Origin of the sequence: Actinobacillus genomosp. 1 (assembly GCF_029774175.1) — a bacterium.
In the GTDB taxonomy this organism is placed as follows: Bacteria; Pseudomonadota; Gammaproteobacteria; order Enterobacterales; family Pasteurellaceae; genus Actinobacillus.
Genome location: NZ_CP103834.1, coordinates 591,282 through 706,624, shown reverse-complemented (window position 1 = coordinate 706,624; position 115,343 = coordinate 591,282). Strand labels below are relative to the sequence as shown.

The 115,343-nt window shown below is 39.9% G+C and carries 98 protein-coding genes (2 of these 98 cut by a window edge); 40 read left to right on the top strand and 58 right to left on the bottom strand.

Features of this window, described 5'->3' with window-relative positions; translation table 11 throughout:
- Window positions 1-726 carry the 5' portion of an acetyl-CoA carboxylase, carboxyltransferase subunit beta gene (gene accD, locus NYR63_RS03270; RefSeq protein WP_279458171.1) on the bottom strand. 168 nt of this gene lie to the left of the window's left edge, so the window shows 726 of its 894 coding nt (coding positions 1-726); it begins with the start codon at window positions 724-726; its stop codon lies off the left edge, out of view.
- A 346-nt stretch (window positions 727-1,072) separates the two neighbouring features.
- Between accD and mazG the strand changes: the two genes are divergently transcribed.
- The 5 genes from mazG to NYR63_RS03245 all read left to right on the top strand — a co-directional run bounded on the left by mazG (window position 1,073) and on the right by NYR63_RS03245 (window position 7,080).
- On the top strand, window positions 1,073-1,852 hold the full coding sequence (gene mazG, locus NYR63_RS03265) for a nucleoside triphosphate pyrophosphohydrolase (protein ID WP_279458170.1): 780 nt from the start codon (window positions 1,073-1,075) through the stop codon (window positions 1,850-1,852).
- A 93-nt stretch (window positions 1,853-1,945) separates the two neighbouring features.
- Complete coding sequence (locus NYR63_RS03260) at window positions 1,946-2,674, top strand: response regulator (protein ID WP_279458169.1); 729 nt, start codon at window positions 1,946-1,948, stop codon at window positions 2,672-2,674.
- Window positions 2,675-2,739: 65 nt separating this feature from the next.
- Window positions 2,740-4,140, top strand: coding sequence for an envelope stress sensor histidine kinase CpxA (gene cpxA, locus NYR63_RS03255; RefSeq protein WP_279458168.1), 1,401 nt, complete (start codon window positions 2,740-2,742; stop codon window positions 4,138-4,140).
- A 152-nt stretch (window positions 4,141-4,292) separates the two neighbouring features.
- Window positions 4,293-6,215 carry a MacB family efflux pump subunit gene (locus tag NYR63_RS03250; protein ID WP_279458167.1) on the top strand — a complete coding sequence of 641 codons (1,923 nt, stop codon included), beginning with the start codon at window positions 4,293-4,295 and terminating at the stop codon, window positions 6,213-6,215.
- A gap of 91 nt (window positions 6,216-6,306) precedes the next feature.
- A complete protein-coding gene (locus NYR63_RS03245) occupies window positions 6,307-7,080 on the top strand; it encodes a Nif3-like dinuclear metal center hexameric protein (protein ID WP_279458166.1) in 774 nt (257 codons plus the stop codon).
- A 74-nt stretch (window positions 7,081-7,154) separates the two neighbouring features.
- On the opposite strand, the gene glpX is transcribed toward NYR63_RS03245, so the two are convergent.
- Window positions 7,155-8,153 carry a class II fructose-bisphosphatase gene (glpX, locus tag NYR63_RS03240; protein ID WP_279458165.1) on the bottom strand — a complete coding sequence of 333 codons (999 nt, stop codon included), beginning with the start codon at window positions 8,151-8,153 and terminating at the stop codon, window positions 7,155-7,157.
- 187 nt (window positions 8,154-8,340) lie between these two features.
- On the opposite strand from glpX, the gene zapB reads away from it, so the two are divergent.
- The gene (zapB, locus tag NYR63_RS03235) at window positions 8,341-8,559 is read left to right on the top strand and encodes a cell division protein ZapB (protein ID WP_279458164.1); all 219 of its coding nucleotides are present in this window, start codon (window positions 8,341-8,343) and stop codon (window positions 8,557-8,559) included.
- 59 nt (window positions 8,560-8,618) lie between these two features.
- Window positions 8,619-9,200: a thymidine kinase gene (locus NYR63_RS03230; protein ID WP_279458163.1), complete on the top strand. Its 582-nt coding sequence runs from the start codon at window positions 8,619-8,621 to the stop codon at window positions 9,198-9,200.
- 438 nt (window positions 9,201-9,638) lie between these two features.
- Here the strand turns inward: NYR63_RS03230 and tsaB are convergent, their stop codons facing one another.
- The 6 genes from tsaB to rnd all read right to left on the bottom strand — a co-directional run bounded on the left by tsaB (window position 9,639) and on the right by rnd (window position 17,247).
- The gene (gene tsaB / locus NYR63_RS03225; protein ID WP_279458162.1) at window positions 9,639-10,331 is read right to left on the bottom strand and encodes a tRNA (adenosine(37)-N6)-threonylcarbamoyltransferase complex dimerization subunit type 1 TsaB; all 693 of its coding nucleotides are present in this window, start codon (window positions 10,329-10,331) and stop codon (window positions 9,639-9,641) included.
- Between the two features lie 103 nt (window positions 10,332-10,434).
- Window positions 10,435-11,511 carry a 3-deoxy-7-phosphoheptulonate synthase AroG gene (aroG, locus tag NYR63_RS03220; protein WP_279458160.1) on the bottom strand — a complete coding sequence of 359 codons (1,077 nt, stop codon included), beginning with the start codon at window positions 11,509-11,511 and terminating at the stop codon, window positions 10,435-10,437.
- Between the two features lie 122 nt (window positions 11,512-11,633).
- Window positions 11,634-12,497, bottom strand: a complete 864-nt coding sequence (ypfJ, locus tag NYR63_RS03215) for a KPN_02809 family neutral zinc metallopeptidase (protein ID WP_279458159.1) — start codon at window positions 12,495-12,497, stop codon at window positions 11,634-11,636.
- 181 nt (window positions 12,498-12,678) lie between these two features.
- Window positions 12,679-15,552, bottom strand: coding sequence for a DNA translocase FtsK (locus NYR63_RS03210; RefSeq protein WP_279458158.1), 2,874 nt, complete (start codon window positions 15,550-15,552; stop codon window positions 12,679-12,681).
- An 11-nt stretch (window positions 15,553-15,563) separates the two neighbouring features.
- Window positions 15,564-16,046, bottom strand: coding sequence for a leucine-responsive transcriptional regulator Lrp (lrp, locus tag NYR63_RS03205; protein ID WP_279458157.1), 483 nt, complete (start codon window positions 16,044-16,046; stop codon window positions 15,564-15,566).
- Between the two features lie 85 nt (window positions 16,047-16,131).
- Window positions 16,132-17,247 carry a ribonuclease D gene (rnd, locus tag NYR63_RS03200; protein WP_279458156.1) on the bottom strand — a complete coding sequence of 372 codons (1,116 nt, stop codon included), beginning with the start codon at window positions 17,245-17,247 and terminating at the stop codon, window positions 16,132-16,134.
- Window positions 17,248-17,427: 180 nt separating this feature from the next.
- Between rnd and NYR63_RS03195 the strand changes: the two genes are divergently transcribed.
- Both NYR63_RS03195 and bioD read left to right on the top strand, forming a co-directional pair.
- Window positions 17,428-18,618 carry an ROK family protein gene (locus NYR63_RS03195; protein WP_279458155.1) on the top strand — a complete coding sequence of 397 codons (1,191 nt, stop codon included), beginning with the start codon at window positions 17,428-17,430 and terminating at the stop codon, window positions 18,616-18,618.
- Window positions 18,619-18,672: 54 nt separating this feature from the next.
- Entirely contained in the window at window positions 18,673-19,392 is a 720-nt protein-coding gene (gene bioD / locus NYR63_RS03190; protein ID WP_279458154.1) for a dethiobiotin synthase, read from the top strand.
- A 274-nt stretch (window positions 19,393-19,666) separates the two neighbouring features.
- On the opposite strand, the gene NYR63_RS03185 is transcribed toward bioD, so the two are convergent.
- From NYR63_RS03185 to pheS, 4 genes are all read right to left on the bottom strand, one after another.
- Window positions 19,667-20,191: an NlpC/P60 family protein gene (locus NYR63_RS03185; protein WP_279458153.1), complete on the bottom strand. Its 525-nt coding sequence runs from the start codon at window positions 20,189-20,191 to the stop codon at window positions 19,667-19,669.
- 59 nt (window positions 20,192-20,250) lie between these two features.
- Window positions 20,251-20,547: an integration host factor subunit alpha gene (locus NYR63_RS03180; RefSeq protein ID WP_279458152.1), complete on the bottom strand. Its 297-nt coding sequence runs from the start codon at window positions 20,545-20,547 to the stop codon at window positions 20,251-20,253.
- Between the two features lie 16 nt (window positions 20,548-20,563).
- Window positions 20,564-22,951 (bottom strand): phenylalanine--tRNA ligase subunit beta, encoded by a 2,388-nt coding sequence (gene pheT / locus NYR63_RS03175; protein ID WP_279458151.1) that lies wholly within the window; start codon window positions 22,949-22,951, stop codon window positions 20,564-20,566.
- Between the two features lie 98 nt (window positions 22,952-23,049).
- Window positions 23,050-24,036 (bottom strand): phenylalanine--tRNA ligase subunit alpha, encoded by a 987-nt coding sequence (pheS, locus tag NYR63_RS03170; RefSeq protein WP_279458150.1) that lies wholly within the window; start codon window positions 24,034-24,036, stop codon window positions 23,050-23,052.
- Between the two features lie 278 nt (window positions 24,037-24,314).
- On the opposite strand from pheS, the gene NYR63_RS03165 reads away from it, so the two are divergent.
- Window positions 24,315-24,977: an NAD(P)H-dependent oxidoreductase gene (locus NYR63_RS03165; RefSeq protein ID WP_279458149.1), complete on the top strand. Its 663-nt coding sequence runs from the start codon at window positions 24,315-24,317 to the stop codon at window positions 24,975-24,977.
- Window positions 24,978-25,080: 103 nt separating this feature from the next.
- Here the strand turns inward: NYR63_RS03165 and NYR63_RS03160 are convergent, their stop codons facing one another.
- From NYR63_RS03160 to rplM, 7 genes are all read right to left on the bottom strand, one after another.
- Entirely contained in the window at window positions 25,081-26,406 is a 1,326-nt protein-coding gene (locus NYR63_RS03160; RefSeq protein WP_279458148.1) for an L-cystine transporter, read from the bottom strand.
- Window positions 26,407-26,505: 99 nt separating this feature from the next.
- The gene (locus NYR63_RS03155) at window positions 26,506-27,276 is read right to left on the bottom strand and encodes a Zn-ribbon-containing protein (RefSeq protein WP_279458147.1); all 771 of its coding nucleotides are present in this window, start codon (window positions 27,274-27,276) and stop codon (window positions 26,506-26,508) included.
- The gene (locus NYR63_RS03150) at window positions 27,257-28,180 is read right to left on the bottom strand and encodes a cation diffusion facilitator family transporter (RefSeq protein WP_279458146.1); all 924 of its coding nucleotides are present in this window, start codon (window positions 28,178-28,180) and stop codon (window positions 27,257-27,259) included. Before NYR63_RS03150 ends, NYR63_RS03155 begins: the two co-directional genes overlap by 20 nt.
- A 35-nt stretch (window positions 28,181-28,215) precedes the next feature.
- Complete coding sequence (locus tag NYR63_RS03145; RefSeq protein WP_279458145.1) at window positions 28,216-28,761, bottom strand: ABC transporter ATPase; 546 nt, start codon at window positions 28,759-28,761, stop codon at window positions 28,216-28,218.
- Complete coding sequence (gene yaaA, locus NYR63_RS03140; protein WP_279458144.1) at window positions 28,761-29,543, bottom strand: peroxide stress protein YaaA; 783 nt, start codon at window positions 29,541-29,543, stop codon at window positions 28,761-28,763. Before yaaA ends, NYR63_RS03145 begins: the two co-directional genes overlap by 1 nt.
- Before the next feature lie 121 nt (window positions 29,544-29,664).
- On the bottom strand, window positions 29,665-30,060 hold the full coding sequence (gene rpsI / locus NYR63_RS03135; protein WP_005596852.1) for a 30S ribosomal protein S9: 396 nt from the start codon (window positions 30,058-30,060) through the stop codon (window positions 29,665-29,667).
- Window positions 30,061-30,076: 16 nt separating this feature from the next.
- On the bottom strand, window positions 30,077-30,505 hold the full coding sequence (gene rplM, locus NYR63_RS03130) for a 50S ribosomal protein L13 (RefSeq protein ID WP_005596850.1): 429 nt from the start codon (window positions 30,503-30,505) through the stop codon (window positions 30,077-30,079).
- Window positions 30,506-30,809: 304 nt separating this feature from the next.
- Here rplM and NYR63_RS03125 point away from each other — a divergent pair, with 304 nt between their 5' ends.
- Window positions 30,810-31,208 (top strand): YhcB family protein, encoded by a 399-nt coding sequence (locus NYR63_RS03125; protein ID WP_279458143.1) that lies wholly within the window; start codon window positions 30,810-30,812, stop codon window positions 31,206-31,208.
- Between the two features lie 48 nt (window positions 31,209-31,256).
- Here the strand turns inward: NYR63_RS03125 and glnD are convergent, their stop codons facing one another.
- From glnD to rlmE, 5 genes are all read right to left on the bottom strand, one after another.
- On the bottom strand, window positions 31,257-33,809 hold the full coding sequence (gene glnD, locus NYR63_RS03120; protein ID WP_279458142.1) for a bifunctional uridylyltransferase/uridylyl-removing protein GlnD: 2,553 nt from the start codon (window positions 33,807-33,809) through the stop codon (window positions 31,257-31,259).
- A gap of 111 nt (window positions 33,810-33,920) precedes the next feature.
- On the bottom strand, window positions 33,921-35,138 hold the full coding sequence (locus NYR63_RS03115) for an aromatic amino acid transporter (RefSeq protein ID WP_279458140.1): 1,218 nt from the start codon (window positions 35,136-35,138) through the stop codon (window positions 33,921-33,923).
- A gap of 96 nt (window positions 35,139-35,234) precedes the next feature.
- The gene (locus NYR63_RS03110) at window positions 35,235-36,449 is read right to left on the bottom strand and encodes an aromatic amino acid transport family protein (protein ID WP_279458139.1); all 1,215 of its coding nucleotides are present in this window, start codon (window positions 36,447-36,449) and stop codon (window positions 35,235-35,237) included.
- A gap of 237 nt (window positions 36,450-36,686) precedes the next feature.
- The gene (gene ftsH / locus NYR63_RS03105; protein WP_279458530.1) at window positions 36,687-38,606 is read right to left on the bottom strand and encodes an ATP-dependent zinc metalloprotease FtsH; all 1,920 of its coding nucleotides are present in this window, start codon (window positions 38,604-38,606) and stop codon (window positions 36,687-36,689) included.
- A gap of 102 nt (window positions 38,607-38,708) precedes the next feature.
- On the bottom strand, window positions 38,709-39,335 hold the full coding sequence (gene rlmE, locus NYR63_RS03100) for a 23S rRNA (uridine(2552)-2'-O)-methyltransferase RlmE (RefSeq protein ID WP_115586956.1): 627 nt from the start codon (window positions 39,333-39,335) through the stop codon (window positions 38,709-38,711).
- A 252-nt stretch (window positions 39,336-39,587) separates the two neighbouring features.
- On the opposite strand from rlmE, the gene guaB reads away from it, so the two are divergent.
- The 3 genes from guaB (at window position 39,588) to guaA (ending at window position 44,448) form a co-directional block, all read left to right on the top strand.
- Entirely contained in the window at window positions 39,588-41,051 is a 1,464-nt protein-coding gene (guaB, locus tag NYR63_RS03095; protein ID WP_279458138.1) for an IMP dehydrogenase, read from the top strand.
- A 104-nt stretch (window positions 41,052-41,155) separates the two neighbouring features.
- Complete coding sequence (locus tag NYR63_RS03090) at window positions 41,156-42,859, top strand: type I restriction enzyme HsdR N-terminal domain-containing protein (protein ID WP_279458137.1); 1,704 nt, start codon at window positions 41,156-41,158, stop codon at window positions 42,857-42,859.
- Between the two features lie 17 nt (window positions 42,860-42,876).
- On the top strand, window positions 42,877-44,448 hold the full coding sequence (gene guaA / locus NYR63_RS03085) for a glutamine-hydrolyzing GMP synthase (protein WP_279458136.1): 1,572 nt from the start codon (window positions 42,877-42,879) through the stop codon (window positions 44,446-44,448).
- Window positions 44,449-44,527: 79 nt separating this feature from the next.
- Here the strand turns inward: guaA and NYR63_RS03080 are convergent, their stop codons facing one another.
- Window positions 44,528-46,186 carry a phospho-sugar mutase gene (locus NYR63_RS03080; RefSeq protein WP_279458135.1) on the bottom strand — a complete coding sequence of 553 codons (1,659 nt, stop codon included), beginning with the start codon at window positions 46,184-46,186 and terminating at the stop codon, window positions 44,528-44,530.
- A gap of 294 nt (window positions 46,187-46,480) precedes the next feature.
- On the opposite strand from NYR63_RS03080, the gene NYR63_RS03075 reads away from it, so the two are divergent.
- Window positions 46,481-47,101, top strand: a complete 621-nt coding sequence (locus NYR63_RS03075; protein WP_279458134.1) for a DUF1919 domain-containing protein — start codon at window positions 46,481-46,483, stop codon at window positions 47,099-47,101.
- A 4-nt stretch (window positions 47,102-47,105) separates the two neighbouring features.
- Entirely contained in the window at window positions 47,106-47,420 is a 315-nt protein-coding gene (locus NYR63_RS03070; protein ID WP_279458133.1) for a CHY zinc finger protein, read from the top strand.
- 124 nt (window positions 47,421-47,544) lie between these two features.
- Here the strand turns inward: NYR63_RS03070 and glmU are convergent, their stop codons facing one another.
- The 4 genes from glmU to NYR63_RS03050 form a co-directional block, all read right to left on the bottom strand.
- Window positions 47,545-48,909, bottom strand: a complete 1,365-nt coding sequence (gene glmU / locus NYR63_RS03065) for a bifunctional UDP-N-acetylglucosamine diphosphorylase/glucosamine-1-phosphate N-acetyltransferase GlmU (RefSeq protein ID WP_279458132.1) — start codon at window positions 48,907-48,909, stop codon at window positions 47,545-47,547.
- Window positions 48,910-49,127: 218 nt separating this feature from the next.
- Window positions 49,128-52,247, bottom strand: a complete 3,120-nt coding sequence (locus NYR63_RS03060; protein WP_279458130.1) for an efflux RND transporter permease subunit — start codon at window positions 52,245-52,247, stop codon at window positions 49,128-49,130.
- A 12-nt stretch (window positions 52,248-52,259) separates the two neighbouring features.
- Window positions 52,260-53,465 carry an efflux RND transporter periplasmic adaptor subunit gene (locus NYR63_RS03055; protein WP_279458129.1) on the bottom strand — a complete coding sequence of 402 codons (1,206 nt, stop codon included), beginning with the start codon at window positions 53,463-53,465 and terminating at the stop codon, window positions 52,260-52,262.
- A gap of 33 nt (window positions 53,466-53,498) precedes the next feature.
- Window positions 53,499-54,077, bottom strand: a complete 579-nt coding sequence (locus NYR63_RS03050; RefSeq protein WP_279458128.1) for a TetR/AcrR family transcriptional regulator — start codon at window positions 54,075-54,077, stop codon at window positions 53,499-53,501.
- A 209-nt stretch (window positions 54,078-54,286) separates the two neighbouring features.
- On the opposite strand from NYR63_RS03050, the gene NYR63_RS03045 reads away from it, so the two are divergent.
- Both NYR63_RS03045 and NYR63_RS03040 read left to right on the top strand, forming a co-directional pair.
- A complete protein-coding gene (locus NYR63_RS03045) occupies window positions 54,287-54,508 on the top strand; it encodes a YejL family protein (protein ID WP_279458127.1) in 222 nt (73 codons plus the stop codon).
- Window positions 54,509-54,510: 2 nt separating this feature from the next.
- Window positions 54,511-56,250: a DUF3413 domain-containing protein gene (locus NYR63_RS03040; protein ID WP_279458126.1), complete on the top strand. Its 1,740-nt coding sequence runs from the start codon at window positions 54,511-54,513 to the stop codon at window positions 56,248-56,250.
- Between the two features lie 32 nt (window positions 56,251-56,282).
- On the opposite strand, the gene NYR63_RS03035 is transcribed toward NYR63_RS03040, so the two are convergent.
- The 8 genes from NYR63_RS03035 to parC all read right to left on the bottom strand — a co-directional run bounded on the left by NYR63_RS03035 (window position 56,283) and on the right by parC (window position 69,642).
- Window positions 56,283-57,458: a sugar transporter gene (locus NYR63_RS03035; protein WP_279458125.1), complete on the bottom strand. Its 1,176-nt coding sequence runs from the start codon at window positions 57,456-57,458 to the stop codon at window positions 56,283-56,285.
- Window positions 57,459-57,632: 174 nt separating this feature from the next.
- On the bottom strand, window positions 57,633-58,373 hold the full coding sequence (locus NYR63_RS03030; protein WP_279458124.1) for an HNH endonuclease: 741 nt from the start codon (window positions 58,371-58,373) through the stop codon (window positions 57,633-57,635).
- Window positions 58,366-59,556, bottom strand: coding sequence for an AAA family ATPase (locus tag NYR63_RS03025; protein ID WP_279458123.1), 1,191 nt, complete (start codon window positions 59,554-59,556; stop codon window positions 58,366-58,368). Before NYR63_RS03025 ends, NYR63_RS03030 begins: the two co-directional genes overlap by 8 nt.
- A 5-nt stretch (window positions 59,557-59,561) precedes the next feature.
- Complete coding sequence (gene mukB, locus NYR63_RS03020) at window positions 59,562-64,049, bottom strand: chromosome partition protein MukB (protein WP_279458122.1); 4,488 nt, start codon at window positions 64,047-64,049, stop codon at window positions 59,562-59,564.
- Window positions 64,050-64,054: 5 nt separating this feature from the next.
- Window positions 64,055-65,125, bottom strand: coding sequence for a PDDEXK nuclease domain-containing protein (locus tag NYR63_RS03015; protein ID WP_279458121.1), 1,071 nt, complete (start codon window positions 65,123-65,125; stop codon window positions 64,055-64,057).
- A 14-nt stretch (window positions 65,126-65,139) separates the two neighbouring features.
- A complete protein-coding gene (gene mukE / locus NYR63_RS03010; RefSeq protein WP_279458120.1) occupies window positions 65,140-65,844 on the bottom strand; it encodes a chromosome partition protein MukE in 705 nt (234 codons plus the stop codon).
- Between the two features lie 79 nt (window positions 65,845-65,923).
- Window positions 65,924-67,255, bottom strand: a complete 1,332-nt coding sequence (gene mukF, locus NYR63_RS03005; protein WP_279458119.1) for a chromosome partition protein MukF — start codon at window positions 67,253-67,255, stop codon at window positions 65,924-65,926.
- Window positions 67,256-67,395: 140 nt separating this feature from the next.
- On the bottom strand, window positions 67,396-69,642 hold the full coding sequence (gene parC / locus NYR63_RS03000; RefSeq protein ID WP_279458118.1) for a DNA topoisomerase IV subunit A: 2,247 nt from the start codon (window positions 69,640-69,642) through the stop codon (window positions 67,396-67,398).
- Window positions 69,643-69,936: 294 nt separating this feature from the next.
- Here parC and pnp point away from each other — a divergent pair, with 294 nt between their 5' ends.
- The 4 genes from pnp to tadA all read left to right on the top strand — a co-directional run bounded on the left by pnp (window position 69,937) and on the right by tadA (window position 75,777).
- Window positions 69,937-72,084, top strand: a complete 2,148-nt coding sequence (gene pnp / locus NYR63_RS02995) for a polyribonucleotide nucleotidyltransferase (RefSeq protein WP_279458117.1) — start codon at window positions 69,937-69,939, stop codon at window positions 72,082-72,084.
- A gap of 63 nt (window positions 72,085-72,147) precedes the next feature.
- A complete protein-coding gene (gene nlpI / locus NYR63_RS02990) occupies window positions 72,148-73,089 on the top strand; it encodes a lipoprotein NlpI (RefSeq protein ID WP_347710237.1) in 942 nt (313 codons plus the stop codon).
- 219 nt (window positions 73,090-73,308) lie between these two features.
- Window positions 73,309-75,168, top strand: coding sequence for a DEAD/DEAH box helicase (locus NYR63_RS02985; RefSeq protein ID WP_279458116.1), 1,860 nt, complete (start codon window positions 73,309-73,311; stop codon window positions 75,166-75,168).
- 84 nt (window positions 75,169-75,252) lie between these two features.
- Window positions 75,253-75,777 carry a tRNA adenosine(34) deaminase TadA gene (gene tadA / locus NYR63_RS02980; protein WP_279458528.1) on the top strand — a complete coding sequence of 175 codons (525 nt, stop codon included), beginning with the start codon at window positions 75,253-75,255 and terminating at the stop codon, window positions 75,775-75,777.
- Window positions 75,778-75,858: 81 nt separating this feature from the next.
- On the opposite strand, the gene pdxT is transcribed toward tadA, so the two are convergent.
- Window positions 75,859-76,434 (bottom strand): pyridoxal 5'-phosphate synthase glutaminase subunit PdxT, encoded by a 576-nt coding sequence (gene pdxT / locus NYR63_RS02975; protein WP_279458115.1) that lies wholly within the window; start codon window positions 76,432-76,434, stop codon window positions 75,859-75,861.
- Window positions 76,434-77,321, bottom strand: a complete 888-nt coding sequence (gene pdxS, locus NYR63_RS02970; protein ID WP_279458114.1) for a pyridoxal 5'-phosphate synthase lyase subunit PdxS — start codon at window positions 77,319-77,321, stop codon at window positions 76,434-76,436. The genes pdxT and pdxS overlap by 1 nt, the downstream gene beginning before the upstream one ends.
- 87 nt (window positions 77,322-77,408) lie before the next feature.
- On the opposite strand from pdxS, the gene NYR63_RS02965 reads away from it, so the two are divergent.
- Entirely contained in the window at window positions 77,409-78,809 is a 1,401-nt protein-coding gene (locus NYR63_RS02965; protein ID WP_279458113.1) for a PLP-dependent aminotransferase family protein, read from the top strand.
- Between the two features lie 76 nt (window positions 78,810-78,885).
- On the opposite strand, the gene frr is transcribed toward NYR63_RS02965, so the two are convergent.
- Both frr and pyrH read right to left on the bottom strand, forming a co-directional pair.
- Window positions 78,886-79,443 carry a ribosome recycling factor gene (gene frr, locus NYR63_RS02960; RefSeq protein ID WP_005596791.1) on the bottom strand — a complete coding sequence of 186 codons (558 nt, stop codon included), beginning with the start codon at window positions 79,441-79,443 and terminating at the stop codon, window positions 78,886-78,888.
- 193 nt (window positions 79,444-79,636) lie between these two features.
- Window positions 79,637-80,350, bottom strand: a complete 714-nt coding sequence (gene pyrH, locus NYR63_RS02955) for a UMP kinase (RefSeq protein WP_279458112.1) — start codon at window positions 80,348-80,350, stop codon at window positions 79,637-79,639.
- Window positions 80,351-80,461: 111 nt separating this feature from the next.
- Here pyrH and NYR63_RS02950 point away from each other — a divergent pair, with 111 nt between their 5' ends.
- Window positions 80,462-82,015 carry a phosphoethanolamine transferase gene (locus tag NYR63_RS02950; RefSeq protein ID WP_279458111.1) on the top strand — a complete coding sequence of 518 codons (1,554 nt, stop codon included), beginning with the start codon at window positions 80,462-80,464 and terminating at the stop codon, window positions 82,013-82,015.
- Window positions 82,016-82,142: 127 nt separating this feature from the next.
- Here the strand turns inward: NYR63_RS02950 and tsf are convergent, their stop codons facing one another.
- The 6 genes from tsf to NYR63_RS02920 all read right to left on the bottom strand — a co-directional run bounded on the left by tsf (window position 82,143) and on the right by NYR63_RS02920 (window position 91,517).
- Window positions 82,143-82,994: a translation elongation factor Ts gene (gene tsf, locus NYR63_RS02945; protein ID WP_005596783.1), complete on the bottom strand. Its 852-nt coding sequence runs from the start codon at window positions 82,992-82,994 to the stop codon at window positions 82,143-82,145.
- Between the two features lie 95 nt (window positions 82,995-83,089).
- Window positions 83,090-83,806, bottom strand: a complete 717-nt coding sequence (gene rpsB, locus NYR63_RS02940; RefSeq protein ID WP_005596781.1) for a 30S ribosomal protein S2 — start codon at window positions 83,804-83,806, stop codon at window positions 83,090-83,092.
- Between the two features lie 263 nt (window positions 83,807-84,069).
- Window positions 84,070-85,854, bottom strand: coding sequence for an ABC transporter ATP-binding protein/permease (locus tag NYR63_RS02935; RefSeq protein ID WP_279458110.1), 1,785 nt, complete (start codon window positions 85,852-85,854; stop codon window positions 84,070-84,072).
- 93 nt (window positions 85,855-85,947) lie between these two features.
- Window positions 85,948-88,116, bottom strand: coding sequence for a TonB-dependent siderophore receptor (locus tag NYR63_RS02930; protein ID WP_279458109.1), 2,169 nt, complete (start codon window positions 88,114-88,116; stop codon window positions 85,948-85,950).
- Window positions 88,117-88,354: 238 nt separating this feature from the next.
- Window positions 88,355-90,355, bottom strand: a complete 2,001-nt coding sequence (locus NYR63_RS02925; RefSeq protein WP_279458108.1) for an ABC transporter permease — start codon at window positions 90,353-90,355, stop codon at window positions 88,355-88,357.
- Window positions 90,356-90,485: 130 nt separating this feature from the next.
- Window positions 90,486-91,517, bottom strand: coding sequence for an ABC transporter substrate-binding protein (locus NYR63_RS02920; protein ID WP_279458107.1), 1,032 nt, complete (start codon window positions 91,515-91,517; stop codon window positions 90,486-90,488).
- A 251-nt stretch (window positions 91,518-91,768) separates the two neighbouring features.
- Here NYR63_RS02920 and NYR63_RS02915 point away from each other — a divergent pair, with 251 nt between their 5' ends.
- Together NYR63_RS02915 and NYR63_RS02910 are read left to right on the top strand one after the other, a co-directional pair.
- Window positions 91,769-92,299 (top strand): hypothetical protein, encoded by a 531-nt coding sequence (locus NYR63_RS02915; protein WP_279458106.1) that lies wholly within the window; start codon window positions 91,769-91,771, stop codon window positions 92,297-92,299.
- Window positions 92,300-92,307: 8 nt separating this feature from the next.
- Window positions 92,308-92,736 (top strand): hypothetical protein, encoded by a 429-nt coding sequence (locus NYR63_RS02910; protein WP_279458105.1) that lies wholly within the window; start codon window positions 92,308-92,310, stop codon window positions 92,734-92,736.
- Window positions 92,737-92,814: 78 nt separating this feature from the next.
- Here NYR63_RS02910 and NYR63_RS02905 read toward each other — a convergent pair whose 3' ends face one another.
- From NYR63_RS02905 to rhlB, 3 genes are all read right to left on the bottom strand, one after another.
- Window positions 92,815-94,314: a helicase HerA-like domain-containing protein gene (locus NYR63_RS02905; protein ID WP_279458104.1), complete on the bottom strand. Its 1,500-nt coding sequence runs from the start codon at window positions 94,312-94,314 to the stop codon at window positions 92,815-92,817.
- A 50-nt stretch (window positions 94,315-94,364) separates the two neighbouring features.
- The gene (locus NYR63_RS02900; RefSeq protein ID WP_279458103.1) at window positions 94,365-94,787 is read right to left on the bottom strand and encodes a hypothetical protein; all 423 of its coding nucleotides are present in this window, start codon (window positions 94,785-94,787) and stop codon (window positions 94,365-94,367) included.
- A gap of 118 nt (window positions 94,788-94,905) precedes the next feature.
- Window positions 94,906-96,126, bottom strand: coding sequence for an ATP-dependent RNA helicase RhlB (gene rhlB / locus NYR63_RS02895; RefSeq protein WP_279458102.1), 1,221 nt, complete (start codon window positions 96,124-96,126; stop codon window positions 94,906-94,908).
- A 602-nt stretch (window positions 96,127-96,728) separates the two neighbouring features.
- Here rhlB and NYR63_RS02890 point away from each other — a divergent pair.
- The 14 genes from NYR63_RS02890 to NYR63_RS02825 all read left to right on the top strand — a co-directional run bounded on the left by NYR63_RS02890 (window position 96,729) and on the right by NYR63_RS02825 (window position 108,143).
- Entirely contained in the window at window positions 96,729-96,956 is a 228-nt protein-coding gene (locus NYR63_RS02890; protein WP_279458101.1) for a Flp family type IVb pilin, read from the top strand.
- Between the two features lie 52 nt (window positions 96,957-97,008).
- On the top strand, window positions 97,009-97,200 hold the full coding sequence (locus NYR63_RS02885) for a Flp family type IVb pilin (RefSeq protein ID WP_279458100.1): 192 nt from the start codon (window positions 97,009-97,011) through the stop codon (window positions 97,198-97,200).
- A 44-nt stretch (window positions 97,201-97,244) separates the two neighbouring features.
- Window positions 97,245-97,673 carry an A24 family peptidase gene (locus NYR63_RS02880; RefSeq protein ID WP_279458099.1) on the top strand — a complete coding sequence of 143 codons (429 nt, stop codon included), beginning with the start codon at window positions 97,245-97,247 and terminating at the stop codon, window positions 97,671-97,673.
- A gap of 28 nt (window positions 97,674-97,701) precedes the next feature.
- Window positions 97,702-98,520 (top strand): SAF domain-containing protein, encoded by an 819-nt coding sequence (locus NYR63_RS02875; RefSeq protein ID WP_279458098.1) that lies wholly within the window; start codon window positions 97,702-97,704, stop codon window positions 98,518-98,520.
- Complete coding sequence (locus NYR63_RS02870) at window positions 98,510-99,898, top strand: type II and III secretion system protein family protein (protein WP_279458097.1); 1,389 nt, start codon at window positions 98,510-98,512, stop codon at window positions 99,896-99,898. The genes NYR63_RS02875 and NYR63_RS02870 overlap by 11 nt, the downstream gene beginning before the upstream one ends.
- Window positions 99,895-100,398: a Rough colony protein B gene (locus NYR63_RS02865; protein ID WP_279458096.1), complete on the top strand. Its 504-nt coding sequence runs from the start codon at window positions 99,895-99,897 to the stop codon at window positions 100,396-100,398. Before NYR63_RS02870 ends, NYR63_RS02865 begins: the two co-directional genes overlap by 4 nt.
- Window positions 100,399-100,559: 161 nt before the next feature.
- Complete coding sequence (locus NYR63_RS02860; RefSeq protein ID WP_279458095.1) at window positions 100,560-101,687, top strand: pilus assembly protein; 1,128 nt, start codon at window positions 100,560-100,562, stop codon at window positions 101,685-101,687.
- An 8-nt stretch (window positions 101,688-101,695) separates the two neighbouring features.
- Window positions 101,696-102,973, top strand: a complete 1,278-nt coding sequence (locus NYR63_RS02855; RefSeq protein ID WP_279458094.1) for a CpaF family protein — start codon at window positions 101,696-101,698, stop codon at window positions 102,971-102,973.
- Window positions 102,973-103,860, top strand: a complete 888-nt coding sequence (locus NYR63_RS02850; protein WP_279458093.1) for a type II secretion system F family protein — start codon at window positions 102,973-102,975, stop codon at window positions 103,858-103,860. The genes NYR63_RS02855 and NYR63_RS02850 overlap by 1 nt, the downstream gene beginning before the upstream one ends.
- Window positions 103,860-104,705, top strand: coding sequence for a type II secretion system F family protein (locus NYR63_RS02845; RefSeq protein WP_279458092.1), 846 nt, complete (start codon window positions 103,860-103,862; stop codon window positions 104,703-104,705). The genes NYR63_RS02850 and NYR63_RS02845 overlap by 1 nt, the downstream gene beginning before the upstream one ends.
- On the top strand, window positions 104,695-105,447 hold the full coding sequence (locus NYR63_RS02840; RefSeq protein WP_279458091.1) for a tetratricopeptide repeat protein: 753 nt from the start codon (window positions 104,695-104,697) through the stop codon (window positions 105,445-105,447). Before NYR63_RS02845 ends, NYR63_RS02840 begins: the two co-directional genes overlap by 11 nt.
- A 2-nt stretch (window positions 105,448-105,449) precedes the next feature.
- Window positions 105,450-105,935, top strand: coding sequence for a TadE/TadG family type IV pilus assembly protein (locus NYR63_RS02835; RefSeq protein ID WP_005611753.1), 486 nt, complete (start codon window positions 105,450-105,452; stop codon window positions 105,933-105,935).
- Window positions 105,907-106,506, top strand: coding sequence for a tight adherence pilus pseudopilin TadF (gene tadF / locus NYR63_RS02830; RefSeq protein ID WP_279458090.1), 600 nt, complete (start codon window positions 105,907-105,909; stop codon window positions 106,504-106,506). Before NYR63_RS02835 ends, tadF begins: the two co-directional genes overlap by 29 nt.
- Window positions 106,507-106,529: 23 nt before the next feature.
- Complete coding sequence (locus tag NYR63_RS02825) at window positions 106,530-108,143, top strand: pilus assembly protein (RefSeq protein ID WP_279458089.1); 1,614 nt, start codon at window positions 106,530-106,532, stop codon at window positions 108,141-108,143.
- A gap of 84 nt (window positions 108,144-108,227) precedes the next feature.
- On the opposite strand, the gene recO is transcribed toward NYR63_RS02825, so the two are convergent.
- The 8 genes from recO to NYR63_RS02785 all read right to left on the bottom strand — a co-directional run.
- A complete protein-coding gene (recO, locus tag NYR63_RS02820; protein ID WP_279458088.1) occupies window positions 108,228-108,950 on the bottom strand; it encodes a DNA repair protein RecO in 723 nt (240 codons plus the stop codon).
- 10 nt (window positions 108,951-108,960) lie between these two features.
- Window positions 108,961-109,875 (bottom strand): GTPase Era, encoded by a 915-nt coding sequence (gene era / locus NYR63_RS02815; protein WP_279458087.1) that lies wholly within the window; start codon window positions 109,873-109,875, stop codon window positions 108,961-108,963.
- Window positions 109,876-109,954: 79 nt separating this feature from the next.
- Window positions 109,955-110,626, bottom strand: coding sequence for a ribonuclease III (gene rnc, locus NYR63_RS02810; protein WP_043995066.1), 672 nt, complete (start codon window positions 110,624-110,626; stop codon window positions 109,955-109,957).
- A gap of 95 nt (window positions 110,627-110,721) precedes the next feature.
- Window positions 110,722-111,681 (bottom strand): signal peptidase I, encoded by a 960-nt coding sequence (gene lepB / locus NYR63_RS02805; RefSeq protein WP_279458086.1) that lies wholly within the window; start codon window positions 111,679-111,681, stop codon window positions 110,722-110,724.
- Between the two features lie 104 nt (window positions 111,682-111,785).
- Window positions 111,786-113,579 (bottom strand): translation elongation factor 4, encoded by a 1,794-nt coding sequence (gene lepA, locus NYR63_RS02800; RefSeq protein WP_279458527.1) that lies wholly within the window; start codon window positions 113,577-113,579, stop codon window positions 111,786-111,788.
- Between the two features lie 179 nt (window positions 113,580-113,758).
- Window positions 113,759-114,415, bottom strand: a complete 657-nt coding sequence (gene thiE, locus NYR63_RS02795; protein WP_279458085.1) for a thiamine phosphate synthase — start codon at window positions 114,413-114,415, stop codon at window positions 113,759-113,761.
- Between the two features lie 10 nt (window positions 114,416-114,425).
- Entirely contained in the window at window positions 114,426-115,238 is an 813-nt protein-coding gene (thiD, locus tag NYR63_RS02790) for a bifunctional hydroxymethylpyrimidine kinase/phosphomethylpyrimidine kinase (protein ID WP_279458084.1), read from the bottom strand.
- A 25-nt stretch (window positions 115,239-115,263) separates the two neighbouring features.
- Window positions 115,264-115,343, bottom strand: the final stretch of a protein-coding gene (locus NYR63_RS02785; RefSeq protein WP_431831765.1) for an ABC transporter substrate-binding protein. 868 nt of this gene lie beyond the right edge of the window; 80 of the gene's 948 nt are visible here — the last part of the coding sequence; the start codon falls outside the window, past its right edge — the gene reads right to left on this strand; its stop codon occupies window positions 115,264-115,266.

Sequence of the window (115,343 nt, the reverse complement as noted above, 5' to 3'; positions counted from 1 at the left end):
TTCACGTACGGTTTGTTCGATAACACGAGGGCCGGCAAAACCGATTAATGCTTTAGGTTCCGCGATATTGATATCACCTAACATCGCCAAACTTGCCGAAACGCCACCTAGTGTCGGGTCAGTTAAAACAGAAATAAACGGCACTCCTTTTTCACGCATTTTTGCTAAAATTGCGCTAGTTTTTGCCATCTGCATTAAAGAGAATAATGCTTCTTGCATACGAGCACCGCCTGATGCAGAGAAACAGATAAACGGGATATTCTCCGCTAAAGCTCGCTCCGCCGCACGTACGAATTTTGCACCGACAACCGAGCCCATTGAACCGCCCATAAATTCAAAGTTAAATGAAGCGACTACTACCGGCATATTATGTAATGTACCGTACATCGTAATAAAAGAATCTTTTTCACCGGTTTGTTTTTGCGCTGCAGTTAAACGATCTTTATATTTTTTCAAATCTTTAAATTTTAAGATGTCCTGCGGTTCTAACTCTGCGGCAATCTCTTGTGCGCTATCTTGATCTAATAACGATAATAAACGAGTACGTGCATCAAAACGCATATGATGATTACATTTTGGGCAAACGTACATATTACGTTTAAGCTCTTCGCTGTATAGTACCTGTTCACAGCTTGTACATTTTGTCCAAACGCCTTCCGGCACTTTAGATTTACTACTGCTTGACGATGAAGAGGTTCTACCTAAAATTCTTTCAATCCAGCTCATTTTTTAACCTTATTATTTTGACAAAAAATTATCGGTATTAAAGCATAATTCCGGCGATTTGGATATGCTTTAATAATACAAATCTGATCTGATCAGCTGAAATATCAGCTATGTGTATAAGTACGGTAAATAAATGCACCGATTAAAATACACAGCATAATTAAAATTTGTATTAATCGTTTTTTTGTTAATTTTTCAGCCGCCATATTTTCTCTTAGAAAACTTAATCATTTTAATTATTTTAACAATTTTCTGGATAAATTGTTAAATTTTTAGTTGAAACTCATTACTAACCTGCCAAAATAACCTTGTTTTATATGCAAATTACAAATAAATAGGAAGGTTTATGGTTACTATCAATCAATTTCTTGAAGTCGTCGCTAAATTGCGTGATCCTCAAACGGGTTGTCCATGGGATATAAAACAGGATTTTGACTCTATGCTCCCTTGCTTATTAGAAGAAACTTATGAAGTCGCGGAAGCTATTCATACAAAAGACAGATCCTCTTTACGGGAGGAATTAGGCGATCTGCTCTTACAAGTCGTATTTCTTAGCCAATTGGCAAAAGAAGAAGGAACTTTTACTTTTGATGACGTACTAAATGACATTCATCGTAAATTAATTTATAGACACCCTCACGTGTTTGGCGACAAAACCGCTTCAAATAGTGAAGAAGCACTGAAAAATTGGGAAGAACAAAAAGCTTCCGAAACTAAACGCCGGCAGCAAGAATCTATTTTAGACGATGTACCTTTCGCTTTACCGGCATTAACTCGTGCCAATAAACTGCAAAAACGCTGTGCTAAAGTCGGTTTTGACTGGGATAACCCGCAAGACGTATTAGCTAAAGTAGAAGAAGAGTTACAAGAAGTCAAAGATGAAATGGCTCAATACCCTCAAAGTGCCAGTAAACTGGAAGAAGAATTAGGCGATTTCTTATTTGCGACCGTTAATCTCTGCCGTCATTATAAGATTGATGCCGAAACAAGTTTACGCAATGCAAACGTGAAATTCGAAAGACGTTTTAAAAAAGTGGAAAGCGTAGTTAAAGCGCAGGGAAAATCCGTACAAGAATGCGCCCTGCACGAACTTGATTTTATTTGGGATCAAATAAAATCGCTATAATGAATTGACAAACCTTGATAAAGTTGTAAATTATCATAACTATGTCAATTAGTTACAGTAATAAACATAATTAAATAAAAATAGGAATTATCTATGCCTAGAATTTTACTCGTTGATGACGATATTGAACTGACGGAATTATTAGCGGAATTACTCTCGCTAGAAGGTTTTGAGATTCATTGTGTGCATAACGGTCAAGATGCGCTGACAGAATTGGAATTACAAAGTTATGATCTTATTCTTTTAGATGTGATGATGCCGGTATTAAACGGTATCGAGACATTAAAACAATTGCGCCAAAAACACTCTACGCCGGTATTAATGTTAAGTGCCAGAGATGATGAGATTGATCGTGTCCTCGGTTTAGAATTAGGTGCAGATGATTATTTACCGAAGCCTTTTAATGATCGAGAATTAGTCGCACGTATCAAAGCGATTTTACGCCGTACGACTTCTAACTCTTTATCGAATCCCGATGTGATTACTTATTCTAATCAGTCGCCGGAAGAAAACAGTAAACAACTTTCATTCGGCGGTGTCGAATTGCACCCCGGTCGCCAACAAGCTATTTTTGAAGGTCGCGATTTAGATTTAACCGGTACGGAATTCGCATTATTGCAAATGCTAATGCGTAATCCGGGACAAATACTCTCTCGTGAGTTGTTAAGCTTAGAGATTTTAGGAAAACGTCTAACGCCTTACGATCGTGCAATTGATATGCACATTTCTAATCTCCGCAAAAAATTACCGGAGCGCAACGATAATTTGCCGTGGTTTAAAACATTACGCGGTCGAGGTTATTTGCTCGTTACTGAAAAATAAATCCTTTTCTTTTAAATCCCTCGGTTTATCGAGGGATTTTCTTTTCAAATGAAGTGTGAAATTACATGCCTAAATATATTACTTATATCTTAAGTAAGATTAAATCAATGAGAAACTATCTTGCTTATCAATTATTTGCTTATTTCGGATTAACTTTCGCTATTCTACTTGCTATTACGCTGGCAATACCTAATTTTGATGCCCGTTCATTTCTGCCGATTGAAACGGATGAACGTGACTTTTTTCAGCAAGAAAGCCACAGTACGGAAATGCAATACAATTTAGATGAAATTTTCGAACGTAAACTTTCCGTAGCGACTACAAACGGATTTGATGTCATTTTACTAGATTGGAAAACCGGTGTTTTTGTCGGCGTGGATCCACATACGATAAAATCTTTTCAAGTATTCTTATATCGAGCGGATAGTCCTGCCGAGCCGTTACAACGTCGCTTTGGCAATTTAGAAATATATGGCCCGTTTTTAGTCAAATCCAGCAAAAGGGAATATTTTCAATATTTTGCACAATCCGTTGATCCGCAAGAAGAATTGTTCAACCAAATTTTTGATTCTCCATGGCTTATGCTGTTAATCGTACTTGGCGTAAGTATCCCTATTCTATTGTGGCTGTCATGGAAAATCGCCCGTCCGGTTAAAGCACTCAGACTTTCGGCTAATGCGGTAGCAACCGGTAACTTTGCAATAAATCCCGCTTTAGAAACGGAAGGAATTAACGAATTGCGAGAGGTAGGGAAAAGTTTTAACCAAATGATTACCTCATTACAAGATTTGACCTTACACCAGCAACGTTTAGTATCGGATATTTCACATGAGTTAAAAACACCGCTTGCACGTTTACATCTAGCAACGGCATTAATTCGTCGTCGTAACGGCGAATCACAGGAATTAACTCGAATCGAAAATCAGATTCAAAAGCTGGATACCATGGTACATGACCTGCTAGTACTCTCTCGACAACAAGTGAATCAGCATCTGACTCGTGAAATTTTCTCAATAAATAAAATTTGGGACGACTTATTGGAAGATGCTAAATTCGATGCCGAACAAAATCACCTTGATTTATTCATTAGCCAACGAATTACCTATCCTGAACATTTCTTCATTAACGGTAATCCGAATATTTTGGCTAGTGCTATGGAAAATGTGATTCGCAATGCACAAAAATATGCGCATAAAAGTATTAAGGTATTAATTTATATTGATAATACCGATTTGGTTATTGCGATTGACGATGATGGAGATGGTATTCCTGAAACGGAATATCAACAAATTTTTCGTCCGTTCTACCGCGTCGATGAAGCTCGAGATCGCCAAACCGGCGGTACGGGTTTAGGGCTTGCTATTGTCGCCAATGCGGTGCAACAACACAAAGGCAGTGTACAAGCGATGAAAAGTTCACTAGGCGGTTTAAGAGTCGAAATTAAGTTGCCGCTATGGATTGAATAAATGTTAAAGCGGTCGTTTTTGTCAAAAATTACGCAAAAACGACCGCTTGTTTCTCCTCCGTAACCTTTCTTTATATATTTAAATCCATAATCTATTAAGATAGAATCTGTTTAAGGTTCTACTGACTTTCCATAAGAATTATCGGCGATAATATGAAATTAATTGAAATTGAAAAACTGAACAAGTATTTCGGTTCGGGTGAAAATACTGCACATGTGTTAAAAGACATTAATGTTACGATCGAACAGGGTGATTTTGTTGCCATCATCGGGGCTTCCGGTTCGGGAAAATCGACGTTAATGAATATTATCGGCTGCCTAGATACCGCAAGCTCCGGCGTATGTAAAATTGACGGAAAAGAAACGTTGCATATGACATCTGATGAACTTTCCGATTTACGCCAGCGTAAGTTCGGCTTCATTTTTCAGCGTTACAATCTACTCTCCGCTTTAACTGCCAATGAAAATGTCGCTCTTCCTGCAATTTATGCAGGAATGGATAATTCATCACGTAAACAACGTGCTAATCAATTGTTAGATAAGCTCGGCCTAGCCGATAAAACGTTAAATCGTCCTAATCAACTTTCCGGCGGACAGCAACAAAGAGTAAGTATTGCACGAGCATTAATGAACGGCGGCGAGATTATTTTAGCTGACGAACCGACCGGTGCTTTAGATTCAAAAAGTGGTGAAACCGTACTTGAGATCTTAAAAGATCTGCATAAAGAGGGCCATACGATTATTATGGTGACTCATGATGCAAATATCGCTGCAAACGCTAGTAGAATCATTGAAATTAAAGACGGTTGTATTGTGCGAGATGAACGCCAACAACCTTATTCGGAAGAGATAAAACTCTCAAAACGGGCATATAAAAAACCACGTTTTCTTGACCAATTGATTGAGTCATTCAAAATGGCAACCAATGCGATTATGGCGCATAAATTGCGGGCGTTGCTTACTATGCTAGGAATTGTTATCGGTATTACTTCGGTTATCTCGGTTGTCGCTCTAGGACAAGGTTCTCAGCAACAAATTCTCTCAAATATTAATAGCTTAGGTACCAACACTATGACGATTATGAACGGTACCGGCTTTGGTGACCGCCGGGCAAACTTGACTAAAAATTTAACCATTAGTGATGCGATGATGCTGAATAAACAACAATTTGTGGACAGCACTACGCCCTCAAGTAATTTGAGCGGGACGGTGATTTACGGAAATACTAACGTAACCGCTTCAATCAATGGTGTAGGCGAACAATTTGTTAATGTTAAAGGGTTAAAAATGGTTTCCGGGCGTTTTTTTGATGCCGATGAAGTTAAATTATCATCACAAGTTGTAGTGATTGATGCCAATACCAAAAAAGACCTCGGTTTAACCGATCCTGTTGAAGGTAAAGTGATTTTGGTGGATAAAAAACCGCTTACAGTTATCGGACTGGCACAAGAATCAAATAATCTAAATCAAACCAGCTTAAAAATGTGGATGCCTTATACTACACTTATGCAACGTATTTCCGGTGAAAAATTCATCGATTCATTAACCGTTAAAGTCAAAGATAATGTAGAAAGTCAAACGGCGGAAAAAAGTATTAACGAGTTGCTGACAGCCAAACACGGTAAAAAAGATTTCTTTGTGATGAACAGTGATACCATCAAACAAACAATTACCAGCACCACCAATACGATGAAATTATTGATTTCTTCTATTGCGATGATCTCATTGATTGTCGGCGGTATCGGTGTAATGAACATTATGTTGGTATCGGTAACCGAACGTACGAAAGAAATCGGTGTGCGTATGGCAATCGGGGCAAAACAAAGCAATATCTTGCAGCAATTTCTGATTGAAGCGATATTAATCTGTTTACTGGGCGGTATTATCGGCATCCTACTTGCGATAGCGATTATTTTCTCGTTCAATACGTTGGGCACAAATTTCAAAATGATTCTTTCGCCCGCTTCTGTCGTATTAGCGGTATTCTGCTCTACGTTAATCGGTGTCGTATTCGGCTATATGCCGGCAAAAAACGCTTCAAAACTCAACCCGATTACCGCCTTGGCACAAGAGTAAATTAACTTGTTATAAGCGGTTAAATTTTTTGGGAAATTTGCAAATTTTGTAGATAATTTAACCGCTTATTTTTCTAAAAAGGAATAAAAAAATGGGACTATCCAATCTCAAACTTGAACAAATTATTGATGAAAAACTAAATAGTAAAGTAATTAACGACTACGCACCGAACGGTTTACAAGTGGAAGGTAAAGCACAAATCCAACGTATTATTACCGGTGTGACTGCAACCTTGCCATTGATTGAAAAAGCGATTGAAAAAAATGCTGATGCGATTTTAGTGCATCACGGCTATTTTTGGAAAAGCGAATCGCCTTGTATTCGAGGTATGAAAGGTAAACGTATTAAACAATTATTAGTGAATGACATTAATCTGTTTGGTTACCACCTTCCGCTTGATATACATTCGGAATTAGGCAATAACGCCCAATTGGCGAAAAAATTAGGTGTAATTAACTTACAAGGTTTAGAAGACCGTCCGAATTCAATTCCGGTATATGGTGAGTTAGAAACCCCGATTTCCGCACAAGATCTAGCGAACCGTATTGAAACAGCACTTAATCGCAAACCGATTTTATGCGATGAATTTATTGCAGACTACCCGCATAAATTAATTCGCAAAGTCGGTATTTGTACCGGTGGCGGGCAGGGTTATATTGATTTAGCGGCAAGTAAAGGCTGTGATGCGTTTATTTCCGGCGAAATTTCAGAGCAAACGACCCATTCCGCCCGTGAACAAGGCATTTATTACTTCGCTTGCGGACACCACGCAACAGAACGAGACGGTGTAAAAGCACTGGGAGAATGGCTTGCAAAAGAATATAGCTTAGACGTGGAATTTATTGATATTGATAATCCGGCTTAATCTAAAATGTAGTGTAAGCTAATAAATAAAAAAGTCGTATCAAAAATAAGATACGACTTTTTTATTACTATTTTTTAATCTTCAGATAAACGAGAAATATCGTGATAAGAAGCCAATTTACGAATCGTACGAGAACGACCGCGAATTAATAACGTTTCGGTAAACATCATACTGCCCTTACGTTGTACGCCTTTTAATAAATCGCCGGTGGTAATGCCGGTCGCGGCGAACAGCACGTTATCATCACGCACTAAATCTTCCAGTTTTAACACTTGATTGACTGGCACATTCATTTGCGCACAACGTGAAAGTTCTTTTTCCGCTGCAGAAAGGTTTTCCGGCGAATTGCCTTTTACTTGATTACGAGGAATAAGACGACCTTGAATATCACCGCCTAAAGCACGAACCGCCGCAGCCGCAACCACGCCCTCCGGTGCGCCGCCGATACCATAAACTAAATCCAAATCGCTGTCCGGTAGGCAGCACTGTACTGCAGCCGCTACATCGCCGTCAGGAATAGCCATCACTTTTACACCTAATTTCTGTACTTTTTTAATAATCTCATCGTGACGCGGTTTCGCTAAAATAGCTACCGTCATTTGCGTGAGCAATTTACCTTTTTTAGACGCAACACGACGAATATTTTGCTCAAGAGGTAAATCCAAATCGATCATACCTTTAGCTTCACTATCCACTACCAGTTTTTCCATATACATATCCGGTGCTTGAAGGAAGGTATCTTTGCTACCTGCAGCTAAAACCGCTAATGCGCCCGATTGCCCCATCGCCGTCATTCGAGTTCCGTCAATCGGATCCACCGCAATCGCGACCTCTCTATCTTCCGGTTGAGAACGCCCTACTTTTTCACCGATATATAACATCGGTGCTTCATCAATTTCCCCTTCGCCGATAACGATTTCACCACGAATCTCCATCTTATTTAATACTAAGCGCATTGCCTTAACCGCAGCATCATCTGCGGCATTTTTATCACCTCGACCGATCCACTCATAAGCGACAAGCGCAGCGGCTTCCGTTACCCGAGAAAATTCAAAAGAAATAGCACGTTTCATCTTATGTTCCTTATAATAAATAACCAAAATTCTTAATATTTTATCAGCTCGCAATCGATTACGTTACTAAAAAATCGGCAAATGAAGAAAAATTCCAAAATGTATGAACTTTTCAATGAAATCAACACCTAACTGAGTTATAATTCTTACACTTTTACACATTTGTATTTTAAGAGGGAACCCAATTATGTCATTACCAATTCTTGACCAACTTGAAGAAAAAATTAAACAAGCCGTAGAAACCATTCAATTACTCCAATTAGAAGTGGAAGAATTAAAAGAAAAAAATACTACTGCGGAACAAGAGAAAGAAACATTACGCCAAGAATATGAACAGTTAAAATCTGAACAACAGAATTTCCAAGATCGTTTACGTTCACTTTTAGGTCAAATCGATAACGTATAATTGTTCCTTTTTTCATAGAACGGCTAATGTGATTAGCCGTTTTTTATTTGTGTAAGATTATGGCAAAACTCTATTTCTATTACTCTTCAATGAATGCGGGTAAATCAACCACCCTGTTGCAATCCTCATATAATTACCAAGAGCGAGGTATGAATACCTTAGTTTATACCGCTGCGATTGATGATCGTTATGGTGTCGGTAAAGTCAGTTCTCGTATCGGAATTTCACAAGAAGCATTGTTATTTCAGTCGGATACCAATCTATTTAATGAGATTGAACTTGCTCATCAGCAAGAAACGTTACACTGTATCTTAATTGACGAAGCCCAATTTTTGACTAAGTCGCAAGTATATCAATTAACCGATGTTGTGGATAAACTCAAAATTCCGGTACTTTGTTACGGCTTACGTACCGATTTCCAAGCGGAGCTTTTTGAGGGCAGCCAATATCTATTAGCATGGGCGGATGAATTACAGGAACTTAAAACGATCTGTGATTGCGGTAGAAAAGCACACTTTGTTATTCGCATGAATGACAAAGGTGAAGCGGTAGCGGATGGTGATCAAATTCAAATTGGAGGAAATGACAAATATCTTTCCGTATGTCGTTACCACTATAAACAAAAACTCAATAAACTCTAGTCTTACTAATAAGCGGTTGTTTTTACAAATTTTTTTACTAAGACGACCGCTTGTTATCATGCATTCTCTCCTTTAATTTCCAATTTTTAAATTTAGTGCTTTGTTCCCATTTTTTGACTAATTATAAAGTGAGCAATCGCTCAATAAAATGGAGTGTAACGATCTATTTACAAGAATAAGCATCTAAAAACACTCACTCCAAGATCTACTCACCACTCCACCTTTTGTGTCGCAAGGCGGAAAATTCACCGATAAATGTGAGTAATTGCTCAATATATGTGCTTGATTGTATGATTTACATACTTGTTTTGAATAATATACGGAAAGATAACGATGGAAATGGTTTTTTGTAGGATCTTACAAAATAAAAAAGGGTACGTTTTCAATAACGTACCCTACTTACATTTTGTATTTTTATACAAAAGAATAAATGTCTATTTATCTTTTATGAGGTAATTTTTCCCAAGTGACTTCATTACGCAAATAGACCGGTTCTATTTGTAGTGCTGATAATACTCTACCTTGACTAAGTTCCGGCTCGGCAAGTGTAAGCATGGATTTCGCCGAAGGTAAGGTAATATCACTGATGAAAAGCGGTAAATTAGCCTCAGAAAATTGCGAGTATGCCGCCCAACCGGTTCCGACCACTGTAGTGTTCTCTTTTAATTGTATCAGCGCAATGGCTCTTTCCGGAGAGCACACTTGCTCAGTAACGACTTCATGCCAACTTTGTCCTACTTTCTCATATTGTGCAAAATACACTTCATTCATACGTGCGTCTATCAATGCCACTACATTGGTCACCCCTGTCTTTTCGTTTGCGGCTTGCGCCATAGCCAATAAGTTTGAAACGGGTATCACCGGTAAATTAGCTCCCATTGCCAACCCTTGTGCAATACCGACACCTACCCGTACCCCAGTAAAACTCCCCGGGCCTCGACCAAATACGAGAGCATCCACTTGGTTAAGTGAGATGCCTGCTCGTACCAATAATTCATCAATCATCGGTAGAATACGCTGTGTATGGGTTCTCGGACTTAGCTCATCTAATGATGTAATATTTCCGTTATGTTGTAACGCTACAGAACAAGCTTCCGTAGCAGTATCAAGAGCAAGAATCGTTTTGTTCATGAATTTATTACCTTAAAACGACAGAAAACACGGAAATAAGCGGTTAATTTTACAAAAAATTTTGCAAATACCTCTATTCCCGTGTTTCTGATAAATTTATTGATTAAAGCTGTTTATGACGACGTTGTTCCACGGCATCAGCTAATGCAAATAACGCTTTTTCGCTATCTTCCCAGCCAATACACGCATCCGTTACGCTTTGCCCATAAACTAAATGATCTAAATTGCCATCGCCTAATTCTTGACGACCTTCCACTAAATAACTTTCAATCATCACACCGGAAATCAATTCCGATCCATTTGCGATTTGTCGGCATACGTCCTCGCAAATATCCATTTGGCGTTTAAATTGTTTTTGACTGTTAGCATGACTAAAATCAATCATTACGTGCGGACGACGACCGGATTTCGCAATATCTGCGCACACTTTTTCCACTGATTCGGCATCATAGTTCGTACCGTTATCACCGCCGCGTAAGATAATGTGGCAATCCGGATTACCCGCAGTAGAAACAATTGCAGAATGACCGAATTTCGTTACCGATAAGAAATGATGCGGTGCTTCCGCCGCCCCTATAGCATCCAGTGCAATTTTCACACCGCCGTTCGTTGCATTTTTAAAACCGACCGCACAAGATAGACCGGAAGCTAATTCTCGGTGAACTTGAGATTCGGTCGTACGAGCCCCGATTGCACCCCAGCTCATAAAATCCGCCATATACTGAGGTGTGATCATATCTAAAAACTCACCGGCTGCCGGTACGGTTAAATCATTAATATCCGATAAGACTTTACGTGCGATGCGTAAACCGTCGTTTAATGCGTAAGTTTCATTCAGATACGGATCGTTAATTAACCCTTTCCAACCTACAGTAGTACGTGGCTTCTCAAAATAAACACGCATAACTACTTCAAGATTCCGATTAATTTTAGGATTCGCACGAAGAGATTTTATACGTTGCGCATACTCTAGTGCCGCTTTAGGATCATGAATTGAACAAGGTCCAATCACAACTAATAAACGGTCATCCGCACCGTGAATAATTTTATGAATCGCTTTACGTGCTTTTTCTACCGTCTCAGCGGCAATATCACTTGCCGGGAAGCGTTCTAATAGCGCGACAGGCGGTAAAAGTTGCTCAATATTCGTAATTCGAAGATCATCATTTTTATAAGACATTGTGTGCTCTCTTATTGTAAATTATAGGCAAAATTATTAGGAATGAATCTAAAGTAGATGAATTCAAGGAGTATGTCAAATGGTTTTATACTATTTAACTAGTACAAAACCATTTACATGAATTAGCGGCTGGTAAACGTATTACAAACAGCCGGATTACCGGATTGTAATCCCTTGCGGAACCAAGCTAATCGCTCTGCGGAAGAACCGTGAGTAAAACTGTCGGGAACAATATAGCCCTGAGAACGTTTTTGCAAGCGATCATCACCTACCGCTTGAGAAGCAATAAAAGCCTCTTCTACGTCACCAGCATCTAATTTGCCTTCTTTCTGAATTTGATAGCCCCAAACACCGGCGAAGCAGTCGGCTTGAAGCTCCACGTTTACGGAAATTTTATTGGCCGCCGCCTGATTACGAGCGGTTTGCTGCGCTCTCTGCGTTTGTTCGCTAATCCCTAATAAATTCTGAACATGGTGTCCAACTTCATGGGCAATCACATAAGCAAAGGCGAAATCGCCGGAGGCTTTTAGTTGTGATTTCATATCATCATAGAATGATAAATCCAAATAAACTTTTTGATCCGCCGGACAATAAAAAGGTCCCATAGCCGATTGCCCTGTACCGCAAGCGGTAGGCGTTACACCACGATAAAGCACTAATTTAGGTTCTCGGTAAGTTAAACCGTTTTGCTTAAAATAATCACCCCAAATACGCTCTGTAGTGTATAGCACTTTACGAGAAATCGTATTTAATTCGGCCTCTTCCGCTGATGTTTGAATCTGAGTCGTTTGCTGTTGCGGATAAGATGACGATGAATCGCTATATCCCATTAAGCCGGTTAAATCAACCCCATAATAGGCACCGACCAAAACAATAATAAAACCTAAAATACCGCCTTTAGCTCGACCGCCTCCACGGCGAGAACCGTATGATTGACCTCGGCGATCTTCCACATTCGAACTTTCTCTTTCGTTATCTAAACGCATATTTCCGTCCTTAATTTATCAAAACCGAACTTAATTTTATACGAATATTAATCTATATCCTATAAGTAATTGTGTAGTTTTAGTGATAGATAAAAACGCGACCGGATTCTCCCAACATTTACATATTTAGAAAAAATCTCGACCGCTTGTTTTATAAAAAATAACGTGACATTGTCGCTATTTAACGAGCCAGTATTTCACGCTTGCCGTTTTTACCTTGCTCGGAAATAATGCCCTGCGCTTCCATTTGATCAACAATACGTGCCGCACGGTTAAAGCCAAGTGAGAAACGGCGTTGAATACCGCTAATCGAAGTTACTCCGCTTTCAATCACAAACTCGACGATTTCATCAAAAAGAGGATCTACATCCGCGCTGTCCGCTCGACTAGTACCTTCGCTTTCTTCTACGGAAGCGACAATGCTTTCTAAATATTGCGGCTTACCTCTTGCTCGCCAGTTATCCGCGATACGTTGTACGTCCGCATCGCTCATAAATGCACCGTGAATACGAATAATATCCGGACTACCCGCACCGGAATACAACATATCGCCACGTCCCAATAACGCTTCCGCACCGCCTGCATCTAAAATGGTACGAGAATCAATTTGGCTGGCAACGGTAAAGGCGATACGACTTGGAATATTCGCTTTAATCACGCCGGTAATCACATCGGTTGATGGGCGTTGCGTTGCAAGAATTAAGTGAATTCCGACCGCTCGTGCTTTCTGCGCAATACGCATAATGTATTCTTCGGCTTCTTTACCCGCAGACATCATTAAATCCGCAAATTCATCGACAATCAACACAATATAACTGAGTTTTTCTAATGCCGGCGGAAGTTGAACCATTGAATCACCCGGACGCCAAGTCGGGTCTGGAATTGGAAAATTCATTGCCGCCGCTTGCTCTATTTTATCGTTATAGCCTTCGATATTACGCACATTCAAATGACTGATTAACAAATAGCGGCGTTCCATTTCTTCTACCGCCCAACGTAAAGCGTTTGCCGCTTTTTTCATATCGGTAACAACCGGAGTGAGTAGATGTGGAATATCATTATAGATAGAAAGCTCAACCACTTTCGGATCAATCATAATAAAGCGCACTTGTTCCGGTGAAAGTTTAAACAGCAAACTCAAAATCATAGTATTGATGCCGACCGACTTACCACCGCCGGTTTGACCCGCAACCAATAAATGCGGCATTTTCGCCATATCAACCACAATCGGTTCGCCGCTAATATCTTTACCGAGTGCCATCGGCAAGGTAGCGGCGCTATGTTTAAACGTATCACTATTTAATACATCACGAAGCCAAACCGTTTCACGCTGTTTATTCGGTGTTTCGATCCCCATATAAGGTTTACCCGGCACGACTTCCGTAATACGAATCGCTTTAAACATTAGTTCACGAGCGAGATCGCTTGCCAAACCGACGACTTTCGCCGCTTTTACACCGGCGGCAGGTTTAACCTCATAGCGAGTTACAACCGGACCGACCAAGACATCCTCTACCGTTGCTTTAACCCCATAATTAGCTAATGCGCTTTCTAAACGATGAGAAGTTTCAACGATCTCATGTTCGGTAATCTGTTGCGTTTGGCGAGGCGCTTCATCTAACAAATCAAGGGTCGGTAATGGTGTAGTTGGTTTCTCGACCTTATGATTACGCTGTAATAACGGGTGTATCAGTGTATCGCCGTAGCCTTTCGGATAATCCGGAACTTTTGACGATGACACTGATTCCGACTTTTCCGCTTCATTGACTATTTTAACGGTCGGAATGGTTGTAGGTTCAGGTTTACCATTTACAATTTGTTCAAACGTCTGTTCTAAACCTTGCGCCTTAGATCGTTGTTCCATTTGCGCTAAACGAATCTGTTCGGCTTTTTCAAATTCTTTCGCTAATTCCGCTTCGTAATCTATTTCAGTCTCTTCCGCTTGATGGGAAACGGTTTCTTCTATTGATTGTAAACGAACGGTAGGTTTAACTTCCTGTACAAAAGCAGGCATTTGTGCCGTCGGATCTTGTAATTCCACCTCAATCTCTTCTTTAAGAAGTTCAGCCGTTTCCAACTCAGGAATGGTGGATTTCTCTTGGGTATCCTCTGCTAATGAAGTATTTAAACGAATTTTCGGTAAGACTTGAGAGTCTATTTCCGGAATATTTTCTTCCGTTAGATTTACCATTAATTCGGACGACAATTCTTGCCCTTGGATATTAATTTTTGGCAGTTCTAATTCTTTTTCCACTTTAAACATAGCCGGATTCGTTAAAGCCTCTTCCGATGTTTCTTGCTCCTTACGTAAACCACTGATATTCGGTCTATTGAATAACGAAACATCGGTCAATTGTTCCTGTTCCATATTTTCATTTGCAATCGGAGAATGATTGAAGGCCTCATTATCAGCAAGCGGTTGATTTTCAGGGTTTTGTTGCAATTCTGTCTCCGTATGATCATTTGTTGGTTTAGTCTCGTCTTTTGCCACAATCCAATCGTAAAACTGAGCCAACAACGGCAGTAGTAATTGTCCGGAACAGAAATAAAAGCCTACGGCGGTAAACAACATCGCAACGAATAATGCGCCGAATTGCCCGATAGAATCCGCTAATAGCGTTTGAAACATTCCACCGACAAAACCACCGGAAACGTAATAAGCACCGTTTGAAAAAATAACGCTGGAAAGCCCGGCTAAACCGGCTACAAATACGATAAAGCTGATAGCACGGAATAACAAACGTTTCCATGTCCAATCTTTCGCTAACCCTAATATGAGCGAGTATGCCGCAATGCCAAGCAAAGAAAACGGTACGATAAAGGCCACTTTACCCAAAAAAGCGTATAATAAATCAATAGACCATGCGCCTAATACGCCCGCCTTATTTAACACCTCAAGTTCGGTAACACTACTTCCTACGCTCCAAGCATTATCTAACGGACTATAACTTGCCCATGCCACAATTAAATAGAGTCCGAGTAATCCTAGTAAGATAAACATCAGATTAATTAAATTCTCTTTGCCTTTTAATCGTGGTTTGAATCGTTCGATCACCGATTAGCTCCTTATTTTAATAGCAAGTAATTTGTTTGCTTAACTTCTTCCATTACTACATAGGTACGCGTATCGTTTACCCCCGGTAATCGTAATAAAGTTGTTCCTAACAATTTTCGATAAGCCGCCATATCCGCTACACGCGTTTTGAGTAAATAATCAAAATCACCCGATACTAAATGGCACTCTTGAATTTCATCCAGCTGTTGTACCGCACGATTAAACTCTTCAAATACATCCGGTTTGCCCCTCACTAAAGTAATTTCAACAATCACTAATAACGGTGCTTCCAGTAATTCGGGATTCAATAATGCTCGGTATCCCATGATGACATTCTGTTTTTCTAAACGCTTTACTCGTTCTAAACAAGGTGTCGGAGATAAACCGACTCGTTTAGAAAGTTCAATATTAGACATTTTCCCGTTACGTTGTAGCTCATTTAAAATTTTTAAATCAATCGCATCTAATGCTTTAGGTAGTTTTTTATGTTCCATTTGCTTATCTTCCTAGTTTTTTGTACTAATATTTAATTTTACAAGTTTTAGGCTATTTGATCTAATGATGTCGGTTAAATAAATACTATAGGACAGTAAGAATTTGTAAACCGAACGCTCGACGCCACCCGATAAGCAGTTCCGGCAACTTTTCCGGATCTTGCCCTTTTTGATGCCAACTGAACAGCTGATTTAGTTGCCGTTTATTAGCTAATAACTCAGGTGCTAGATCAAGCGGTTGGATTTCAGCTAATTTTTGCTGCATTGCCTTTAATTTATATTTATAGTTCGCTTGATCAACCAAACGTATAATTTTCTTAGGGTAGTTCTCCGGTAATACGGATACCCCCTGCTCAACCAACATTAATAACTTTTTACCATGAATTCTTACCTCATTCGGATGCATAAATTCTAATAACTGTGAAGTATGTTTCGGTTGCAATTTAGCAATTTCAAACAAACAATTCTCTTTGACAACAAAGTTTAATGCTAAATCGCGTTTTTCCGCTTCCGCGATGCGCCATTTTGCCAAAATTTGTAATACTGCAAGTTGCTGAGGTTCCAAACGCCATGCGTTTGAAATATCTTTATATGCAGAAGTAACATCTACGCTAGCTTTTCTTTTATCTAATAAATTCTGACATTCTTGTTCAACCGCATTTTGCCAACGCGTTACGTCTAAATCGGCAACCAATCGTTGATAAACCGGTAATAAATACCATACGTCTGCCGCCGCATATTGTAATTGTTCTTCCGTTAATGGACGGGCAAGCCAATCCGTTCTAGACGCACCTTTGTCCAACTCAATATTTAAATAATGAGCGACAAGTTTCGCAAAGCCCAATGAAACCCCGATTCCCGCAAAACCCGCCATCGTTTGTGTATCGGCCAACGGCGTAGGTAATTGATTAAACTGATGTTGGAAGACTTCTAGATCTTCACTACAAGCATGTAAAACTTTGACAACATTCTCACACGACAATAACCGAATAAACGGAGAAAAATCAGAGATAGTATTAGGATCAATCAAACTCACCGTATCTCCGTCAAAAAGCTGAATAAGACCAAGTTTAGGATAATATGAGCGTGTACGAATAAATTCGGTATCCAATGCGACCGCCGATTTATGACAAGCATTATCACAAACCGATTTTAATTGTTCATTCGTATCAATCCAATTATAGTGAATGATTTGATTCATTTTTATTCTCTTTCTCGCCAATTTTTTTAAAAGATAAATTAATTCTGTGAGCTGATTCACAGAATTAAAATAAAACAGTTGTGATTCCCCAATATTGAAGCAAAATAATTATCGTATGGAGTGTTTAAATTAAAATTTTTTTGACCTAATTTTATCTATGGTCTATTTAAGGATTATACTATGATTTCTGATAATAAAACCCAACACTTAGGCACAATTTATCGCTTGGTGGAACAATTCGAGTTAATTTCTCGTACGGATCTGGCAAAGTTGTCCGGTTTTGCACCCGCTTCCATTACTAATCTGACTAAATCACTTATCGATAATAAATTTATTTTAGAACGATCCGTACAAAATAATACATCTAGAGGTCGTCCTGCCGTAGGGCTTTCGGTTTCCAATTTCTTTTGGCAATTACTCTGCTTTACTCTCTCTCCTGAAAAAATTGAAATTTCACTTTGCGAATTAAATGGCAAGCCGATTCAATCCAAAGAATATCCCTTACTTGAAAAAGACTATCCGATTCTAGACGAATATACTCTTATCTGTTTAAAAGATTTTTTCTGGCATTCTCCGCTTGAGGAAAGCCGCATTTTAGCCGTTTCGGTCAGTGTAATCGGACGAATTAACGCACATAAAACAGAAATTATTCAATTAGGGCAAACAGAATTACATTGTCCGATCATTACAACGTTACAAAATCATTTTGAACGACCGATTTTGCTTAATGAGCATTTTCAACTATGGTTATTTACGGAATCCACATTGGGCAGCCTAATTGGTAATGACAATGTCATTTTCCTACAATTAGATGATTCGGTTAATTTAAGCGTATTATTAAGAGGTTCATTGCTACATCAGCAATCTAAAATGAATGTAGATAAGATGATCATGCCTAAATTCAGCCCGTTAAGCGATGAAGCAAATGCTATCGATTGTAATGAAATAGAAAAATATCAATTAAAAAACCAAATTACATTCTCGGCAATTGTACGTTTAATTGACAAACACTTACCGAATAATTTATGTCATCAGAATGAAAAAATTCAATTCTTATGTGAGCAAATAGAATTAGAACATCCCGAGGCTTTACGTATATTATCCCATATTAGCGATAACTTGGCTTATGTATTAATGAATCTTATCAATATTTTCTCTACTGAGAAAATTATGCTGAATTCTCCGCTGTTACAAATTAAGCATAAACTATTTGAACAAATCCAAGCCAAATTAGGTAAGAATCTACTTATAGATAACCATATAGATTTAGTATCCAGCCAATATGACTGGAACGATACATTGATTGCTTGTTCTGCTATAAAACAAGGGATTTATGAAGGGAATTTGATCAAGGACATCATTCAGCTTTAAAAACTCAGTTAAAATATAGGCAATTTTGTAACTTTTTTGTTAGAGAATAGAAATATGCCTTCATTATTTATTACCGGTACGGATACCAATGTAGGAAAAACAACCGTCACTCGTGCAATTTTACAGACACTTACACAACACGATTGCCAAGCGGTAGGCTATAAGCCTATTGCTTGTGGCGGGGACGATTCATTGCCTACAGAACAGAATCAAGTCGATTACGCAAGTGAAGATAATCCTGATGTGATAACTATTCTTGATAGTTGTCCTCTGCCAGTCAAATATCGTGAAATTAACAGTTATACCTTTATTCATTCCAGCACGCCGGTTTTTGCGGCATTGGATGCGGTTCATCATATTCAAGAAGAAAAGTTAAATAATGATCTCGATCGTTTACAACAGACTTATACTAATATTGTGGTAGAAGGTACGCACGGTTGGCTTACTCCTATTAATAAAGACCTGAGTTTCGCCGATTGGGTAAAAGAGAATAATATGCCGGTTGTTCTTGTGGTTGGAATTAAAGAAGGATGTGTAAATCATACCTTATTGACTGCGCAAGCGATTAAACAACAAGGCGTTAAATTAATCGGTTGGATTGCAAATCGGGTAAATCCAGGATTACGCCATTATGCGGAGCTTATCGAATTATTAAGCAAAAAAATTGATGCGCCTCTACTTGGACAGATTCCCTATATCGGTCATCCGTATACAAGAGATTTAACGCAGTATATTCAAAATCCCGAACCGCTATTAAAATATTTCTCTCGATAAAATAAGGCTCCTTCGGGAGCTTTTTTAGTACCTAAACCGCCCCAATTGTAAAACAAAGGATAAATTTAACCGCTTGTCGTTAGAAAATTAAGGGCATAAAAAAAGCCCCTCAACTTAGGGGCTACTCGGAAAGCAAATTTATGAAATCGGTTGCTGTACACAACACTTTTTATTAAGTTTGTATAGGATATGTCAATTTATTAAACTTTTCAAGTGTTATTTTAAAAATCAGCTTCTTTTTATTCAGAAATGTGATCTACCTCACATTAAAGCTCTATAAACGGCGTGCTTGCCAGAATGTTTTCGACCAATACGGCGAATTCATATCCGAATAGATTACTCCGCCTTTTGTTGAAGCATGCAAAAATTGTCCGTTTTTCACATAAACACCGACGTGTTTTCCGTTAGGCCCTCTCCCTGTTTTGAAAAAAACTAAATCGCCGGTTTTAATTTCATCACGGTCAATTCGAGTCCCCTCTTCCGCCTGCTCAGAGGTTGTTCTCGGCAAATCAATGCCGAATAAATCACGGAACGTCACTTGCATAAAGCCGGAACAATCTATACCAGCCTTACTATTACCGCCTAAACGATAACGAGTTCCTTTCCATTCATGTTGCTGCTCGCTCAAACTACTTATCGCCATAATCGGATCAGATAAAGTACTATGATGCGTACGGAAAATTCCCGCTCTCGCTTTAATCGGACCTGAAACGTTAATATCATTTGAACAAGCCGTTAATAATACGGCACAGGATATTACCGCAGCCATAGGTAAATATTGCTTACTGAATTTAATCATATGAGGTTTCCTATAAAAAACATCCCATAAGCTTTAATTAAGCCTATGGAATGCCTTATTTATGCCTTCACTTTTACGTTTTCAACTCTATCTCTAAGCTTTTGACCAGGCTTAAACACAACCACTCGACGAGCTGTGACCGCAACTGTCTCGCCGGTTTTAGGGTTTCGTCCCGGACGAGCGTTCTTCTCTCGTAATGAGAAATTGCCAAAGCCGGATAATTTAACTTCTTCGCCGTTTTCCAAAGAACTTCGAATCTCCTCAAAAAATTGCTCAACAAAGAGCTTGGCGATACGTTTATCAAAGCCGCATTTTTCAACGAGGCTTTCTGCGAGTTCAATTTTAGTGAGTGCCATAAAATAATCCTTAAATCTAATCTCTTAGATATGCTTGGAAACGTTGAGCCAATTCAGCTAATACCGCTTGAGTAACTGCCGAAATCTCTTCTTCTTCAAGCGTTTTTTCCGTGTCTTGAACCGTTAAACTAATTGCTAAACTTTTCTTACCTGCGGCTAAATTTACACCGCGATACACATCAAATAAGTTTACCGCAATCAATTTTGAACCGCCGGCACGACGACAAGCTTCCAATACATCTCCCGCAGGGACGTTCTCATCTACGACCACCGCAATATCACGGTTATTTGCCGGGAATTTAGAAATTTCTTTTGCTGTTGGAACTGGACGATTTGCAATAGCATCGCCAAGAATTTCAAATACAACCGGCTTACCTTTAATACCCAGTTTTTGTACGATAGAAGGGTGAACCGAACCGATAAAACCGATTTCTTTGCCGTCTAACATAATTGCCGCAGATTGTCCCGGATGCAATGCAGGGAACTGTTTCGCTACAAATTGTAAATCATGGCGTGCTGAGGTCAATGATAATACACGTTCCATATCACCTTTTAAATCAAAGAAATCTGCCGCTTCACCTTTATTTTCCCAGTGTACCGGACGTTTATCGCCGACAATTGCTGCGCCGAATACGAATTCTTGGCGAATACCCGATTCCGCTGTTGCATCCGGAACAAAGCGTAAACCGCCTTCAAAAATACGAACGCGTGTTTGCTGACGGCTTTGGTTATAAACGATTGTATCTAATAAACCGGTTAATAGCGATAAACGCATTGCTGACATTTCGCTTGAAATCGGGTTAGGTAGAATTAACGCTTCTTGATTCGGATGCAATAATGATTGTTTTTTCGGATCAACGAAGCTGTATGTCACCACTTCTTGGTAATCGCTATCCACTAATGCAGTACGAATACGGCTAGCTTCTAATAATTTCTCCGGTGTGCCTTTCATCGTTAAATGGGCAAGCGGAGAATTGTTCGGGATACTGTTATAACCGTATATACGTGCGACTTCTTCGATAAGATCTTCTTCGATCTCAATGTCAAAACGCCAGCTTGGAGCTACAGCAGTCCAACTCTCATTTGCAAAGGTTACGTTTAAACCTAAGCGAGTTAAAATATCAGTGACCGTTTCATCTTCAATGTGGTGACCGATTACCGCATCTAATTTGCTACGACGTAAGGTAACCGTATTACGTTTTGGTAAGTGTTGTTCGCTTACCGCTTCTACAATTTCACCGGCTTCCCCACCACAAATTTCAAGTAATAATGCGGTTGCACGCTCCATCGCATCACGTGGTAATTGAGGATCAACACCACGTTCAAAACGGTGTGATGCGTCGGTGTGTAAACCATATTGGCGAGCACGACCGGTAATTGCTAACGGTGCAAAGAATGCAGATTCCAATACTACGTCAGTCGTATTTTCATTTACGCCGCTTGCCTCACCGCCAAAGATACCCGCCATCGCTAATGCACTTTTGCTATCAGCAATCACTAAAGTATTTGGCTGTAATTTTGCGGTTGTACCGTCTAATAAAACTAATTCTTCACTCTCTTTTGCCATACGGACTTGGATAGCACCCTCAATTTTAGACGCATCGAAAGCGTGCATCGGCTGACCAAGTTCTAACAGACTTAAGTTAGTAATATCCACAATCGGGTCGATTGAGCGAATACCACAACGGCGTAATTTCTCTTGTAACCATAACGGTGAAGCCGCTTTTACGTTTACATTTTTCACCACACGTGCAAGGTAACGCGGGCAAGCTTCCGGTGCTTGTAATTCTACAGCGACTTTGTCCGCAATCGTTGCAGGTACGGTTGAAATCACCGGTGCTTTTACTTCCGCTCGGTTAATTACTCCCACTTCACGTGCAATACCGGCAATGCTTAAACAGTCCGCACGGTTTGGAGTTAAGCTGATCTCGATTGCCACATCATTTAAATCTAAATATTCACGGAAATCTTGACCGATTGGCGCATCCGCCGGTAATTCGATAATACCGCTATGATCTTCTTTGATGCCTAATTCAGAATATGAACAAAGCATACCTTCAGACGGCTGACCGCGTAATTTGGTTTTCTTAATTTTAAAATCGCCTGGTAATACCGCACCTTCCGTTGCACACGCCACTTTTAAGCCCTGACGGCAGTTCGGTGCACCGCATACGATATCTAATAAGCGATCACCGCCTACATTTACTTTAGTTACACGTAATTTATCCGCATCCGGGTGTTGAGCACATTCAACCACTTCACCCACAACTACACCGGTAAATGCACCGGCAACCGGCTCAACATCATCGACTTCTAAACCTAACATAGTAATTTGGTCGCATAATTGCTCTGTTGATACCGCAGGATTTACCCACTCACGCAACCAAGATTCATTAAATTTCATTTTATATCCTCTATTTTCTTACACGGAATTTGCAAAATTTCACTTAATTTTGACCGCTTGTCATTCCCGTGTATTCAGTGAATTTCCGTAGCTAACTATTATTTAAACTGTTTTAAGAAACGTAAGTCATTTTCAAAGAATGAACGTAAATCCGTTACGTTGTATCGTAACATCGTTAAACGTTCAACCCCCATACCTACCGCAAAACCACTGTATTCTTCCGGATCAATACCTACGTTACGTAAGACGTTCGGATGTACCATACCGCAACCTAATACTTCTAACCATTTACCGTTTTGGCGCATTACGTCCACTTCGGCCGAAGGCTCTGTGAATGGGAAGAATGACGGACGGAAACGCACTTGTAAATCTTCTTCGAAAAACGCTTTTAGGAAATCGTGAATCAAACCTTTTAACTCGGTAAAGTTGGCTTTTTTGTCCACATAAAGCAATTCGATTTGGTGGAACATCGGTGTATGTGTTTGGTCGTAGTCATTACGATATACACGTCCCGGTGCTACGATGCGGATTGGCGGCTGCATATTTTCCATGGTACGAATTTGTACACCTGATGTTTGTGTACGTAATAAACGTTGCGCATCAAACCAGAAAGTATCGTGATCCGCGCGTGCCGGGTGGTGAGCCGGAATATTTAACGCATCAAAGTTATAGTAATCCGTTTCGATTTCCGGACCGCTCGCTACGGTAAAACCTAATTCAGAGAAGAATTTTACGACACGTTCAATCGTAATTGAAACCGGATGTAAACCGCCTAATTCTGTTTTACGTCCAGGTAATGATACATCGATACTTTCCGCCGCTAATTTTGCATTTAACGCTTCTTGTTCCCACGCTTCTTTTTTTGCATTTAAAATATCAAGAATCGTTTGCTTCGCTTCATTGATTTTCGCTCCGATTGCCGGACGTTCTTCCGCCGCAACATTGCGTAATTCTTGCATTAACGCAGTAAAATGACCTTTCTTACCGAAATATTCAACACGAAACTCTTCTAACGCATCTAAACCTTGATCTAAGGCATCTAAAGCATTTCTCGCTTTCTCTGTTAATTCTTTTAGGTGTTGCATTACCTATCCTCTATCTAAATATATTGATGAAAATTATTATGATAATAATACTTTGCCTAAAGAAAGTAAACGTAAAGTTAGGCTAAAGTGTTGATTTCTAAGGTTTAGCCTAACTAATTGATTTCAATACTTCATTTAAACAAGCGGTCTGTTTTAACATTTTTTTACAAAATGAGAGAAAAAACAAAATTTAATGTGTTGATAAGATGAATCATTAGCCTAATAACGAAGAAAAGCGTATTATCACGACATTTATTACACACTATTACGAGGTAATTATGTCACATATTGCTAAACAAGACGTTTTAGATGCATTTAATTTCCGTGCCGCTTGTCGTACGTATGATCCGGCTAAAAAAATCAGTCGTGAAGATATGGAATATATCTTAGAACTCGGTAGATTATCACCGAGTTCGGTCGGTTCTGAGCCTTGGAAATTCATTGTGTTACAAAATGAAACTATCCGTGAAAAAATTGCACCGGTTTCTTGGGGAATTAAACATCCGATGCACGAAATGAGTCACTTAGTCGTGATTTTAGCTAAGAAAAACGCGCGCTATGATTCGGACTTCTTCCGTCAAGGCTTATCTAAACGAGGCTTAACGCCGGAACAAATGGAAGCGACTATTGCTCGTTATAAATCGTTCCAAACCGATGATATTAAAGTGTTAGAAACTGATCGTACCTTATTCGATTGGTGTTCAAAACAAACTTATATCGCACTTGGCAATATGATGACCGGTGCAACGATGATTGGAATTGACTCTTGTCCGATTGAAGGCTTTAACTATGATGCGGTAAACGAAATCTTAGCGAAGGAAGGCTTATTTGATGCTAACGAATACGGTGTTTCTTGTATGGTGACCTTTGGCTATCGTGCGAAACCGATTACTAAAAAATACCGTAAGCCGGCTGAAGAAGTGATCAATTGGGTGGAATAAATTCTACTATTCGTATCAATAACAAAGGGGCTTACGCCCCTTTTTCTATTTTTGATGATAAGCGGTCAAATTTCGTAAAAATTTTGCCAAAAATCACCGCTTGTTATGCTTGATTAAGCCACTTGTTGCTTAATGTTCCAGCCACTATTGAACCGTTTACGTTTAATGCGGTACGTCCCATATCAATTAACGGTTCGACCGAAATCAATAAACCGACTAATTCAATCGGTAGATTTAAGGTGGAAAGCACTACAATCGCTGCAAAAGTTGCACCGCCGCCAACGCCGGCAATGCCGAATGAAGAAATCGCCACAACTAAGATTAACGTGACAACGTAGCCAACACTAAATGGATCAATACCTACCGTCGGTGCGACCATTACCGCTAACATTGCAGGATAAACCCCCGCACAACCGTTTTGCCCAATGGTTGCCCCAAAAGTTGCCGAGAAATTAGCGATAACATTATTATTACCCAATTTATCGGTTTGCGTTTCGATATTTAACGGTAAAGTCGCTGCACTTGAACGAGAGGTAAAAGCAAAGCTAAGTGTTGGTAGCACTTTTTTGTAATAATCGAGCGGATTCACTTTTGCCATGAAAAGCAGAATGCCATGCACTAAAAACATCAAGCCTATTGCTAAATAAGACGCCACAATAAAGCTACCTAAATTAACAATATCTTCCCATTTTGAAGTCGCTGCCATTTTCGCCATTAACGCAAATACACCGTAAGGGGTTAAACGAATAACAAAACGGACTAAACGCATCACTAATTTATTTAAGGTATCTACTCCGCCTGCGATACGTTCGCCTAACGCAGCATCTTCTTTAGCTAAACTTAATGCCGCTACGCCTAAAAATGCAGAGAAAATTACCGTGCTAATAATTGAAGTCGGGTTTGCACCGGTTAATTCTAAGAACGGGTTTTTCGGAATAAAAGAGACTAACATTGCAGGCACGGATAAGTTTGATATTTGCTCAGCACGCCCCGCCACTTTGCCTTGTGCCGCCAATTCTCTCTCACCGGCAACCAATCCTTCCGCTGATAAATCAAATAAATACACCATTGCAATACCGATTGCAGCCGCAATCGCAGTGGTAACCAGTAAAACCGATAACACACTAAAGCTGATTTTACCGAGTGAGCCTGCCTGTTTTAGACGAGTAATCGCCGATAAAATCGAAATAAACACTAATGGCATTACAATCATTTGCAATAAACGTACATAACCGTTGCCGACTAAATTAACCCACTCTAACGTTGCATCAATTTCTGACTTTTGGTAAAAATTTTGCAAAATTGCACCGCTTATCACCCCAAGTAATAAGCCGATAAATACGGTTTGTCCTAGTTTTTGCGTATGTTTATACAGTAAGAAAAGTAGGTATAATAATGCGGTAAACACCGCTAGATTAAGGATAGTCATCCGAACCTCCACACAATAAAAAAAGAAAGGCGAGCATATAACTCTCGCCTTATCGTTTCAATACAACTTCTTCATTTTATAGATCTAAAAGTTATATCGTTATTGAATTTCCCAACTTAAATTAGAAATTAATCGACATTTATCACACTTAAAATGGAACACTTGATGTAACGGTTGTGCTAATTTCCATTCTTCTTGGCATTTAGGACATTTGCGCTGATGTTCTGTAGCCACATCATTGCCTAAACGATATAAATAATAGAAAGTCGGCACACCGCTTAGCGTTTCAAGCTGGTGGCAAAGATCTACTCCCGTTTGCGAAAGTTCGCTATCGACTTCACTAATTTGTGCTAAAGCCTGCTGTTCTAATACACCGCCATTCATTTGCAATTGATCACAGGCTTGCCAATTTTCTTGCCATTTAATCAACTGTTCGCCAAGTTGTTGCTGTTGCTTGATTGCTTTGTAGAGTGGAATCGCACAAAAATCCTCACCGCCATAAACCGGCGAACAGCTATCTAAGTGGGTAGTATAAAGAATTTGGAATGCCTGTTGTTCAAGTTCGCTGGTTTGTTCCGCTTGATAATCTCTGCCGACAATCTCAAACAATTCGAATGCTACGCCATTTTCCTCTGCCTGCAATAATGCTTCATTGACTTCCGCACTATTCCATTCCGGCATTAAACTGGTTTGTTCCGGAGTTGAAACTCGTACTTGGAAATGTGCCTGCGGATTTTGATGGTAAGTTACTGCAAACTCTCGCCCGATAATCTGTCCGTTAAAACGCCATTGATTGATAATTTGGTTAATTAACGTGACAGGATCGCTTTCAAAATCTTGATAGCTAAAGTTAGCGATAACTTGGTACATAATCTTTTACTTGCCCTAATTTAAGTTCTTGCTGAACAATTGAGGTCGGTTCTTGATGAATAATAATTTCCGAACGCGGGAAAATCGCTAGAATTTTTTGTTCTAACGAGTCGGTAATATCGTGCGCTTCCAATAAAGTCAGATTATCCGCTAATTCTAAATGAAGCTGAATAAAACGCACCGCCCCTACTTGGCGTGTAAGTAAATCATGAATACCGATAATACACTCGTGTTTTGCCGCCAATTCTATAATTTGATCAATTTCCTCTTGCGGCAATGCCTTATCTAATAATACTTGTACCGCTTCCCAAAACATTTTTAGCGCATTAAGACCAATATACAACGCAATCCCGATAGCAAAAATCGCATCGGCATAAACAAAGCCGTATAAGTTTAATAACATTGCCACTAAAATTGCCGCATTCATCAATAAATCGGTTTGATAATGTAAAGAATCTGCGGCAATTGCCGGGCTTTTAGTTAAAGCTACTATTCGCTTTTGATACCAAACTAATCCGGCAGTGAACACCATAGAAATTAAACTGACGATTATCCCGATTTCAGAACCTTCAATAAAATGCGGATACGTCAGTTTATGGATACCTTGCAATACTAAAAATACAGCTGAACCGCCGATAAACGCGCTTTGCGCAATGGCCGCTAATGATTCCGCTTTGCCGTGTCCGAAAGCGTGATTTTCATCCGCCGGTAATAATGCAAAACGCAGTACTAAAATATTGGTAATCGAAGCCAATAAATCAACAACCGAATCGGTCACCGCCGCTAAAATAGAAATTGAGCCGGTTTTCCACCATGCAAACATCTTAATTACAATCAGTAAACAAGCAATGACAATCGCTAAGTTTGCCGCCCGCTTTACTAATTTAATATATTGCTGTTCCATATTTCTCCCTCTTAGTACGTATCTGTTTCTTAGAACTATTTACACGTAATAAGCCACGGCATTGCCGCTAACTGCTGTGCAAGTCGAATTAATGACGCTTGATAAGCGGTCGAATTTTGTGCTTTTTTTGCTAAAACAGATCGCTTGTCCGAATATTGAATTTGTCCGTAGCCACATTGCAAATCTCGACCTCGAGAGACTTCAAGCAGCACATCATTAAAGCGTTCTGTCGGCGGATAGATTACTTCACTGCGCAATTCTTGCTGCTCAATACTTACTTTAGATTGTGTATTATTTTGCTGTGCAAATGCGGCTTGACGAAGTGCCACCCGTTGTTGAAGGGTTTTACCTTGAGAATTTTGATCTAAGAAAAATAAAATCCCGTTATTCCAATGTTCGGGATCTTGCTTTCCATCAGACGGTAAATAAAGTAACTGTCGCATTTCATCGATACGATTATCCGTTACCTTCACATAAGATTTACCTTGAAAATCCACTTTTTCCGGTAAATCAAATTGCTTCTGCGTTAAGCTACAAGCGGTTAAAAACAGTGAAAACCCTGCAAAAAAAAGCCAACGCATTACACTTTCTCCTCACGTTTAAAGACAAGTTCCGTTGAGCCGGAAGCCTCTTCATCAAACCAATAACCGCCGTAATTAAAGGCTTTTAATTGTTCCACGCTAGTCGGTTGCGTTTCTAAAATAAAACGTACCATCATACCGCGCGCTTTTTTCGCATAGAAACTGATTTGCTTAAATTTGCCGTTTTTCTCATCTAAGAATACCGGTTTAATGATAGTTGATTGCAATTTTTGCGGTTTCACCGCACCGTAATATTCGTCCGAAGCAAGGTTCACTAAGATATTATCGCCTTGTTCATCAATCGCCGTTTGTAAATGTTGAGTAATAATATCGCCCCAAAACGCATACAGATCTTTGCCTTTCGGATTAGCTAACTTCGTTCCCATTTCTAAGCGGTACGGCTGCATTAAATCAAGCGGCTTTAATAAGCCGTATAAGCCGGATAACATCCTCAAATGTGCTTGAGCATATTCTACTTGTGCTTGAGTAAGGGTTTCCGCATCCAGTCCGGTATAAACATCGCCTTTAAACGCAAATAAAGCCGCTTTGGCATTTTGCTCGTTGTGTTCTAATTGCCATTCGGCAAAACGGGCTACATTCAGACTCGAGAGTTTATCGCTAATAGACATTAAAGAACCTAATTCCGCCGGTGAAAATTGTTTGCAGATATCAATGAGTTGTTGGCTATAAACGGTTAATTTCGGTTGAGAATTTGTAAAAGGAAAATTGGGCGCAGGCGTTTCAAAATCTAACGTTTTTGCAGGAGAAATAATAGCTAACATAAAAAATACCTTGGTTAAAAATTTAGATTATTTTAGCACTTGTCAGGCAATAAAAACAGAAAAGGCAGGAATAATCCTGCCTTCTGCTGATAATACTTTCGTATATCGGTAATACTCGAAATTAACGTTTTGAGTATTGTGGACGACGACGTGCTTTGTGTAAACCCACTTTTTTACGTTCAACGCGACGTGCATCACGTGTAACGAAGCCAGCTGCACGTAATGCAGGGCGTAAAGTTTCGTCGTATTCCATTAATGCACGTGTGATACCGTGACGAATCGCACCTGCTTGACCAGAAATACCACCACCTTTAACAGTGATGTATAAATCTAATTTATCTAATAACTCAACTAATTCTAATGGCTGACGTACTACCATGCGTGAAGTTTCACGACCGAAGTAAACGTCTAAAGAACGTTGGTTAATGGTAATGTTACCATTGCCCGGTTTGATAAATACACGAGCTGAAGAGCTTTTGCGGCGACCTGTGCCGTAGTTTTGATTTGCTGCTGTCATTTTCGATGCTCCGTGATTAGATGTCTAAAACTTGTGGTTGTTGTGCAGCGTGGTTGTGTTCGTTACCTGCGTAAACTTTTAATTTACGGAACATTTCACGGCCTAAAGGACCTTTTGGTAACATACCTTTAACTGCGATCTCGATCACTGCTTCTGGACGACGTGCAATCATTTCTTTGAAAGTTGCATCTTTGATGCCACCTACGTAGCCAGTGTGCCAGTAGTAGATTTTATCAGTTTCTTTTTTGCCAGTTACTGCTACTTTCTCTGCATTGATAACGATGATGTAATCACCTGTATCTACGTGCGGAGTATATTCAGCTTTATGTTTACCGCGTAAACGGCGTGCTAATTCAGTAGCTAAACGACCTAAAGTTTTACCTGTCGCATCTACTACATACCAGTCACGTTTTACTGTTTCTGGTTTTGCTACAAAAGTTTTCATTAATTAAATACCAATATTTTTAGTTATAACCCAATCCACTTATAAACAAGTGAATTACCTATATGACGGTAGAATCCGACCCCTTCGAGTCAAAATCTGACCAAACTTGTTCGGCGGGAAAGTCCAAACAAAACAGGGTGCGAATATTATACAGACATTTTCCCTAAAAAGCTAAGTTTTTTTGCATTAAATCTAAAAAATGTCGGAAAGCTCAAATTTTCAAAATTTAGTCTTGAGAAACGCTTCTATTGGCTAGAGTAACATGGTAAAAAAGATTAATTTTCACCACTAAGAGGATTCTATTATGGAACAATGGACACCTGACGTATGGCTTGCGATTGTTGCGGCATTCTTTGTCGGTATTATTGTAGGAAGTGCGGTTGTTCGAGTAGTTAAAGGTAATGTAAAACAGCATATTCAACTTGAAACGGAGCTTAAAGCCGCAAAAGAAAAAGTCGAAGAGCAAAAACAACAGCTTGAACAACATTTCGAACAATCCGCCGCGTTACTCTCAACTCTTGCCGAAGACTATAAAAAACTTTATACGCATTTAGCAAACGGTTCGGAGAAACTAATACCGGAAGCGAAACAATCAGAGTTTTTTAAACAACCGCAAATTACGCATAATGATGAAAACAGTAGCAGTGATCAACCTCGCGACTATTCCGAGGGTTCATCCGGCTTACTTAAAACTCAATCTTAATGTTAAAAATTTAGAGGGCGATGATGCCCTCTACTTCTCAATATCATCTTATTCCGATAATTCGGTTAGCAATGCCGATTTCAATGCTTTCTGAGCCTTATCATCCAATGCCTGATTTTGTTGTGTCGTCACAACAAAGAAATCTTCTACCCTCTCGCCGATTGTCGTAATTTTCGCATTGATTAAATTTAGACCTTGTTGGTTAAATACATCACTCACTTGAGCCAATAGCCCCTCTCTGTCAAGCGTAAACAATTCGAAAGCGGTGCGATTTTGCTGAGAATCCGCTAAAAATCTCACTTTGGTTTGACGTTTAAATGATTGATGTTTAACCGGCTTACGTTCTAATTTACAGACTTTCGGCTCTTTTATACTTAAGACCTGCTTAAATGATTGCTGAATTTGCTCACAGCGTATTACATCCAGCGGTTTACCATTTAATTCCGTCACAATAAAACTGTCTAAAACCAAGCCGTTTTGACTGGTAATAATTTGCGCATCGTGAATACTGATTTTTTTCTGGCTTAATATTTGGGCAATTCGTAAAAAAAGCTGAGCTTGATCCTCACAATAGACAAAAATTTCCGTTGCCCCTCTGGCATATTCGTTACTCACCAATACTAACGGCATCGTTTGTTGCTTCAGATAAGCTAAAGCATGCCAAACTAATTGTTTCGGCTTATGGCGTAAAAAATAACTATCCGGACAGGCTTGCCAAAATTGTTGCAGATCCATTCGTTCATCCGGTTTTAGGGTAAACTTAATCAGTTCCAAAGCCTGTTGGCGATTCATTTCAGCCTCTTTGCGGTAATCAAGCGATTTCATCAATTGCTGATTGGTAAATTGAAAAAGTTGCGCAAAAAGCGACCGCTTCCAATCATTCCAAAGCGTTTCATTTGTCGCACAAATATCAGCAACCGTTAAACACATCAAGTCAGACAAAGCGATCTGATTTTCTACTTTTTCAGCAAAGGCTTTAATTACAAACGGATCATGAATATCACGACGTTGTGCGGTAATCGACATCGTTAAATGTTCTCGCACCAGCCATACCATTTTTGCTACTTGCAGCGGTTCAAAACCATGCAGTAGAGCAAATTGCTCCATATCTTCTGCACCGACTTCTGCATGATCACCTTCCCTGCCTTTCGCTATATCATGGAATAATGCGGCTAAATAAAGTAAAGGTTTATGTTTACAAGCGGTAAAATATTGACAACAAAGCGGATGCTGTTCGATAGTTTCCTCATCAAGAAAACTTTCTATTTTTAGCATCACACGAATAGAATGCTCATCTACCGTATAAATATGGAATAGATCGAACTGCATTAAGCCGACGATATGTTGCCACTGCGGCAAATAGGCAGATAAGACACCCAATTGATGCATAGGAACAATCGCTTTTTTAATCACGTTCGGCTGTTCAAATAAGCGAATAAAACGAGTTCTGGCTTCAGCTAATTCGCTTAAAGGTTGTGAAAGTTTATGCAATGCCAAACGCAGATGCCTTAACATCGTAGCACTTGCTTTCACCTCCGGATATTGCGTTAAATAAAAGAATAAATCTAAGATAGCGGTCGGCGTATGGGTAAAACACCTACGATCTCGGCAATAGATTTCCGCTCCTTGCAAATAAAAATGCTGATCCAGCGGTTGTTTTTCCAAATTATTTTGCGATCTTAATACCTGCTGTTCAAAACTGTTCAGCAGCAATTGACTGACCTGAGAAATCGTTTGGGTTGCTTGGAAGTACGATTTCATCATCGCCTCAACCGGCTGATTACCTTCGCCCTGATAGCCAAGCAGCTCACTTAGTTGTAGTTGTCGATCAAAACGTAACCGGTTGTCGTAGCGTTTAAGCTGTAAATGTAATGCGAAACGCATACGGAATAACACCGCTTGCGCGGTCTTCAATTCCTTAAACTCTTCCGCAAATAAAATGCCTTTATTTAATAAACTTTCAAAAGAATAGGTTCCGAAATGGCGTAAAAAGATCCAAGAAACCAAATGCAGATCACGCAATCCACCCGGGCTATGTTTAAGATCCGGTTCTAAATTATAACTGGTATTATGATAACGGGCATAACGGTCATTCTTTTCTTCAATCTTAGCTTGGAAGAAATCTTCTATCGGCCAATAGTCCGGTTGATAAATTTGTTTGACTAATGTTGTCCATAACTGTTTATTGCCGACTAAAAAGCGTCCTTCATAAATATTGGTTGCAACCGAGATTTCCCTACGACCGACATCTAGCGACTCAGTTATGGTACGAATACTGGCTCCGACCTGTAATTTACAATCCCATAGCAGATTAAATAGTGCGTTGAGTTGCCCCGTTGTTTCATCATCAATATTCTGCTCCGTTAATACCAATATATCCACATCGGAAAGTGGGAACATCTCTCGTCTGCCGTATCCGCCGACTGCAATCAGAGCCATATCACAACGTTTATCAAAACCGAATTGCTGCCATAGCACAGCTAATAATTCATCGTAAAAATCACTACGTTGATAAATAAGTTCAAAAACGTCCTTTTGAGAAAAATCGTGACGTTGTTTCGTATTAAACTCAATAAGTTGTGACTTAACGTCAATATCCATTTACCGTTCCTAATTAAAAATTATCGTAAAAGTTAGCTGTGTTTATCAGATAAAAAAGCGGTCAGAATTTGCAAACTTTCTGCAATATCTGACCGCTTACGTAATACCTTCTTAGCCGGCAACTTGTGGTAAGTAGCCTAGCTGAATAAAGAAAGGAATGACCATAATGATGATCCCGGCAATTAATGCGACCACCAGAGCAGCCTTACCGCCAATCACTCTATACGCCAAATTAGGATGTTGCTGACGAGCTTTCCAAGCCAAACCGATAGGCAATAACATTCCGTAAAAGGCAAACAATAAACCTGCATAGCCTAACGCCGCAATAAATCCGTTTGGATAAAATAACGCAAATAATACCGGCGGAATAAAGGTCGCTAAGGTCAGCCATAAACGATTTGCAGGTAAATTAATACGTTTTAATAAATCACCAACGCACTCGAAGATCCCCATTGCAACCCCTAAGAAAGAGGTAATCAGAGCTAATGCTGAGAATAAACGTACCATTTCACCTAAAATTGTACTACCGGTAATTTGGCTGGTCGCTTTAACCAAACCGTTTAAGGTCGGATCCTGTTTTAAAATTTCAACGAATTCCGCTTGGGTTAATACACCATGGGTTGCAAGTTGCCATAATAAATAAGCCACTAACGGAATGGCGGTACCGATATAAATCGCAATACGAATTTTACGAATATCCGCATCTAAATAAGTATTGATACTCGCCATAATTACGTGGAAACCGAATGAAGTAAAGAAAATCGGTACGGCCGAAACCACAAACAGATTATCTAACGGTACAGCGGTTAAATTTTCAAGTTTGGCTTTCGGTAACATCATCAATAATACAAAAACGAAAGCAATAATCTTACCGATAAATAATAAACGTGTTAGTCCGTCCACACCTTTAATACCGATTACCACAAACGACCCGAGTAACACAGTAAAAAGTAAGATTCCCACTTGAGTCGTTGTGTGAGCATCACCGATGACAGGCAATAAGCCGGAGAGTAACGATCCGCCGCCGGTAATATAAGCGGCCAATAAGGCATAAAGTAAAATCAATAAACTTGCCGTTGCCAGTACTCGTCCCGTCATACCGAAATATTGTTCGGCAAGACTCGCAACACCGATATCTTGTTTAGGTGCCGTTTGATACACTTCCATAAATAATAAGCCGGTATAAGCTAATAACGCCCATAAACAGACCAATAAAACAACTGTCGCACCGAATCCCATCCCTGCCGAAGTAAGCGGCATCGCTAACATCCCCGCACCAATCGTCGTGCCGGCAATCATTAAAGCACTACCTAAAATTTTATTTTTCATTTGTAATATAACCAATCCATTCTATTTACTATGTCATTTAAACAAGCGGGCGAAATTTGTAAATTTTTAGCCATATCCGACCGCTTCCGTCCATACTTATCCAATTACTTTTGGTAAATAACCGGCTTCAATAATAAACGGAACGTTAATAATAAATATTGCTAATAATAATGCAACCAACAATGCAATATTTCCACCGAATACTTTATATTTCGCATCCGGATATTGTTTACGGAACTTCCATACCATTGCAATCGGCAATACAAGAGCATAGAAAGCAAACATTTGCCCTGCATAGCCTAATGCGGCAATAAAGCCTTCCGGATAGAAAAAGGCAAATAACATCGGCGGAATAAAAGTTAAAAAACCGAGTGAAATTCGAGGCGTATTAATATGAATACGTTTAAATAAATCTTCCAAACATTCAAATAAACCTAACGCTACCCCTAAAAACGAAGTGATTAACGCTAAGGCGGAGAATAGCTTAACCGTTCCGCCAATTAACGAGCTACCTGTCATTTGCTGAATCGCTTCCGCTAAACCGTTTAATGTCGGATCTTTCTCAATCAATTGTAAAAATTCGGTTTGATTCAATAAACCGTGTGTCGCAAGCTGCCATAATACGTAAGCCACTAACGGAATAGCGGTACCGACCAGAATTGAAATACGTAACGCTTTTACATTACCGTCTAAATATTTATTTAAGCTCGGAATTGAACCGTGGAATCCGAAAGCGGTAAAGAAAACCGGCGTAGCGGAAATTAATAACGCATTATCAATCGGCGTTTCAAGTAAATTATTGAATGAAATATTCGGTAATAATAACGCTAATACTAGTAAAAACGCCCCGATTTTGGTTAAGAACAGAATACGATTTACTACATCAACACTGGTTGTACCGATTACCACAAAAGTACCGAAAACCAAGGTAAAAATCACACCGGCAATTCTTTTAGTGGTTTCACTGTCACCGATAGTCGGCATAATACCAGCCAGTAATGAACTACCGCCGGACACATAAGCGGAAAGAATTGCATACAGGAAAATGACCAATACTGCGGTAGAAACAATTCGTCCGAAATTACCATAATACTTTTCGGCTAAAGTACCGATACCCGCATCACTCTCCGCATTTTGATAAAGTTCAACGAATAATAAGGCACTAAAAGAAAGTAATAGCCACAATGCAATAAGCAAAGCAACCGTCCAGCCAAAGCCAATTCCCGCAGAAGTGAGAGGCATCGCCAACATTCCCGCACCAATCGTCGTCCCCGCAACAATCAATGTGCTGCCAAAAGTTTTATTTTGCATATTCTTATAACCTCTAAGATTGTCATTAGTCCGGCTATTCTACAAGAACAAAAATAAAATGTAACGAAAAAATTTCACTGTAAACTTATAATTACACCATTTAAAATCAATATGTTAGCTAAATTTTTTGCTTTGTAAGTTTCCAAAGAAATTCAACCGCTTGGAAAATCAACAATTTGTAAACAAAAAAGCCGAGAAACTTTCGCTTCTCGGCTTCTATTCAGTCATGATGAATAATTAAGCATCAGCCTGTTTATCCGCTACCGCATCGGTATGCGGTACGTCTTTCGACTGTTCCGCATCACTTTTTGGTTCTGCGGCTGAATCGCTGGACGAATTATCGTCACCTTTATCATTCCAACCTGCAGGCTCCCCTACCGGACGGCGATTCATCAAATCATCAATTTGTTTACGATCTAAGGTTTCATATTTTAACAATGCGTCTTTCATCGCATGTAAAATGTCCAAATTGTCTTCTAAGGTTTTTCTCGCACGCTCATAGTTACGGTCGATGATCTTACGCATCTCTTGGTCAATCAGTTTTTGCGACTCTTCCGATACGCCTTTGATTGCTCCCATACCGTCTTCGTTTTGATAGAACAACGGTCCTAACTCTTTAGAGAAGCCCCATTGAGTTACCATTGCACGAGCAATTTGGGTCGCACGGTGAATATCCGAAGACGCGCCGGTGGTAATTTTATCTTCACCAAAAATAAGTCCTTCGGCAATTCGCCCTGCAAATAAGGTTGAAAGCTGGCTTTCCAATTTGGTAAAAGTTTCGCTTACACGGTCACCTTCCGGTAAGAATTGTGCAAAACCAAGTGCTTGACCGCGAGGCACAATCGTTACTTTATTCAGCGGATCGTGTTCCGGCATTAAATAACCGACAATCACGTGACCGGCTTCATGGTAAGCGGTATTCATCAATTCTTTTTCCGTCATCGTATTAGAACGACGTTCCGGCCCCATATTGATTTTATCGCGCGCTTGTTCAAAGTCGTCCATTGTCACGACACGCTGATTCTTACGTGCGGCAAATAATGCCGCTTCATTCACTAAGTTCGCTAACTGCGCCCCCGAATAACCCGGCGTACCACGAGCGACTACCATCGGATCAACATCCGGTGCAAGCGGTACTTTTTTCATATGCACTTTTAAGATTTGCTCACGACCTTTCACGTTCGGTAAATCTACCGTTACTTGACGGTCAAAACGTCCCGGACGCGTTAAAGCATCATCAAGCACATCGGCACGGTTAGTCGCAGCGATAATAATCACGCCTTCCGAACCTTCAAAACCGTCCATCTCAACTAACATTTGGTTAAGCGTTTGTTCGCGCTCATCGTGACCGCCGCTAAAACCGGCACCGCCACGTTTGCGGCCTACCGCATCAATTTCATCGATAAAAATGATACAAGGTGCATTTTTCTTCGCTTGTTCAAAAAGATCACGCACACGAGAAGCACCGACACCGACAAACATTTCTACGAAGTCGGAACCCGCCATCGTAAAGAACGGCACGCCCGCCTCACCGGCAATCGCTTTCGCCAATAATGTTTTACCCGTACCCGGAGGACCGACCATCAAAATACCTTTTGGAATACGTCCGCCCAATTTTTGGAATTTACTCGGGTCTTTTAAGAAGTCCACCACTTCACCGACTTCTTCTTTGGCTTCATCACAGCCCGCAACATCGGTAAAACGTGTTTTAACCTGCTCCGCCGTCAGCATTTTTGCTTTGCTTTTACCAAAGCTCATTGCGCCGCGACCGCCACCGCCTTGCATTTGGCGCATATAGAACAACCAAAAACCGATGAGCATTAACATCGGGAACCATGAAATTAAGATTTGAGAAAGCAAACCGCGACGTTCTTCCGGCTGACCGGTCACCGTCGCATTTGTTTTCGCTAAATCCGCCAATAAATATTCATCGTACATCGGCATCACGGTTTGATATTGCGTACCATCGTTTTTGGTAACGGAAATGGTTTCATCGTTACGTTTGAAATCTACTTCTTTAAGGTTATTCGATTTAATATCGTTCAAGAAAGTTGAATAAGCAACCGTATTGTTGTTACCAAAATTTGAATTAAAGCCTTCAAAAGCAGTCATCAGCACAATAGCTACCACTACCCAAAGGACAATATTTTTAACCATATCGTTCAAGGTTAAGTTCCTCTTTTAGAATAAAAAATTCGTTATCTTAATTTCACACAAGCGGTTGAATTTTGCCAAAAATTCGCAATTTTTAACCGCTTATCAACCTTTATATCCCGTTGCGACAATATAAACTTCTCTTGAACGATCACGAGAAGCTTCAGGCTTACGTACTTTTACCGTACTAAACATTGCACGAATATCTCTTAAATACTCATCAAAACCTTCGCCTTGGAACACTTTGACGACAAAACTACCTTTAGGTGCAAGTACCTGACGGCACATATCTAAAGCCAGCTCCACTAAATACATTGCTCGCGGAATATCTACCGACGGCATACCGCTGAAATTCGGAGCCATATCCGACATCACCACATCGACCATATCGTCACCGACTCGCTCTAATAACGCATTCAGCACCGATTCCTCTCGGAAGTCCCCTTGTAAAAAATCAACACCGACAATCGGGTTCATATCTAAAATATCACAAGCGATGATTCGGCCTTTACTACCGATTTGCGTGACCGCATATTGTGACCAACCGCCCGGTGCCGCACCTAAATCCACCACTGTCATACCCGGCTTGAACAAGCGATCGGTTTGTTGAATTTCATCCAATTTAAAATAAGCGCGAGAACGCAACTTTTGTTTGTGTGCTTTCTGTACGAACTGGTCTTTAAAATGCTCCGCCAACCAGCGAGAGGAACTGGCACTTCGTTTTCTGCCCATTCTCTAATAATCTCTTCTCTAATGTAGCTAAAAAATGTAGTTTATCATAATAAGGACAATTTAGCTCAATTCAAGAGAGAAAAGCTATCGGAAAGTTAAATTTTTGTAATAAATAAAAATATTCATCAAAATTTCAGCAAAAAGCAATCGTTTGCCAAAATTCAAATTTACAAAAAAAGGAAACCTCTGTATAATCCGCTCGCAATTTTTCCCATACCTATTTTTTATTTGAATCTCAAAGGAACTATTGCAATGCTACGTATCAAACAAGAAGCCCTCACATTTGATGATGTTCTTCTAGTCCCTGCACACTCTACCGTGCTTCCGAATACCGCAGATCTTTCAACTCAACTTACTAAAGATATTCGTCTTAATATCCCGATGCTTTCGGCGGCGATGGATACCGTTACCGAAACGAAATTAGCCATTTCTTTAGCACAAGAGGGCGGTATCGGTTTTATCCATAAAAATATGTCGATCGAACGCCAAGCGGATCGCGTACGTAAAGTGAAAAAATTTGAAAGCGGTATCGTTTCCGAACCGGTAACGGTTTCTCCGGATTTAACGCTTGAAGAATTAGCTAAACTGGTGAAGAAAAACGGCTTTGCCGGTTATCCTGTTGTGGACGGTGAAAATAATCTAATCGGTATTATTACCGGACGTGATACACGTTTCGTCAGAGATCTTACTAAAACGGTTGCTAAAGTAATGACGCCTAAAGAACGTTTAGTTACCGTAAAAGAAGGTGCTAGCCGTGAAGAAATTCTTGAGTTAATGCATCAGCATCGTGTTGAAAAAGTATTAATGGTAGATGATAACTTCAAATTAAAAGGTATGATTACCGTTAAAGACTTCCAAAAAGCGGAACAAAAACCGAATGCGTGTAAAGATGAATACGGTCGCTTACGTGTCGGTGCGGCTGTCGGTGCCGGTCCGGGTAATGAAGAGCGTATCGATGCGTTAGTAAAAGCAGGGGTGGATGTATTATTAATCGACTCTTCACACGGTCACTCTGAAGGCGTGTTACAACGTGTACGTGAAACTCGTGCAAAATATCCTAACTTACCAATCGTAGCCGGTAACATTGCAACCGCTGAAGGTGCAATCGCATTAGCGGATGCCGGCGCAAGTGCGGTGAAAGTGGGTATCGGCCCGGGTTCAATCTGTACTACACGTATTGTAACCGGTGTGGGTGTACCGCAAATCACTGCAATCGCAGAAGCGGCGGTGGCATTAGAAGGTCGTGGTATTCCGGTAATCGCCGACGGCGGTATCCGTTACTCCGGCGATATTTCAAAAGCAATCGCAGCGGGCGCAAGCTGTGTAATGGTAGGCTCTATGTTTGCCGGTACGGAAGAAGCACCGGGCGAAATCGAACTTTACCAAGGTCGTGCGTTTAAATCTTACCGTGGGATGGGTTCATTAGGTGCGATGAGTAAAGGTTCTTCAGACCGTTATTTCCAATCGGACAACGCTGCTGACAAATTAGTACCGGAAGGTATCGAAGGACGTATTCCTTACAAAGGTTTCTTAAAAGAAATCATCCACCAACAAATGGGCGGTTTACGTTCTTGCATGGGCTTAACCGGCTCGGCAACTATCGAAGATCTTCGTACTAAAGCACAATTCGTACGTATTAGCGGCGCAGGTATCAAAGAATCACACGTTCACGACGTAACGATTACTAAAGAAGCCCCTAACTATCGTATGGGTTAATTCTTAGGTTATATTGTATAAACTATCTTATGGGGTGGGCTTGCTAGCCCACCTTTTGTGGTAAAAAATTAAGTAAATTATAGAACGCAAAATTGTTGCTATGTATGTTAATTGATAGTGAATTTGATATTAAAACAGCTTTATTAACAAATAAAAATTTATCTCCTCTGACACAAATTGAACTAGAAACTATAACTGAAATTCAAAACCTAGATATTTCAGGGTTCTCAGAAGCTGATGTTCGAGAAGAAATCATAAATCCTATATTAAGAATTCTAGGATATAAAAAAGGACAATATTCATCATTAGATAGAGAAAAACATTTACGTTTTTTTAATGATGAAAAATTTAAGAATAAGTTTATTGATTATAGTGCAACTTTATGGAAGGAATCTTTTTGGATTGTTGAAGCTAAAAAGCCCCTAAATCAGGACAATTTTTCTTTTGAACATTTTCAACAGGCACTAATTTATGCTATTCATCCTGAAATTAATGCTTCAATAATTGTTTTATGTGATGGAAATATCTTTTCAGTATTTGATAGAGAAGAAAATGTTGAGGTTCCAATTTTATCATTTAGAATAAAAGAATTAGTCCAAAATATAGATTCTTTAAGGAAAATTTTATGTCCAGAACATATTTGGTATTTTTATAAAAGAAAGATTCTTCGTTCTATTGATAAAAGTTTTGAAATAGAATTCAACTACAATCGAACTGAAGAATTTTTAAGTATTATAAATAATCGATTTAGGGCAAAAAAAGAACATATCTGGCAGAATCTAAGAAATTTAAAACTATCTAAAAAAGAAAATGAAGAATTTATTAAATGGCTAGATAATTCTTCATCAGATGAAATAATTGATAGCCAATTTTACTGGGGGCAATCTAGATACCATTTGTCGCAAATTAACATTAGATTGGTGAATGGTTATTTAGAGGGAGAAAATTTTAAAATAATGTATAAGTTATTCTCTGATAAGCCTTTCGTTATTAATAATGATTTTTGTGCGAATAGTCTAGTTTTTGTTTTAGATTTATCTAAAAGGACTAACGAGATATATTATTGTCCATCTTGGCTAAGAGAAAATGAAGATAATTTATCTGGTAAAGTATCTATAGAATATTTAATTAAAAGAATGATTCATCACAATTTGACTTATTTTAGCGATGAAAATATTAGAAAAACCATATTATTATTAAGCTCTGCTTTTCTAAGAGTTTCTAAAATACTAGCTGTTTGTTTGCCAATGAACCAAATTGCTGCTAAACATAGTTATTTGTTACAAAGATTTTATGAAACTGAAATATCCTGGCGACAAATAACTTCATCCATTGAAAGTCATCTTGTTTCAAATTATCAAATAGTTTCATTATTATCAACTATAAAATATGTGGAGCATCTGCAAGGGAAAAATGAGCGAGATTTTAAGTTTAATACTGCTCAACAAGGATTGATAGATTTATGGAAGTTAGAAATATCTTTATTAGAGTCTATTCCGAATTATAAGGACCTAGAAAAAGAATTAAATCTAGGAGAATTTTGGGAGCCAAGCCATACCGTAACATTTGATTATCTAGCTCATTATACAGTATGTTTATTACTTCATGATGAAAAATGGAAAAACTATATAGTTAATAACTATAAAAAGGAGTTAACTTTACTTAATTCAATGAACTCTTGGGCTATAGAAAAATTGGATTATTCATTTCCTACATTAAGCGAATCAGATAAAGACACCCTAATCTCAGATAGATTTTTCTTTGGACATAAAGATATTTATCTTAAACTTAAAAGTTTCTACTGTTAAATTAAAAGAGAACTTAAATGAACAACATTCACAATCATAAAATTTTAATTTTGGACTTCGGTTCACAATACACGCAATTAATCGCACGTCGTGTGCGTGAGATTGGGGTTTACTGCGAGCTTTGGGCGTGGGACGTAACCGAAGAACAAATCCGTGAATTTAATCCGACTGGGATTATTCTTTCGGGGGGGCCTGAAAGTACCACCGAAGAAAACAGCCCTCGTGCGCCGGAATATGTGTTCAACGCAGGCGTACCGGTATTAGGTATTTGTTACGGTATGCAAACTATGGCGATGCAATTAGGCGGTTTAACCGAAACCTCTGATCATCGTGAATTCGGCTACGCTTCCGTTGATTTACAAGCAACCGATGCGTTATTTGCAAAATTAAACGATAATTTAACCGCTTCTGAGCCAAAATTAGATGTTTGGATGAGCCACGGCGATAAAGTAACTCGTTTACCACAAGGCTTCCAAATCACCGGTGTAACCCCAACTTGTCCGATTGCAGCAATGTCGGACGAAAGCCGCCGTTTCTACGGTGTACAATTCCATCCGGAAGTAACGCACACGAAAAGCGGTTTAGAACTATTAACTAACTTCGTAGTAGGTATTTGTGGCTGTGAATGTAAATGGACAGCAGAAAATATTATCGAAGATGCTGTCGCTCGTATTAAAGAGCAAGTGGGCGATGACGAAGTGATTTTAGGCTTATCTGGTGGTGTGGATTCATCAGTAACCGCACTTCTTCTACATCGCGCAATCGGCAAAAACTTACACTGCGTATTCGTAGATAATGGTTTACTTCGTTTAAACGAAGGCGATCAAGTGATGGAAATGTTTGGCGATAAATTCGGTTTAAACATCATTCGTGTAAATGCCGAAGACCGTTTCTTAAATGCTTTAAAAGGCATTGATGAACCGGAAGCAAAACGTAAAACCATTGGTAAAGTGTTTGTCGATGTATTCGATGATGAATCGAAAAAACTGACATCAGTAAAATGGTTAGCACAAGGCACAATCTACCCTGACGTTATCGAATCTGCTGCAAGCAAAACCGGTAAAGCGCACGTGATTAAATCTCACCACAACGTAGGCGGCTTACCGGATTATATGAAACTCGGTTTAGTTGAGCCGTTACGTGAATTATTTAAAGATGAAGTACGTAAAATCGGTTTAGCACTTGGTTTACCGGCAGAAATGCTTAATCGCCATCCATTCCCAGGTCCTGGCTTAGGCGTGCGTGTGTTAGGTGAAATCAAGAAAGAATACTGTGATTTACTCCGTAAAGCAGATGCAATCTTTATCGAAGAGCTATACAAAGCGGATTGGTATTACAAAGTAAGCCAAGCGTTCACCGTATTCCTTCCAGTGAAATCGGTGGGTGTAATGGGTGACGGTCGTAAATACGACTGGGTTGTTTCACTCCGTGCCGTGGAAACTATCGACTTTATGACCGCACATTGGGCGCATTTACCATACGATTTACTCGGTAAAATCTCAAACCGTATTATCAATGAAGTAAACGGTATTTCCCGCGTAGTGTATGACGTTTCAGGCAAACCACCTGCAACGATTGAGTGGGAATAAGAATTCGCTTTTCAATTGATTTCAACTCATTTTAAAGATAGTTTAAAGCCCTGTGATTACAGGGCTTTCTTCATACTAATTAGCAATCTTGTTTGCCGTATTGCTCTTGGCGTAGCAATTCACGTACGCTTTCATCGAATTGGCTTAATACTTTATCTGCATCTGCCGCATCTTTACCTTTCGCATCTAAGTAGAACTTAATTTTCGGTTCTGTGCCTGACGGACGAGTAATTAAACGGCTGCCATTTTCTAATACAAATACAAGAATATCGCTTTGGCGATCCGTTTTCGTATGGTCAATTAATTGCGCTACGTTGAAACCACCGATTGCGCTTGGTGGGTTGTTACGTAATGCCGTCATTAATTTACCAATTTCAGATAAATCGCTAACACGAATTGAAATTTGACCGCTTACATAAGCACCGAATTCATCATTGAAATCGTTGATTGCGTCTTGCAACGTTTTACCTTGTGCTTTTAAGTTACGAATAAAGTCTAAGAATACAATAGCCGCTGAAATACCGTCTTTATCACGTACTTTGTCCGGATCAACCAAATAGCCTAACGCTTCTTCAAAACCGAATAATAAGCCGTTTACTTTACCGATATATTTAAAGCCGGTTAAGGTTTCTTCCGATTGTAAACCGTATTTTTTCGCAATTTCAGCCAATGCCGGTGAAGATACTAATGAGCAAGCTAATACGCCTTGTTTACCTTGTGCGTGATACTGCTTAGCCAAATACCAACCTAATAAGCAGCCTACAACGTTACCGTGTAAACCTTTCCAGTTGCCTTGCGCATCCGGCATTGCCACCGCTAAACGGTCTGCGTCCGGGTCGTTTGCAATGATAAATTCCGCATTTTTCTCTTTCGCTAATTTAATTGCTAAGTCTAGTGCACCTTTTTCTTCCGGATTTGGGAAATTCACGGTTGGGAAAGAACCGTCCGGTTGAATTTGTTCTGCAACTAAATGCGGTTGTGGTAAGCCGGCTTTTTCTAACGTTTTGCTTAACACTTCATAACCAACACCGTGCATTGCGGTATAAACATAGTTAATCTCTGCTGCCGGTTCTTTCGCTAATGCGGCTGTTTTCGCAATATATGCATTCACAATTTCATCATCTAATACGGTGAAATTTTGGCTACGTGGTAGATCCGCAATATTACCCGCCGCCACTTTATCAATTAACGCAGCAATATCTTTATCAGCCGGTGAAACAATTTGACCGCCGCTGTTTGCTTTACCTAAATACACTTTATAACCGTTATCTTCCGGTGGGTTATGGCTTGCAGTTACCATCACACCCGCTGTGGTATCAAAATATTTAATTGCATACGCAAGCACCGGTGTTGGTAATTTGCGAGGTAATAAGTAAGCTTTGATACCTGCGCCCGCCATAATTTCCGCCGTATCACGTGCAAATACGTCCGAATTTTTACGACCGTCATAACCAATAACAATTGAAGGTTCTTTATCATAGCCTTTCAAGTAATCCGCTAAACCGCCGGCAGCCTGAGCCACTAATACGCGGTTCATTCCCATAGAACCTGCTTGTAAACGACCACGTAATCCGGCCGTACCGAATTGTAAACGTCCGTCAAAACGAGCGGTTAGTTCCGCTAACGATTTTTCATCTCCTGCCTGTGCCGCATCGATAAGTTGCGCTAATTCAGCTCGAGTTTCTTGATCCGGATCTTGTGCCAACCAATTTTGGGCGATAGTAAAAATTGTACTCATAGCAATTCCTTATACTAAAAAATAATGAATAAAACATATATAGCCTAACGGAAAATAGCATAAATAAAAATGATTTATTGCATCTTTTTAGTCAGTTTGTGATCTGTTTCTCAAATAACCGTCAAGCAAACGGTTGCGAGCTATCCGAATGAAAAATAAGACTTTTTAGACTAACCAAATTTTTATACGGCTATTGAATTTATGAGAATTTACTAACCGATTAAATGTCATATTGTTCTAGCAATTAAATTTTCTATAATATACCCAATATATTCTTACTAATGAGAGATAATCATGTTAAAACTCGCAAAAAAAGCACTCAACAAATTTCTACGTAAAACTATCAATAATCAAAACCGACAACAGTTACAAAACCACACAATGTCGGTACTCTCCATTAACTGTAACGGTGCGTTTATTCTGCATGATTTAAACGAACAATTTCGTTCTCCGTTTGTAAACTTATATCTCTCGCCGACTGATTTCCTCAAATATCTAAAAAATATACCGCATTATATGCAGGCTGAACTGACCTTTATTACATCTGAAAAGAACTATCCGGTGGGTAAATTAGATGATCTCACAATTCATTTTATGCACTATCATTCAGAACAAGAGGCGGCAAATAAATGGGCGGAACGCACTAAACGGATTAATTTAGATAACCTGTTTGTGATGATGACCGATCGTGACGGCTGTACTTACCAAGATTTGCAAGAATTTGACCGCTTACCGTTTGAAAATAAAGTGGTATTTACCCATAAAGCTTATCCGGAGTTGAAATCGGCTTTTTATATCAAAGGCTTTGAAAATCAAACGCAAGTCGGTGATTTATTTGAGTTTTCCGGTTGGAACGGTAAGAAATATTATGACCAGCTAGATTATGTGAATTGGTTTAACGGGAAAGGATTCTAAGGTTATGTTTAAAGTTTACGGTTTAACCGTAGATAATCAGACGCGCTGTCAGCATTATCATTCCGTGCTGGATATTATCGCCATCAAGTTTAAATGTTGTGATAAATTTTACCCTTGCTATCAATGCCACCAAGCCTGTGAAACGCACCCTATTGAACGTTGGAAAACAACTGAATTTGATCAGGCGGCGATTTTATGCGGTAATTGCCAACAAACGCTGACCATTCGGCAATATATGCAGGTTACACATTGCCCTTATTGCCAAGCACAATTCAATAGCGGCTGTCAGAAACATTATTCGATCTATTTTGAGGTGTGAGTCTAAAGCCTACTGATTATTCGCAATAGAATAGATATAAATATCAGAACAACAAGCGGTCGTTTTTGCAAAAAAATCTGCCAAAACGACCGCCTGTTAAATTACGGATATGAATAACTAAGAACTATTTTTTCTTAGTAGGACGCTGCCAACCTTGAATGTGGCGTTGTGGTACACGGCTAATCACTAACTCGTTTTCCGCTACATCTTTGGTAATGGTTGCACCTGCACCGATAGTTGCGCCGTCAGCAATGGTAACCGGGGCAACTAATTGGCTGTCCGATCCGACAAACACATTGTTACCGATAACCGTTTTAAATTTGTTTGCCCCATCATAGTTACAAGTAATTACACCGGCACCGATATTACAATTGCTACCTACTTCCGCATCACCGACATAGGTTAAATGGTTTACTTTTGAACCTTTACCTACTTGAGCATTTTTAATCTCAACGAAGTTACCTACATGGGTTTCTTCCGCAAGATTTGCACCCGGACGTAAGCGAGAGAACGGGCCGATTTGTGCCGCTTTGCCCACTACCGCATCTTCAATCACAGAATATGGTTTAATTTCTACATCATCGCCAATTTCACAGTTTTTAAGTACACAACCTGCACCGATACGCACACGATTACCCAGTTTTACTTCGCCTTCGATAATTACGTTCACATCAATTTCCACATCTTTACCGTGAGTTAAGCTGCCACGAATATCAAAACGAGCCGGATCAATTAAACGTACACCGGCTAACAGTAATTTCTCCGCTTGTGTTTTTTGGTAGAAACGTTCTAATGCCGCAAGTTGTAAACGGTTGTTAGCTCCTTCAACTTCCATAAATTCGCTGGCTTGTACCGCTTGTACTTTATAACCGTCTTGATTTGCCATTGCGATAACATCCGTAATATAGTATTCGCCTTGTGCATTATTGTTATTCAAATTAGCAAGCCATTTTTTGAAACTGGCACCGCTTGCAACCATTACACCGGTATTCACTTCACGAATTTTTAATTGTTCCTCATTCGCATCTTTTTGCTCTACGATCGCAACCACAGAACCGTTTTCACGAATAATGCGTCCGTAACCGGTCGGATTTTCTAATTCTACGGTTAATAATGCAATACCGTTTTCCGGTTTGGCTGCAATTAAACGTTCTAGGGTTTCTTTAGTAATTAACGGTGCATCACCGTAAAGCATTAAAATATTTTCATCATCGGCAAAAAACGGTGCGGCTTGTTGCATCGCATGACCTGTACCTAATTGCTCTGCTTGTAATACCCAGTTTACCGGCTCGGCACTTAAGCGTTGTTGTAATAATTCGCCACCGTGGCCATAAATTAAATGAATTTGTTTAGCATCGATCTGCTTTGCCGTATCAATCACATGTTTAACCATCGGCTTGCCTGCAACGGTGTGAAGCACTTTGGGCAAATCAGAATACATACGAGTACCTTTACCCGCGGCTAAAATTACTACGCTTAGTTGAGTCATTGTGTAATCCCTTAATGAATTGAATAAATACTATAATATTGTAATAGAAAAACGTCATAAACAGAATGAACTACATATTGCTAAAATACGTTTTCTTCATGTTTATTAATTTTTGATATAAATTCGTTCGATTAGTTCTGGAACTTCTGCGATTTTATTGATTAAAAGATATAAAAAAGCTCCGACGCATTGACGGAGCTTTTCAACCATTTAATCAATTACATACCGGTATGCTCGATTTTTTCTACGGATGCTTTAGCATATTTTTCTTCGTCAAATTCACGAAGCGGTTTATGCTCTTGTCCTAAGAAGGTATAAATTACCGGCAGTACGAACAAGGTAAATAATGTACCGATACTTAAACCGGCAACAATCACCATCCCCATACTGAAACGAGCAATAGCTCCCGCGCCCATTGCAAACAATAACGGGATCAAACCGGCTACCATTGCTGCGGTCGTCATCATAATCGGACGTAAACGAATCGTTGCAGAGTGAACAATCGCCTCAAAACGAGATAACCCGTTGTTTAATTGCTCTTCTTTCGCCACTTCACACATTAAGATACCGTGTTTGGTAATTAATCCGACTAAGGTTACTAAGCCTACCTGAGAGTAAATATTCAAGGTCGCACCGGCTTTTCCGGCAATTCCCAGAACATTCATCACGACTAATGCACCACTTAATGCCAATGGTACCGAAACCAAAATTACCATCGGATCACGCCAAGATTCAAACTGAATCGCAAGTACAAGGTAGATAATTACAACCGCTAAGGCAAATGTCATTGCCATTGCATTACCTTCTTGGACATACTGACGCGCTTCGGATTTGAAGTCGTACTGATAACCTTTCGGCAAACTACGATCAAGTTCTGCTTTCGCCCAATTTACCGCATCACCGATTGAACTGGATACTACACCGGAAATCGTTGCAGAATTTAACTGGTTCATTCTAGGTAATGCCGCAGGCTCGGTTGATAATTCTAAGGAAACAAATGAACTAAGCGGTACGGACTCCCCTTTTGCCGTCGTGACATAATAATTCACTAAATCTTGAGGATTTAATCGGTCTTGACGGATCGCCTGCGATACAATCGGATAAGCACGGGAATCAATATCAACACGCGTAATAATCGCACCGGATAAATACGCACCCAGTGTACTACTTACTTGTTGCATTGTTACACCGTAAGTTCCCATTTTTTCACGATCAAATTTCCATTTCATCGTTACCGTATCGAATTTTAAGTCCAAACTTGAGAAAAAGAATTGACCCGAGGCTTGCGCCTTTCTTAAAAATTCATTTGCTACATCGGCTAATTTCACATAATTATCCGCAGTCGTAATTACGAGTGAGAAAGGTAAACCGTTTTCGCCGGTTGAAATTTCCGGGAAAGAAATTGCATTAATATCCATACCGACTACATTTTTCGCAATTGCGGAAACATCTGCGGAAATCGGCTTACGTTCGCGCTCACGTTCGTTCCAGTCTTTCAATGAAATAATCGATAACGCGCTGTTTGCACCGTTAAAACCGGAAACAGTCATCATTGAGGCGACTTCCGGAATTTTACCTACTTCTTCATTAAATTTCTCTGTTGCCGCTTGCGTATAATCTAAGTTGGTATTTGACGGACCGTTACCGATACCTACCACGAAACCACGGTCTTCCGTCGGTGCAACTTCGCTAGAAAGAGAGGTTAATAACGTCGGTAATACCGCAAAAATACTAATTGCAAAGATAACCACTAACCAACGGACCGCCATTACCCCTCTTAACATATTGGTATAGCAGCTAGTCATTTTATCTAACATCGTATTAATACTTTTTGAGAAACGACTTTCATTTTCTTCATTATGCTCTTTTAATACTCGGCTAGACATCATCGGTGATAGCGTTAATGCCGCAATCCCCGAGATAAATACCGCACCGGCAAGTGTTAAAGCAAACTCTTTAAATAAAGAACCTGTTACGCCTTCCATTAATGCCATCGGAGAATATACCGCCGCCAGCGTAATCGTCATTGAAATTACCGGTAAGGCGATTTCTCGTGTTCCGATAATTGCCGCATCAAACGGAGACTTGCCTTCTTTTACGTGACGTTCAACGTTTTCCAATACCACAATCGCATCATCAACCACCAACCCGATTGCCAGTACCAACGCCAATAAGGTTAATAAGTTAATAGAAAATCCGAACATTTGCAGGAAGAACAACACTCCGATTAATGAAATCGGAATAGTAATGATCGGCACAATCATTGCACGTAATGATCCCAAGAAAAGGATAATTACCGCTAATACGATAACAGTTGCTTCACCAATCGTCTTAATTACTTCATTAATCGAACTGTTAATCGCAATTGTTTTATCATACATAATCTGACCGTTCATTGAGGACGGTAAATTCTTGGTGATAATGTCAAATACCGGATAAATATCTTTTGCAACAGTCAGTGAGTTTGCTGTCGTTGCAGCACTCACGGCTAAAACGACCGCTTCTTTACCGTCAGCGATTGCTCGAGAAGCATCTTGATATTTATCTAATTCAACTTTGGCAATATCTTTCAGTTTGATAATTCGCCCGTCAGATGTGGTTGAAATCGTTACGTTTTCTAACTCTTCAACCGACGGTGTACTGGATTCCACTTTGTTTTTATAAACCGTGTAATAACCGTTCGCATTACCTGCCGCCGTATTTAAGTTATTCGCACTTAATGCAGATAACACCGCCGCACCAGAAAGATTATTACCCGCCATTTTATCCGGGTCTAACCAAATACGTAAACCGAAGTTCGCCGCACCGAAAATATCAACACTAGAAACCCCGTTTACCGTAAAGAACTGAGGTTTTACTACTCGGTTGATATAGTCGGTAATTTGCGGTGTCGAAAGCTCGTCAGATACAAAACGAATATACATTAACGCATCATTCGAACCTGAAGAAACGCTAATAGACGGATCATCAATACCACTCGGTAAGTTAGCACGAATCGCATTTACTTTCGCCGAAATATCCGCTAACGCCATTTGCGGATTGGTATTTAACTTCATCTTAATTGTAGTCGTTGAAGTACTCGGACTACTTGATGAGGTTACATAGTCGATATTATCCGCTTGCGCTACCGCTTCTTCAATCTGAGATGTTACCAATGCCTGCATAAGGCTTGCATCCGCACCCGAATAATTAACTTTTACCGTGACAATGGAAATCGTCATTTCAGGATATTCGCGTACTTGAAGTTTGTTGATAGATTGCAGCCCCAAAATTGTAATCAGCAAACTAATACAAACGGCAAGTACCGGACGTTTAATAAAAATATCAGTAAATTTCATTGATGACCTCAATTAAAGTCTGCTTTCTTTAGCGGGTTGAGTAACACCGACCGCTTCTTGATCAGACACCATAACGAGTGCATTATTGCTTAAACGTTGGAAACCGCCGGTCACAATTAAATCGCCGGCTCTTACACCCTTAGCTAATTGTGCATAAATACCGCTACGGTCTAATGTTTTCACTTCAACCTGTTTTGCTCGATACATTTTGCTTACATTTAATTTCGGATTCTGTTCCGCCATTTTGGTCGCTAATTGTTTATCTTCGTCAGAAAGCGGTTGTAAAACATAAAGTGTTTCACCATACATGGTGTAAGTTACCGCAATTTGCGGTACGACAATTTGATCTTTCTCGGTCGGTAACGCTACATTCAAACGAGCAAACATTCCCGATAACAATTTATTCTGATTTTCAGTAATTACCGCTTCTACATTAATTAAACCGGTAGTGTGATCAACCGCCGGATCAATAGCGACGATACTTGCCGGGAAAGTTTGTCCGGGTAAAGCATCAACCACCGCCGTCACTTTTTGCCCTACAATAATTTTTTCCACATCGGTTTGCGGTAAGGTAAAACGCACTTTCATTGAACTTTGATCTTCAACACGTACAATTTCCGTACCGGTCGTAATATATTGCCCTACGTTTACATTCACGATACCGGCAAGGCCGCTAAACGGCGCATACACTTTGCGACGACTGATTGAAGCCTTTAATGACTCGATATTTGCCAATAATTGGTTATAAGTCGATTGGGCATTATCGAATTCCGCTTTAGATGCACTGTTTGATGCGACAAGATTACGATAACGCTCATAATTGGCTTTAGCATTCGGTAATTGTGCTTGTGAAGCGCGTAAAGTGGCTTCCTCTACCGCACTATCAAATTCCACTAACAAATCACCCTTGTTCACTCTTTGCCCTGAACGTACATGTACTTTAGTTACCGTACCCGATGCCTCGGCACTTAACATCGCACCTTGATTGGGTCTGATATAACCGACAGCGGAAATACTCGGTGTCCATTCTCGCGTTGAAATCATCATCGCCGTAATTTCACTTACGGTTTCCGGCATATTTGCCGCTGCTTCCGCTTTCTTACCCGCAATAAATTTCTGCATTCCCGCTACCCCAACAAAGGCAACAAGTACAACAACTAGGGTTATTGCAATTAGAAACTTTCTGCCTTTACCGGGCTGTTGTTTTTCTGTCGTCATAGTCTCTCCGTAAAAATAAAATGAAAAACTTCCTTAGCAAGCAATCGCTTTCCAAGTCCGTAATATAGTTTCCTCGAAAAATTCAGTTGATACGGATTCTTGCTTAACCTGTTCTAAATAAGCAATATCCGTAGCGACCCCGATACTCATACAATAAAGTAAATCGTTAGGAAGCGGTATAATTACACCTTGCTTTTTCCCTTCCTCAACAAACTGATTCCAAATAAATTCGGGATCATTCATGATTCTGCACAAAATACTATTAAAACCTAGCATCGCTTGATACTGAGATAAATTTGCCGCAATAATGGGATTATCCGTAAGAAAATGCCTCTTTTTATTCCAAATCTCTCGATATTGTTCAAAAAACGGGGTGCTCGGATTAAACTTAATATTCACATAACGATAATATCGTTCATGGAGCTGTTCCGCCAAACAATTCAGTAACTCATCTTTCGTTTTAAAATAGAGATACAGCGTGCCTGTCGCTATCCCGGCTTCGCCGGCGATTTTCCTCATTGATAGATTTTGTAAACCTTCCTTTGCAATGAGTAACTCCGCTGCTGATAAAATCTGCTGCGCCATATCATTCAGCTTCTCTTTCTTCGACATAGAATCTCCCATTCACCACATAATGAACAAGCGTTCATTTTATATTTATTCATTTCAATAAGCAAAGAAAAATTATGCCGTAAGAGATAATAACGAGAGATCTTTTCATTGCCGATAAGTAAATTTATTCAAAAATCTTACCGCTTATTGCTCTCACTCCATGAAATTTTATGTTAGTATAAACAATATTTTTTTATTCACATTTTACTATGGCTACTCAATCAAAATATCAAAGCAAACAATTCGATGCGTTATCCGGCGATTTAATCGCAATCCTTGAAAAACATAAAGCTCCGGTAGATTTATCTTTAATGGCATTGGGTAATATGGTCACGAATATTTTATTAGAAAACGTGCAAACCGAGGCTCAACGTCTTGCCCTTGCAGAGGCATTTTCAAACGCACTTAAAAATTCACTAAAAACCAAATAACAATGTTATATCAATTACGCCAACTGCTACCGTCAAACTCTCTCCAATACCGTGAAGAAACTTCACAGCGTATTACTTGGGGACATTGGTTCGCACTTTTTAATGTAGTGCTGGCGTTATTGATTGCCTCTCGATATGCGTTTAATGCCGACTGGCCTAATACGCTTTCAGGGAAACTCTACTTTTTTGCCAGTTTATTCGGGCATTTTAGTTTTATTGTTTTTGCCGTTTATCTACTGTTACTTTTTCCCCTCAGTTTTTTAATTAAAAACGATCGTACTTTTCGCGGACTTTCCGTTATTTTAGCGACTATAGGTCAGACTGTTTTACTGCTAGATACGGAAGTTTTTAAACAGTTTTATTTACATTTATCACCACTTGTATGGGATTTACTGGTAAACCCTGATCAAGGTGAATTAACTCGTCAGTGGCAATTACTTTTTGTTCCTATGCCGCTAATTTTATTAGCGGAAATGCTCTATTCTCGTTGGTGCTGGCAAAAACTCCGTAGTTTTAACCGCCAGACATGGGGAAAATACGTTGCTTATTTTTTCCTTAGTTGCTTTACCGCCACTCACTTAATTTATGCTTGGGCGGATATGACGTTATATCGTCCGATCACCGCACAGAAAGCCAATTATCCGCTTTCTCATCCGATGACCGCTCGAACCTTTTTGCAAAAACACGGGTTGATCGATCAAGCCGAATTACAACAAGAAATTGAAGAAAGCGGCCGTTTAGACAGTTTTTATTTAAATTATCCGAAACATACTTTAACCTTTACGCAGAAACCGACAACCAACTTATTGTTTATTAATTTATCCGGTTTAAATAATGAGGCTATTTCCGGTGAAAATATGCCGACATTGACCGAGATCAGTCAAAAATCTCATCGTTTTATGCAGCATTACTCAAGCGGAGATTCTTCGGCAAGCGGCGTATTAGGTTTATTTTATAGTTTAAGCGGCAAGTATCTGGATGCGGTATTAGGTAATAAAGAGACGTCCCCGCTTTTACTTGCATTTAAACAATCCGGCTACCAATTAGGATTATTCTCTCATAACGGCTTTGCGGACCCTATTTATCACCAAGGTGTGTTTGCCGGTATATTACTACCTGAATCTCAGAATAATTTAGATGCAATTGCACAATGGAAACAATGGATTACGCAACGTACATTACATACGCCGTTCTTTAGCTATTTAGATTTAGCTATGCCTGCCGCCAATGATTATGCACAACAAACAAAATTACTTGATTGGCAATTAAAAGAAATTTGGACACAGCTCGAATCGAATGCATTACTCGCAAATACATTAGTGATTATTACGGCGGATCAAGCGCTTCCGTCCGATAAACAAAGTGAAAATAGTTTTGCCAAACAACATATCCAAGTACCGATGATGATGTATTGGCAGGGCGAAGGCAAACAGTATGATTTTTTATCAAGCCATGTAGATATATTACCTACGTTACTTAATCAATTCTTTAAAATAAAGAACCCACTTAGCGATTATGCACAAGGTATTGATTTAACGACACAAAATAAACGTTTATGGCTATTGGCATCAAATCATAAATGGGATGTAGCTATTATGCCGGACGGCGAGCAATATCACATTGATAAACGAGGACACTTTGAGAATTTTAATGCGCAAGGCGAAAAAGTAAAAAGTGAACGTCCGCCGCTCGCACTCTTCTTACATATGATTCAACAAAGTAATCAATTTGTTGAGAAATAGTTGCAACTAAAAATGGGCTTAAAAGCCCATTTTTATTTTATAACTCGATAGCGTAACGAAATAAATAAAAACCACAAGATCGCAATCGCCGCTAATCCACCGCCAATCAATCCGATATAAGGCAAGCCGATATGCTGAATCACTTGACTACCGATTAATGCGCCGCCACCAATCCCGACATTATAAATACCTGAATAAATTGCTGTTGCCACATCGGTTGCATCCGGTGCGAGATCCAACACTTGCATTTGCAATGCGATACTCATGGCGGTGATGCCAATCCCCCAAATAAACACAATGCCGAACATTGCCGCAATATGATCGCTCAATGGTAATAAACACAGCTGCATTAGCATAATGAGAGCCATATTTACGATAATAAATTTCTTCGGCGCTTTCGGATATAATCGCCCGAATAAGAAACTTGCCGCCACTCCCGCTAAGCCGAATACTAATAAAATTGCCGTGCCGGTTTGCTCGCTCATTTGGCTGATCTTCACCATAAACGGTTCAATATAACTATAGCCGGTAAAATGCCCGGAGATCACGACCACCGTGAGCAAATAGATACCGATTAACATCGGACGCTTAATTAAAATCGGCAAGCTGGCTAATGAACCCGAATTTTTACTTGGTAAATGCGGTAATAATTTCCACATAATCAGCATAATACCCAACGCAATAATGCCAATCAGGGCAAACGTTTCACGCCAGCCGAACGCTTGCCCGATCATTCGCCCTAACGGCAGACCAAGAATCATCGCTAATGAGCTACCTAACGCTAATAACCCCAATGCTTGCTGCTTTTTATCTTTAGGCGCAACACGAATTACCAATGAAGCGGTTATGGACCAGAAAATAGCATGTGTTAATGCAATTCCCATCCGAGAAACTAGTAAAACAGTAAAATTGGTTGCAAAATAAGAAATAACATGACCGATAATAAATACGGTAAACAACACGAGCAACAAACGCTTTCGTTCTACTTTTGCGGTAAGCAGCATAAAAGGTAACGAAGCGAGAAACACCACCCACGCATAGGCGGTAATCATTAAGCCGGTTGTTGCCGTTTCCATCTCAAAACTCTCCGCAATATCCGAGAGTAACGCAACCGGAATGAATTCCGTGGTATTAAAAATAAATGCGGATAACGAAAATGCAAACACTCGCAAAAACGAAAGTTTGCGATGCTCTTTTCTGGTTATCATTTTATCTTCCTAAAAAATTAAGCGGTCAGATTTTGCATTTCTGACCACTTGCTGATCTGCCCAGTTAGACACATTAGTACATTTTATCTCTGATGGCATCATCAGGATAATCTGCAAAAATTTTGGCTATCACATGCCGATTCTGACCGATATAAACCAATTATTTCCATTTTATTAATGACATAAGCACAGCATTTTTGAAGAATTATGTAGATTTTCAAAATCTTCATCCCAAAGATTTCTTTCTCGCATTTTTGAAAAAATTTCACAATATTCCGAACTTCCATGAACGATCGTAGCAGAAACTGCTGAATATAAGGCATTTTCCTGACACTCTTCCAAGATAGCTTTGAGTGTTCTTAATACTGCCCGTTTTTTAGATTCTTGATTAGAGATAATATAATCATCTAGTGATGATAGTACGCCTTCTAATCGATTTATTAACCCATTACCAACTCTACATCTAGGAAGAACTAAATGTTCACTATTATTCAAGTCTAAAACTGAAATTGTCATTTTTCCAATTTCAGTTTTAGGTAGGATTCGATAATTGTGTAAATAAATATGGTCTTGTGGCAACATATCACAGGGGTTCATAATAGGTTCAGAAACCACATCATGATCAGATTTCGAGCCATTACAATGTTTACAAGAAGGTAATAAGTTAGTCCAATTAACGACATCATCAGGATAATCTTTTTTATCCTTAAAATGTTCTACTTCCATATAAGAACTTTGTTCGCCAAGTTTTGCTTCACAATAAGCACATTTATTGTGAGAAAAGGAAAGTAGGCTCGTTTTAATCTCTACATGATTCCATACATTTGACTTATCTGATTTAAACTTAGCTGTTAGCTCTTTTACTTTTTCTGGCGTTAAATAAACTGGTGCTTCACATCGCTGCAACTTAATCATTAATTACACCACCTATTGATTTATAATCAATATTAACCATTTTTCTTAATGGATTTTTCGGATGAAGCATTTTATTTAGAATTTCAAAGTTTTCTTTAGCATCATCTAGCTGTTCAGAATCAATTGCCGCATTAAATTTTGATAAGATCTCTGTTAGAAATTCACTTTGTGTAGATTTCATACCCATAACATCTTGTAGCACTTCATCAAGTGTCCAACCTAAATAGCCATATTTTGAATTAGGCAATTCTCGTACATAAGTAATGCCCTCATCATCAGCAGCTAGGGCAATAATTTGATCTCCTTTTGCACTTTGGACAATATGAGGACTATGTGTAGTCACAATAAACTGTACTTGAGGAAAAATCTCTTGCAAAGCAATTTCAATTTTTGATTGCCATTCAGGATGAAGATGAAGTTCCAATTCATCAATAAGAACCACCCCATCAAATTCACTAACTAAACACTGGGCATCTTCCATTCTGGTTTCTATTTCTTTAATAATACCGAATACAATACTCAAACAAGATTTAAACCCTGATGATAAATACTCATACCAAATTTCACCATTTGGAGTTTTTACAAAAATATCAAATGTTTTACCATCAGCTCTTGCATAAGAGTAATCAGGATTAAAAATTGAAAAACTATTTTTCGCAATTTCTAAATTTTTCTTATTATTTTCAGTTAAAGCATCGGGTGTTCCAACTAATAAACAACGATTAGCAAACCAATCCTTCATATTATTTAAAGGAATTCCATTTGCGATATTTTGACTCAAACAGCTCTCTCCAGGTCTATCATCCTTTTTTAAAGCATCTAATGCTTTATAATCAAAAATTCTAGATACGCCAATAAATATACATTTTTTTCTTAAGTCTGAATCATCATACTTACCACATAGAACTCTTGCTGGATCATAGGAATCAATTTGAAATTCTTTTGATATTATTTCTTCATTATTGTTTATGACTATTTTAAAGCATCCATGTTCTGTAGCATTTACTCTTTTCTTTAATTTTGAATAATTATAATGAGAAATAAATGCATGAGTTAATGAATTTAAAATAGTTGTCTTTCCTATTCCATTAGGTCCACAAATAATATTCATTTCTTCATTAAATTTAATTTTGGCGGATTTTATTCCGCCGACATCATTTAAGATAAGCTCTTGGATTTTCATACAACTTAAACTCCAAACCCTTTCAATCCGACCACGTGTACATACTCTTGGTTATTGGTGATTTTACGCACCAATTTATAAGTCGTACCACGTTCCGGGCTGATATTTTCCGGTGCGGCAATCAATAACTGCATATCTAAACGTTCGCACAATTCAAACAAAGTATTGATTGAAGTTGCATCCAAACGTGCCGCTTCATCAAGGAATAATAAGCGGCTCGGTAAAATATCTTTCGCACGCATACGGCGAGACTCTTCTTCCCAGCTTTGTACCACCATTAACAGGATGGACATACCGGTACCGATCGCTTCACCGGTTGAAAGCGCACTACTTTCCGCACGCATCCAACCGTCTGCGCCACGGAAGGTTTCCACTTCAAGATCTAAATAGTTACGGTAATCCAATAACTCTTCACCGATCGTTTGTGGCGTACGTTGTCCCATTTCAATATGCGGATTCACACGTTTATACAACATTGCCAACGCTTCTGAGAAGCTGAGTTTTTGGCTGTCGAATAAATCTTTATGCTCTTCTCTGCCATTGCTCAATGCGTTAAGTAGGATTGCGTGCGTATCACGAATATTCACTACTAAGCGAACGCCTTTCACCTGACCGAAGGCAATATTTTGTAGCCCTTGGTTAAGCTGTAAGATACGGTTTTGCTCACGTTGAATCGTTTTACGCAAGATATTTGCCACAGATTCCGCACTGATTGCTAATTTTTTCTCACGGCTGGTTAATTCGTTAGTTAAACGAGATAACTCGATTTCCATTTGTTCAATCGCATCAATCGGATCATCGGTTTTGATAATATCCTGACGAATACGCTCACGTAAGTGCTGATAAACCGCAATAAAGAACGCCACTTTATTTTCCGGCTTACGGCTATCTTCCGAAGCTCGTAGGCTGTCACGGAGATATTCGTTATCCGCCACAGCGGTACGTAAAGCACCTAACGCTTTATCGGAAATCGAACGTAATTCTTCCGCCGATTGATAGGCTAATTCACGGCGATTTAAGCGTTTTTCTACATCGCTATTACGTGAAAGTTTAAGTACCAAACACCAGCTGACTTTCGCTTGCACCACTAACTCACGTTGTGTGTGGTAATCACGTTCCGCTTTACGTAGCGTACGAGTTAAATTATCAATTTCCGCTTCAATCGTACCTAATTGTTTATCTAGATAACCTTTACGAGAACGTTGTTGACTTAAACGTTGTTGTAATTCGTCACGGCGGGCTCTTGCACGCTCTTCCGCACCGATATCACCACGTACGCCTAAGTCATCAATTTCACGAATCAGCTCTTGCAACATCTGTGTTTTCGCATCACACGAACTGCGTAAACCGGTTAAAACTTGGTTGTATTGAGTAAATTGCGCTTGTGCTTGACGTAATTGATCACGAGCTTGCTCACGTTCACGTTGTGCGCTCTCTAAACGAGCTCGTAATTGTTCGGTTAATGCAGATCCTTCCGAACCGATCGCTTCTTCATAGCTAAAATGCACACGACGTTGAATCACATCAGACAGTGCAAAAACTTTTTGTTGAACTTGTTTTTGCTCCGCTTTAGCTTGTTGGTAATCTTGCTCCAACTGCTCAAACTTCGCCGGATCGCTCTTCAAGCTCGCAGCAATCGGTTCTAATTGAGTTAAGTAATTACCGAATTGGCGAACAAACTGTTCATCTTCTTCCGCTTCATCTAACTGTGCACGACATTCTTCCGCACGATCCGCTAAGGTTTCGTCTTCTAACAAGCTAACAAGCGGTAGAATTTTATTCAACATTTGCAATTTCGCTTTTGCTGAATCTAATTGAGTACGCAATTGCTGTTCGTTGCCTGCTGCTTGGTTAAGTTCACGTTCGATTTCAGTACGTTCCACCGCAATTTCTTGCATTTGCTCTTCCGGATTCGGCTGGAAGGCTAAACTTAAATGCGTACCGACAAATTGGCTTAAATGCTGATGTAAACGCTGACATTTTTGCACGTCAAAGGCACGTTCCGCATGTTGTTCGCTCACTTCATCACGCTCGGCTTTTAACGTTTCTAAATGTTTCTCACGTGCTGCACGTCCAAATAACGGCACTTCTGGGAACTTAGAATAACGCCATTGGCGATCAGATACTTTGACCACCACACCTTCGGCCAATTCTTCTGCAGTAAATACCGCATCATCAAATGCTGACGGGTCACCTTCGATCAAATAAAGATCGGTCGGGCAATCGTCTAATTTTTCTAATTGTGCTTTAACGCTTTCTAAATCACGTACCACAATTGCATGACGAGCTTCACCGTAAAGTGCTGAGAAATACGGTGCATCATCAATCGATACATCATCATATAATTCAGAAAGTAATACGCCGCCAAAACGTTCCGCCAATTGATTTAAGCGAACATCGTCCGAACCGTCCGGCTGACTTAAACGAGTAATCTGTGCGTCTAACGCAGCTTCTCGGCGTGCTAATTCATCACGTGCTAAAGTGGCTTCACGCTCTTTGGTCAGCATATTTTGCATAAACTGCATTACCGATTGGCTGGCTTCAAATTTTTCACCACATTGCTCTTCTAAACGTGCTAATGCGGATTGTGCCGTATGCCATGCCGGTGCGGTTTTCGCCAGTTGATTATATTGCTGATTAAGCTGTTCACGTTGCTGACGCTGCGTCGAACGCACTTCAACAAATTCCGCTAATTCCGCTTCCACATCTTCAAGACGTACCTGTTGCTGTTCGAAATAGCTCTCTAATTCTTCCGCGGTTTCAAATTGCGTTTGTGCTTTTTGGTTAAATTCAGCTAATAGGCGTTCCGCATTTTGTTGTTGATGTAACCGTTGTTCTAAATCTGCAAGTTTTTGGCGTAAAGCGACCGCTTGTGTTGCCTGCATTTTTTGATCGGTAAACGCTGTCAGCAAACTTCTCGCTTCATTCCACGCTTCAGAGCGGTCAATTCCACCGGAAATTTTGCAAACTAATTCATAAGCTTTTTCAAACTGCGTTTTCGCCATATCCGAAACGGATAAACGTTGTTCCAGTTCGAAAACTTGATCGGTTAAATCGTCCGCTTGTGCGGCAAACTCGGCATGATAATCTTCCACATTATGGAGATCTAAATGTGGTAAGCCACAAAGTTGTTTCGCTTTTTCTAATGCGGCAATCGCTTGTTGATATTGCAATGCACGTGTTTGCTGCGCATCCAACGCTTGCTGATAATCCGCCATCTGTGAGCGTAATTCTTCCACTTGCTCATCAGCATCATCCGCTCTTACTTGCGCAGTTTCCACTTGTTCGGAAACTTCTTCCAACGCAATTTGTTGCTCTTCTAACTTTTCATTGAGTTCCGCGACTTCATCTTGATAACGTTCGATTTTTTCTTGGTGACGAAGCGCATTCATCACTAAATTTAAGTGATCGTTCGCTGAATTGTATTCCGCTTCTAAGCCACTTTCGTTTTCTGAAATATCCGCTACTTCACGGCTAAATTCGATTAAACGTTGCTGTTCCAATTCAAGTTTCGATTTTGATTCATACCACGCACGGCGTTGCTCTAACGCAATTTGTACGTTACCACGGCGCTCATTTGCATTGCGCATATAGTCGGCAGAAACGTAGTTAGTCGATTCGGTGATCAAGTGTTTAAACATATCACGATCAGATTGCGTAACCTTAATCGCTTCTAACGTCATACGATTTTCACGTAATGCCGATTCCATATCTTGGAACGCTTGGCGAACGCCGGTGTTTTCCGGTAATAAATAGTCACGTAACGATTTGGTAATCACGCTTGAAATACCACCGTAAAGCGACGCTTCGATTAATTTATAGAATTTGCTGCGATCCGCCGAGGAGCGTAAACGTTTAGGAATCACGCCTAAATCGAACATAAAGCTGTGATAATCGGTAATCGAGTGATATTGCTTGAATAGCACTTCCGAACCATCAAATTTGTCTTTTAAATCCGCTAACGGCAATACACGTGCTTTTTCGCCAACTTGTTCAGTCAGTATACTAATGATTGAATCACTCATCGGCACGTTTTGTAACGAGAACGAGCGAATATCCACTTTTTTGTCACGCCCCGCCACTTGTTGTAACCGCACACCGGTAATTACACGTTGTCCACGAGAGTTCAACGACTCTAATACCGCATAACACACACCGGCTTTTAATTTCCCGTATAAACCTTTATCACGAGAGCTCGAGGTTGAACCGGCTTCTGTCGTATTACGGAAGTTTAATAGGGTAAGATCGGGGATCAAAGCGGTCACAAAACCCGCCATTGTGGTGGATTTACCCGCACCATTACCGCCCGAAAGCGTGGTCACCAACTCGTCTAAATCGAAGGTACGTGCAAAAAAACCGTTCCAGTTAATTAACGTAAGCGAACGGAATTTACCACGGCTCACTGTATGTTGAGGATTGGCAAGCGGTGCGATTGGTGCAGAATTTTGCAACGCAGTGGTTTGATCTTCAAATAATTCGTTTGTATCTGTCATTTTATTTATTCCAACTCTTTTTCAATTTCTTCAATTGTTGGTAAGCTACTTTTAAATTCTTCACTTAAACATTGAGTAATTTGATATTCACTAATACCTATTGGTTGTGACATATCACTTAACGCATATTCCGCAACAATATCGTCTTTATCCTTACAAATCAGAATACCAATAGTAGGATTGTCTTGTATGCTTTTTATTTGTCTATTAACCGCTGTAACATAAAAATTTAATTTTCCTGCAAACTCAGGCTTAAACTTTTCTGTTTTCAACTCTACAACCACATAACAGCGTAAGCGGACATGGTAAAACAACAAGTCCATATAAAAATCACTTTTTCCGACCTGAATATGAACCTGTCGCCCCATATAAGCAAACCCTGTACCAAGTTCCAGCAAGAATTGTGTAATTTTTTCAACTAACCGACTTTCCAACTCCCTTTCATCATAATTTTCTCTTAGTGTCAGAAAATCAAAATTGTAAGGATCTTTTAACGTTTGTTGAGCTAGGTCTGATTGTTCCGATGGAAGCCTCACTTCAAAATTACTAATTGCCTTCCCTTGTCTTTCATAAAGTTTGCTGTCTATTTGATGTTCTAAGATCGAACGGCTCCAACCATTTTCTAATGTTTTCTGTACATAAAACAAAGCCTGCGGAACAGTCTGACACTTATACATAATCCTTTGATTGTGACCCCAAGGGATAGATTTAATCAATGCTTCAAATTGGGTTACAGCTTGTAACCCGATTACATTATTAGTTTTATTCTCAGAAGAAGAGAACAAATCATCTTGAGTATAAAATTTATACCAATATCGAATTTTCTTGAGATTTTCCTCTGAAAAACCTGATATTTCGGGAAAAGAATGCTTTAAATCTCGACTTAGAGCCTTAAGAAATCCCTCTCCCCAAGCATAATTTTCTTGGCGAATAAGTATTTCTTTTCCAAGTTCCCAATATAGATTAAGCAATTCATAATTGACACTTACAGCAGCCTTTATTTGACTTTGCTTAATACGAGATTTTAAATCTGCCAGCCATTGCTTATAATCGCTATCAGCTAAAAACTGTGTCATATAATTACCTAAACTTACTCTTCGCTCTCATCTTCTACAGCACTTTCTGAAAATTCGACCGCTTGTTCCGCTAAAATTGCCGGCGTTGTCGCTTCACCGTCACGAATTAAGCGTAATTGCGCTTCTCGCGGATCATCGCCCACTCGGACATCCGCACCGAAACGGAACACCGATTCCGAGATCACAAATTTCTTGCTGTTTTGCTCACCAATACGAGTAATGATACCGATACGTGCCAAACGGCGTAACGCACCACCAACTTTCTCGGCTAATTTTGCTTTATCTAAGTCAGAACCGGTCGAACGCGGATTCACCGCCTTGAGTAATTTGCTTTCATCAGCGAGATTCATCAGCTCTTCATATACATCATCTTGGCTAAAAATACCTTGTTGCGCTAAACGCTCCGGACTGAGGTAAAGATAGCAAAGTACTTTACCCACTAACATTTCCATTTCCGACATTGCCGAACGAGCAATTAAAGTTGATGCTTTCGGGCGTAAGTAGAAAAAGCCTTCCGGCGCACGAATTAATTCCACGTGATAACGGCGGTAAAAACTTTCTAACTCGGCTTGGAAGTCCATTAAAAAAGCGTGTTCGTCCAGCTGTTCCGTATTAATATGGCGACCGGCACGAAGTTGGCTGTCTAGCTCCGGGAAAATCGGGTTGGCAATTGCCACTGCCAATTTTTGAGAAATAACGTCTTGAATTTGCTCTGTCATATTTTACTCTCGTAGGGCAGGCATTTTGCCTACCATTAAACTTTCTGTTTTTCCAATGGTGGGCAAAATGCCCACCCTACTATTTGTTATATTGGTCGATTACGTTCGCCTGAACTTCTGCACCCTTATCATTAATTGCTTGCCACTCTGGGTAAACCGCTTGGCTATCGAGGCTTGCCATACCGAGTTTTACCGCTTGATCCACAATAATTCGTGCCACATCAAAATGACGAGATTGCGGATAAAGTGCCAGTTGCTCACGTAATACCGCACCAAGATCGATTGGTTTGTCTTCTGCCCTAAACGGTGCTAAATGCGCTTGCATTACACTGATAATCTGTTCTTGAACATCTGAAAGCGACTCGTATTCCAATTCGCTCGGCAACTCACCGACCGCTTCCGCCTCATTCAGCATCGTTTCATCGTCACGTAGATCTAATAGTGATTCCGCTTTCGCAGTATAAAGTAACCAAGGTGCATTGAAATAATCTTGAATAGATTGGCGTAAACGCTGACCGAATACACGGTTTTTATCCATATCAATCGCCGTACGAATAAATTTATGAACGTGGCGATCATAACCGATCCACAGGTCAATCGCTTGTTGCCCCCAGCTAATGATACGGTCTAATTTGTTTTGCAGATTGACAATCAGTTGATCGACAAAATCCAAATCATCACGCCCAATCAAGCAGCTTTGAATACGCAGTAATTGCGCCTGTAACTTGTCACCTGCCGCATTAAGCGTATCTTGTAGCTCACGTAAATTACCCGAGGTTTCGTCCAGTAATTGTTCACAACTAAGAATCGCTTCATGCCAATTTTGACTTAATAGCTCGGCAATTCGCTCACGAATTTGATGTTGGTTTTCATCCATCATACGTTGGGAAAGATCGATACTATCGAAAATTTCCGCTACCGAATATTTAAGCGGTGCAAATACGTTATTGCGCCAAAAACGCTCGTCACCGCCCTCTTCCGCCGCCGATGAAGCACGCTGAATCTCGTCTGCTACAATTGAAAGCTGAATGGATAAACGTAAGGTAGAAAACTCTCGCTGACGCACGTAATAATCCGCCACACCCACACCTAATGGCGTGATACGATAAATGGCTAAACCTTCGGTAAATTCGCTGGAAAAACGGTTAAGAAAACGCTGCTTAACTAAATCGTTAATCGCATTATTGGCACGTTGTGTAAGGGTGGCTTCCGCTTGGTCGAATGCCTCAGAAACATAACGAAAAAGATCCACTAGATCACTTTCGAGAAGTTCTCCGTCCGTTTGTTCGTTATTGTAAATGGAAATCGCCAAGAGAAAGGCAAGGCGATCAGAAGAGAGCGAAAGAGAGAATTCTCGCTCTTTCGTCCAGTTGATCAGTTCTGGGATTGTCTGTGCCAATTCGTTTTGCATACAGCTTTATCGTTTGTTGATGAAAAAATGGTGTTTATTGTACAGGAATGTGAATCAAATAGGAATGAAATCAAAAAAAGAAGCGATCAAATTCCGCAAAGTTTTTACGAAATTTGACCGTTTGTCTGATGAGGAAATAATTAGTCTACAATTTCCACTGTCGAAGTCGCGCTTAGGCCTCTTACAAGTTGAGAACCTTTTCTTGCACGTTCACCACGGTAATTATCAATATCACTCGGTTTAAGGGTAATTTTGCGTTTGCCGGAAACAAACACTAACGATTGTATCGGTTTAACCAGTAATAAACGGGCAAGCAATTCATTACCTTCTTTTGCCGCCTGTGCGGAAATATTGATAATCTTATTCCCTTTACCTTTCGAAAGCTGTGGCAATTCGGTGATCGGGAATACTAACATTCGTCCGACACTACTCATTGCGACAAGTGAAAGTTCAGTTTCATTATCAATTAATTGCGGTGGCAGCACTTTGGCATTTTCGGTTAAAGAAATGACTGCTTTACCCGCTTTATTGCGAGAAACTAAATCTTCAAAGCTACAAATAAAGCCATAGCCGGAATCTGATGCCATCAGGACTTTAGTTTCCGAGTTCGCCATTAATACTTGCTGAACGGTTGCCCCTTCCGGCAAAGTAATCTTACCGGTGAGCGGTTCGCCTTGAGAACGTGCCGATGGTAGCGAAGTCGGATCAAGCGCATAAGCTCGCCCCGTGCTATCGAGAAACACGACCGGCTGATTACTTCTGCCATATGCATGTGAAAGATAACCATCACCGGCACGATAACTTAAGCCTTGCACGTCAATATCATGCCCTTTCGCACAACGTACCCAGCCTTTTTCCGATAGAATCACCGTAACATCTTCAGTCGGGGTTAAGTCACTTTCAGAAATTGCTTTCGCTTCAGCACGTTCAACCAATGGCGAACGGCGTGGGCTGGCAAACGCTTTTGCATCCGCCTGAATTTCTTTTTTAATCAGCGTATTTAAACGGCGTTCCGAACCAAGCGTTAATTGCAATTCATCACGCTCTTTTTCAAGCTGTGATTTTTCCGCCTGCAATTCGTGTTCTTCTAATTTTGCCAAATGACGTAAGCGTAAATTTAAAATCGCTTCGGCTTGTACTTCACTTAAATTAAAGCGAGCCATTAATGCCGTTTTCGGTTCATCTTCATTGCGGATAATTTCGATCACTTCATCAATATTCAGGAAAGCGATCATCAAACCGTCTAAAATATGCAAGCGGTTTAAAATTTTATCTAAACGGTAACTTAAACGGCGCGTTACCGTAGTACGGCGGAACATTAGCCATTCGGTTAAAATCGTGTGCAGATTTTTCACCGCCGGTTTACCGTCCAGCCCGATCATATTCATATTGACGCGATAGCTTTTCTCAAGATCGGTTGTGGCAAATAAATGATCCATTAACGCTTCAAAATCAATACGATTTGAGCGAGGTACAATCACGATACGAATAGGGTTTTCGTGATCCGATTCATCACGAATATCATCCACCATCGGCAATTTTTTATTACGCATTTGCGTTGCGATTTGCTCAATCACTTTTGACGGTGAAGCTTGATGCGGTAATGCCGAAATCACAATTTCGCCGTCTTCTTTTTTCCATACCGCACGCATTTTGATTGAGCCTTTACCTTGCTCATACATTTTGGCAATATCGGCTTTAGGCGTAATAATTTCCGCTTCGGTCGGATAATCCGGACCTTGTACCACCGTCATTAATTCGGCAAAACTTGCTTTCGGGTTTTCCAACAACATTACGCTCGCTTCGGCTAATTCATTGATATTGTGCGGCGGAATATCGGTTGCCATACCGACTGCAATCCCCATCGTGCCATTTAGCAAAATATGCGGTAAACGTGCCGGTAAATATTTCGGTTCTTCAAGCGAACCATCAAAATTCAGTTGGTAATCAACTGTACCTTGTCCTAATTCGCCCAGTAACACCTCTGCCATTTTCGACAGTTTTGATTCGGTATAACGCATTGCAGCAAAAGATTTAGGATCGTCAGGTGCACCCCAGTTTCCTTGTCCGTCAATAAGCGGATAGCGATAAGAGAACGGCTGTGCCATTAATACCATCGCTTCATAACAAGCACTATCGCCGTGCGGATGGAATTTACCTAACACGTCCCCGACGGTACGTGCCGATTTTTTATATTTTGCCGAAGCATTTAAGCCTAACTCGGACATTGCATAAATAATACGGCGTTGTACGGGTTTTAAACCGTCGCCGATAAACGGCAAAGCACGGTCCATAATGACGTACATCGAATAGTTGAGGTAAGCGTCTTCGGTGAAACGCTTAATCGGCATTTGCTCCACGCCTTCGTAATTGATTTCTGTACTCATTTTTTGCAAATTATTTAGTAAAAAAGACCGTTTATTTTCTATGATTTATGGATATCTGTCCACCTCAAAAAAGCTAAGCGGTCTGATTTTGTAAAAATCTTACAAGCTCTAAAATAATAGGCGATTTTCTATAAAACTTTCTGTATAATAGATTCGTTTTGTTTCTTATTTTTAGAGAGGCGGCTATCAAAAATTTTCTGCTAAATAAAATCAAATTGATTAGAGAATTTTTGCTAGTCGCAATTTAAAGAAATAAAACAAATATAAAGTAATAAAATTAATAGGAATGTCAAAATGAATCCAATTGTTAAACAATTTAAATACGGTCAGCATACCGTAACCTTAGAAACAGGTGCTATCGCACGTCAAGCAACGGCAGCCGTTATGGCGAGCATGGACGATACAACCGTATTCGTAACCGTTGTGGCCAAAAAAGATGTCAAAGAAGGTCAAGACTTTTTCCCTTTAACAGTTGATTACCAAGAACGTACTTATGCGGCAGGTCGTATTCCGGGCGGTTTCTTCAAACGTGAAGGTCGTCCGTCAGAAGGCGAAACATTAATCGCTCGTTTAATCGACCGTCCTGTGCGTCCGCTTTTCCCAGAAGGTTTCTTTAACGAAATTCAAGTGATTGCTACGGTTGTTTCGGTGAATCCGCAAATCAGCCCGGATTTAGTGGCAATGATTGGTGCTTCCGCCGCACTTTCATTATCAGGCGTACCGTTCAACGGCCCTATCGGTGCTGCTCGTGTCGGTTTTATCAATGATCAATTCGTATTAAACCCGACCACTTCAGAACAAAAAATCAGTCGCTTAGACCTTGTAGTAGCAGGGACGGATAAAGCGGTATTAATGGTTGAATCGGAAGCGGATATTCTTTCTGAAGAACAAATGTTATCCGCAGTCGTATTCGGTCATCAGCAACAACAAGTAGTAATTGAAAACATCAAAGAATTCGTAAAAGAAGCGGGCAAACCACGTTGGGATTGGGTTGCACCGGAACCGAATACTGCATTAATCAATCAAGTAAAAGCGTTAGCGGAAGCTCGTATCGGCGATGCGTATCGTATTACAGAAAAACAAGCGCGTTACGAACAAATTGATGCAATTAAAGCGGATGTTATCGCACAATTAACCGCACAAGACGAAACTGTTTCGGAAGGTGCGATTATCGATATTATTACCGCATTAGAAAGTTCTATTGTTCGCGGTCGTATCATTGCCGGCGAGCCGCGTATTGACGGTCGTACGGTAGATACCGTTCGCGCATTAGACATTTGCACCGGCGTATTACCTCGTACGCACGGTTCTGCAATCTTCACCCGTGGTGAAACGCAAGCATTAGCGGTTGCAACCTTAGGCACTGAGCGCGATGCACAAATTATTGACGAATTAACCGGCGAGAAATCGGACCGTTTCTTATTCCACTATAACTTCCCTCCGTACTCTGTCGGTGAAACGGGTCGTATCGGTTCGCCGAAACGTCGTGAAATCGGCCACGGTCGTTTAGCAAAACGCGGTGTGTTAGCGGTAATGCCGACTGCGGAAGAGTTTCCGTATGTAGTTCGTGTGGTATCTGAAATTACCGAATCAAACGGTTCGTCTTCAATGGCTTCCGTATGTGGTGCTTCTTTAGCGTTAATGGATGCCGGCGTGCCTATTAAAGCGGCGGTTGCGGGTATCGCAATGGGCTTAGTGAAAGAAGAAGAAAAATTCGTAGTACTTTCGGATATCTTAGGTGATGAAGACCACTTAGGCGATATGGACTTTAAAGTAGCCGGTACGCGTGAAGGTGTTACCGCACTTCAAATGGACATTAAAATCGAAGGTATCACACCGGAAATTATGCAAATCGCATTAAATCAAGCAAAAGGTGCGCGTATGCACATTTTAAGCGTGATGGAACAAGCGATTCCTGCACCTCGTGCAGACATTTCTGATTTTGCGCCTCGTATCCATACGATGAAAATTGATCCGAAGAAAATCAAAGACGTTATCGGTAAAGGCGGTGCGGTAATTCGTGCATTAACCGAAGAAACCGGTACTTCGATTGATATTGATGACGACGGTACGGTTAAAATTGCCGCAACCGATAACAATGCGGCAAAAGCAGTAATGGCTCGTATCGAAGACATCGTGGCTGAAGTTGAAGTGAACGCAATCTACAAAGGTAAAGTTACACGTGTCGTTGATTTCGGCGCCTTTGTTTCTATCTTAGGTGGCAAAGAAGGCTTAGTGCATATTTCACAAATTACGAATGAACGTGTTGAACGTGTAGCCGATTACTTAAGCGTAGGTCAAGAAGTGACTGTGAAAGTAGTTGAGATCGATCGTCAAAACCGTATTCGTTTAACAATGAAAGATATTAATAACGATACCCCTGTTGCCGAAAACGTAGCTGAAGAAGCGGAAGTTTCATCAGAACCACAAACTGAGATTTAATGACAGAATATCTACCTTCCATTGCGTGAAGGTAGATATATTTTCTCAAAGGCTACTTACCTAATGTTTTTACTGATTTTTAAAGTGTTTCATCTTCGCTTCTTGATGCTTAATCTTTTGGCGTTACTATTTCTGACCGGTTGTATCAGCCGTCACTCGTCGGAAATGGTTTCTTCCAATCGTTTAGCTTTAGCCGAATTAAACCCTCAATTACGCTTTGAACAAGAAGTAATGGTAGTTCGTTTAACGCAAGTACTACAAGAAGCCAAATTAAATCCGGACGAACGTGCCGCTCTTCACTTTGAACGCGGTGTACTCTATGACAGTCTAGGGCTTTGGTCGCTTGCACGCTATGATTTTACTCAAGCTATCGGATTGAACCAGAAAATGGTTGCCGCTTATAACTATATGGGGCTATATCTGTTACTTGAAGATGATTATGACAGTGCGATTGATGCCTTTAATGCGGTATTGGAATTAGATCCGAACTATAATTATACCTATCTTAATCGCGGGTTAGCTTTTTATTATAGCGGTCGTTATTCTGAAGCCGAGCGTGATTTATTACGCTTTTATGAAGCGGAAAAACAAGATCCATACCGAACATTATGGTTATATTTCAATGAGTTGGAACTTAAACCTACAGAAGCAAAAAACAACTTAATTACGCGTGCTAAAACGCTTTCTCCGGAATTTTGGGGAACAAATGTTGTACATTATTTCTTAGGGGACTTAACTCTAGGCGAACTTCGTGCTAGAATGGATGCAGAAGCACAACCTAATACTGCTTCTTATGCAGAAATTTTAACTGAAACATATTTTTATTTAGCAAAACAAAAACTCAAATTAAATAAAACGGATGAAGCGACCACGCTTTTCCGTCTCTCTCTTGCAAATCAAGTGTTTAACTTTGTTGAGTATCGTTTTGCCCTATTTGAACTCTCTCAGCTCCGTGGCGGTAGCAATGTAGTAGTTCAAGATGATCCCGTTGTTGGGAAAAATTAGGACGAATGAAGCGGTCTAATTTTACGATTTTTTTGTAAAACAGACCGCTTATACTCTTGGGACAATTTGTTAAAAGCATTTGATATTGCTTCTTTATTTCATTTTTTCTTTCCTAAATACTCAACAATTTCTATCAATTGATGATGGATATGGACGAATAAATATATTTTTTATATTTATTCGAAATAGTCTATTGTCTATTATTATTTATGGTTTTTTATGACAACTAATTCTTTAACTTTCGCAGACCTTGGTCTTCCACAATCTATTCTTGATGCAGTAAATGATATGGGGTTTGTAAACCCATCGCCGATTCAACAAGAAACAATCCCTCATTTATTAGCCGGTCGCGACGTACTCGGTATGGCTCAAACCGGTAGCGGTAAAACAGCGGCATTCTCTTTACCGTTGTTGGCGCAAATTGATTCATCTAAACGTCATCCGCAAATGTTAGTAATGGCACCGACTCGTGAACTTGCAATTCAAGTGGCGGATGCGTGCGAACAATTTACTAAAAATATGAAAGGTATTAATGTTGTTACCGTTTACGGCGGTCAGCGTTATGACATTCAATTACGTGCATTAAAACAAGGCTCGCAAGTTGTCGTCGGTACACCTGGTCGTATTCTTGACCATATTCGTCGCGGCACATTAGACCTTTCCGCCCTTCAATCTATCGTATTGGATGAAGCGGACGAAATGCTTCGTATGGGCTTTATTGACGATGTTGAAACCGTGATGGCGGAATTACCGGAAAATCACCAAACCGCATTATTTTCCGCAACCATGCCGGAGCCGATTCGTCGCATTACTCGCCGTTTTATGAAAGATCCGCAAGAAGTCAAAATTCAGGCGACCCAACGTTCTGCGCCAGATATTACACAAAGCTACTGGTTAGTAAACGGTTTCCGTAAAAACGATGCGTTATTACGTTTCCTAGAAGTGGAAGAATTTGATGCAGCAATCATCTTTACTCGTACGAAAACCGGCACAATCGATATTACCGAATTATGTGAGCGTAACGGTTATCGTACGGCAGCATTAAACGGCGATATGACTCAGCAAGCTCGTGAGCAAACGTTAGATAAATTAAAATCCGGTCGTTTGGATATTCTTGTTGCAACTGATGTGGCAGCTCGTGGTTTAGACGTTGAGCGTATTAGTCTTGTAATCAACTATGATATTCCGTTAGATTCGGAATCTTACGTGCACCGTATCGGTCGTACCGGTCGTGCAGGTCGTTCAGGTCGTGCATTATTATTCGTAGAACCGCGTGAACGCCGTTTATTACGTAATATCGAACATCTAATGAAAAAACCGATTGATGAAGTTCCGATTCCAAATCATGAAATTCTAATGCAAAAACGTCGTGAGAAATTCAAAGCACGTGTTTCTAAACAATTAGAGCATCATGATTTAGAAAAATATCGTGAATTACTTGAGGATTTATTCACTGCAGACCAAGATCATGAAGAATTGGCGGCCGCGATGATGATGATGCTTCAAGATAAACAAAAACTGATTCTTCCACCGGATCCTGAAGTTCGTGCGGCACGTAGCGAACGCGGACGCAGAGATCGTGACGATAGCCGTGGTGGACGTGATGAACGCCGTGGCGGTCGAGAACATCGTGAAAATAACGGTGTAGCGATGGATTTATACCGTATCGAATTAGGCCGTGAAGACGGTGTTGAAGTACGTCATATCGTAGGTGCTATCGCTAACGAAGGCGATATTAGCAGCCGTTATATCGGTCATATTAAATTACACGATAATTACTCTACCATTGAGTTACCTCAAGGTATGCCGAACCACATCGTGCAACACTTTGCTCAAAAAGCACGCGTATTAAACAAACAAATGCAAATGTCTTTATTAGGCCCTGCTGGCGGTGTAAACAGCCAACCGTTTGAAGAACGCCGTGGTGGCGGTCGCCGTAACGATAGAAATGATCGTAATGACCGTCGTGGAGATCGTGGCGGCCGTTCTGACCGTCGTGAAGGTGGCTTTAACGACCGTAAAAAAGGCGGTTTTAAAGAAAAACGTTTTGCCGACAAAGGTCGTAGTCGCCGCGACTAATTCATATTATTAACTAAATGCCCCATTTTTTGGGGCATTTTGCTATTAAGTCAAGCGGTTAAATTTTCACTACTTTTTACTATTATGTTTATCAAACCTCAAACGACTCAATGTTCTCTCGCTATTTCGGCACAGGATATTCACTTTATGCAATATGCATTGCAATTAGCTGATCGTGCGGAAGCAATCGGTGAAATTCCGGTTGGTGCGGTGCTAGTCGATAGCAAAGGGAAGATTATCGGCGAAGGTTGGAATCAAGTAATTCAACTTTCCGATCCCAGTGCACATGCGGAAATGCTCGCTATTCGCCAAGCAGGTAAGGAACAAAATAACTATCGTTTGCTAGATTGCACACTGTATGTTACGTTAGAACCCTGTACTATGTGTGCCGGAGCGATTTTACATAGCCGTTTACATCGCTTAGTTTTCGGTGCGAGCGATTATAAAACCGGTGCTATCGGCTCGAGATTTCATCTGTTTGAAGATTATAAGATGAATCACTTTCTTGAGATTCGAGGCGGAGTATTAGCGAAAGATTGCAGCCAAAAAATCAGCCGATTTTTTCAACGCCGCCGCCAAGAACAAAAGCAGCAAAAACAAGCGGTCTAATTTTCCGCATTTTTTGCAAATATTTATCGCTAAAAATGAAGAAGGACACCTATACGGTGTCCCGAGTGCCAACAAACTACTCTAGCTTTTAATCTGTTGTAACAACAATGCCATAATACGGTTATCTGAAGTTAATTCCGGATGAAATGCACAAGCCAGTAAATTACCTTGTTTGGCAAAGACAATCTTGCCCTGCCATTCCGCCAATACTTCCACCTCATTTCCGACCGCACTTATATAAGGCGCACGAATAAAAACCGCCGGAAAGGGTTCGGCAAATCCTTTAACCATTAATTCCGTTTGGAAACTATCAACCTGTCGCCCAAAAGCATTACGTTGAACTTGAATATCCATTTTCGCCAAATGAGGCTGCTCGTTGCCTTCAAGTTTATTCGCTAATAGAATCAATCCGGCGCAAGTACCCAAGATAGGTTTATCAAATGATTGTAATGCCTGAAATAAACCGCTTGAATGTATTAAACGTTTCATTGCGGTACTTTCGCCACCGGGTAACACAAGTGCATCAACTTGCTGCAATTCGGTTAATGTTTTTACCATAATGGCTTTTGCACCCAGTGTCTCTATTTGAGCAATGTGTTCTGAAACTGCCCCCTGAAGTGCCAATACGCCTACGGTATATTTTGTATAATCTTTCATTACCAACCACGCTCTTGCATACGATCTTGTGCCGCTAATTTGCTGATCTCTAGACCTCTCATCGGTTCGCCTAAATCCTCCGAAAGGCGAGCGATTAAGTCATAATCTTGATAATGAGTGGTAGCTTGTACAATCGCTTTTGCAAACTTTTCCGGATTTTCGGATTTAAAAATCCCTGACCCGACAAATACACCGTCTGCACCGAGTTCCATCATCAATGCGGCATCTGCCGGTGTAGCAATTCCGCCCGCCGCAAAATTCACCACCGGTAATTTGCCTAGCGTTTTGATTTGTAGCAATAATTCAAACGGCGCGGCTAATTGTTTTGCCTCGGTCATCAATTCGTCATGGCTCATATTAATCACTTTGCGTAATTGCGCATTAACCTTGCGTAAATGGCGCACCGCTTCCACTACATTGCCCGTTCCCGGTTCGCCTTTAGTGCGTAGCATTGAAGCACCTTCACCAATTCGGCGCAGAGCCTCGCCTAAATCTCGGCAACCACACACGAAAGGTACGGTATAGTCACTTTTTAATAAGTGAAACTCTTCATCTACCGGCGTTAATACCTCACTTTCGTCGATATAATCTACGCTCATTGCTTCCAGCACTCTTGCCTCAACAATATGTCCGATACGGGCTTTTGCCATTACCGGAATGGACACCGCTTCCATCACTTCACGCACAATCGTCGGATTCGCCATTCTTGCTACCCCGCCGGCCGCGCGAATATCGGAAGGTACACGTTCCAATGCCATCACCGCAACCGCACCGGCAGCTTCTGCGATACGAGCTTGTTCCGCATTCACTACATCCATGATGACCCCGCCTTTTTGCATTTGAGCCATTCCACGTTTAACCAGATCCGAACCTAACATTTTAGCCATATTAATTTCCTTATTATTGATGTGAAAAACGGTGGCTATTTTTATTTCAAACAGATATGATTAAAAGCATCAATTTAATAAATATTAATGAGGTCAGAAGTGAAAAAATTGAGCTATCTACTCAATAAGCAGCAAACTACACCGCTTTATTTACAGCTTTATCAGCAAATTAAGCGGTCTATTTATAGCCAAGAATTGCAACTTGGCGATAAATTACCGTCTAAACGGCACCTCTGCGAACACTTACAAATCAGCCAAAATACGGTGGAAAGTGCCTATGCACAGTTATTAGCTGAAGGTTATATTGAATCTAAGCCTCGCAGCGGTTTCTTTGTCTGTTTTCAGGCAGAGTTGGCTTATCCGCATGCTAATGTCGTAAAAAATTTTGTAAATCCGACCGCTTGTACCGAATATGAAATTGATTTCAACCCGAATAAAATCGATAGCCAATCTTTTCCGTTTAATCGTTGGAAAAAATGTGCGAATTGGGCAAATAAAGATTTTTTAAATATGGGCGATAAGCAAGGCGATCTCAATTTACGTCAGCAAATCTCTCAATATTTATTGGCTTCTCGCGGAGTGAACTGCGAGCCGGAGCAAATCGTGATCGGGGCGGGTGTAGAAAGCTGCTTACAACAATTAATTCTATTATTTCAACAGCTCAATCCGGCGATGAATTGGGCGATGGAATCCTACGGTTATCCTACGGTAGAAAAATTACTGCATCTCTATCAAAAGCCGATTTTTAAAATGCCGTTCAGCTCGGAAAATTATCAGCTGGATATACCTTTCTTGGAACAGAACCAAATTAACGTGGCATATCTGACTCCCTCACATTTATATCCGTTCAGTCATATTTTAACCATCGGACAACGCCAGCAGTTACTCGAATGGGTGGCAGCACAAGACGGACGTTATATTATTGAAGACGACTACGACAGTGAGTTCCGCTATACCGGTAAACCGATTCCCTCGTTACAAAGTTTAGACCGACAAGATAAAGTGATCTATTTAGGATCATTTTCCAAATTGCTTATGCCCTCACTGCGGATTACATTTTTAGTGTTACCTCGCAATTTATTGTGCGAATATCAGCGATATTGTGAATTTTTTAATGCCTCGGTTTCTCGCTTGGAACAGCAAAGGTTAGCTAAATTTATTCAATCCGGTGAATTTGAAAAGCATATTAATCGAATGCGTAAAGTGTACCGCCGTAAAATGGAATTATTGTGTGAGCTACTCTCACCCTATACTAAAAAGATTAAATATTACGGTGAACATTCCGGCTTCTATTTGCTGATCGAATTATTAAACGAAACCAGAACATTAGATCAATTAGTCGAACTGGCAAAAGTGCAGAAAATGAAGGTCTATCCGATTCATCATCAGCAACGCAGATTATTTAGTTTAGGCTTCGGACATTTGTCGGAAGAACAGCTTCGGAAGGGGTTGGATAAGTTATTGCATTGTTGGGATATTGCTCGCTAATAAGCGGTCAAATTTAGCGATTTTTTTGCAAAAATAAAGGCACGTAATACATGCCTTTTTCTTCATTCGGTCTAAATTAGAAATCTAATAATTCTTTTTCTTTTGCCGCTAATACTTCATCAACTTTTTTCACATAACCGTCAGTGATTTTTTGGATTTCATCTTGTGCTTTACGCTCTTCGTCTTCACTGATTTCTTTGTCTTTTAATAACGCTTTGATTTGGTCATTTGCATCACGACGTACGTTACGGATTGCAATTTTACCTTGTTCGCCTTCGCCTTTTACGATTTTGATTAAATCACGACGACGTTCTTCCGTTAATGGCGGAAGCGGAACACGGATTGTTGCACCGGCTGATGAAGGGTTTAAACCTAAATCGGAAGTTAAAATCGCTTTTTCTACCGCACTGATTAAAGAACGGTCAAATACGTTTACCGCTAAGGTGCGTGCATCTTCCGCCACCACGTTCGCTAATTGACGAAGCGGTGTTGCAGAACCGTAGTATTCTACTTGGATACCGTCTAAAAGGCTCGGCTGCGCACGACCGGTACGAATTTTAGAAATATGGCTTTTTAACGCTTCCAGGCTCTTTTCCATACGGTCTTGCGTATCTTTTTTAATTTCGTTGATCATTTGTTGTTCCTTTCAATATTTGAGTCAATAAACCATTCAATTCTACCTAAATCCCTTTCATTTTCATAGTCCTAACGCTAAATTTCTCATTTGGTTAAATTAACGTAGCGGATAATAAGCAATAAAAAACGGTCCGTTTTCTTTATTTGCAAATCATTAAAGAAAACGAACCGCTTGTGATATATTCGGATAATTAAGAAATAATCGTACCTTCAGTTGTACCGGTTACCACTTGTTTTAATGCACCCGGTTTTACCATATTGAATACACGAATCGGCATACCGTGGTCACGTGCTAACGTAAATGCCGCTAAGTCCATAACTTGTAATTCTTGATCAATCACTTCCGCATAAGTTAATTGATTATAAAGTTTCGCATCGGCAAATTTAGCCGGATCTTTATCATATACGCCATCAACTTTCGTCGCTTTTAATACGATATCCGCTTCGATTTCAATCCCGCGTAAACAAGCTGCGGAATCCGTAGTAAAGAACGGGCTACCTGTACCGGCAGAGAAAATTACCACACGTTTTTCACGTAACATTTTAATTGCTTCGGACCAGTTATAAGTATCGCAAATACCGTTTAATTGGAACGCAGACATTAATTTTGCATTTACATCCGCACGGTGTAACGCATCACGCATTGCTAAACCGTTCATTACGGTTGCCAACATACCCATATGGTCGCCCACAACACGGTTCATACCCGCTTTCGCTAATTTTGCGCCACGGAATAAGTTACCGCCACCAAGTACCACACCGACTTCCACACCCATTTCAATCAATTCTTTAATTTCTAATGCCATACGATCCAAAATCGACGGATCAATACCGAAGCCCTCATCACCTTGTAATGCTTCGCCGCTTAATTTTAATAAAATACGTTTATAGATTGGATTACTCATCTTAATTGCCTCTTAATGCTGTATGGACTAAAAACAAAATTACGTTATTATAGACCATCCTATTTAAACAGGAAATAAATAAGAAATCATATTTATAATTTGGAATAAAAAATGATACAAAAATTAACAAAGCAACAAATAATTTATGCCGTAATTGCCGTAATATTGGCAACATTTTCCGGCTATGTAATGCTGAAAGGCTCGGGATTTTTCCCCTCTCCCAATTTAGCCGAAACACTGTTTTCCGTGATACTGATTATTGCGTTGGGCAGCTCTAAGCTCTCTTTTTACGGCTTATTATTGCCTATTGTAATCGGTTACGCCCTTTACACCCCGATTGGTTTATCTTTCGGCGCACCTTCTTATCAATATATCGCGTCTTTATTCGCCACCGATTTATTGGAAGGGAGAGAATTTTTATCGCAATTACCCGTTACAAACTATTTACTGGCCGTCGGAATGCTAATTTCGGTAATTTTATTCCGAACAATTACCAAGAAATATCAGATAAACTTTTTGGATAATCGTACATTTATCATCTGTTCGCTCGTTATCTCATTATTTAGCCTTGCACCGTTCAAGTTCTTTCACGAATTTTTTAACGAAAGTATGAAAGTGAAAGAAGAATTGGAGGCGTTAAATAACAATACGGAAATTCCTTCCGAGTGGGGAACTTCAACCCTTTCCGCCGATTCGAAATATGACGATTATGTACTGGTAATCGGCGAAAGCGCGCGTAAAGATTATCATCACGCTTACGGTTATCCCGTTAAAAATACGCCGTTTATGAGTAATGCGAAAGGCACATTAATTGACGGATTCACCGCCGGCGGCACCAATACAATCGCTTCGCTCAAATTATTATTGACTAAGCCGAATACGCAAACTTGGGAAGGCAATTACCGCTTAAATTTGGTTGAGCTAGTCAAATCCGCCGGGATTAAAACTTACTGGATCTCTAATCAAGGCTATTTGGGACGTTTTGACACACCGATTTCTTCATTGGCAAATAAAAGCGATGAGAAAATCTTTCTAAAAACGGGCGATTCGTTTAGCCAGAATATTAGTGATTTCGCTTTATTACCGAAATTTAATCAGATCGTTTCACAAAACGCTCAAGGTAAACGCTTTATTGTAGTACATCTGTACGGTTCACACCCGATTACCTGTGATCGCCTTACCGATTATCCGAAAATCTTTGATGATGCGAAAATTGCGCAAAAGTATCACAACGTGAACTGCTATCTTTCTTCGATGAAGAAAACCGATGAATTACTGGAAAAACTGTATAACGAGTTAAATCAAAATAAAGCAAAAACAGGTAGAAGTTTCTCTATGGTATATTTTTCCGATCACGGCTTAATTCATAGTGAAGACGATAAAGGTATTCATATTTTAAATACTGCACAAGGCAAACTGCACTTTGACGTGCCGTTATTTAAAATTTCAAGCGATGATACCGAACGCCACGTTTATAAAGTGTTTAAATCCGGTTTAAACTTTACCGACGGTATCGGCAAATGGATTGGTATTACTAATGAGAAATTAAATCCGCAAGCGGATTTATTCAGTAATCAAAGTGATAAAGACGACTACGGATTAAAGCAAGTGATCGAGAAGATTCCGGCAAAAGCCGATCCGGCGATTGTGATTCCGATTAAATAAGTGCGGCAAACACGACAAGCGGTTATTTTTAGTATGCTATTTGCAAAAATCCGAAGAAAAATGACCGCTTGCATAGCACAGACAGAAAAAAAGCAGGCTAATGCCTGCTTTTTTATTAAATTGAGAATTAAGCGTTACCGCCGGTGATTTTAGCAACTTCCGCTGCGAAATCTTCTTCAACTTTCTCAATACCTTCACCAACTTCTAAACGGATGAAGTTAGTTACTTTCGTATTTACAGATTTTAAGTAGTCGCCTACTGATTGTGAAGGATCCATTACGAACGCTTGACCTGTTAATGAAACTTCACCGGTGAATTTCTTCATACGACCTTCAACCATTTTCTCTGCGATTTCTTTCGGTTTACCGGAGTTGATTGCGATGTCGATTTGGATTTGACGTTCGTGTTCAACAACTTCTGCAGAAACGTCTTCAGGATTTACGAATTCAGGACGGCTTGCTGCAACGTGCATTGCAACTTTTTTCAATTCTTCGTCCGAACCTTCACCCGCTACTAATACACCGATTTTCGCACCGTGTAAGTATTGTGCAATTACTTGACCGTCTAAGTATTGAACACGACGAATGTTCATGTTCTCACCGATTTTAGCCACTAACGCCGCACGTTTTTCTTCGAATTGTGCTGCTAATGTTTCAATCGTTGTACCTTTGTTTGCTAATGCGAAATCAGCAACTTCGTTTGCTAAACCTAAGAAACCGGCATCTTTAGCTACGAAGTCTGTTTCACAGTTCATTTCAACTAATACGCCGAAGCCTGCGCCGATACGAGCTAAGATAACGCCTTCAGCCGCTACACGACCCGCTTTCTTAGCCGCTTTAGCTTGACCTGATTTACGCATGTTGTCGATTGCTAATTCGATATCACCGTTTGCTTCCACTAACGCTTTTTTACATTCCATCATACCTGCGCCAGTACGTTCACGAAGTTCTTTTACGAGTGATGCTGTGATTTCAGCCATTTTGTATTCCTCTAAGGTTAAATTAGATAAGAAAAGCAGGAGGATAAAAATCGCCCCTGCTCTAAAGTGATTTAAGGGCTATGCCTTAACAATGATTATTCAGCTGTCGCTTCTAACTCAGCTTCAACGTTTGAACCGCGACCTTCTTTAACTGCTGCTGACGCTGCGTCTAAGTAAAGTTGGATTGCACGTGTTGCATCATCGTTACCCGGAATGATGTAATTAACGCCGTCCGGAGTAGAGTTGGTATCAACGATAGCAAATACTGGAATACCTAAGTTGTTTGCTTCTTTGATTGCGATATGCTCGTGGTCGGCACCGATAACGAAAATCGCATCAGGAAGACCAGCCATATCTTTGATACCGCCTAAGCTTAACTCTAATTTTTCTAACTCACGAGTACGCATTAACGCTTCTTTTTTAGTGATTTTGTCAAAAGTACCGTCTTGAGTTTGAGTTTCTAAATCTTTTAAACGTTTGATTGACTGACGAACTGTTTTCCAGTTAGTTAGCATACCACCTAACCAACGGTGGTTTACGTAGAATTGTTGGCAATCTACTGCTGCTGCTTTAACCGCTTCAGACGCTGCACGTTTTGTACCTACGAATAAAATTTTACCGTTGTTGCTTGAAATGCGAGTTAATTCCGCTAAAGCTTCGTTGAATAAAGGTAAAGTTTTTTCTAAGTTGATTACGTGAACACCGTTACGCGCACCGAAAATGAATGGTTTCATTTTTGGGTTCCAGTAACGAGTTTGGTGACCATAGTGAACGCCCGCGTTAAGCATATCGCGCATAGAAACTTGTGCCATAAGAATTTTCCTTAAATGTTGTTTGCTTTGTCACTTATGAAAGACAAAGCGGGGTTTAGCCTCCACATATCCTAATAAATCAACCACTTACGTAGCACCCCGATCATTAGCTTGCGATATGTGTGTGTTTTAGTGTTAAAAAATAAATGTGAATGTTTTTCGCCTAAACTTCTTCGGACAAAAAACGGGGCGAATTATGCCAAAAAACGGACGAAATTACCAGCAATTTTTTACAAAAACACCGGCAAATTTCACCGCTTGTTTTAACGGCAATTCATACAACAATAACTTTCCCGTTCACTCAAATTAATCCGTTTATTGTGGAACTGCTGCAAAGTACAGCGATGCCCTACGCTAATGATAATGCTGTTCGGCAACCGACTACGAATTGTTTGATACAAAATCGCTTCAGTCGGCTCATCTAATGCCGATGTCGTTTCATCAAGGAAGATCAACTCTGGCTTCGCTAATAAAATACGCACAAACGCCACTCGTTGCAATTCACCCGGTGAAAGTGTGGCTTGCCAATCGGTATCGAAATCCAGCGAATCCACATACTTGCTCAAACAACATTGCTGCATTGCCGCTTTTAGCTGTTCATCCGTCACGACTAAATTCGGGTAACAAATCGCTTCACGCAAACTGCCTTGCAGCACATAAGGGCGTTGCGGCAAAAACAGCGGTTGTTCTAAGCAAGCACGCTCCGCCACCCCGAAGGTTTCAAACGGATAAATCCCTGCCAATGCTTTTAATAGCGTGGTTTTGCCCGTACCGGAAGCCCCTTGAATCAACAATGAATCGCCGGCTTGTAATTCGATATTGATATTTTTTAGTAAAATTTGACCGCTTGCGTCTTTGACCCCAAAATCTTTCAGTACAAAGCCTCTTGAACACGGGTAAGGCACATTTACCGGCATTTGATCGAGCTTATCCAAGGTGGTGAAAAAGCCGTATAAACGATTCAAGCGGGCTTGGTATAAGGTAAATTCCTCATAAAACAATCGAAAAAACGACAAAGCTCTCATCAAGCGATTAAACGATTGTACCGTTTGGTGCATATCGCCTAAAGTTGCCTGTCCGGCAAAAAAACGAGGGGCTTGTAACATCAAGGGTAAAATCATTGCCACTTGGGTGACACCGGTATTAAAACCGTCTAGCCCTAACATTTTGCGCACAATCTTCCAACGATTGGCAATGATATAATCGAATTTAGTGGTTAAATTACGCTGCTCTCGAGATTCTCCCGAATAAAATGCGATACTTTCCGCATTATCTCGTACACGAATTAACGAATACCGATAATCACCTTGTAATTTTTCTTTATTAAAATTCAAGCGAATTAACGGTCGTCCTATCCAAACCGATAAAGCGGTCGCAAAAATAATAAACAGATAAATAAAGAACACCACACCTTTCGGAATATCTACACCAAATAGCGTCAGTAGCCCCGAAAGCCCCCATAAAATAATGGTAAATTCGATGGTCGCGACAATCGAATTAATTACCCCTCGAGTGACTTCAACCGTTCCTGAAACAAAAGCAGTGGCGTCCTGCTCAATACGTTGATCGATATTATCTGGTAATGTTTTTTCGTACTGTAGAAGGTAGTAATTTTTGTTTTGCAACCAGCGATTTAGCATCTCACTGTTAAGCTTCTCCAACCACTTAATTTCAAACGATTGGGTAACAAAATAATTAATGATCGAGTGAATAATCTTCACGATTACCAATAACGCATTAATCCCCGCAAAAAACCAAAACGCTTCGACCGCTTTATCTTGCAACGATTTATATAAACCGTTGTAGAAAAAAGTATTTAGTACGCTAATCCGCACTTCCAGTAAGATCAAAAAGATCAATAATAAAAGTAAACCGAGCGTTTTCCCTTTATGGCTTTTCTGCCAACACGGGCGAGTAATATGCCAAAAGCGATATCCGAATTCGGTTTGCTTGAGTAGCCAACCGGTTGCGAAAAGCCCGACGGATACGCAGCAAAGTGCCGTTATCAGCCATAAAAAACTATTATTTAATTCTGTTTGCCAGTTCATTTAAAAATACGTAACCCAATAAAGAGCATAAAAAAACAAGCGGTCGGAATTGGCAAATTTTTTGCAAAATCCGACCGCTTGCCAAATGGCTATTTAGAATGAATATTCCATATTTGCCCAATAAGTACGAGGCATACCTAACACGGCGAAACTGCGATCATACTGACCGCGCTGTACCTGCCAATAGTGCTTGTTAAAGGCGTTTTCTACCCCACCGCGTAAAGTCAGCGTTTGTTTATCCGCCACTTTCACGACATATTTCGCACCGAAATCCACTGTGGTATAAGACGGTAAACGATAATTCGCCTTACTATCTTGGTAAGATTTACCATAGTATTGTAATGCGGCATTCAGAGTTAAGTTAGCCACAAACGGCGTATCCCATTCCACATTCGCTTTTGCCATCCAGCGTGGGCTAGTGACTTGTACACCGTCAGTTATCACATCGGTATAGGTTGGGAAATTAAAAACTTTCGCTTGGTTATAGGTTAAACCTAATGACGGACGTAACGTATTATTTAGTAAGCTCGCATAAGTATTCAATTCAATACCACGGTTACGTTCCTTTCCATACTCTTTGCCTGCGCGTGCGGCTAGTTCGTCAGTATTCCCACTAATAATCCCCGGACGGCGAATCTCATACGCACTTAGCGTAGTAGTAAGCCAGTTATCCCAGTTTTTACGCACGCCGACCTCGATTTGCTTGCTAACACGCGGGCTATTCATTTCACCGGTTTCCGCATCAACATTCCCCGGTTCTAAATCTTCTAAATAGTTGCCGTAAAACACTAAATCCGGATTTGGTACATAAGCAAGTGTGCTCATTGGGCTAAAGCGATCCGCTTTTACTTCCGTGCCGGCTTTTTTATCTTGTTGCTTAATCCATTGGAAACGACCGCCTAAAGTTAAGCGAACGGTATTTTCAATAAAGCCTAAAGTATCCGCAAATGCAAGACTTTCCGCTTTTAATTTTGTATCCACCCCTTGCTTCGTTGTTTCAAAACTAAAGATTTGCTTATCCTTTTGAGCCTTTTTAGAAGTTATTGATGTTCCCCAAATAGGGTTATAGATATTATTACCCGATATCACTCCATCAGTATAGTTGCTTTGATCATGGTCACGTTGTCGAACGACACGATCATAAGCAATATTCCAGTTATGCAATACTGTACCGGTTTCAAAATCGCCCTGTAATTTCAAATTACCACTCGTAGTACGAGAACGGAAATCAATGCCACGAATATCACTAACTTCAAACTCACCATTCTGCTTAAGTGAAGTGATTTGTCCGAATGCGCCCGAATAACGAGATTCCATATGACCTAAACCGCCGGATAACATCATTCCGTAAGGCAAATCATATTCGAACGTTCCCATTACGGTTTCATCTTCAGTAGTCTGCCCGATCCAATGCGGATTCAAGTTGGTTTTACCATTTGGCGCAGCAGGAACGGTATAAGCAAGATTTTGCAAGTCCTGTAAACGGGCACGTCCGCCATCGGTATCTCGCTTGCTGTACATATAATCCAAACCGACACGCAACGCATCGCCACGATAATCCGCACCGATCGCTAATTCTTTATTCATTTCATCGTAATCATGACGAGCGGTATCACCGTCACGATATTTACCGCTTACACGCACGCCCCACTCGTTGTTCGCCCCGAAACGGCGACCGAAATCGAAGGTTTCTTGTAAACGATTATTGCTATACCAACCGAAGCCGATTTTATTAACGTCTTCATCGGTTGCGCGTTTGGTTTCGATATTCATTGACGCACCGGCAGAACCTTCCGGATCCATACCGGTAGTTGCAGTGGAAGCACCTTTAATCAATTGTGCCGAAGCCACCGCTGCAGTCGGAGAATTGTAAGTCGAATACAAACCGGCTAAACCGTTTACACTCACTTGGCGCATATCTAACTGTAAATTACGCACATACACACCGGAGAGCGTATTGCTCTCTCCGCCAAAATTCATTACGGAAGCATCGGTTTTGGCAATCGCATCCACTACATTACGCGGGGCTTTATCTTCAAAGGCTTTCTCATCATAATTGACTACGGAAATCGGTGAAGTAAACGCGGTCTGTCTGCCTAGCAAACTCAAATTCACAATTTCTTTTTGTTTATCGCCCGCCGCTTTTGCTTTTTCAAATTGTGCGGTCACATCAACTTGTTCTAATGTAGCCGCTTCATCCGCCTGCACTACTGTAGGTAATGTAAATAATGCCGTATAAATCACGCTATGTTTAAATTTCATAAGACGCTTCCATAAAATAATTAATGAGGATCTATAAATATTGATAGATTTTAATTATTGAAAATCATTATCAATAACAGGCGCGAATCATACAGACGTTTTAAATAAAAATCACTCTCATAGATTGCTCTTTATTTTTATTTACAAATCAATGCTAAAAAACAAGCGGTTATTTTTAGCCCAAAACTTGCAAAAGTTTGAATAAAAATAACCGCTTGTTATCAATACGCACAAGGCATTAGAACTGTCGTTTATCTTTCATTAACCAACCGAATAAGCCGATAATCGACATCATCACGATAATCAAAGTCGAACCGTATGCCACCGCTAATCCGTATGCGCCGTCTTCAACTCTATTCAGAATATAAGAGGTCGCTACTCTGGTACTCGGCGACACTAAAAATACGATCGCACTAATTGTGGTCATAGAACGCACAAAACTGGTCACTAATGCCGATAAAAATGCCGGTTTTAATAAAGGTAACGTCACAAACAATAAGGTTTTCAGTGAACTCACTCTTAATGAAAACGAGGCTTCGTCTAATGACTTGTCTAATTGCTGCAATGCCACCATACAGGCTCGCATACCAATCGGCATATTGCGTGTCACCATCGACAACACGATAATCGCCGCCGTACCGGTGAGATAAAGCGGCGAATGATTAAACGCCACCACATAAGACACGCCGGCAACCGTTCCCGGTACGGCAAAACAAAGTAAGGTAACAAATTCCAAACTTTGCTTGCCGACAAAGCTACGGCGAGTAAGCAGATAAGCGATTAATAACCCCAATATCGCACTGATTGGGGCGGAAATCAGCGAGAACAATACCGTTTGAATCAACGACGGAAAACCGCCCTGATCTAAGCCTTGCCCAAATAACTTGCGATAATTTTCTAGGGTAAAGCTATGATCTACCCCCCAATTTACGGTAAAGCTGCCGTAAAAAATCGAACCGTACAGTAAAACGGTCAAACCGACCCAAACGGCGAGTATGCAAAAAATTAGGCTTTTTAGACCGCTTGGTAACGGCTGGAATGCGCCCCGATGCCCTTTACCGGAAACCGTGACATAAGATCCTTTGCCAATCCACCAATACTGAATCAGAAAAAACAGCAATGAAAAACCGAGTAAAATTGCACCTAAACCGCTTGCCGCCGCATAATCCAATTGCGTACCGACAAGGTAAAAATAAATTTGGCTCGCCAATACATCAAAATTACCGCCCAACACAAACGGCGTACTAAAATCAGCAAGAGATTGCACGGTAATCACTAAAAACGAATTGGCTAATGCCGGTTTAAGCAACGGTAATAATACAAAGCGGAAAGTTTGCCAACTGTTTGCTCGTAACGTATAACTCGCCTCTTCCAGCACCACGTTAGATGACTTTAACGCTCCCTCTAAAATCATAAACGCCATCGGTGTCAGCGCTAACGTATGCGAAAAGGCTATACCTGTAAAGCCACACAGCCAATTTGCATGAAAGCCGAAATATTCCACTAAAAAGCCGGTGAGATAGCCGGAACGTCCGAGCATTAACGTAATGCCTAAACTCACCACAAAAGGCGGTGTAACCATCGGTAACACTGAAAAAAATTTGCTAAGTAAGCGAGTGCGTTTGCTTGCCATTCGAGTGGTATAAAGTGCAAAACATAAGCCGAGAACGGTGGATAACACACCCACTGTTGCCGATACGCTTAACGAGTTCCAAACAACTCGTAAAATATAGCTTTGCTCAAGGATCGCAAACGCATTGCTTTCACTGAACATCGTGCTAAAAATTGCGGTGATCGGGTATAAAATAAAAAGCGTTATCGTCAATATCACAGATAACAAGCTTACAATCATAAAACGATCAGCTTGTAACACCTTTAAATTCACCAACGCATTGCTGCTGATTGCCAGTAAAGCTAAAGCAAGAAAAATAATCGCATAGCCGAAGCGATAGTTGAGATAAACGGCGGAAAAGACCAGAAAAAATATGAGTAACAACGCCAAACCCAATTCAATTCGGCTGCGTAAAGTGAGATCTTTAATGTAACGAAAAGCCGGAAAAATCAGTAAACCGCCAAACCAAAGCCAACTGATATTAACGTTACTCCAGCCCATTGCCGCTGCGAGTTCGCTTTTGGTTGCGCCGAATAAGCCGTAATCTAACGCCTGCGAGGGCAAGCAAGCAAAAGCAAGCAACGCTAGTAAGATCCAAAAATAAGAATGAGAAAAACGTTGTAACATAAAAGGTTTGTGCTATTCAAAAAAATAAACCACGGCATAGCGTGGTTTATAAGCGGTTAAATTTAACCTAAATTTTGCAAATGTTTTTGTAAAAATCGAGGAAAATTCTACCGCTTGTTATCAAAGAAAATTATTTCGCTAATTTAATTTCAGTAAGCCATTTATCAATCAAACGCTTACCTTCTTCACTCGAACCGAATTTATCAAAATCGAAATCCAATAAATCCAGTTTTTTCGGATCTACCGAATTTGGCGAAGCCTTCGCATTCACATTAGTCGGAATCTGGTACACACCATGCTCTCGCCATGGCAACTCTTGCGCTTCGGCACTGAGTACGTAATCCATAAACAACTTGGCATTCTCTAAATTACGTGCATTTTTGATAATACTCGCACCACCTAACGCATAGCCGACTTTACCTTGTGGGATCACCGTTTCAACCGGCGCACCTTTTTCTTTTTCCGTCGCATAAGCATGCACAAAACCGATACTTGCCGTGCTTTCGCCACGAGAAAGATTTGCCGTAACTAAATTGCTTTTTACATATTGTGATACGTTTTCATTTAATTTCTTGAGGTATTCGAACGCTTTTTCTTCACCCAATTTTTGGATAAGTGTTGCCATAATCGTGTAAGTCGTACCTGAAGATCTCGGATCCGGCAATTGAATTTCGCCTTTAAATTGCGGATTCAACAAATCTTCCCAGTTTTGTGGTGCTTTCACACCTAATTTCTGTAACTTCTCACTATTTACCCCAAAACCTAGCACTAACATATAGATAATCGAGGTTTTATCTCCACGTTTTTCCATTAGTGATTTAAATTGCGGTAAAATCTCCGCTTGTTTTGGCGAACGATAACTTTCTAATAAGCCAAGTTCTCCGGCTTGGAAATGCGGTTCAATCGTACCGCCAACCCAAATATCCGCTTGCGGATTGTCTTTTTCCGCTTTAATTTTGCCGAAAATCGTACCGGTTCCACCGTGAATAAACTGCGTTTCCACTTGATATTGCTTCGCAAACTTTTGGGTTAAATTTTCACACACCTCATTTTGCACCGTACAATAAACGGTTAAACGCCCTTCCGCCTGAGCAGTATTTACGCTAAAGAATGCCGATGTTGCACTTGCGACTAAGGCCAACGTTTTTAGTTTTGCTTTCATTGTTGTTATCCTTTATTTCATCATTTGAAAATAGTGCGCCATTCTCAAGATAAACAGATATGATTTAAAGAGTCAGAAATTAATATTTTAATAAGGTCAGATTTATAATTGGTATAGTAATATAAAATTTAATATGCTGGTAAAAATACGGCTGAGAAATGGCTATGTAAAGAAATACATTAAAATATTACTTATGCTACAATAGAAACAAGGTTTTCGGCTTAAATGAACAAAAAGAGTACATTTATATTATGAAGAAAAACAGCTCATTAAATTCAATCACTCAAGCAATTAAATTTGCATTGGTGTGTGTTGGGGGGCTTATTTCTCAAGATACTGAGCAATCTCCTCTCTTCTTGCATTCTGTAGAACATATTGCAATGCCGTCGGATTCTGCAATTAAAATGCAAAAAGCATTTGCTTCAAGTATTGCCGGTTTTATCTCAATGGTAGAGTCCATGCGGAAAGATAACATTCCGATTTTACTAGCACATTCCATACCTTCAAAAGAAATTGAAGATTTTCATGCTTCTATTTTAGAGCTTCAAGGCTTGATAAGCGCGATAGAACAGCTGGCACCCCCATCGGATTTTCGTAATATAGTAAAGAAATTACGGAAATTTAATCATCAACTAGAACTGCTTTATCAAGATATTGCAACCTATGCATACAAACAAGAAGCGGATCAAGTTGTTCTTTCTCGTGCTATCAATATAGAAACTGCCGATTCTTTTGATTCAAGTCATTCAAGAGATGATATTTATCGTGCCTTACTTGGTTAGGAGATTCAATGAAAGTTGATATTTCCAGCCATTTTAAATCGGGTAATTTGCAAACACCTTATTTTGTTGATTTTCCTTTTCTTAATGAAGAAACAAAACGATTAATTGCGGATTTCATTGCGGACGTAATTGAAAGTAAGCCATTGGAAGGAATAAATAAGCCTTCTTGGGTTAATCGTAATTATGATGAACTTGAAACTGCCGAAGAATACAAAGCCTATAACTGTTGGCATTACCATATCGGACCGCATAACGGTAAAACAACCTCATTACAAATACCATTAAAATTAAATTTATCCGGTTCGGCGTCAAGTGCAATTTTACATTACCAAAAAATCACTGAAGAACATATTTGTATTTTGGCATATTCTCCTAAACATATTCCTTTTCCTAGATTTAATCAGTCTAACAACCCTATTGTGAATCGCTTAAGGTAAAAAGCATAGTAAACAAAAAATGCCTTTACTTCTGAGTTCAGTAGTAAAAGCATTTTTTATGTGGTTGTAAAACAACAATTACTTAGTAATCGCGCCTAAGATTCCACGCATGATTTGTTTAGAAACTTGGTTAGTCAGCTTTTTCGCAACCGATTTAGTTACTTCACTCACTACTTGCTCAGCAACGCTTTGATCTTTTTTCTTTTTCGTGCCGAAAATCGAAGCGATCATACCACCGAAGAAATCGCTTTCTTCTTCCGCTTTCTCTGCTTCAGCTTGTTGTTGAACCGCTTGGGCTTGAGCAACTTGAGCATTCAGTAATTCGTATGCCGATTCGTTATCCACATACTGACTGTAATAGGCATACAAATCATCTTGTTTAACTAACGCATCACGCTCTGCCGCGGCTAACGGAGGTAACTGACTTTTCGGCGGATAAATATACGCCACTTCCACTGGTGTCGGCATACCTTTTTCATCTAATACCGAAATCAACGCTTCACCCACACCCAGTTGGGTAATCGCTTCAACCACGTCCACACCTTTATTAGCACGGAAGGTTTCCGCCGCCGATTTCACCGCTTTTTGATCACGTGGGGTAAAGGCACGTAAAGCGTGTTGCACACGGTTACCTAATTGACCTAATACCGAATCCGGCAAATCTAACGGGTTTTGTGTCACAAAATACACGCCAACCCCTTTTGAACGAATCAAACGTACCACTTGTTCGATTTTATCCACTAATACTTTGGGTGCATCGTCAAATAATAAATGCGCTTCATCAAAAAATAGCACAAATTTCGGTTTTTCCGGATCACCGACTTCCGGTAAGGTTTCGAACAATTCCGCCATAAACCACAATAAAAACGCACCGTACATACGAGGCGAATTAATTAACTTCTCTGAATTGAGTACGTTAATCACACCTTTACCGTCACGAGTTTGCATCCAATCTTGTAAATTTAACGCCGGCTCGCCGAACAAATTAGCCGCACCTTCATTTTCAAGGGCTAACAACGCACGTTGAATCGCACCGACACTCGCCGCCGAAACATTACCGTATTCCACTTGGAATTCTTTGGCGTTTTCCGCTACAAATTTAAGTAGCGCACGTAAATCTTTTAAGTCGATAAGTAATAAACCTCGATCGTCCGCCACACGGAAAACCAAGTTTAATAAACCTTCTTGCGTGTCGTTTAAATTAAGTAAACGAGAAAGTAACATCGGACCCATTTCCGAAATCGTGGTGCGAAGCGGAATCCCCGTTTCACCGAATACATCCCAATAAGAAACCGGATAACCGCTTAAATAGCTCTCACCGCCTAATTGGAATTGTTCGACACGTTCTGCAATTTTGCCGGATAAACTGCCCGCTTGTACAAGCCCTGAAAGATCGCCTTTCACATCCACAAGAAAAACCGGCACACCGTCATCACTGAATGCTTCTGCGAATTTACGTAATGTCACCGTTTTACCGGTACCGGTCGCACCGGCAATTAAGCCGTGACGGTTTGCCATTTTGGAATTTAATGAAATAATTTGCCCTGTTTTCGTTTGGGCGAGTGCGTATTGTGCCATATCGAATACTCTTAAATAATGCCGTTTATCATAAATTGAACCGCGCCATTTTATGCTTTTTTCACCCCAACTTTAAAGCCCTTTTCCCAATTTTGTTGGAACTGGTTAGCGTTGGATAACATTCCTTTACAATAATTCACCCGTTTTTGATACATCGCTTCCTTTTGAGCGGAGAAAGAACGGCCGACGCGATAGCCGTCTAAATACCAATCGTCCGCATCTTTACATTCGGTCGTATTAATTCTCTCATGGGTTATCGATTGCTTGATGGCAACCTTTTTGTCTTGTTTTACTGGAGGCGAATACACCGAAGCATTCGGTATCGGATAACCTTTAGTTACCGCTACTCCTTTACGTTGTTCAGGCTCAAAAATCTTATCCAGATTACTCAAATCCTGCCAAACCGTTTGTGAATCGACCGTGCCACAGGCACTAAGTCCGAAAGATACGAATAAAAATACCGCTCTTTTCATTGCTGACCTCTAAAGAATGATTAATTTTCAGTTTCAACAAAAAGCGGTCAAATTCGTAAACAAATCCGACCGCTTGCAGAAACAAGTTTAGTTTTAGTTATTGTAGTGATGTAACAAACTATCTTCTCTTAGCTTGATACGATTTTGTCGTACGTGAACGAGTAGGTTTAGGTAAAGCTAATAATGCACCGCTATCATACTGGCTGACTGGAATATGGTGCCCGATATAGGCTTCAATTGCAGGTAAATTTACCGCATAACGTTCGCAAGCAAAACTAATGGAGTGACCGCTTTCGCCCGCTCGTCCAGTACGCCCGATACGGTGAACATAATCTTCGCAGTCATCCGGTAGATCATAGTTAAATACATGGGTGACTTCCGGAATATGTAAACCGCGCGCCGCCACATCGGTAGCAACTAAAATATCCAACTGACCTTTAGTAAAACTATCTAACAATGCCAATCGTTTTTTCTGCGCAATATCGCCGGTTAAAAGCCCGACACGATGACTGTCCGCCACCAAATAGCCCCAAATTTCTTCACATTTATGCTTGGTATTGGCAAAGATCATACAACGATCCGGCCACTCTTCTTCCAATAAGGTTAGCAATAATGCCATTTTGTCTTCATTTGAAGGATAAAATAATTCTTCTTTGATTCGATGACCGGTACGTTGTAGTGGCTCAATTTCAACATATTGCGCATTGTCCATATCTTCATAAGCCAACTCTCGCACACGAGGCGAAAGCGTAGCGGAAAAGAGCATAGTTAAACGCTGTTCCGGTTTCGGGCATTTACGCATTAAGTAACGAATATCTTTGATAAAGCCCAAATCAAACATCCGATCCGCTTCATCCAACACCACTACTTGTACCTTATCCAAATTAATAATGCCTTGTTTGACATAATCAATTACACGTCCGGTAGTGCCGACTAAAATATCTACGCCCTGCTCAATCGCCTGAATTTGCTTATCGTAACCGTCACCGCCGTAAGCTAAGGCTAATTTTAAGTCGGAATGTTTAACCAATAATTCCGCATCCGAACCGATTTGCACCGCCAGCTCGCGCGTCGGCGCAAGAATGATTGCTCTCGGTTGATTTTTATTGGTTACGCTGTCATTCGTTAATAAATAATGAAAAACGGCAATTAAAAATGCTAACGTTTTACCCGTTCCGGTTTGCGCCTGCCCGGCAATATCATTGCCGGCTAAAGTAATCGGTAATGTTTTCGCTTGAATCGGAGTGCAGAACTCAAATCCTTTGCTATCGAGCGCAGCAAGCACGTTTTCATGAATCGGGAAATCAATAAAACGTTGCTCAGTCAGATGTTTTGACATTGCGAATCTCCTTTTAATATAGTTTCGATTTAAGTATCTAGCATAACATAGTCGTAAAGCCTTGAGTAGCAAGCTCTTGCCCTATTTTGTCGAACATTACGTATTAACTCCCCAATATGCCTTTCTCTATTAACCATTCACATAAATTTACATATCCGTATTTTAAATAATATAAAGCTTAATGGACTTTTAGATTAAAAAACAAACAAACAACCGCTTTTTTATGTCTCAAAAACTGGTTAGACCAGTTTAATTTAATATAAAATACATTAATTGACATTAACCAAAATTTAACACTTACATAGCTCGTCGCATATCATTAAGAATTTTCTTATTTACTTTATTTTTCAATCGGTTCCGCCGATTATATTTAACTTTCAGCCTGTTTTTTAGACAAAAAACTACTCTTAACAAATCATCAACAACCTTTTATAAAAATATTAAAATATATACTTTACTCTATTTATGATAAACTTTAAGATATATTTACATTAAACAAACTTAATTTTATTATACGTTCCGTTATCGACTTGGGTTCATTCCGGCGGTAACACTCATTATTCCATTTTAAACAAATCAAATAACTTAAGGAGATTTATTACATGTTATCTAACTTAACTACTAAAGCGTATATTTCAGTAACTGAAGGTATCCGTCGTTTTAAAGAAAACCAACAAGGTGTAACTGCAATCGAGTACGGTTTAATTGCTGTAGCAGTAGCAGTTTTAATTGTTGCGGTGTTCTATAGCAATGATGGTTTTATCCAAAAACTACAAGCTAAGTTCGGTGACTTAACAGAAGCAATTACTAAAGCAAAAACTAAATCATAAGTTATAAACATTAGCTCTTATGTAGAATTACATAAGAGCTAATCAATAAAAAATGGACACCATTATTAAATTTTATAGGCAACAACAAGGTATTACTTCTCTTGAATACGGCTTAATTGCTGTGGCAATGGCGGTGTTTGTTGTTGCCGTTTTATACGGTGACTCAAGTTTCACGGATGAAACGTTAAAAAAATTTAAGCAGCTCTCCGAGCTAGTCACTTCGGCACTGTTAAGTACGTCTTAGCAGTGCTGAGTTTAGGGTATAAACAAAATAAGGATTTCACATACATGACACTCTTTATTTCAACCCTCATTGCCATAATGGTTTGTTTATTGTTAGTCGTTTGCTGGACGGATCTACGCTACCGACTGATCAGTAACCGAGTCATTATGGCATTGTTACTGGTGATTATCCCCTTTAGCTATCTGATGTACGGCACGCTCTCTTGGCTTCCTGCCGTACTCTGTTTAGTTATCGGTTTCGTACTCTTTTTGCTCAATGCTATCGGAGCCGGTGATGTGAAATTGTTAGCAGTATTAATGCTGGCCGTTCCGTCATCTTTTGCAATTTTTTTCCTTTTTTTAACCGCTTGCAGCGGATTGCTAATCATTATTATCGGTTGGCTTTTTTATCGTCAAACCATTCGGGAAAAAGGATTGCCATACGGCATTGCAATCAGTACGGGCTTTCTCACCACTTTATTACTATTTAATTGATAAAAAATCAAAACTAAGGAAATAACTAATGAATTATAGAGTGTTATTAATTATCTCTCTGGTCATTATTGTTCTCGGTTTCGGCGGCTTATTTATGTTGCCTACTAATGAAGGAACAACGACTGAAAATGTCGGTACTACGACCACCTCGGAAGAGAGTAGCAATTCACCTGTTACGGAAAAAGTAATTACTACCGTAACCCTCAATCGAGATCTGGAAAAAGGCACATTAATTCAACCTGAAGATTATACCCTTTCCGAACTCACGGTTGCCGAAACAAGCCCCTTAGTCGATTCCGATTTAAAAGCATTATTGGATGCGGAACCGAATCACTCGTTACAAGGCTTTTTAGTGACCGAAAATCTAAAAATGGGTTCGTTACTCACGCCTAATCTGATTATTACGCCTGAAGATCCTCGCTTCATCTTACTCAGCTTAGCCCCCTCTCAAGAAGTCGCTTATCGAATCTACGTACAAGATGCGGAGCAATATATTTTAGATTCCGTACGAGGCGGTGATTTGGTTTCCGTTTATAGCGTGCAGCAAGATCTTGCGCATCCGGAACGAGAGCAAAACTCGTTGGTAAAAATTGCCGATAATTTAAAAGTATTACAAGTGAAAAGTTTTACTCAAGAAGAAGTAAAACAAGGCGAAAGCCAAAACAAAAAAGATTTTTTAGGCTATATCAGCCTCAAAATAGACGCAACCATGCTTAAAGAATTTTATTCACTTGATAAGCAAGCAAAACTTATTGCATTACCGAGTGGCTTAGAGGCAACAGAAAAACCGTTAAATCACCGTGGCATGTTTATTCGCCAACTACGAGGAAAAAATAATGCAAATTAATAAATTCTCAAAAACATTACTTAGCTCCGCATTATTAGGACTTTTAGCGTTATCACATTCGGCTATGGCAAAAACATTTACCTTGGAGCAAGGACAAAGCCAATTAATCAAAACTAATGCCAAAATCGATACGATTTTCGTTTCTTCGTCCGAAGTCGCAGACTATGAAATTTTGGACGATAACAGTTTTATGCTGTATGCCAAAGCGGAAGGTCGCTCGGAAGTGATTGCTTTCGATGCAAACGGTACGCCGCTTACGGAAGATTTTGTAAACGTAAATAATGCGATTAACAACATTGCGGCAACCAATCAACAAATTCAAACCCGTTTTCCGAATAGTAACCTGACGGTAAAAAAAGTCGGTAAGGCTTATGTACTTGAAGGGAAAGCGAAAAACGCGGCGGAAAGTGATGAAATCAATCGAATTGTAGGCGAATCGCTCGGTGCGGGTAAAAAAGTTATCGAAACAAAACTTAAACATAACGATAGCGAAGAAAACGTCCCGTTTTTAGATAAATATCAATACGAAGGCGTGATCAATAATGCCAATGAAGAAAGTGCTACGCAAATTAACGTTAAATTAACGGTTGCCGAAGTGAATAAAACCTTTTCCGACGAAATCGGCATTAACTGGAGCAATTTAAGCGGTAATTTTTTCCGAAATATTGGTAATGCCGCAATTCAGGGTAATTTTAATAAAAACGGCGGGCAGTTGGCTTTAGTGAATTCGAATAATTTAAATGTATTAATTAGCGCATTAGATGATCAAAACAACGGCAAAATTCTCGCCGAACCGAATATTTCCATGCTCTCCGGCGAAACTGCGGACATCTTAGTCGGCGGCGAAGTCCCGTTTGTACAACGCGATAAAGACGGTGAACTAAGCGTACTTTATAAAGAATTCGGTATCAAACTTGCCGTAGGTGCAAAAGTACAAAAAAGCGACCGTATCCGTCTAGTGTTATCACAATCCGTTAGTACGATTGCGGGCAATTATGAAATTGAAAACAGCCGTATCCCTATTTTTAATACTCGTCGTTCAAAATCAACATTTGAAGTTGGTAACGGCGAAAGTTTTATTATTAGCGGATTACTCAATAAACAAGATATCGAAGGAATTAAAAAAGTGCCGTTCCTAGGTGATGTGCCTATCTTAGGTGCTTTCTTCCGCAATGCAACCTCATCTCGAGAAAGTAAGGAACTGGTTGTTGTAGCAACGGTGAATTTAGTAAAACCGGTGGACGGCTCGCAAGTGCTTTATCCTACATTTGAAAATACCGGTACCATGGAGCGTTTCTTTAACAGTTCATCGCTTAAAAATGTTTATCACAAAACATTAACGACTAATTTCTTAAAAAATGGTGGGTTTATTCAATGAAAAAATTAATCACAATCTTATTTAGTGGTTTAGGTTTGGCTCTAACCACCAATGCAATAGCTAATGCGGAATTACTTGAAAATATACATCCCGTTCAACCTACGCAAAGTACTTTAGTTGCGAATAAATCACTTATCGTACAACGTTTTATCTTAGCGGATCAGTCCGATGTCGGGCTTGAAAATTTAGTCACGGAAGTAAAACGCCATGCGGCAAGCGATAAGGATAGCCAAGCTATTCATGTTATTTCTAATACGCAATCGGCTAAACCGCTGGCTAAAAAACTCAGTAAGCGATTAAAAGCGTTAAATGTAAAACCGAATATTCATATAACGCATAATAAAACAAAAAATAGTCTTTACCCTCTTTATGTGGAAATTCATCAAATCGCTAAAAGAAATTCATTATGCCGAATAGAAACTGCAGAAGATCATATGGGATACGACCCGTATTACGACTGTGCACTAAGACATAATAATCAAATACAACTTAAATACTAAGTTTTTAGCATAGGATTGTCGCTCTTTATTCAATAACTTAGGCTACTTATTTATAACAAACAAAGCCTTAGTTAATTAAATCTTCCGTTTTCGGAAATTATCAATAATCAGCGGCAATCCTTATTCACATAAATACAAACAAGCCTATAAAGGATTTAATTATGTTATTGCTCGATCAAGAAGGTCATGGCAAAGAAGGTGTCGATAGCATCCGTAAAATTGCAATTATTTCGGAAACAAACAGGATTAATAATCATATCGCCCAACAGCTTCGTTCCCGTGGACTGGAAAATATTGAAATTATTCATACCAATTTTTTAGATACCGATAATCTCGCATTTTCTGCCGAAGAAACACTCGGTGTCATTATTGATATACAAAACGAAACGCAATTACCAAAAGTTATCGAACGAATTCATAGCGTTATTCCGCAAAACGTCTGGTGCTGCGTAGTAGGTGAAAGTGACTCTATTTCACTCTCACAAAAGTTTTTAGAACAAGGTGTGCTCTACTTTCATGCCGAAACCCAATTAACCCAAATGGTTGCGCGAATACTCGCCGGTGTAAATATTCCGCTTGTACGCCATACCATCAAAATTAGTGTTTTGGGTTGTAAAGGCGGTATCGGTGCCAGCTTTATTAGCGCGCATATCGCACAAACAATCTCTGCCGAGAAAAAAGTACCGGTACTACTGGCTCAAGGTAATAACGGTTCTCAAGATTTGGATCTGCTATTTGATAAAAAAATCCAAAATGACGTGACGGAATATTCAGCAAGTTTGGACTTGTATCGCGGTATGCCTTCTCAACTTACCGGTGAAACACTGCATAAATATAACTTTATTATTTATGACCAACCGATCTTTAACGTAAGTAAAGAAGACTATGCAAATATGTTACAGCACAGTAATACGTTCGTTTTAGTAGTCGAGCGCAAAATCAGTTCTCTACGTGTAGCCAAACAATTTTTAGATGAGTGTGAACGTATGCGTGCTAATACGGGACGTTTAATTCGTACTTTTATTTGCATTTCCGATCATAAACAAGAAACGGCGAAACTGATGGCAACTGCGGATATCGAACGTTTGCTGAAATGCGAAATAGACGGTGTTATGCCTTACAGTAAGCGATCAACAAATAGCGATACCGTAAACATTGCCAATTTAGATCGTAAAGGACAAAAAGAAGTGCAAACACTGGCGATGAAAGTGATTGGTACGCTTTCCAGACAAGCTGCCAAACGTAATAAGAAAGCGGAAATGTCTTTCTTCCAAAAACTCTTTAAATAACCATTATTATGCTAACAAAAGAACAACAAATATTCTTTCGTACCGAATTACTCAGTAATTTAGACGTAGAAAAACTCGATGAAATCCAGAATGAGCGTAATAAGTTAATCGACGAATTAACTCAATCTCTTTATCGCATTGCTAACATTAATGCTATTTATCTCACACCGGCGGATGCTACTTATATGGCAAGTTTAGTGGCGGATGAGATCGATGGCTACGGCCCGATCCGAGAGCTAATGGAAGATGAAGGTGTTAATGATATTTTAGTCAATGGTCCGGATAGTGTTTGGGTTGAACGTGCCGGTATTCTTGAAAAAACCGATAAAACTTTCATTAATAACGAGCAGCTTACCGATATTGCTAAACGTTTGGTTGCTCGTGTCGGTCGTCGTATTGATGAAGGTATGCCGTTAGTTGATTCCCGTTTACCCGACGGTAGCCGACTGAATGTAGTTATTCAACCGATTGCTTTAGACGGAACGTCTATCTCAATTCGTAAATTTTCTAAATCTAAAAAATCCTTACAAGATTTAGTCAATTACGGTTCAATGACGCTCGATATGGCTAATTTTCTGATTATTGCCGCACGTTCTCGTGTAAATATTATCGTTTCGGGCGGTACCGGTTCGGGTAAAACAACCTTATTAAATGCGCTCTCTCACTATATTTCTCATACCGAACGAGTGCTAACGCTTGAAGATACCGCTGAATTACGACTGGAACAACCTCATGTTGTTCGCTTAGAAACCCGTCTAGCCGGTGTTGAACGGACAGGTGAAATCTCGATGCAGGACCTAGTAATCAATGCGTTACGTATGCGTCCGGAGCGAATCATTGTCGGTGAGTGTCGTGGTGCGGAAGCATTCCAAATGCTACAAGCAATGAATACCGGACATGACGGTTCAATGTCCACATTGCACGCCAATAGTCCTCGTGATGCGCTGGCTCGTTTGGAAAGTATGGTCATGATGTCAAACGCTTCGTTACCGTTAGAGGCGATTCGCCGAAATATCGCTTCTGCCGTCAATATTATTATTCAAGCTTCTCGCTTAAATGACGGCTCACGTAAAGTGACCAATATTACCGAAGTAATGGGTATGGAAAACGGGCAAATTGTTTTACAAGATATTTTCTCATACGAGCCAAGTAAATACCGAGATGAAGATAACAAGATCATCGGTCAGTTTATTAATCACGGATTACTGACGCGTTCTATCGTTTATCAGAATGCGCAAATGTTTAACCTGAGTGATGAACTGCAAAATATCTTTAAGGAGAAATAATGACGCTACTTTATTATTTCGTCTTTGCATTTGGCGTTTTACTGCTGTTATTTACCGCTTCCGCTTGGTTTAAAACACATAAAAAGGTAAACGCCCGCGAAACCGGTTTTACTGAGAAACTAAACAAAACGACTAAAAAAGTGAACGATGCGGTACAACTATGGGTTTATTACTTTACTTCCGGTGATAAAGACAATCTTGTCCGTAATATCATTATCCACTTTTCGATTTTTATCGGGCTTTATTATCTCAATGCAAACTATATTCGTTTTCCGAACCAAGCATTTATCGTTGCGGAAATAATTGGATTTGTTTTTGTCGTGTGGAAATTAGGACAACGTCGTAATAGAAAACTATTTAATGAGAAGTTTCCGGAAGTTATCCAAGTGATAAATTCCGCCACATCATCCGGAGTCAGTTTATTACAGGCTTTGGAACGTTGCGGAAAAGATATTACGGGGCCTATCGGTGAAGAATTTATGGTGATTTATAAACGACTTGCCCGAGGAGAAGATGTGATGGCGGTCTTTCACGATAGTTATTCACGTTACCCTTATAAAGAGTTTTATTTCTTTATCAGTATTATCCGTACCAACCTTTCTCGGGGCGGACAAATGCGAGAAGTTATTTCTCGTTTAGGACGAGCAATCGCCGACTCAAATAAGATGGAACAGAAGAAAAAAGCAATGACTTCCGAAGCTCGAATGTCTGCAGCTATCGTTGCTTGTTTCCCTATCGGCTTCTTCTTATTTATGAAAGTAACTACGCCGGAAAATTTCGATTTTGTGATAAATGATCCTGCCGGTCGTATCATTCTCTACTATGTTGTTGGTAGTGAATTACTCGGTATGTTTATTATTTGGTGGTTAATGAGGAAATCAAGCTGATGAATCTTATTCTATTCTTCCTTGGCATTATCATCTTCGGTATTTTCGTTTTAACAATGGCTTTCTCTCATAAAAAGAAAATAGAGAGAAATCAAGAGATCTTAGAAGGAACTCGTCCTAAAGAAAATGTTGAGGAAAATAATCAAAAAGGAAAAACCAAGCAACAAATCGAATTGGAATTATTACTGGTTAATAAAAATCCGTTATTAAAATTCCTCGGTTTGGTTGATAAAAATATCAAAGTAAAAATGTTACTGATTGCTCTGCTTACTTTGATTAATTATTTCGTCAGCGATGACCAACTTACTTTTTTATTAGGTTGTGCCGTTGTCGTGGTATTAGCGATTATGTTCCCGAGTATCACTATTAGCGTGATTTTAAAGAGCAAAATCAAACGCATTATGAATGATATTCCCGGATTTATTGATCTTGTTGCGGTAAACGTTCAAACCGGTATCAGTATTGAAGCGGCTTTTAAGCAGGTTGCTATGGATTTTGAACATTTAAATGCGGATTTAACTTATGTCATCTTACGTATTATGCGCAAAGCGGAACTCACTAGTTTAAGTGCCGCATTACAAGATATGGCGATTTCCTTACCGACAAAAGAAATCCGAATGTTTTGTACGGTAATGCAACAAAGTTTAAATTTCGGTTCTTCGCTTTATGAACATTTAACACAACTATCCGCCGATATTCGTGAAATGCAATTACTTGTAATGGAAGAAAAACTCGGAACACTCTCCGCCAAAATGAGTATTCCGCTTATTCTTTTCATTATGTTCCCAATTATCATTTTAATTGTCGCACCTGGTGCAATGAGGGTCTTACCAAATGTCTTCTAAATTACTTAAAACAATTTTCGTTTCCAGCGTATTACTGTCGTTATCAGCTTGTTCTAACTTAACCGCTAATCTCTCTCCTACTCAAAAGGCCGAACAAGAGAAACTGTACGAAGATACCAAAAATTATAGTGCTTTGATTTCTTTATACCGTAACCAGCTTAAATTGAATCAAGATCCTCTAATTCAATATAAATTAGCTAAAAGTTACTATTTAGCAGGCGATAGTAAGTCTTCCTTACTTTATTTAGAACCGCTCCGCTTTAGCCAATTACCTTTTAATGAAGATATCGAATTACTATATATCCGTAATCAAATTCAAGCGGGTGCTTATAATGACGCTTACTTAGCCGCAACGGATCTCATTTTCCAATCTCCAAGAAGCAGCGAAGCTTATAACTTACGCGGTATTAGCTTAGCGCAATTGGGAAAATTAGCGGCAGCTGAAAAAGATCTTAATAAATCTCGCGAATTATTCATTCACGACACTATCGCTATCAATAACTTAGCGATGCTAAGTATTTTAAATAATGACTATCGCAATGCGACAAATCTTTTATTACCGCAATATTTAAACGGTTCAAAAGATTCTCGTTTAATTCATAACTTAGTATTTGCTTTAGTTAAAGCCGGCGATACGGAATATGCTTTAGATATTATCCGTAAAGAGCATCTTAATTCTTCTCCGGAAGATTTAGTTAATGCGCTACAAAAAACTGAGAAATCACCCAAAGTAGGACGTTAATGATGAAAAAGACGCTTTACCGTTTTATTAATAATGTAAAAGGCGTTGCAACTATTGAGTTCAGTCTGACGATTGGACTCTTTATCCTCGTGCTTTTTATGATTGCTGAAGGGTGTCGTGTTGCGTTGCTGTCTTCTTATTTGGATTTATCCGTTTCGGAAGCTTCTCGCACCACCAGAAAAAATCCGGCAGGCAGCAACTATCAACAGCTATTTAATGATAGCCTAAAAAATAACGGACGCCTTTGGTCATTTTTAAATCAGAATGCTATTACAGAAGTGAAAGTACAATATGCAAGTTCGTTTAATGATTTAGTTGAACAACGCTTTAAAGGTGAAGCAGCCGGTGCTGCTTTCGCACAATACTCATTTCAGTATAAATACACGCCGTTATTCTTCTGGGTTCCTAAAGGCGCAGTTGAACCTCTATTTAACCGTAATATCGTGGTACTTCAAGAATATGAAAAAGATAAAGCAACTTCTAAATAATAATCAAGGTTCGGTAACCGTAGAATTTATATTTATTTTCTTCCTGTTTTCCGTCTTACTTATTTTCTTAGTGGACGTTGCTATTCTGCAATCAACCACGGGAAAATTACAACGTACTTCTTATTCACTTCTTAATATCGTTAAAGAACGTAATATTTCGGACGGTGGTAAGGAAGAAATAACTCAAGAAGATGTTGATAAGCTGAAAAAACTTGCGGTTAAATTAATGGGCGAAGCAGATGATAAGCTGATTAATGTGACCGTACAATACTATGGTTTTGAGGCTATTAAACCTCAAGAGCTTGGCGGTAGTTCTACTCGCCCGGAAAAGAAAACAAAATCATTATCTAAAGAGCTTTCAACAGGTGGTCAATGTAAAGCCGCTTATAGTACAAATATTACCGATGCGGCACCGCTTACCGAAAACTTTAAAGGCTCAAACCGTTATGCGGCAATCTATTACGTAACGGTCTGTCGCAAAATGACTAATTTATTTAAAGGACTTACATTAGCGAAACAAGACTATGAATCCGGCTGGTTACGTGCATCAGCTTTAGGTGTCGGTCGCTAATAAATTAATAAGGATGGATTCTTATGAAAATAACCCCATTATCTCAAGCCAGACGTTTTATTCAGGATGAGTCTGGCGTATATACCGTTATGGGTGGATTACTCGCCCTCCCGATTCTCGCACTTATATTCGTTTCTCTTGAAAGTGCTGGTATTATTCAAGATCAAGCTCGCCTTTCCGATAGTTTGGAACAAGCGGTATTATCTCTCACTGCGGAAAATAATAGCGGCCGTAAAGACAATGATTATAAATTGTCAGGTTCAAATAAAGAAAACGAAAGTTTCGATATTAATTCTGAAGTAGGTAAACGTGATAGCCAAATGGTTACCAAATTTGTGAAAGCTTTTTTACCTCAAACTAATGAAGAAAAAATGCACTTAACCCCAGTCTGTAAAACAATAAATAATACAAATGGTAAAGGACATACCAGCTCTAGCGAAGTAACCTGTACAGTCAGCGGTACTATCGAACATAAATCATGGTTCCCTTTAAAAGTTGGTACTGTCGAAGTTATTCCTCAGCAAGTTGATGTAGCAAGTAAATCTAAAGCATTTAAAAAGAATACTTTTAATATTCCGATTGATTTAATGGTGGTTGCGGATTTATCGGGATCAATGAAAGATGGAATAAAAGGAGAAAAGCTAAAAGGAGGTACAAATAGTAAAATATATATTTTACGAGAAGTACTTAAAGAGCTTGCTGATAAATCATTATTTACTCAAGAATCAAATGAATATAATCGAATTGGGATTACGGCATTTGCAATGGGAGCAGAACATCCCAAAGAAAATAAATGTGTACTGCCATTTGTACTACAAGATAATTTGCATAATATGTCAAAAAGCAAAATCAAACAATATTTAACATCTAGTCACAAATCTTTGAGACGAACTGAATTTGTTGATAACTTTGTTGCGTTAGTAAATACAGAAGCAACTCTTAATTCAATAGGACAACCAAATTATGATATTACATTTCCTAAATCCTCTATATGTTTAGAAGGTCTGAAAAAAGCTAGTCAATTTTGGTACACGAAGACAGAAAAAGAAAACTTCCGAAATAGAGTTGATTCTTTAAAAGCTAATGGTGGTACTTTAGCTAGTTCCGGTTTACTCACAGCAAGTAATCAGATGTTATCTGAAAAAAGTCGTACTGAAGAACTTAATCAAGAAACCAAACGAGTAATACTTGTGCTTTCTGATGGTAATGATGATATGTCAAATTTGAATTTAGCCGACCTTGAAAGAAATTCTATTCCATTTACTAACTTTAGTAGAATTACTAAAAATTTAATTTTAGGTAAAAAAGAGGAATTATCTTCTACATCAAAATCAAATAAGGCATATAATACTAGATCCTCTACATATCAATATAATACTTATCTAACAGATAAAACTAAAAATATAACTGGAAAAGGAATGTGCAATATTATTCAAGAAAAACTAAATGCTCTAAATAAAGATGAAAATACTAAACTTGTTTTTGTAGAGTTTGGATATAGATCAGAATCTGCGGATGCTTGGAAAACATGTGTAGGTAATGGAAATTATTTTTATGCTGATAATAGAGAATCTCTCCTCAACTCATTCAAACAAGCCATTGGTGAAACGGATGATGTAGGTCGTAGTATTAACTAAGGTATAATCAATATATAAATAAGCGGTCTGAATTTGCAAAATTTTTACAAATTCAGACCGCTTTTATTTGCTCTTTTTTAACGTTTAACTGCTTTTAAGTTTATTAGGTAGGATACTTTGAAACAGTTCACGACTTTTTAGCGGTTGTGATCCTAGATAGGGTTTTAGTGCAATACGAGTAAAACGTTTTGCCGCTTGTAGCGTATTTTTATCGGAAAAATCCAACTGTTCAAATGCCAATAAATCTTTACCAAGGAAAGTATAATTATTCTGCAAAAGCGAGGCAATAAAGCCTTGATTTTCTCGAAATTGATAAGTCATTGAGGGTGATACCGGATCACCGGTTGCGGCACAAATAGAAAAATTCACACCATAGCCCAATGCTTTAAGCATTTGAAATTCAAATGTGCGTAAAATCGGTTCAATCTGCTTCGGCTGGGTAGCAAGGAGTGTCATACATTGCAAATAGTGCTGAAACACTTCCGGGTAAGCGGTCTGATTTTCCAACACTCTTGCAAGCACTTCATTGACATAGAACCCGCTATATAACGCTAACGTTTGCATCGGTAAGGTTAATGATGCGGGTTCCGCTTTGGTCAAAATTTTTAGTTCACCTTTACCACTCCAACGTAGCAATAACGGTGTAAATGGTTGTAATACGGCTTTGAGCGGCGAACGAGGTCGTCTTGCTCCCTTAGCAAGTAGCGTGATTCTTCCGTGTTCTTCGGTAAAGAAATCTACTAATAAGCTTGTTTCGCTATATTCGCGACGGTGAAGAACAAAACCTCGATGCCAGTTTTCAATCATTATTTGAAGTTTACTCGTCCATATAGCCTAAGCTGCGTAATGCACGTTCGTCATCCGCCCAGCCGGCTTTCACTTTCACCCATAATTCCAAGTGAACTTTGTTATCAAACAAGCGTTCCATATCGGCACGCGCTTCCATTCCAATCGTTTTGATTTTTTGACCTTTCGCACCAATCACCATTTTTTTCTGACCTTCACGTTCTACTAAAATCAAGCCGTTGATTTCATAAGTGCCGCGCTCATTCAGTTTAAATTGTTCGATTTCAACCGTAACCGAATACGGTAATTCCTCACCGGTAAAACGCATCAGCTTTTCACGAATAATTTCCGATGCCATAAAACGTTGGCTACGGTCGGTCACATACTCTTCAGGGAAATGGTGTACCCCTTCACGTAAGGACTTACGTACAATTTTTTGCAGGATATGTACATTCTTACCACGTTGCGCTGAAATCGGTAAAATTTCTACGAAATCAAATTTTTTCGAAAGCTCGGTAATATGCGGCAATAATTCGTCTTTTTCTTTAATGTTATCAACTTTATTAATCGCTAATACCACCGGTGCTTTAGCCGCACGTAATTTATTTAAGACCATTTCGTCATCGTCAGTCCATTTTGTGCCTTCAACGACGAAAATAATTAAATCCACATCGCCGATTGCCGAACTTGCCGCACGATTCATTAAACGGTTGATCGCACGTTTTTCTTCAATATGCAACCCCGGCGTATCCACGTAAATCGCTTGATATTGATCTTCGGTATGAATACCGACAATACGGTGACGGGTTGTTTGCGCCTTACGAGAGGTAATTGAGATTTTTTGACCTAAAATTTTATTTAATAATGTTGATTTACCGACATTCGGACGACCGACAATGGCGATAAAACCACAATAGGTTTTAGGTTGTTGATTTTGTTCTGTCATTTTTTATCCTTTATTTTCACCACAGAAATATAACCGGAAATTCGGTATAAATGGTATCTATCATTTTCCGTGGTTTATTTTATTTGGTTGTTAATTTAGCCAATACCTGTTCGGCTGCATTTTGCTCCGCTTTACGGCGGCTGGTTCCTATGCCGATAAAGATTTCTTCCAGCATTTCAATTTTGCAAGTCACTTTAAAGGTTTGATTATGCGCTTCACCTTTAATATCAAGCACTTCGTAGGTCGGTAACGGTAATTTACGACCCTGTAAAAATTCTTGTAAACGTGTTTTCGGATCTTTTTGTGCATCGCCCGGTTTCATCTCGGCTAATAAATCTTGATACCAGAGATGTACCTGCGCGATCGCTTTATCCATGCCCGCATCTAAATAAATAGCGGCAATAATCGCTTCCACACAGTCGGAAAGAATCGATTCTCGGCGATAACCGCCGCTTTTCAATTCGCCCGCACCTAATTTCATATATTCGCCCAAACCGAATTGGCGCGCCAAAATTGCTAACGTTTGTTCTCGTACCAATGTAGCGCGCATACGGCTTAATTCGCCTTCATTAGCCTTAGGAAACTTCTCAAATAACGCTTTACCGATCGCAAAATTTAAAATCGAATCGCCCAAAAACTCTAAACGTTCGTTATTTTTTGCCCCTGCACTTCGGTGAGTTAAAGCCTGTAATAGATAATCCAAGTTAGTAAACTGATAACCTAATTTTTTCTGTAATCTTTCGAGTTGCATATTATTCATTCTAAAACAAGGTAAAAATACAAGCGGTTATATTTTGCCGATTTTTAACAAAATAAACCCGCTTGCATATATACCCCGTTCAAATATTAATTGATTGAGGTAAACATTCTGTCAAAACGTAAACCGCTTGGGTATTCATTCGGTTTTTTATCCAAACTTAACCAAATAAATGTCGCTTTACCCACCACATTCTGCTCAGGCACAAAGCCCCAAAAGCGACTGTCTTCACTATTATCACGGTTATCGCCCATCACAAAATAATGACCTTCCGGCACGACCCATTCACCCGAAGGTATGCCTTCTTGAGCAAATAAGTACGGTTCATAATTAAATGCAAACGGGTTATTTAGGATTTGATGCGTTACATCGCCTTTTTCAGTACGTTCGATTTGCATTTCGCCGTGATAGAAGAAATCCGCATTCGGTTTTCCTTCGCTATATTCAAATACCGCTTGTTTTCCATCCGCATGCGTAACGGTTAATTGTTGTGTATGCGAATCATATTTCACCCGGTCACCGCCGACACCGACAACACGTTTAATATAATCCACATGAGCTTGTTTCGGTGCTTTAAATACAATCACATCGCCGCGTTCTGGATGTCCGGTTTCAATTAAGGTCTTTTGCCAAATCGGATCTTTAATACCGTAGCTAAACTTGTTTACGACTAGAAAATCGCCGACTCGTAACGTCGGTTCCATCGAACCGCTCGGAATTTGAAACGGTTCAAAAATAAATGAACGTAATACCGTTACAAAGAACAACACGCCGAAAAGTGAAGCGAAGAAGTCACCGATAGCCGAACGAGGTTGAATTTCCGCCTTTTCTTCTTCGGTTAAAGGGCGGCTTAAACGTTTTTCTTCTCTGGCAATTGCCGCTTTACGACGAGGATCGGCACTAAATTTATAAAATGCCCAAAAACCGCCGCAAATCACAACTAATGCTACCAATAATATAGAAATGGTGTTCGGTAACTGCATTGAATCCAATGTTTTCCAAACACCATATAAAATTGCGATAAAAATAATCGGCATAATTTGTGCCATTGTTTTCTCCTTTGTTTATTGATTACGGAAAACACGGAATATATCGTTGATTTTACAAAATTCTCGCTAAAATTAACCGCTTATATTCCGCGTATGCGTAACAACTAGTCCTTACCTACGTGAAGAATCGCTAAGAATGCTTCTTGCGGAACATCTACGTTACCGAGGGATTTCATACGTTTTTTACCCTCTTTTTGTTTTTGTAACAGTTTTTTCTTACGGCTCACGTCACCGCCGTAACATTTCGCCAATACGTTTTTACGTAATTGTTTTACGGTCGAACGAGCAATAATATGGTTGCCGATTGCCGCTTGAATCGCAATATCGAATTGTTGGCGCGGAATCAATTCTTTCATTTTTTCCACTAGCTCACGACCACGATAAGGCGCGTTATCTTTATGTACGATTAATGCCAACGCATCCACTCGATCACCATTGATCATAATATCGACACGCACCATATCCGCCGTTTGGAAACGTTTGAAACCGTAATCCAAAGACGCATAACCGCGAGAAGTCGATTTTAAACGGTCGAAGAAGTCTAACACCACTTCTCCCATCGGGATTTCATAAGTTAATGCGATTTGGTTGCCGTGATAGACCATATTGGTTTGTACGCCGCGTTTTTCCACACAAAGCGTAATTACATTACCTAAATACTCTTGCGGCACAAGCATATTACACTCGGCAATCGGCTCGCGAATTTCATCAATATTACTAATCGGCGGTAATTTTGCCGGGCTATCGACATAAATGGTTTCGCCGTTGGTTTGTAACACTTCATAAACTACCGTCGGTGCGGTGGTAATTAAGTCGAGATCATATTCACGTTCTAAACGCTCTTGAATGATCTCCATATGTAATAAGCCTAAGAAGCCGCAACGGAAACCGAAACCTAGCGCGGTTGAGTTTTCCGGCTCATAGAAAAGCGAGGCGTCATTCAGACTTAATTTACCTAGTGCATCACGGAATGCTTCATAATCGTCCGAGCTAATCGGGAATAAACCGGCATAGACCTGCGGTTTTACTTTTTTAAAGCCCGGTAACACTTCGGTCGCCGAATTGTGGTGGTGAGTTAAGGTATCGCCCACAGGTGCGCCTAAAATATCTTTAATCGCACACACTACCCAGCCCACTTCGCCGGTTTTCAATTCTGTGGTATCAACTTGTTTCGGCGTAAAAATACCTAAACGATCAACGTTATATGATTGACCGGTACTCATCACTTTAATTTTGTCACCTTTTTTGATCGAGCCGTTTTTCACACGTACTAAAGAAACAACGCCTAAGTAGTTATCGAACCATGAGTCGATAATCAGTGCTTGTAACGGTGCTTCAGGATCGCCTTCCGGTGCCGGAATTTTTTTCACAATGTCTTCTAATACATCTTCGATACCTACACCGGTTTTCGCTGAACAACGCACCGCATCCATCGCATCAATCCCGACGATGTCTTCAATCTCTTCCGCCACACGTTCCGGTTCTGCCGCCGGTAAGTCGATTTTATTTAAAATCGGCACCACTTCGAGATCCATTTCAATTGCGGTATAGCAGTTTGCCAATGTTTGCGCCTCTACCCCTTGACCGGCATCAACCACTAATAATGCCCCTTCACAAGCGGCAAGCGAACGAGAAACTTCATAAGAGAAGTCCACGTGTCCCGGTGTATCGATAAAGTTTAATTGATAAGTTTCGCCGTCTTTTGCTTTATAGTTAAGTGTTACGCTCTGTGCTTTGATAGTGATACCGCGTTCACGTTCTAAATCCATCGAGTCTAAAACTTGCGCTTCCATTTCACGATCCGATAAGCCGCCGCAAGTTTGGATTAAACGGTCGGATAAGGTTGATTTACCGTGGTCAATGTGGGCAATAATTGAAAAGTTACGAATATTTTGCATTTTCATCGGGCAATAAATGTCCTGTGTTGTAATAAATTTATTTAAAGGGAAAATTAACCGACCAATTCTACTTTAAATCCGCTACTTTGGAAAGGAAAAGCACAAAAAAGCAAGCGGTCGTTTTTCCAAGAAATTTTGCAAAAAAATCTTGAAAAAAGACCGCTTGTATAAGTAAAAAATTATAATAGTCGTTTGACGGCTTGAGAAACATCCGAAGCTAAACTAATTGCAGTAATTACCGCTACGCCGTCCGCTCCGTTTTGTTTCAAGGTTGCCACGTGTTCGGCTTTCACTCCGCCGATAGAAACAATCGGCTTACGAATCCCGGCTTCACGGGCTTTTTTAACAAAATCCAAACCAATCGGCGGATTATGTTTTTCTTTGGAATTGGTCGGGAAGACCGGACCTAATCCGCAATAATCCACTTCTATCATTTGCTCGGAACGCCAAAGATCTTCTAAGGTATTATTCGATAAGCCGATAATCAAAGGTTTATCGGTCATCTGACGAATCATTATCGGTGACATATCTTTTTGTCCGACATGTACGCCGTCCGCATCAATTTCGATCGCTAATGCCACGTTATCGTCCACAATAAACGGAACCTTGTATAGGCGACATAAATCACGGCATTGAATCGCTAATGCTTTTTGCGCATTCGGCTGATCTTCCAGCGAGTTTTTGCTTTTATCACGAAATTGAAAGCAAGTAATCCCCGCTTGCAATGCCTGTTCTAAAATCAACAAGAGATTTTGGCTTCGATCTTCGGTCGGATTCGGACAATCTTGCGTGCCGGCAATAAAATAAAGTTGGAGCATTTGTCGAATATCGTACATTATCATTTCCTTATTTTGACAGTTCCTGATACGCCCAATGGTTTGTCGGACCGTGTCCATGCCCGATATTCAGCGGATGCGAAATTGCCGCACTGATATAGGCTTTTGCAACTTTTATCGCATTTTCTACCGCTTGTCCTTTGGCTAATTCTGCGGTAATACAAGCGGAAAACGTACAGCCGGTGCCGTGCGTATGACGGGTCGGGAAACGTGGACATTCCAACGTAAAATGTTCCGTTGGGGTAAATACCCAATCACGGCAATGCGTACTTTGCGAATCGGCTAAATGCCCGCCCTTAATCACTACCGTCTTAACACCTAAATCTTGCAATTTTTTTGCCGCCTGATAAGCGGTCGCATCATCAATAATTTTTACACCGGTTAATGCTTCCGCTTCGGGTAGATTCGGCGTAATCACACTCGCTAACGGTAATAAATACGTTTTTAAGGCATTAATCGCATTTTGTTGCAATAACGGCGCACCACCTTTGGCGATCATGACCGGATCAAGTACCAATTTACCAAAATTATACTGACGTAACGCATTTGCCACACATTCAATCACTTCCGTCGTACCTAACATTCCGATTTTAAAGGCTGAGATCTGAAAATCTTCTGCGATTGCTTTAAGTTGCGATTCAATCGTACTGAGCGGCACGCTATGAATATCAAAAACGCCCAACGTATTTTGAGCGGTAATTGCGGTAAGTACCGAAGTGCCGAAAACGCCTCGCATTTGGAATGTTTTCAGATCCGCCTGAATCCCTGCGCCACCGCCGCTATCCGAACCGGCGATGGTTAAAGCCTGTGCTATCTTTTCCATATATTTCTCTCTAGTAAGTCGTTCACTATGGTTTCAATTCAACCGTATATGTTTTTAACTCCGGTACAGTTTTCGTCAAACCGTTCTTTTGCATAAACTCACCGA

Coding starts and splice junctions, on each gene's coding strand:
- lrp (WP_279458157.1), bottom strand. CDS start 16,046: ATGGAACATAAAAAACTACCTAAAGCATTAGATGCGATTGATTTAAAA.
- NYR63_RS02855 (WP_279458094.1), top strand. CDS start 101,696: ATGCTAACAAAAGAACAACAAATATTCTTTCGTACCGAATTACTCAGT.
- pdxT (WP_279458115.1), bottom strand. CDS start 76,434: ATGAAAGATTATACAAAATATACCGTAGGCGTATTGGCACTTCAGGGG.
- NYR63_RS03195 (WP_279458155.1), top strand. CDS start 17,428: ATGATTTCTGATAATAAAACCCAACACTTAGGCACAATTTATCGCTTG.
- guaB (WP_279458138.1), top strand. CDS start 39,588: ATGCTACGTATCAAACAAGAAGCCCTCACATTTGATGATGTTCTTCTA.
- NYR63_RS03115 (WP_279458140.1), bottom strand. CDS start 35,138: ATGAAAAATAAAATTTTAGGTAGTGCTTTAATGATTGCCGGCACGACG.
- NYR63_RS02825 (WP_279458089.1), top strand. CDS start 106,530: ATGAAAATAACCCCATTATCTCAAGCCAGACGTTTTATTCAGGATGAG.
- NYR63_RS02870 (WP_279458097.1), top strand. CDS start 98,510: ATGCAAATTAATAAATTCTCAAAAACATTACTTAGCTCCGCATTATTA.
- rnc (WP_043995066.1), bottom strand. CDS start 110,626: ATGCAACTCGAAAGATTACAGAAAAAATTAGGTTATCAGTTTACTAAC.
- NYR63_RS02905 (WP_279458104.1), bottom strand. CDS start 94,314: ATGGCACAATACGCACTCGCCCAAACGAAAACAGGGCAAATTATTTCA.
- lepA (WP_279458527.1), bottom strand. CDS start 113,579: ATGCAAAATATTCGTAACTTTTCAATTATTGCCCACATTGACCACGGT.
- NYR63_RS02890 (WP_279458101.1), top strand. CDS start 96,729: ATGTTATCTAACTTAACTACTAAAGCGTATATTTCAGTAACTGAAGGT.
- cpxA (WP_279458168.1), top strand. CDS start 2,740: ATGCCTAAATATATTACTTATATCTTAAGTAAGATTAAATCAATGAGA.
- rlmE (WP_115586956.1), bottom strand. CDS start 39,335: ATGGGCAGAAAACGAAGTGCCAGTTCCTCTCGCTGGTTGGCGGAGCAT.
- NYR63_RS02950 (WP_279458111.1), top strand. CDS start 80,462: ATGATACAAAAATTAACAAAGCAACAAATAATTTATGCCGTAATTGCC.
- NYR63_RS02865 (WP_279458096.1), top strand. CDS start 99,895: ATGAAAAAATTAATCACAATCTTATTTAGTGGTTTAGGTTTGGCTCTA.
- NYR63_RS03050 (WP_279458128.1), bottom strand. CDS start 54,077: ATGTCGAAGAAAGAGAAGCTGAATGATATGGCGCAGCAGATTTTATCA.
- NYR63_RS02920 (WP_279458107.1), bottom strand. CDS start 91,517: ATGAAAGCAAAACTAAAAACGTTGGCCTTAGTCGCAAGTGCAACATCG.
- mazG (WP_279458170.1), top strand. CDS start 1,073: ATGGTTACTATCAATCAATTTCTTGAAGTCGTCGCTAAATTGCGTGAT.
- yaaA (WP_279458144.1), bottom strand. CDS start 29,543: ATGTTAGCTATTATTTCTCCTGCAAAAACGTTAGATTTTGAAACGCCT.
- frr (WP_005596791.1), bottom strand. CDS start 79,443: ATGATCAACGAAATTAAAAAAGATACGCAAGACCGTATGGAAAAGAGC.
- NYR63_RS03035 (WP_279458125.1), bottom strand. CDS start 57,458: ATGATAACCAGAAAAGAGCATCGCAAACTTTCGTTTTTGCGAGTGTTT.
- glmU (WP_279458132.1), bottom strand. CDS start 48,909: ATGACTCAACTAAGCGTAGTAATTTTAGCCGCGGGTAAAGGTACTCGT.
- NYR63_RS03070 (WP_279458133.1), top strand. CDS start 47,106: ATGTTTAAAGTTTACGGTTTAACCGTAGATAATCAGACGCGCTGTCAG.
- NYR63_RS03155 (WP_279458147.1), bottom strand. CDS start 27,276: ATGTACCAAGTTATCGCTAACTTTAGCTATCAAGATTTTGAAAGCGAT.
- tsaB (WP_279458162.1), bottom strand. CDS start 10,331: ATGAACAAAACGATTCTTGCTCTTGATACTGCTACGGAAGCTTGTTCT.
- NYR63_RS03150 (WP_279458146.1), bottom strand. CDS start 28,180: ATGGAACAGCAATATATTAAATTAGTAAAGCGGGCGGCAAACTTAGCG.
- NYR63_RS03045 (WP_279458127.1), top strand. CDS start 54,287: ATGGCTACTCAATCAAAATATCAAAGCAAACAATTCGATGCGTTATCC.
- NYR63_RS03160 (WP_279458148.1), bottom strand. CDS start 26,406: ATGACTATCCTTAATCTAGCGGTGTTTACCGCATTATTATACCTACTT.
- zapB (WP_279458164.1), top strand. CDS start 8,341: ATGTCATTACCAATTCTTGACCAACTTGAAGAAAAAATTAAACAAGCC.
- NYR63_RS02985 (WP_279458116.1), top strand. CDS start 73,309: ATGACAACTAATTCTTTAACTTTCGCAGACCTTGGTCTTCCACAATCT.
- NYR63_RS03015 (WP_279458121.1), bottom strand. CDS start 65,125: ATGACACAGTTTTTAGCTGATAGCGATTATAAGCAATGGCTGGCAGAT.
- NYR63_RS03125 (WP_279458143.1), top strand. CDS start 30,810: ATGGAACAATGGACACCTGACGTATGGCTTGCGATTGTTGCGGCATTC.
- pheS (WP_279458150.1), bottom strand. CDS start 24,036: ATGCAACACCTAAAAGAATTAACAGAGAAAGCGAGAAATGCTTTAGAT.
- parC (WP_279458118.1), bottom strand. CDS start 69,642: ATGAGTACAGAAATCAATTACGAAGGCGTGGAGCAAATGCCGATTAAG.
- ypfJ (WP_279458159.1), bottom strand. CDS start 12,497: ATGCGTTTAGATAACGAAAGAGAAAGTTCGAATGTGGAAGATCGCCGA.
- lepB (WP_279458086.1), bottom strand. CDS start 111,681: ATGGCACAAATTATGCCGATTATTTTTATCGCAATTTTATATGGTGTT.
- tadA (WP_279458528.1), top strand. CDS start 75,253: ATGTTTATCAAACCTCAAACGACTCAATGTTCTCTCGCTATTTCGGCA.
- NYR63_RS03075 (WP_279458134.1), top strand. CDS start 46,481: ATGTTAAAACTCGCAAAAAAAGCACTCAACAAATTTCTACGTAAAACT.
- NYR63_RS03030 (WP_279458124.1), bottom strand. CDS start 58,373: ATGATTAAGTTGCAGCGATGTGAAGCACCAGTTTATTTAACGCCAGAA.
- recO (WP_279458088.1), bottom strand. CDS start 108,950: ATGATTGAAAACTGGCATCGAGGTTTTGTTCTTCACCGTCGCGAATAT.
- pyrH (WP_279458112.1), bottom strand. CDS start 80,350: ATGAGTAATCCAATCTATAAACGTATTTTATTAAAATTAAGCGGCGAA.
- NYR63_RS03060 (WP_279458130.1), bottom strand. CDS start 52,247: ATGAAATTTACTGATATTTTTATTAAACGTCCGGTACTTGCCGTTTGT.
- rplM (WP_005596850.1), bottom strand. CDS start 30,505: ATGAAAACTTTTGTAGCAAAACCAGAAACAGTAAAACGTGACTGGTAT.
- NYR63_RS03145 (WP_279458145.1), bottom strand. CDS start 28,761: ATGCGTTGGCTTTTTTTTGCAGGGTTTTCACTGTTTTTAACCGCTTGT.
- NYR63_RS02840 (WP_279458091.1), top strand. CDS start 104,695: ATGTCTTCTAAATTACTTAAAACAATTTTCGTTTCCAGCGTATTACTG.
- mukE (WP_279458120.1), bottom strand. CDS start 65,844: ATGACAGAGCAAATTCAAGACGTTATTTCTCAAAAATTGGCAGTGGCA.
- pnp (WP_279458117.1), top strand. CDS start 69,937: ATGAATCCAATTGTTAAACAATTTAAATACGGTCAGCATACCGTAACC.
- NYR63_RS03165 (WP_279458149.1), top strand. CDS start 24,315: ATGTCACATATTGCTAAACAAGACGTTTTAGATGCATTTAATTTCCGT.
- thiE (WP_279458085.1), bottom strand. CDS start 114,415: ATGTACGATATTCGACAAATGCTCCAACTTTATTTTATTGCCGGCACG.
- NYR63_RS02910 (WP_279458105.1), top strand. CDS start 92,308: ATGAAAGTTGATATTTCCAGCCATTTTAAATCGGGTAATTTGCAAACA.
- NYR63_RS02885 (WP_279458100.1), top strand. CDS start 97,009: ATGGACACCATTATTAAATTTTATAGGCAACAACAAGGTATTACTTCT.
- NYR63_RS02860 (WP_279458095.1), top strand. CDS start 100,560: ATGTTATTGCTCGATCAAGAAGGTCATGGCAAAGAAGGTGTCGATAGC.
- rpsB (WP_005596781.1), bottom strand. CDS start 83,806: ATGGCACAAGTTTCTATGCGCGATATGCTTAACGCGGGCGTTCACTAT.
- NYR63_RS02835 (WP_005611753.1), top strand. CDS start 105,450: ATGAAAAAGACGCTTTACCGTTTTATTAATAATGTAAAAGGCGTTGCA.
- ftsH (WP_279458530.1), bottom strand. CDS start 38,606: ATGGTTAAAAATATTGTCCTTTGGGTAGTGGTAGCTATTGTGCTGATG.
- glnD (WP_279458142.1), bottom strand. CDS start 33,809: ATGGATATTGACGTTAAGTCACAACTTATTGAGTTTAATACGAAACAA.
- NYR63_RS02880 (WP_279458099.1), top strand. CDS start 97,245: ATGACACTCTTTATTTCAACCCTCATTGCCATAATGGTTTGTTTATTG.
- mukF (WP_279458119.1), bottom strand. CDS start 67,255: ATGCAAAACGAATTGGCACAGACAATCCCAGAACTGATCAACTGGACG.
- nlpI (WP_347710237.1), top strand. CDS start 72,148: ATGTTTTTACTGATTTTTAAAGTGTTTCATCTTCGCTTCTTGATGCTT.
- NYR63_RS02925 (WP_279458108.1), bottom strand. CDS start 90,355: ATGTTACAACGTTTTTCTCATTCTTATTTTTGGATCTTACTAGCGTTG.
- NYR63_RS03185 (WP_279458153.1), bottom strand. CDS start 20,191: ATGATTAAATTCAGTAAGCAATATTTACCTATGGCTGCGGTAATATCC.
- NYR63_RS02875 (WP_279458098.1), top strand. CDS start 97,702: ATGAATTATAGAGTGTTATTAATTATCTCTCTGGTCATTATTGTTCTC.
- NYR63_RS03260 (WP_279458169.1), top strand. CDS start 1,946: ATGCCTAGAATTTTACTCGTTGATGACGATATTGAACTGACGGAATTA.
- tsf (WP_005596783.1), bottom strand. CDS start 82,994: ATGGCTGAAATCACAGCATCACTCGTAAAAGAACTTCGTGAACGTACT.
- glpX (WP_279458165.1), bottom strand. CDS start 8,153: ATGAAACGTGCTATTTCTTTTGAATTTTCTCGGGTAACGGAAGCCGCT.
- thiD (WP_279458084.1), bottom strand. CDS start 115,238: ATGGAAAAGATAGCACAGGCTTTAACCATCGCCGGTTCGGATAGCGGC.
- NYR63_RS03180 (WP_279458152.1), bottom strand. CDS start 20,547: ATGGCACTCACTAAAATTGAACTCGCAGAAAGCCTCGTTGAAAAATGC.
- NYR63_RS03230 (WP_279458163.1), top strand. CDS start 8,619: ATGGCAAAACTCTATTTCTATTACTCTTCAATGAATGCGGGTAAATCA.
- NYR63_RS03090 (WP_279458137.1), top strand. CDS start 41,156: ATGTTAATTGATAGTGAATTTGATATTAAAACAGCTTTATTAACAAAT.
- bioD (WP_279458154.1), top strand. CDS start 18,673: ATGCCTTCATTATTTATTACCGGTACGGATACCAATGTAGGAAAAACA.
- pheT (WP_279458151.1), bottom strand. CDS start 22,951: ATGAAATTTAATGAATCTTGGTTGCGTGAGTGGGTAAATCCTGCGGTA.
- NYR63_RS02935 (WP_279458110.1), bottom strand. CDS start 85,854: ATGAACTGGCAAACAGAATTAAATAATAGTTTTTTATGGCTGATAACG.
- NYR63_RS02900 (WP_279458103.1), bottom strand. CDS start 94,787: ATGAAAAGAGCGGTATTTTTATTCGTATCTTTCGGACTTAGTGCCTGT.
- rhlB (WP_279458102.1), bottom strand. CDS start 96,126: ATGTCAAAACATCTGACTGAGCAACGTTTTATTGATTTCCCGATTCAT.
- NYR63_RS03080 (WP_279458135.1), bottom strand. CDS start 46,186: ATGAGTACAATTTTTACTATCGCCCAAAATTGGTTGGCACAAGATCCG.
- pdxS (WP_279458114.1), bottom strand. CDS start 77,321: ATGGCTAAAATGTTAGGTTCGGATCTGGTTAAACGTGGAATGGCTCAA.
- NYR63_RS02965 (WP_279458113.1), top strand. CDS start 77,409: ATGAGGTCAGAAGTGAAAAAATTGAGCTATCTACTCAATAAGCAGCAA.
- NYR63_RS02845 (WP_279458092.1), top strand. CDS start 103,860: ATGAATCTTATTCTATTCTTCCTTGGCATTATCATCTTCGGTATTTTC.
- NYR63_RS03040 (WP_279458126.1), top strand. CDS start 54,511: ATGTTATATCAATTACGCCAACTGCTACCGTCAAACTCTCTCCAATAC.
- era (WP_279458087.1), bottom strand. CDS start 109,875: ATGACAGAACAAAATCAACAACCTAAAACCTATTGTGGTTTTATCGCC.
- aroG (WP_279458160.1), bottom strand. CDS start 11,511: ATGTCTTATAAAAATGATGATCTTCGAATTACGAATATTGAGCAACTT.
- NYR63_RS03025 (WP_279458123.1), bottom strand. CDS start 59,556: ATGAAAATCCAAGAGCTTATCTTAAATGATGTCGGCGGAATAAAATCC.
- NYR63_RS03250 (WP_279458167.1), top strand. CDS start 4,293: ATGAAATTAATTGAAATTGAAAAACTGAACAAGTATTTCGGTTCGGGT.
- NYR63_RS03110 (WP_279458139.1), bottom strand. CDS start 36,449: ATGCAAAATAAAACTTTTGGCAGCACATTGATTGTTGCGGGGACGACG.
- NYR63_RS03245 (WP_279458166.1), top strand. CDS start 6,307: ATGGGACTATCCAATCTCAAACTTGAACAAATTATTGATGAAAAACTA.
- NYR63_RS02850 (WP_279458093.1), top strand. CDS start 102,973: ATGACGCTACTTTATTATTTCGTCTTTGCATTTGGCGTTTTACTGCTG.
- NYR63_RS02930 (WP_279458109.1), bottom strand. CDS start 88,116: ATGAAATTTAAACATAGCGTGATTTATACGGCATTATTTACATTACCT.
- guaA (WP_279458136.1), top strand. CDS start 42,877: ATGAACAACATTCACAATCATAAAATTTTAATTTTGGACTTCGGTTCA.
- rpsI (WP_005596852.1), bottom strand. CDS start 30,060: ATGACAGCAGCAAATCAAAACTACGGCACAGGTCGCCGCAAAAGCTCT.
- NYR63_RS02915 (WP_279458106.1), top strand. CDS start 91,769: ATGAAGAAAAACAGCTCATTAAATTCAATCACTCAAGCAATTAAATTT.
- mukB (WP_279458122.1), bottom strand. CDS start 64,049: ATGACAGATACAAACGAATTATTTGAAGATCAAACCACTGCGTTGCAA.
- rnd (WP_279458156.1), bottom strand. CDS start 17,247: ATGAATCAAATCATTCACTATAATTGGATTGATACGAATGAACAATTA.
- NYR63_RS03055 (WP_279458129.1), bottom strand. CDS start 53,465: ATGACGACAGAAAAACAACAGCCCGGTAAAGGCAGAAAGTTTCTAATT.
- tadF (WP_279458090.1), top strand. CDS start 105,907: ATGAAAAAGATAAAGCAACTTCTAAATAATAATCAAGGTTCGGTAACC.